Source organism: Micromonospora sp. A202 (genome assembly GCF_006715105.1).
GTDB classification, from domain to species: Bacteria; Actinomycetota; Actinomycetes; order Mycobacteriales; family Micromonosporaceae; genus Micromonospora; species Micromonospora zamorensis.
Genome location: NZ_VFMP01000001.1, coordinates 3,621,444 through 3,736,786 on the forward strand (window position 1 = coordinate 3,621,444; position 115,343 = coordinate 3,736,786).

Here is a 115,343-nt window from a genome sequence, read left to right on the forward strand (position 1 = left end):
CGCCCACGGGCTGCAACTGCTACGCCAGCCGTCCCGACCGACGGCGATCTTCGCCGGGTCGGACATCCAGGCCATGGGGGTGCTCCGGGCCGCACGCCAGTGCGGCCTCCGAGTGCCCGAGGACCTTTCGGTGATCGGGTACGACAATCTGCCCGTCTCCGCCTGGACCGACCCGGCTCTCACCACGATCAACCAGCCGTTGCGCGACATGGCTGGCATCGCCACCCAGATGTTGCTCGACCTGACCCGGGGCAACGAGCCGGCGACCAGCCGGATCGACCTGGTGACCGAGTTGGTCGTCCGGGAGAGCACCGCACCCCCCGCCGACCCGCACTGATCCCGGCCCCCTGCGAGGAACCGTGTCTGACTCCGCCTTCATCCCCGACGAACTCCAGCGGTACGCCCCCGAGGTCGCCGAACCCGACGACTTCGACACGTTCTGGCGGGACACGCTCGCCGAGGCGGCTGCCCGACCGGTGCTCGTCGACGTCCGTCCGGAGCCCACCGACCTGCGACTGCTCGACTCGTGGGACGTCACGTTCGCGGGCTTCGGCGGTGACCCCGTACGGGCCTGGTACACCCGCCCGGCCGGTCGACCCGAGCCGCTGCCCACCGTGGTCGAGTACGCCGGGTACGGCCGCGGCCGTGGCCTGCCGCACGAGCGGCTGACCTGGCCGGTGGCCGGCTACGCGCACCTGCTGATGGACAACCGGGGTCAGGCGGGTCAGTACGGCGCCGGGGACACCCCCGACCCGCACGGCGCGCCGGGCGGACCCTCGCCGGTCACCTGGGGCATCCACGACCCGCGTGACTACCACTACCGCCGGTTGATCACCGACGCGGTGCGGGCGGTCGAGGCGGTCCGCGTCCTCCCGGGGGTCGACGTCGACCGGGTCACCGTGGTCGGTAACAGCCAGGGCGGCGGTCTGGCCTTGGCGGTGGCCGGTCTCGTCGCCGACCTGAGCGCGGTGCTGACCACCGCGCCGTTCCTCTGCGACATGCGACGGGCCGTCCAGCTCAGTGAACCCGCGCCGTACGGCGAGATCGCGCGTTACCTGGCCGTGCAGCGGGAGGCCGAGGAGTCCGTGTGGCGCACATTGTCCTACGTCGACGGTGTGAACTTCGCACGACGCGCGACGGCGCCGGCGCACTTCGGCGTGGGCCGACGCGACACCGTCTGCCCGCCGCGCACGGCGTTTGCCGCCTACAACCACTACGGCGCCGGCAACGGGAGGCCGGTCCGGCCGGAGCGGGAGATGCACGTCTACCCGTTCAACGGCCACGAGGGCGGCGAGGCCGTCCACGTCCGGCGGCAGCTGCGCTGGCTCGACTCGGTGCTCCAACCCTGACAGGTGGCGCGGCTCACCGCTGAGTCATAGTCGAGCGTTGATGCATTGCCGATGTTGATGCATTGCCGATGTTGATGCATTGCCGATGTTAGCGATAACACGCTATGGTGCGTCGGGCGGGGTACAGGGCACACTCCCGCCCACGGCCCATCGCGCCAGATCCTCCACAACCGGCGCCAGGTTCACCGCCACGACCACCAGTGAAGACGTCCGGGTTCCTGGTCGTTGCGCGCACCCCACCTCCGCGTACCGCGTCGTGGCGGCAGCCGTCCCTCGGTGGCCGCCGCCGCGTACACCCACCAGGAGCAGCCCATGAGCAGTTCGACCCTCGACCGTCCCGTCCCTCCCCCACCCGCCGCCAGCGCGACGACGAGGCGACCCCGCCGGGCTCGCCGGTGGTGGACTGCCCTGGCCGCCGTCGCCGCCATGGTCGCCGCCGTGCCGATCGCGACCACCCCCGCGAGCGCGGAGTCCAACGGCGGTGTACGTGTGATGCCCCTCGGCGACTCGATCACCGACGGGTTCAACGTTCCCGGCGGTTACCGGATCGAGCTCTGGCAACGGTTCACGACCGGCGGCTACCGCGTCGACTTCGTCGGCTCCCAGTTCAACGGTCCCGCCAACCTCGGCGACCACGACCACCAGGGCCACTCCGGCTGGACGATCGCGCAGATCGACGCCAACGTCGTCAACTGGTTGCGGGCCACGAATCCCCGGACCGTGCTGCTGCACATCGGCACCAACGACATGTACGGCGACACGTCGGGCGCCCCGGGCCGGCTTGCCGCACTGGTCGACAAGATCACCAACAACGTACCGAACGCGGACGTGTTCGTCGCGACGATCGTTCCGAAGTCCGGCGCGGACACCCAGGTCCGGGCGTACAACGCCGCGATTCCCGGGATCGTGCAGACCCGGGCCGCCGCCGGGAAGCGCGTCCACCTGGTCGACATGTACCGCGCGTTGACGCTCAGCGACCTGGCCGACGGCGTGCACCCCAACGCCACGGGCTACCGCAAGATGGCCGCGGCCTGGTACGACGCGCTGCGGACCGTGCCCGGCAGCATCGGGGGCGACACACCTCCGACCACCACGCCTCCGACCACCACCCCACCGACCACGCCGGACGGCTGCCGTGTCGCCTACACGGTCAACGCGTGGAACAGCGGTCTCACCGCGTCCATCTCCGTGACCAACACGAGCAGCACGCCGGTCAACGGCTGGGCTCTGGCGTTCACGCTCCCGAGCGGGCAGAGCATCACCAGCGGTTGGAACGCCAGCTTCGCCCCGTCCAGCGGAGCGGTCACCGCCCGCAACGTCTCCTACAACGCGACGATCGCGCCGAACACCTCGGTCGACGTCGGTTTCCAGGCGACCCACACGGGCAACGCCGGCCGCCCGTCCGCATTCACCCTCAACGGCACGGCCTGTACGACCGTCTGACACCCGTCGCGGTGCCGGGCAGCAGAGGTTCGGCACCGCGATGGGGAGCGCCCGCCATCGCCGACCCCTGGCGGGCGCTCCCCCGTCGCGAGGCCGACTCTCTCGTCCACGTCGCCGTACCGGCGGGAGTGTGGAGCTGGATGTCAGCGCTGTCCGCGAGTGCACAGACGACGGGGCGGCGACGGGATCCGTCGCCGCCCCATCAGCGTTTGGTGGTGCTCAGGAGACGGTGCAGGAGCGCACCACTGGACGGGTCCAGGTGCCGTTGGCCATGGTGGTGAAGCCGAAGACGTTGCCGCTGCCGTTCGACCGCATGGTCATGACGTTCCCGCTGCTGTCCCAGGTCGGGGTGCCGTTCCAGGTGTTGGAGACCTTCTGCGGCGGGGTGACGGCGACCACGACCGTCCAGTTGGTCGCCCCGCTGACGGTCACCTGGCTGTTGAACCGATCGCCCCATCGAGTGCTGTCCTGCAGCGTCGCGGTGCAACTGCCGCTGGGCGGGGTCGTCGGTGGGGTGGTGGGCGGAGTGGTGGGCGGGTCGGTCGGCGTGGTGCCGTTGTTCAACGCCGCCAGCACGGCGTCGTACGCCGCCTTCTTCTGACCGCTGCTGTTGAACAGCAGCGGCGTCTGGGACGCCCGCCACGAGTCACTGTCGCGGATGCCCCACACCGTGACGCCGTTGCAGCGGGCCACGGCCAGGCAGTCCTCCACCACGCTGCGGTAGGTGGCCGCCGGGGCACCCTGGATGTCCAGCTCGGTGACCTGAACGTCCACACCCAGTGCCGCGAAGCTCGACAGCGTGGTGCGGTAGTTGCTCACGTACGGGGAGTCGTTGTTGAAGTGCGACTGGAAACCGACGCAGTCGATCGGCACACCGCGAGACTTGAAGTCGCGGACCATGTTGTACACAGCCTGCGTCTTGGCGTGCGTCCAGTTGTCGGTGTTGTAGTCGTTGTAACAGAGCTTCGCACCCGGATCAGCCGTACGCGCGGCCCGGAACGCCGCCTCGATCCAGTCGTTGCCCGTGCGCTGGAGGTTCGAGTTACGACGCGCACCGGAGGTGCCGTCCTCGAACGCCTCGTTCACGACGTCCCACGCCACGACCTGACCACGGAAATGCGTGGCCACCTGCGTCACGTGGTTCAGCATCGCCGACCGCAGCGCGCTGCCACTCATGCTCTCCATCCACGGCGGCTGCTGCGAGTGCCACGCCAGGGTGTGACCCCGCACGCTCATCCCCCGACTCCGCGCGTGGTTCACGATCTGCTCCGCGGCGCCGTAACTGAACCGACCCTGCTGCGGCTCCGTCGCGTCGATCTTCATCTCGTTCTCGGGCGTCACCGAATTGAACTCTCGGTTGAGGATCGTCGTGTAGTTGCCATCCGACAACCTGCTCGCCGCCACCGCCGTACCGAAATACCGGCCCTTCTCCGCGGCAGAAGCGCCAAGGGTCGTCCCGGCGCTCGCCGTGCCGGGCAGGAACGCGGCGCTCGTGGCGGCGAGCAGAGCCGCGGCGGCGAGAACGATCGCCGTACGCGCTCGGGGGCCCGTCCGTGGACGGGTGTCCCCCTGGCACCTTTCGGTCATGTCTCTTCCTTCCGTGGGGCCCGGGGCGGGGCAACTGACGCACCGCTCCGGCGGTGGTGGGTGCCGGGCCGGGACCGCGCACGGAAGGCGTCCGGGAAGAGGCGCCAACCCTCGGTCATCGACTCCGGTGGATGAGGAGTATGTCAGCGCCGTTCATCGACGAGCAAGAATTTCCGGAAGTCTAACGAGACGTGGACCGCCCCGGTCATCACACCAAGAGACTGCTGCCCAGGTGGCACCCCATGCCGCAGCACGGTGAGGTCGTGGTGCATCGACCCAGGACGGAGCGAGAGGAACCCACCGCCGCAAGTTCCGGAACTTCTTCCGCAACGCCCACCCGCCGTACGGGCAGAGCGACGTTCCCGCTAGATGATCACCGACCGGCGGCGGGGTAGAGCCGGCTCACGGTCTCGGCCACGCAGACGGGCTTGCCGCCGGTGTCGCTCTCCACGGTGACCGTCGCGACCATCTGCACACCGCCGCTGACCGGCGACACCTCGGCGATGACGACGGTGGCGCGCACGGCGGCGCCGACCCGGACCGGCGCGGGAAAACGCACCTTGTTCAGCCCGTAATTGACCCCCATGGCCACCCCCTCGACCCGGTAGAGCCGGCCAGCCAGGGCCGGCAGCAGCGACAGGGTCAGGTAGCCGTGGGCGATCGTGCCGCCGAACGGCCCCGCCGCGGCCCGCTCCGGGTCGAGGTGAATCCACTGGTGGTCGTCGGTGGCGTCGGCGAAGAGGTCGACGCGGCTCTGCTCGATGCGCTGCCACGGGCCGGGCCCGATGGTTTCGCCGACAGCGGCGGCCAGCTCCTCGAACGAGCTGAAGACTCTCATGCCGGATCTCCCTGGAGCTAGAAGGCGTTGACGCCGGTGAGCGCGCGTCCGATGAGGAGTTGCTGGATCTGGCTGGTGCCCTCGTAGAGGGTGGCGACCCGGGCGTCGCGCAGGTACTTGCCGACCGGGTACTCGTCGATGTAGCCGTACCCACCGAAGACCTGGACCGCGTTGTTGGCCGCGCGGACGGCGGCCTCGCTGGCGAAGAGCTTGGCCATCGACGCCTCGGTGGCGAACGGCTGGTCGCGGTCGATCAGGTCGGCCACCTGCCACACCAGCAGCCGGGCGGCGGCGGTGTCCACCGCGATGGCGGCGAGGAGCTGTTGGACGAGCTGGTGCCCGGCGATCGGCTTGCCGAACTGGGTTCGCTGCCCGGCGTAGCCGACCGCCGCGTCGAGGCAGCCCTGGGCGATGCCGACGCACCCGGCGGCCACCGACATCCGTCCCTTGGCGAGGGTCGCCAGGGCCAGCCGAAACCCGCCGCCCTCGGGGCCGAGGCGGGCCGCGTCGGGCACGCGTACCTCGTCGAAGCCCAACTCGCCGGTGGCCTGGCCGCGCAGGCCCAGCTTGCCGTGGATCTCCCGTCGGGTCAGCCCCGGGCTGTCGGTGGGCACCAGGAACGCGGTGATGCCCCGGTGCCCGGGACCGCCGGTCCGGGCGAAGACGAGCGCGACGTTGGCGGTGGTGCCATTGGTGATGAACATCTTCGTGCCCGTGAGCAGCCAGTCGTCGCCGTCGCGGACCGCGCGGGTGCGCAGCGCGGCGGCGTCCGAGCCGCTGTCCGGCTCGGTCAGCGCGAAACAGCCGAGGGCGGTGCCGGCGCAGAGCCGGGGCAGCCACTCGGCCCGCTGCTCGGCCGACCCGTGGGCGGCGATGGACTTCGCGACCAGGCCGAGGGAGACCGAGACGATGCCGCGCACCGCCGAGTCGCCCCGGCCGAGCTCCTCCAGGACCAGGCAGTACGCGAGGTGGTCGCCACCGGAGCCGCCGTCGGCCTCGGCGATGGTCAGCCCCAGGAAGCCCAGGTCACCGAGCTTGCCGACGATGGCAGGGTCGACCGACTCACGTCGATCCCAGGCGGCCGCGTGCGGCAACAGCTCCCGGTCGGCGAACTCGGCGGCCAGTTGGCGCACCGCCGCCTGCTCGGCGGAGAGAGTGAGCTCCATGACGCTTAAACTAGCGGTGATAGTTTACCGCGTCCAGACCGGACGATCACCGATCCGAGGCCAGCCCGACCTGCCGCTCGGTGGCGAACGCCCGCGCCAGCTCGGTACGCGAGCGGATGCCCAGGCGGTGGAAGACGTTGCGCAGGTGGTGGTCGACCGTACGGGTGGAGAGGAACATCCGGGCCGCGATCTCACGGTTGGTCGCCCCCTCCGCGACCAGCTCGGCGATCTTCAGTTGCTGGCCGGTCAGCAACCGCGCCGCCGGCAGGTCCGGCGGACCGACCGACTCCCCGGCCGCCCGCAGCTCGGTGGTCGCCTGCTCGGCCCAGCAACTCACCCCGAGCAGCGTGAACATCTCACGGGCCTGGTGCAGGTGCGTACGCGCGTCGCGCGGGCGCCGGCTGCGGCGCAGCTCCTGACCGAAGAGCAGCTCGGTGCGGGCCCGTTCGAACGTGCCGGCCTCCGTCGGGTGCAGCCGCAGCGCCGTCTGGAACTCCTGCTCGGCCTCGGGGCCGCCGCGCGGCGCGAGCAACGCGTGGCACCGCGCGGACAGGGCCCGGCGCAACGGGCTCGCGGTGCTGCTGGCCCACCTGTCGAACACGGCGAGCGCAGCCGTCGCCGCAGGTCGGCAGGGCAGGTGGGCCGCTGCCTCCACCAGGTAGGGGGTGGCCATCACCTGCACGAGAACCTGACCGCGCCCGGTGCCCAGCCGGGCCAGTGACGCCAGCCGGTTCGCGGCCTCGGCGTGCCGGCCGTCGACCAGGTCGAGTACCGCAAGAGCCCACCCGGCAAACGCGTGCGGACGGCTGCCCGGCGTCGGCGTCTCGCCCATCTCGCGGATGCGCCGCAGGCTGGTGTCCCGGTCGGCCCGCACGGCGGCGAGCACGGCGAGCATGCCGAGGTGGACGTTGGCGCAGTTGGCCTGACCGGTGGCACGCGCGACCCGCAGCCCGTCGCGGGAGGTTTCCGCCGCCGCCTCGTGCCGGCCCAACCAGTACTCGGCGACCGCCCGCAACTCCAGCGCCCGGGACAGCATGGACAGCTCACCCCGCTCCCGGGCCAGCGCGACGGCGCGATCGGCGAGCCGGTGTGCCGCGCCGTCCACGGCGACCACCAGGCCGGCCGCCGCGGCACAGCTCAGCGCGGTGGGGGTCAACGCCGACCCGGTCAGTCGGCCACCCAGCACGACGGCACGACGCAGTGCGGGGCCGGCCCGCTCGTGGTCGCCCCGCAGGGTCGCCGCCACCCCGCCGACCAGGCTGCCCATCAGCTCCATGGATGGAGGATCGTTCGGCCGCCGCAACGCCGACGCCCGGCGGCCGACCTCGGCGTACCGGTACTGGTCACCGGCGAAGCAGACCGCCTCGCCGGCCCGTACGAGCCCGGACATCGCCAGCGCGCGGTCGGTGCCGGCCACCGCTCCCGCCGAGGCCAGCAATCTGGCCGACGCGCGGGCGGCGGTGCCGCATCGCAGCTCCAACTCGCCGCGCAGCAGGTCGGCGCGACCCCGGACGGCCGGGTCGCGGTAGACCGCGCGGAGACGGTCGAGCAGGAGCCGGGCCACGTCGGGCTGGCCCCCGGTCCAGGCGTAGTGGGCGGCGGTCAGCAGGCGGGCGGCCGACTGGGTCGGCTGGTCGCTGAGGTCGGCGGCCCAGCGCAGCGCCGCAGAGGCGGTGGCCCAACCGTCGGCGCCGCCGGCTGCCGCCGCTTCCAGCTCGTCGGCGAGGGCGGGGTCGGCACCCGCCGCCGCGGCGGCGAGGTGCATCGCCCGGCGCAGCCGCTGCCCGTCGGCCACCAGCACGCCGGCGAGCAGTCGGTGAGCCGCGCGCCGCTCCGCGAGTGGGGCGCTGGCCGCGATCATCGTGCGCACCAGGGGCTGAGGAAAGGTGACGCCTCGCGGCTCGACGCGGACCAGGCCGGCGACCTCCGCCGGGGCGAGCGCCTCGATCTCGGACCCGGCGACTGCCGCGGCCCGGATCAGGGTGCCCGGCTCGCCGTCCTCGTCGAGCGCCGCGAGCAGCAGCATCCGTCGGGTGTCCGGTGGCAGCCGGTCCAGCCGGGCCCGGTACGCGCGGCCCAGAGCACCGTCCGCCGGTGGCGCGGCGGGTAACGACTCCTCCCCCCGCCACTGGCCGGGACTGAGCACGTCGACGAGGTCCACCAGGGCCTGCGGGTTGCCGCCGCCGATCGCGGCCAGCGCGGTCACGACCGACTCGGCGGGCCGCTCGGGGAGCCGGTCGCCGCTGCCCCGCTCGATCAACGATCGGAGTCTGCCGGTGACGACGGCGGCGCTCTCGTGCTCGGTCAGGGCGCGAAGCCGGTGTGCCGGTATCCCGTCGACAGTGGCGGTCACGTCCGCGGTGAGCAGGATGGCGATCGGCAGGTGGCGCAGCCGGCGGGCCACGAAGGCCAGCACCTGGGCGCTCTGCGGGTCACCTCGGTCGACGTCGTCCATCGTGGCGAGCAGCGGACGGTCGCGGGCGGCGGCGGTGAGCAACCCGAGCACCGCCATCGACAGCGTCAGCCGGCGGTCGGCCGGGCAGCTCTCGCCGCCCAGCGCGCGCCGCAGCAGTCGACGCTGCTCGTCCGGGAGGACGGTGAGCCGGTCGAGCACGGGGTCGACCAGACGTTGCAAGCCGGCGTACGGCAGGGCGGCCTCCTCGGCGAGCCCGCTCCCGGCGAGCACGGTGCAGCCCTCGGCGTGCCGGTGGGCGTAGCCGACCAGCGCCGTCCGACCCGATCCGGGCTCACCGTGCAGCAGCAGGGCACCGCCGCCGTTGGGCATGCCGTCGAGGAGGCTCCGGACAGACCGGCACTCGTCGTCCCGGCCACGCAGCACGGTTAGTTGCACTCTCGATGCAGTAACCATGCATGTCAGTGTCACTCATCGGAAACCGAATGGAAAGAGGGGGCGATATCGGGCCGGACCGGAGTCAGTCGGCCGCGACCTCCGCCAACAGGGCCCCCACCGTCCGGGTCATCACCGCGCGGGCCTGGTCCACGCCCAGCCCGAGGCCGTAGCGCAGCATCGACCAGGCTGGCCACATGCTCGCCGCGATCAGGGCGTTGAGCAGTTGCTCCCGACCCCGACCAGCCTGGGCCAACTCGGCGGCGAAGAGCTCCTCGACCTCGTCGCGGACGCGGTCGATGTGCTTGAGACGGTTGCGGTGCAGTTGGTCGGAGACCGGCTCGCGCATCTGCGCGGCACGCGCCGACGGCGTGATGAGCTGGAGCAGCCGGGCCCGCTGCCGGCAGTACGCGTCGACCCGCTTCGCCAGCGGCAACCCGGGCGAGACCGGCCGGTAGGCGGCGTCCTGCTGGCGGAGCACCTCCGCGCCGCTCGCCTCGAAGAGCGTCTCCATGTCCTTGAAGTTGGTCCAGAGCGTCCGCAGCGAGATGCCGGCCCGTTCGGCGATGCGCTCCCCGGTCGGGCGGAGGTCCCCCTCGCCGATGAGCGCGAGATGAGCCTCGACGATGGCCGCGCGGGTGCGCTCGGCCCGGGCGGTACGCCCGTCGACCCGGCTCGCGACCTCGACCCCGTCCATCCGCCCCCGCCCTCTCACCGCCACGGCGCCTCCTGACGCACCGCCGAGTCTAGACAGGCGGTGATCAGCGGTTCCGGGCCGACCGCCGGGGCTGTCATCCTGCTCGACCGGTCAGCGTGACGCCGCCGTCGCAGACGATGGTCTGCCCGGTGATCCAGCTGGCGTCGTCGGAGGCGAGGAAGGCGACCGCGCCAGCCACGTCCTGCGGCAGGCCGAGGCGGCCCAGCGGGTACCGTGCCGCGACCTCCTCCTCGCGCCCCTCGTAGAGCGCGGCGGCGAAGCGGGTCTTCACCACGCCGGGTGCGACGGCGTTGACCCGGACCGTCGGCCCCAGCTCCACGGCGAGACTGGCGGTGAGGTGGTTGAGCGCGGCCTTGCTCACCCCGTAGAAGGCGATGCCGGGCGACGGTGTGAGACCGGCGATCGACGAGACGTTGACCACACAGCCGCCGCGCTCGGTCATGCCGGCGGCACACACCGCCTGCACCCAGCCGAGTGTGGCGACGACGTTGACGTCCAGGATCTTGCGGGCCGCGGCCGGGTCCAGCCCGATCAGCGGACCGTGCACCGGGTTGATGCCGGTGTTGTTGACCAGCAGGTCCACCGGCCCGAACGCCTCACTGACCTGGAGCACCGCCTGGGCGCGATGTTCGGGGTCGTCGGAGCGGCCGGGCACGGCGACGGCGTACGCCGACCCGCCCAGGGCGGCGACCGCCTCGGCGAGCGCCTCGGGATGTCGGGCGGTCAGCCCGACCCGGGCGCCTTCGGCGACGAGGCGTTGGGCGATGGCCAGACCGATGCCCCGACTGGCGCCCGTCACGATGGCGACCCGTTCCGCGAGTCGGCCCGAATATGCATTCACGGTGCAGATAGTAGGAGGACTGATCGGTGCCGGTCAACGTCCCGGACAGCCGGTCACGAGACCCCGTCACCCGAGCGCGCACAGCCGTCCGACCGGGCGTGGTCACGCGAGACCATGCCCGGTCGGGCGTCGCTGGTGCGGGCAATCAGGAGACGGTCGGCACCCCGTTCGCCGGCGGCGCGGCCGGGGTGGCGGTGTACTCGTTGACCGGCCCGTCCGCCTCGTCGGTCTCGTACGCGGGCCCGAAGTACGTCTGCACTCCCCCGGTCACCCGGCTCAGCCGCTGGCCGCCGTAGCCGGAGTGGTCCTTGGCGGAGAAGCGCAGCGGCACCAGCCCGGGGCCCTGGAAGCCGCCCTTCTGCACGGCGTCCAGCACCTTCTCCCGGGTGACGTCCTTGCCGGCGGCGAGCAGCACCTGCACGAAGAGGTAGCCGACCGACATGCCGTAGACGGTGTTGCCGTCGAACGGCGCGTCCCCGTTGTGCTCCTTGTTGATCTTCGTGAAGAGCTGCACCCACGGGTTCGCGGTGTCGTTCTGCATCGGCAGGTAGTTGGTGCCGACCATGCCCTCCAGCAGCGGGGCCGCGGCACCGAGCTGCTTGGCCAGGGTCGGGTGGTCGGCGCCGACGTTGGACACCAGCCACTGCGGCTTGAAGCCCAGCCGAGCGGCGGTGCCGACGGACAGCGCGGTGAAGCCGGGCACTGTGGCGAGCACGACGACCTGGCAACCAGCCGCCTTGAACGCGCCGATCTGCGGCGCCACGTTGGTGTTGCTGGTGACGTACGTCTGCTTGACCGCCACGGCCGACGCGCCGAGCACCTTCTCCACGCCGGCCAGGCTGTCCCGGCCGAAGTCGTCGTCCTGCCCGAGGAAGCAGACCTTCTGACCGGCCAGGTTCGTCTTCGCGTAGGTGGCGAGGATCTTGCCCTCCACCGTGTAGTCCGGGTTGAACCCGAACGTGCCGGGATACTTGTCCGGCTGGTCCCAGCTGCGGCTGCCGGAGGCGACGAAGAGGTCCGGGACCCGGTTGGTCTTCAGGAAGTCGAGCACGCCACTGTGCGTCGGTGTGCCGAGGCCGTTGAGGATCGCGAAGACCTTGTCCTGGAGGACGAGCTGACGGACCACCTGCTGGGTGTTCGCCGGGTTGTAGCCGTCGTCCATGACCTTGTAGGTGATCTTCCGACCGTGCACACCGCCGTTGGCGTTGACGTAGTCGAAGTACGCCTTCGTCGCCGGGGAGATCTTCGAGTAGCCGGCCGAGGCCGGCCCGGTGAGCGGCATGTGGGTGCCGACGACGATCTCGGTGTCGGTCACGCCCGGCACCGACGCCGCGCCGGGACCGGAGCCGTCGTCACCACTGCAACCAGCGGCGGCGGCCAACAGGGCAATGGTGCTGGCGATCGCGAGACCACGTTGTGCCAAACGGTGCATGGAGAACACCGACCTTTCTCGGTCCGGTTCGGGGGAACGGTGTGTGTGTGGTGGAACGCCCGGCCGGGGCCGGGCGCGGAGCAGCTCAGGAACGCCGGGCCCGCAGGCGCCGACCAAGACGGGACAGCAGCCCGTGGATGCCACCGGGTGCGGCGATCATGACGACGATCAGGGTGAGGCCGAAGATCGCCAGCGGCAGGTTTCCCTCTAGCCGCTGCGCCACCGCGGGCGAGAGCGTGAGCATCTCGGTCGCGGAGTGGGTGAGGTCGGGCAGCGCGACCAGCAGGACGGCCCCCCAGAGCGCGCCGGTGAGCCGGCCGAGACCGCCGATCACGACGGCCATCAGCAGGAACAGCGACAGGGTCAACGAGAACGCCCCGGGTGAGACGCTCTGCGCGAGCACCGCCAGCAACGCCCCGCCGAGCCCGGCGGTGGCGGCACTGACCACGAATGCGAGGACCTGGGTGCGGGCCACGTGGATGCCGGCGAGGCGGGCAGCCACCTCGTCGTCCCGGACCGCCCGGAAGGTGCGCCCGTACCGGCTGCGAATGAGGTTGGCCAGCAGCAGCAGGGCGAGCAGGGTGGCCGCGCCGGTGAGCCAGAGCTGCCACCGCTCGTAGGGGAAGTACGGGCCGAGCGACATCGGCGGCGGCTCCACCGGCACCGACAGCCCCTGCTCGCCGTTGAAGACACCGTCGAAGGTGACGGCCAACGCCGGCACGACGACGGCCACCGCCAGGGTGACCCCGGCCAGGTAGGGACCACGCAGCCGGGCCGCCGCCACGCCGACGACCGCGCCGATCGCTACCGTGCTGACGATCGCCGCGACCAGCGAGAGCGGCAACAGCCAGCCGCCGGTCATCCCCCGCTCGGCGAACGCGTTCTGGCACAGCGCGACGGTGTACGCCCCGGTGGCCATCAACGCGCCGTGCCCGAGCGACAGTTGACCGTTGAGGCCGGTGAGGACGGTCAGCCCGGCGGTCGCGCAGAGGTAGGCCGCCACGGTGGCGAGCTGGAAGTTGCGGAACGGCTCGACGGCGTAGCTGACCCCGACCAGCAGGAGCCCGACGACGAGCACGATCGCGAGGTGGCGCAGCAGTGTCGAGCCGCGTCGCCGGTCGACGGGTCGGCCCTTGTCGACGAGCTGCTGTTTCGGCGGCAGGGCCGCCCTCGTGGCGCTCACACCCGCCTCGCCGCGACCGGGGCGAACAGCCCACCGGGCCGGACCAGCAGCACCGCCAGCAGCAGGACCAGCACCGCGAGCGGCGTGAGGTCACTGCCGGCGTAACCGCTCACGTAGGAGAGCAACAGACCCACCACCAGGCCACCGACCACCGCCCCCGGTGGGCTGTCCAGCCCACCGACCACCGCCGCGGTGAACGCGGAGACGAACACCAGGTCCATCGCGTGCGGGTGCAGGCCCAGCTCGGTCGGGATGACCAGCATGGCGGCCAGCGCGCCCACCCCGGAGGCGAGCGCCCACCCGAGGGTCAACATGCCACCGACGTTGACCCCGAGCAGCCGGGACACCTCGGGGGCGAAGGCCGCCGCGCGCATCCGCAACCCCACCGGGGTACGGGCGAACATCCAGGCCAGCCCGCTGACCACCACCCCGATCGTGGCGAAGACGAACAGGTCGTACGGCGACAGCACGGCCACCCCGCCCACTGTGAGAGCGGACCGACTGAACGGCGCCTCGGCCGGGCGGAACTCGTTGCCGTACACCATGCCCAGCACTGCCTGGATCAACAGCACCAGACCGAGCGCGACGATCACGGGGTTGAGGTGTGAGGTGTGGTCGACGTGCCGCATGACGACGCGGTCCACCAGCGCACCGAGCAACAGGCCGGCGACGAGCGCGACCGCGAAGCCCAACCAGTAGGAACCGGTCGCGGCGGAGACGGTGTAGGCGACGTACGCGGCGGCGACGGCCATCGCGCCCTGGGCGAAGTTGACGACCCGCGCCGCCCGCCAGATGAGCACCAGGGCCAGCGCGAACGCGGCGTACACCGCGCCTCGGGACAGGCCGTCGATGGTGAGGAAGACGAAGCGGTCCAACAGTCCTCCCTCCGGGGGACGAGGTGGTGGTCAGAAACCGAGGTACGCGTGGCGCAGGTCGACGTCGTCACGCAGCTTCGCCGCCGGGGCGGCGATCACCACCCGGCCGAGGGACATCACGACGCCCTGGTCGGCGACGGCGAGCGCGCTGCGGACGTTCTGCTCGACCAGCAGCACGGTCAGGCCGGTGCGGTCGCGTAGCTGACGGAGCAGTGCCATGGTCCGGGCGACGACCCGCGGCGCCAGGCCGAGCGACGGCTCGTCGAGCAGCAGCAGCCGGGGCCGGCCGACGAGGGCCCGACCGAGCGCGAGCATCTGCCGTTCACCGCCGGAGAGCTGGTGGCCGAGGTGCTTGCGACGCCGGGCCAGGGGCTCGAAGAGTTCGTAGACCTCGTCGAGGGCGCGCCCGGCGTCGGCCCGGTCGCGTCGCCACAACCCGCCGAGGCGCAGGTTCTCGTCGACCGTCAGCTCGCTGATCACGCCCCGTCCCTCCGGCACGTGCGCCATGCCGCGTCGGACGAGTTGCTCCACAGGCGTGCCGCGCAGGTCCTCCCCGGCGAGGAGCACCTGGCCGGCGACCGGGCGGATCATGCCGGAGAGCGCGCGCAGCAGTGTGGTCTTGCCGGCGCCGTTGGCGCCGACGACCGCGGCGATCGTGCCGGCCGGGACGGTGAGGTCGATGGCCTGCAACACTGGCGCGGCACCGTAACCGGCCACCAGCCCGCGCACCACGAGCAGGTCGGGTGTGCTGTCCGCGCTCACGGATAGGCCTCCTCGACGGCGGCGCCGAGGTAGGCGTCCGTCACCGCAGGGTCGTCGCGGATCTCGTCGGGGGTGCCGGCGGCGATCACCCGGCCGAAGTCGAGCACCACGAGCTCGTCGCAGACCGCCATCACCAGGTCCATGTGGTGCTCGACCAGCAGCACCGCACAGGGGTTGTCGTCGCGTCGGGGCAGCTGCCGGACCAGCTCGGCCAGCTCGGCGATGTCGTCGGCACCGAGGCCACCGGCTGGTTCGTCGAGCAGCAGCAGCCGGGGTCGCGCGGCGAGCGCACGGGCCAGGGCGACCCGCTGACGTACGGCGAAGGGCAGTGTGGTCGGCGCGGCCTCGGCGTGCCCGGCGATCCCCAGGTCGTCGAGGATGTCCAGGGCGTCGCGGCGCAGTCGGCGCTCGTCGCGGTCGCTGGCCGGCAGCCCGAGCAGCGCCGGGACGAAGCCCGCCCGGGCGGTGTGGGAGGCGCCGGTCATCACGTTCTCCAGCACGGTCAGACCGGCGAAGAGCCCGGTGCCCTGGAGGGTCCGGGCGATGCCGAGCCGGGTGAGCCGGTGCGGCCGTGGCCGCAGCGGTCGACCGTCGAGCGTGAGTGAACCCGTCTCCGGTGCGACGAAGCCGCAGATCACGTTGAACAAGGTGGTCTTGCCGGCGCCGTTGGGCCCGATGACGCCCACCACCCGGTTGGGTGGCACGCGCAGTGAGACGTCGTCGAGGGCGGTGAGGCCGCCGAAACGGACGCCGATGTGGTGCAGTTCGAGGCCGCGCTCCATCACCCATCCCTCTGTCGTGGCGGGTGTTTATTTACACTCGCAGTGTACGTTTCTCGGGTATCGCGTCAAGACCTTCAATACCCGGCCCCACACGCGGACGGGGCGGCCGCCACCGGCGACCGCCCCGCGACCACGGTCAGGCGCTGGGACAGGTGTTGCGGTACTCCTGGATCTGCGAACCGCTCGGGCCGGGGCACAGGAACTGCTCGTAGCGGGTGTCGTCGTCAACGAACCGCTTCAACCAGGCCACCATCTGCCGGGCGGTCGGCGTGTTCGTCGTCTGCGGGAAGAAGTGGCTCGCCCCGTTCAGCTCCAGGTACGCCTTCTCGGCCGAGGCCGGGATGCTGTTGTAGAACGGCACCGAGTGCGACGAGACCGGAGCGACGGTGTCGCTCTCCCCGCCGATGATCAGCGTGGGCACCCGCAGCTCGGACCAGCTCTTGTCCGAGTTCCACGGCGCGAGCGGCACCGCGGCCTGCAACGACGGCCGGGACGAGGCCGCTTCCAGGCTGCCCCCGCCACCCATGGAGTGACCGGCCACCGCGAGTCGACTGCTGTCGATCCGGGTGCGCACCGAGCTGCGCTGGGTGAGGTAGTCCAGCGCGGCGAGGAGCTGCCGACCCCGGCTGTCCGGCTGGTCCAGCCGGCTGTTGGTCTCGATGCCGATCACCACGAACCCGTGCGAGGCGAGACGCGGCCCGAGCCAGCTGATGCTGGACCATGCGGCGGTGAAACCGGGCGAGATGGCGATGGCACCGAAGGTGCCCTCGCTGGTGCTGGTCGGGTAGTAGATGACGCCGCCGCCGAAGCCGGTGACACTCAGCGAGGACACGCTCTGTGAGGCCGTGGCGAACGGACCGCGACTGGCCTCCAGGATCGCGGTGGTGGGGGCAGGGCCCCGCTCGTACGGGCTCGCGGCCTGGGCGGCGCCGGACGATCCGGCCAGGACGCCGCTGGCGGCCAGGACGGCGGCCAGCGCGAACCGGGTCGCTCGGGCGGCGACGGAACGGGGACGGGTGGTGGTTGGTGACGACACGTCGGGCACTCCCTAGAGTCGAGGGATATCGACGTGCGTCAGTTTTGGCTGCTCCTCCGATCCACGCATCGGTGAAATCACCAGTCCCGGTGGCGGATGCCACGACCAGTTGTGTTTCGAGCCTCTGACCAGGGGTAGCAGGGCAGGCGTCTGCCCGACACGCACCACCGAGAGGTTGTTCAGTGGATTCAAACAAGCCCGCCGAGGCGGTCAAGAACGTTGTGAAGAGCGCCACGGGGAAGATCGCCGACGCCCTGTCCCCCGACGTTCCCGGCGCGCCGGGTAGCGCACCGCCCACCGTCGAGGAGCCGACGACACCGCACGACCCGCTGCCGCCGAAGCCGGAGCAGGGGGCGCCGCAGACGCGTACGCCGACCGGCGCCGAGACCGGCGCGCCGGCGATCGCGAACGGTCAGCAGGGTGCGTACCTCACGACCGCGAACGGGGCGCGGCTGCGCGACACCGATCACTCGCTCAAGGCCGGCCCACGTGGCCCGGTGCTGCTCCAGGACCACCACCTGCGCGAGAAGATCATGCATTTCGACCACGAGCGCATCCCGGAGCGCGTGGTGCACGCCCGGGGCGCCGGTGCACACGGGGTGTTCACCGCGTACGGCACCGCCGAGGCGGTCACCAGGGCCGGCTTCCTCAAGAATGGGCGTGAGACCGAGGTCTTCGTCCGGTTCTCCACAGTGCTCGGCTCGCGGGGATCGGCCGACACGGTCCGCGACACCCGTGGCTTCGCCACGAAGTTCTACACCGACGAGGGCACCTTCGACCTGGTCGGCAACAACATGCCGGTGTTCTTCATCCAGGACGCGATCAAGTTCCCGGACATCATCCACGCGGCCAAGCCGCACCCGGACCGGGAGATCCCGCAGGCGCAGAGCGCCCACGACACGTTCTGGGACTTCGTGTCGCTGCACACCGAGGCGCAGCACCACGCCATGTGGAACATGTCCGACCGGGGCATCCCGCGCTCGTACCGGACCATGGAAGGGTTCGGCGTACACACCTTCCGCCTGGTCAACGAGGCCGGCGAGACGGTGCTGGCCAAGTTCCACTGGAAGCCCAAGCTGGGCGTGCACTCCCTCACCTGGGAGGAGGCCCAGATGCTGAACGGCATCGACCCGGACTTCCACCGGCGGGACCTCTACGACGCCATCGAGGCCGGCGCGTACCCGGAGTGGGAGCTCGGCATCCAGGTCTTTCCCGACACTCCTGAGGAAACCTTCGCGGGGATCGACCTGCTCGACCCGACGAAGATCGTTCCGGAGGAACTGGCGGAGGTGCAGCCCATCGGGAAGCTGGTGCTCAACCGGACGCCGACGAACTTCTTCGCCGAGACCGAGCAGGTCGCCTTCCACCTGGGCCACCTGCCGCCGGGCATCGACGTCACGAACGACCCGCTGCTGCAGGGCCGGCTCTTCTCGTACCTCGACACGCAGCTGACCCGCCTCGGCGGGCCCAACTTCACGCAGATCCCGATCAACCGCCCGCACGCGGCCGTCAATGACATGCTGCGCGACGGTTTCCACCAGCACGCCGTGCACGCGGGCGTCGCCCCGTACCGGCCGAACTCGCTCGACGGCGGCAACCCGTTCCCGGCGGGCGACGCCGAGAACGCTTTCGTCGACGTGCCGGTCACGGTGGCCCAGGCGCCGAAGGTACGCGCGAACCCGGCTTCGTTCGACGACCACTACAGCCAGGTACGCCTGTTCTGGCTGAGCATGTCGCCGGTCGAGAAGGAGCACATCATCCGGGCGTACACCTTCGAGCTGGGCAAGTGCTACCACCAGGCGATCAAGGAGCGCCAGCTGCAGAGCCTCGCCAACATCGACCCGGTGCTGTGCGAGCAGGTCGCCACCGGTCTGGGCCTGCCCGCCCCGCAGCCCACGGTGCCGCTGGCCGATGTCACGCCCAGCCCCGCGCTGTCGCAGGTCGGCCGGGAGTGGCCGGCGGACGGGCGGATGGTCGGGATCGTGGTCGACCCCGACGGTGACCTGGACGGCGTCGCCGAGGTGCGTCAGGCCGTGTTCGACGCCGGCATGGTGCCGCTGCTGATCGCCCCGCACGGCGGCATGGTCGGCGGCATGCCGGTCCAGCGCACCTTCGCCACCGGCCGGTCGGTCGAGTTCGACGCGGTCCTGCTGGCGGGAGCGCCGGCACCCGCGCCGGATGCCGTCCCGGCCCGTGACGACAAGGCGGGCAGGCCGGGCCCGGCGGCCGTGGACCCCCGCGTGCTGCTCCTCGTCGAGGAGTGCTGGCGGCACGCCAAGGCGATCGGCGCCTGGGGCGCCGGCGTCACCGTGCTGGAGCAGGCCGGGGTGGCCGGCACTCCGGGCATCGTGGCGGCGGGCTCCGGCGCCGAGGCCCTGACGGCGGTGCAGCAGTTGATGGCCGCACACCGGGTGTGGGAACGGTTCCCGGCCTCGGTCGCCTGACCCGTCACCGAGTCGCCTGACCGATCACCGGCGAGGGCTGTCCTCCGCAGTACGGGAGGACAGCCCTCGTCCGTGCTCAGGCTGTCATCTCCGGATCCACCGCAGGTGGTCCGTGCCGGCGCCGCAGCTCCGCTGCTCGATCAGCGCCCCGCTCGCGGTGCTCTGGCCGACCGCACCCAGGCACATCCCGCTGTGGCCAGCCCGATGGCACCCGCCCGCACCGGCGGGATCGGGCCGTCGGTGGTGATGGCGTCGTGCAGGGAACGGGACGGCACGTACTCCATCACGATCTGCGGGTCACCGTCGGCGCTCAACAGCACATCGAAGACCCGGACGACGTTGACGTGGTCGAGCTGGGCGATCGCCCGGGCCTCCCGGAGTGACCGAACCCGCAATTCCTGTCGCGCCTCAGTGGTCAGATTGGGCGGCGGAACGATTTCCTTGATGGCGACGTCCCGTTGCAGCATCCGGTCGCGGGCTTTCCACACTCGACCCATTCCGCCCTGGCCAAGAAGCTCCACGACTGTCATACCGATCGGTAACAAGAAGCGGTGGGATCTGCGACACCCGGAGAGGCTACCTGGTACGCCGCGCGAACAATTTCCGGCAGCCCGGGCGACCTTTATCTGGGGATCATTCTGCGTCTGCGACAACTGGGACCATCCTGTGGAGAGCGCCGTAACGACTCCGACCCTGGGTGAGAGCACGGTCCGCTCCACCGTGGGCGGTGGTCGGATGCTGGCAGGCCGTGGTGCCATCCGACAGATACCACCCTGAAACTACCTCAATCGTCATCAGACACAGGTGGACGCCAGCTTCCGATTGACCCGCCGGACTACGTCGTTTCAGGTGCTTGACCTGTCAACTTTCCGCCGGTAGTTTAAATTCACATCCATAAGCATCTATCTGAAGCAGGTGAACCGTGCTGTTGAAATCCATCGCCATCGCCATCGCCGCGTCCGTCGCAGGCGTGCTGGCCGCCGCCCCCACCGCCTCGGCGGCAGCACCCGGAGTGTCGATACAGGGCTGGGGGTCCGGGAACTGCCCGCAGGGCATGCTCTGCATCTGGCCCAACTGGAATCACCCACCGCAGGGTCCCGTGGAGACGCCGTCTCTGACGACCAACAGCGAGTGGACCGGCAGCATCCAGGGATTCAACTTCTACAACGGCACAGGCCGCGACGCCGTAATATCCGGGTTCACTTTCGGCTCGTCGATTCCCTTCAAAAGCTGCGCTCCTGCCGGCGGGACCGGGGGCGACCTGTATATACCGGTCAACGTGACGAAGGTGACCTGGCAGCTGACCCCCTGCTGATCCTCCACTGGGCCTTTCCGAGTAAGGACTTGGAAAGGCTCAGTGAGCCGACCGCGTGACGGACGCAGCCGCGCCTACGCGCCCGAGATGGCAGTGAGTGCCGTGTCGAGTGCCTGGTCCGCCGGGACCTGCACATCGGGGACCACTCCGACGCCTTCCCAGTTGGTGCCGGTGACGCTGTTGATGGTCCGGGCGGTCGGCACGGTCACGAGGATGTGTTCGGTGACCGCGTGGCGGGCCGTCGGATGCGCGCCGCCACGTGTCGTCTCACCGATGACGACGCTCCGGCCGTGCGCCTGCAGCGTGTACGCCACGTCCTCACCCCCGGAGAACGTGATCGCGCTGGTGAGCACGTAGACCGGGCGGTCCGTGTAGCGCGGCGCGGGAAGGTGCGCGGTCGTCCAGAACTGGCGGGTGGCGCCGGTGGACCGCTCGTAGAAGTCGTTGAGGTGCACCTGATCGTCGGGGAAGAAGTAGCTGCACCACATCGCGGCTCCCTCGGGTGCTCCGCCGGCGCATGCGCGCAGGTCCAGGATGAGCGCGGAGCTGAGGGCGACCAGTCGCATGGCCGCGCCGATCGCCTCGGCGCCTTCGTTCGCGTAGGCGATGCGCCGCACGTCGATGAGCCCGACGTTCCCGTCCAGCTGCTCGACGCGGCGGATGCCCTGGTTCTCCGCCCGGAGCAGCGCGAGGAAGGCGGCCCGTCCTCCGTCCTCGTCCGCTGGATCCAGCGACTGCGGCTGGTCGGACCACAGCAACCGCAGATGCTTGTCCGGGCACGCCTCTTGAAGGTGAGCGGTCACCGTCTCGCAGAGCGTCGGCCCGGCCAGGCCGTCGTACTCGCCCGCCGCGAGACGGCGCCGGATCGCGGCGTCGATGTCCACGACCTTCGCAGGAAAGACGTACCCTGCCTCGATCCGATCCAGGGCCCGTCCGATGATCTGTTCGTTGGTGAGCACGGCGGGCCACGCTAGACCGCGGACAGCCCCACGACCACCGAATTTCGCGCAGCGGGATCAGCCGATGTCGGCCAACCGTGGCAGCACCTTGTCGCCGAGCCGCTGGGCGAACTCCACCGGGTGCCGATCCGGCGTGACCTGCACCTCGGTGACCCCGAGCGCGGCGTAGGCGGACACCTCCGCCAGGAACCCGTCGGTGTCGTCCAGCGGCGACCGGTCGGCGACCACCGTCTTCTCGATGGTGTCGTAGTCGCGGCCCTCGGTGGCACAGTGCCCGCGCAGAACATCCAGTTTGCGCGCGACGTCGTCGGTGCCGCCGCGACCGAACAGGTTGCAGGCGTCGGCGTACCGGGCCACCAGCAGGAGGGTCTTCTTCTCGCCCCCGCCACCGATCATGATGGGCGGGTGCGGTCGACTCAACGGCTGCGGTGAGTTGATGGTCTCGGCGAGCTGGTAGTGCTGTCCGTTGAACGGGCCGTCGTCGGCGCTCCACATCTGCAGGCAGATGCGCAGCGTCTCCTCCAGCCGCTCGAACCGCTCGGCCACCGGAACGACCGGCACGCCCAGCCCGAGCTGCTCCCGCTCGTACCAGGACGCGCCGATGCCGAGGCGGGCCCGGCCACCGGACAGCACGTCGAGGGTCGACACGGTCTTGGCGAGCAACCCCGGGTAGCGGTACATCACACCGGTGACCAGCACACCCAGCGTCATCCGCTGAGTCTTCGCCGCGACGTAGCCCAGCGTGGTGTACGCCTCCAGCATCGGCTCCTCGGCCGCGAACACCGCGTCCATCTGGAAGAAGTGGTCCATCACCGTGAACGACGCGACGCCGGCCTGATCGGCGGTGGTCGCCGCCTCCGCCAGGGTGGGTGCGATCGCGGCCGGGTCGGCCGGGGTGGAGTAGTTCCAGTAGTGCAGCCCGAGCTTCATGTTCGGCACCTCCCCAACGAGCCTAGTGCTCCTCGGCGTCACCGGCATGCGGCTCGGCGGGACCCCGCCGACCCGCCCCGCGCGACGTCCATTACCGGTTCATGACAATTCGTGGATCACCTGCGGATATCCGGCTGGCAGCTTCTGGTGGGTGATCCAACAGCTGTCTCCCACCAATCCCAGGCCCGCGGGACTGTCACAGCGGGCGGAGTGGGCCGACGCCGCGAAGGGCGCCTGCATCATTCTCGTCGTCCTGTGGCACGTCGTCGTCAAGGACTACCTGCAGATCGACTGGCACATCGGCGTACCGGTGCCGGGCCTGTGGGGCACGTTGGGTGAGCAGTTCCTGCCGTTGCGGATGCCGTTGTTCTTCACCATCTCCGGCGTCTTCGCGGCGAACGCCGCCCAGCGGCCCTGGCGGGTCGTCGCCCGCAGCCGGATCGCCGGGTTCCTCTACCTGTACGCCGTCTGGCTGCTGATCCACACCGCCATCCTCGCCGCCGCCCCGCAGCTGCCGACCGACCGCGCCACCTCCGCCCTCGGCCTGCTGGAGCAGCTCACCATCACGCCGTCCAACCTCTGGTACCTGTACGCCCTGGCGGTGTACTTCACGATCGCCAAGGCGACCCGCCGGGTGCCCCGGGCGCTGATGCTCGTACCCGCCGCCCTGCTGTCCGCCGTCGCCGCCGCCGGCCTGCTCGCCACCCCGGGCAACCGCGCCGGTCTCTACCAGAACCTGGTCTTCTTCCTGGCCGGCCTGTACCTGCGGCCGCAGATCCAGCAGTGGGCCGCCACCGCCAGCCGGCGTCGGCTCGCGCTGACCTCCGGCGCCTATGTCCTCGCGCTCGTCGCGATGGCGGTGGCCGGCGCCCAGCAGTGGTTCGGCGTATGGACGGCCGTCTCGGTGGTGGCGGTCGCCTTCGGTGTGACCGCCGCTGCTCGACTGGCTCACTGGTCAGCGATCAGCAGGCCGCTGGCTAGGCTCGGCCGCATCACCCTGCCGATCTACGTCGTCCACATGCCGGTTCTGGCCGTACTGCACCGGCTGTTGCTCGTACCGGTTTCCGGCCTGGGTGGGTCCGCTCAGGGCCTGATCGTGCTTGGATATCCGATTCTGCTGACCGGTCTGGTGATCGGCCTGAGCCTGGCCGTCCACCGCGGGCTCCTGGCGCTTCGCGCGGGGTGGCTGTTCGCGCTACCCGGGCCGCGACGGGCGGAGGCCGCCGGATGAGCGCCCTGGCCGAGGCGCTGGTCGACCTGGACGCGGTCGCCAGCAACGTGCGGGCCATCACGTCGGTCACCGGCACCAGCCTGATGGCGGTGGTGAAGGCGGACGGGTTCGGTCACGGCGCGGTGCGGGTGGCCCGTGCCGCGCTCCGCGCCGGCGCCACCTGGCTGGGGGTGACCTCGGTGACCGAGGCGCTGGCCCTGCGCGACGCGGGTGTGACAGCACCCACGTTGAGCTGGCTGCACGGGCCGAACGACGACTTCGGTATCTTGATCAAGAGTGGTGTCGACGTCGGTGTGTCGACGACGACGCACCTGCACGCCGTCGCCGACGCGGTCCACCTGCTCGGCGTGCCAGCGATGGTGCAGCTCAAGGCGGACACCGGCCTGTCCCGCAACGGAGCCGCCGGGGACGACTGGCCCGAGTTGGTCGCCTGGGCCCGCAAGTACGAACGGGAGGGCGGGATCCGGGTGCGCGGCGTGTGGTCCCACCTCGTCGACGCGGACCTGCCCGGCGCTCCCGAGTTGAGCCGGCAGGTGGCAACCTTCGAGGAGGCCCTGCGGATCGCGCGGTCGGCCGGTCTCGACCCCGAGCTCGTCCACCTGGCCAACTCGGCGGCCGCGCTGTCGGCGCCCCGGACCCGCTTCGACCTCTGCCGGATCGGGATCGCGCTGTACGGCGTCGACCCGTTCGGCGCCACCGGCCCGGGCGAGTTCGGCCTGCACGCCGCGATGACCCTGCGCACGAGCGTGATCAACGTCAAACGGGTGCCCGCGGGCACGGGCGTCTCCTACGGGCCGGAACACGTGACCGGGGCGCCGACCACGCTGGCGCTGCTGCCGCTCGGTTACGCCGACGGGCTGCCCCGGGCCGCCGGGGGCCGCGCCGAGGTGTGGCTCGGCGGCCGGCGGTGCCCGATCGTCGGGCGCATCGCCATGGACCAGTGCGTGGTCGACGTCGGGGACCTTCCGGTGGCGATCGGCGACCCGGTCGTGGTGTTCGGTCCCGCCGAGGGTGACCAGAGCCCACCGACGGTCGTCGAGTGGGCCCGCTGGGCGGGCACCAACCCGCACGAGATCTTGACCGGCATCGGGGCCCGGGTGGCCCGCGACCACCTCCACGGAAGGGCACGGACCTCATGACGATCCGACTGGCAGTGCTGTACGGCGGGCAGAGCGGCGAGCACGACGTGTCCTGCCGCTCGGCGGCCAGCATCCTCGCCAACCTGGACCGGAAGCGGTACCAGGTCACCGAGGTGCTCATCGACCGCGACGGCGGGTGGCATGTCGGGGGACGCCCGACGCCACTGCCTGCGGCGCTGCGTGTCCTGCGCGCCCAGGATGTGGTGTTCCCGGCCCTGCACGGCCCGTACGGCGAGGACGGCACAGTGGCGTCGCTGCTGGAATGGCTCGGCGTGCCGTACGTCGGCAACGGTGTCTTCGCCAGTGCCGCCGGAATGGACAAGGGTGTCACCAAGCGGCTCCTCGCCGCGGAGGGCCTGCGGGTCAGCCCGGGAGTGACACTGCGGCCGGGCGATGAGCTGTCGCCCGACGACCGGCGACGACTGGACCTGCCGGTCTTCGTCAAGCCGGCCCGGGCCGGGTCCAGCCTGGGTGTCGTCAAGGTGGACGACTGGGCGGGAGTTCCCGCCGCTCTGGAGCTGGCCCGACAGGTCGACCCGAAGGTGCTCATCGAACAGGGAGCCCGGGGGCGGGAGATCGACGTGGCGGTCCTCCAACACCCGGACGGACGGGTGCAGGCCGGCCCGCCGCTGGAGATCCGGGTGACCGGTGCCGGCTTCTTCGACTACGACGCGAAGTACGACGGCGGGGCGGTCTTCCAGATCCCCGCCCCGCTCGACGCGGCCACCACCGAGGTGCTCCAGGACCGCGCGATCCGCGCCTTCCAGGCCCTCGACTGTCGCGGCCTGCTGCGGGTCGACTTCTTCCTGCCCGCCGAGGGGTCGCCGGAGCCCATCGTGAACGAGGTCAACACGTTCCCCGGTTTCACCGCCGCGTCGCAGTTCCCACAGATCTGGCAGAAGGCCGGCATCGGGTTCGCCGCCCTGATCGACATCCTGATCTCCGGCGCGCTGGTCGACCGGGACCGGACCAGCCACAGTGGGTTGCCCCGGCCACGAGCGGCCAACCTGGTCTGAGGCGGTGGCCGTGCCCGCTCACCTGATCGGGCACGGCCGGGGCGGTCGGGCGCCGTCGGACCCGACGATGGTGACCGGGGCGGAGCTGTCCGCGAAACCGTCCTGCTGGGCGGCGTCGACGACAGTGCAGATGATCTGGTCGGCCGCGTCGGCCGACAGCGTACGCACGGCGGTGGTCGTGCGGACCGTGAGACCACCGGCCGGATCGGCCCCCGACGTCACAGTGACCGGGTCGAGCCCGGCCGGAACGTCGCTGGTGAAACCCTGGCGGCGCTCGTTCTCCTCCGGACCGGCGGCGAGCAGGGTGAGCGTGTCGGCGGGCGACGAGGCCACCTTCACCGGGCGCAGGACGAGCACGAGTTCGCCCCGCGCGAGCAGGTAGAGCCCCGTGCCCTGGGCCGGGCCGCTGACCGCCGGGCGACCCCTGATGACCTCGCTGGGCCGTACCCCACAACCAGGCGTGAGCAGCGCGAGCAGCAGTCCACCGGCGAGCAGCGCGCGGCCCGTCCGCCGGCCGTTCACCGGGCACCTCCGGTGTCCGCCGTGCCCCGGGGCAGGCGAAGCGTGAACACCGCGCCTCCGCTGGGGCCGTTGGCCGCGACGAGACTCCCCCGCCGCTCGCCGTGGCGGTGCAGGCGGGCGTTCTCCCAGGAGATGGCGAGGCCGAGGCCGCTTCCCTCGGAGCGGGTCCGCGCGGTGTCGGCCTTGTAGAAGCGGTCGAAGACGTGCGGCAGCACCTCCGGGTCCAGCCCCGGCCCCTCGTCGGTCACCTCGATCGTGATCCAGTCCCGGTCGGCGTCCAGGCGTACGGACACCGGCTCGGCACCGTGCCGGAAGGCGTTGCCGACCAGGTTGGCGACGATGACGTCGAGCCGACGGGGATCGATTCGGGCCACCACTCCGGGTGGCAGCTCGGTGCGCACCCGGTCCAGCCAGCCCCGGATCCGCAGGGTCGCGGTCACCGCCGCGGCCACGTCCACGTCGTCCAGGGCGAGCCGAGCGGTGCCGGAGTCGAACCTGCTGACCTCGATGAGGTCGTTGACCAGCTGGGTGAGGTTCTGCGTCTCCTGGCTGACCAGCCGGGCGGCCCGCCCCGCGTCGCCGGGCAGGTGGTCTGCCTCCTCGTCCAGCACGTCGGTGACCGCCGTCATCGCGGCCAACGGCGTACGGAGCTCGTGCGAGACGTCGGCCACGAATCGGCGGGCGTCGGACTCCATCCGCCGCAGCTCACCGACCTGCCGCTCCAGCGTGCCCGCGGTGTCGTTGAAGGTCCGCGCCACGTCCGCCAGCTCGTCGGCGCCCCGAACCGTCAGGCGGGTGCTCAGATCGCCCTCACCGAGGCGGCGCGCCGCCCGGCCGAGGTCGCGGACGGGTCGCAGCACGCCGCGGGCGGACAGCAGGGCCAGCAGGACGGCGAGGATCAGGGACAGCCCGCCGGTCATCCACGCCCGGTTGGCGAGGCGGTCGATGCTCCGCTGCTCGGGCGCGAGGTTGCGCACCGAGTAGACCTCCAGCCCGGAGGCCCGGGACGTGCCGTCGGGCCGGTCGAGTTCCAACTGGGTGCCGATGAGCAGCCAGGGCTGCCCGTCGAGCGAGACACGTTGCCAGGCGATCCGGCCGTCGCCGACCTCCTGCCGCAGCTCGGGGGTGAGCGGGTCGGCGAATTCGGAGCCGCCCCGCGACCGCATGTCCCGGTAGACGACCACCGCGAAGCCCTCCCGGTCGGAGAGGCGCTGGGCCAACAGGTCCAGATCGCCCTGGGTCGGCGGAAGCTGGGCGATCGGGTAGACCTTGGTGATCTGGTCGGTCAGTGACATCACCGCGGCGTCCTGCGCCTGTTGGAGGATGACGGTCCGGGCCTGGAAGTAGCCTCCGCTGGCCACGACCGCCGTCGTGGTGACGCCCAGCAACGCGAACGCCAGGAGCAGCCGGACCCGCAGGCCCGAGACCCGGGCGCCGACCCAGCGCCACGGTGTCACAGCGGCCCGAACCGGTATCCGAAGCCGCGCACGGTCTGGATGAAGACCGGTGCCGACGAGTCGGCCTCGATCTTGGCGCGTACCCGCTGGACGCAGGCGTCCACGAGCCGCGAGTCACCGAGATAGCCGTGTTCCCACACCGCCTCCAGCAGTTGCTGGCGGCTGAGCACCTGACCTGGGGTGTCTGAGAGCTCCAGGAGCAGGCGCAGCTCCGTCGGGGCGAGGCTGACCGGCACCCCGTCCCTGCTGACCACCAGCGCGGCCCGGTCGATGGTCAGCGCGCCGTGCTGTTCCAGGCCGCCCCGCTCGCCACCGGCACGCCGCGACTCGCCACCGGTCCGCCGGAGCACCGCGCGGATGCGTGCCTCCAGCACCCGGGCCTGCACGGGCTTGACCACGTAGTCGTCGGCGCCGGCCTCCAGGCCCGCCACCACGTCCATGTCGTCGTTGCGGGCGGTCAGCATGATGATCGGCAGGTCGCCGAGCTGCCGGATCCGGCGGCAGACCTCGAAGCCGTCCATGCCGGGCAGCATGAGATCGAGGACGACCACGTCGGCCGAGGTGGTGCGCAGCCGCTCCAGGCCCTGCTCCCCCGTCCCCACGGCGTGCACCGTGTGGCCCTGTCGCGTGAGCGCCAGCTGAAGCCCGTCGCGCACCGTCTGGTGGTCTTCGATCAGCAGGACCTGGGACATGTCGTCAAGTATCCCATCATGAGATCTTTTGGGGTTCGGCCACCGGTTGCGGTGGCCCGCCACGGCGCGCGGAGAGCGGGGCCGCGAAATCGGCCGAACGCACCAGGAACACCACCGAACCCACCAGGAACATCGTGGACGCGCCGGCCGCCACGATGGCGACGAGCGCCCCGCGCTGCACCGACGCGGCCAGGCCTGGCACGACGACCACCAGTGCCCAGACCAGCGCGAGCGCCGCCTCGGCCAACCGGCGCAACAGACCGCCACCGTCGGGCTCGCCGACCCTGTCCTGGTCGCCACGCCAACCGGCCAGCGAGGCCGCGGCCAGGCAGAACAGCGCCACACCCAGCAGTACGCCGCCGAGCGCGTCACTGAACCGGTGCCAGCCCGCGATCATCGTGGCCGCCGCGATCACCGAGACACCTGCCGCGCTCGGCACCACGAGCCAGCGTCGGGCCCACCCGGGCAGGACCAGCATGAACGCCAGCAGCAGTGTCGTCGCCGCCGCGACGTGGCCGCTGGGGAAGCTGTTGTGGGTGGTCGAACTCTCGATCTGCAGGTCCGGGCGGGGCAACGCCGACTTCACCGCACCGGCCACCACCACCGCGCAGAGGACCATGCCCACGCCGACGATGCCCGCCACCAGCCGGCGGCGGAGCACACCCACCAGCAGCATCGCGCCGAGCAGGGCAGCGAGCAGTGTCGGGCTGCCGAACGTGGCCAGCACGGTCTTGGCCGGACCCACCAGGACGGTCTGCTGCTCGTACCCCCCGCCCCGCTCCGCCCTCGGCAGGAGCACTCCGTCCAGCCACTGACCGGGGTACGTCCGCACGAAGACGGTGGCGGTGAGGGTCAGGGCGAGCAGACAGCACAGCGCCACCGCGAGCAGCCGGAGACCGAGAGGCGCCGCCACGTGGGCGTGCGGCAGCGGTCGCGCCGGCTGCGGACCGGGCGTCGACCGCCCGACGGGGTACGACGATCCGATGGACATGCCGACCATGCTCGCCCGGGCAGGTCCGTACGCCGTACTCGAATTGTCTTGGTTCTGTCACAACCGCCCCCGGCGCTTCCGGAAAGCGGATCGTCGGCGGTAGGGCCGGGTGGGCCCGGACGAGGCAGCGGGATTCACGTGCCTATATGCAACGATGTTTTACCCAGCCGAGATCAGCCACCACTAGGGTCAGGACGCTGATCGATGTCTGGTCGACGGTGCAGGACATCCATCCGGAGTGAGTTGGGGAACCGGAAGGGGTTGGGGAATGCAGGAAATTCCAGTCGCCAGCCTGGTCATCGGCATCGCGTCCTCGCCTGCCGAACGCCGACACCTGGCTCGGCTGCTCGGCGGCAGTGACGCCTTTCTGATCGTCTCGAACGTCGACCAGGCAAGAGAGTTCCTCGGGGTGATCGAGGCACCTCCGGTCGCGGCCCCGCAGGCCGTCGCCGTGCTCGCCGAGGTGGCGCCGAGCCCGCAGTCGCCGCCACCGGATCTGGCCGTCGACTCCGACCGTCGGGTGCTGCGGTGGCGCGACCAGGAGATCGACCTGACCCGGTTGGAGCACGACGTCCTGCTCTGCCTGGTGCACGCGCCCGGGCAGATCTGGACCTACGAGCGTCTGCACCTCGAGGTCTGGGGCAACCGGCACCTCGGCCGCAACTCCGACATGCACTCGGTGGTCCGCCGGGTGCGCGGCAAACTCGCGCGACTCAACGCCGCGACGACGATCCACTCGGTACGCGGGGTCGGCTTCCGCCTCGCCCCGATCTAGGACGTCGGCGGCCTGCGGGCCCCTCGTTCACCGGCGGGAGGGTCAGCGGTCCTGGACGCGGCCGAGGAAGCGTGCGCCGATCTCGGTGACGTCCTCGGTGGTCCAGTCGAGAGCGGGATCGGCGACGGTGATCTCGGTCATCGCCATGCCGGGCACGTCCGTCTCCTGCCAGCCGGCGGCGAACCACACCTTTTCGTCCTCCGCGAGCGCCAGCGCGGCGTCATCGAGCGCCTGCGCCGGATGCGGCAGGAACAGGCGGAATCTCTGAGTGTGCGGAGGCTCCGGGTACACCAACGCGCCGGGCAGGGCGGCGAGCGCCGTGGCGACGGTCCGTGCGTGTCGCACGTACTCGGGGATGCGGGGCAACTCCCGTTCGAGACCGGCGAGCGCGCTCAGCGCGGCCGGCCACTGCTGGAACACCTGACCGCCGTAGCGGTGCCGCCAGACGCGGGCGTAGGAGGCGAGCTGCTCGGTGCCCGCGAGCGCCGCGCCGCTGAGACCGCCGATCGTCTTGTAGAACGAGACGTAGGTGCTGTCGGCGAGGTCGGCGATCTCGCTGAGGGTGTGCGCCAGATACGGGGTGGATTCCCACAGTCGGGCGCCGTCGAGGTGGAGGCGGGCGCCGATGGAGTCCGCGGCGGCGGACGCGGCGGCGAGTTCGTCCCAGGTGGGGAGGACGAAGCCGGCGTCGCGCAGCGGGAGTTCGATGACGACGCTGCTCACGGGGTCGGCGAGCGCGCTGATCTCCGCGGCGGTGGGGTTTCGGGGTTCGGTGGTCGGCCAGGTGCTGCGCAGCCCGCTCAGGTTGGCGTAGGCATGCCGTTCGTGCACCTCCAGGTGGCCGAGCGGGTGCAGAGCCACCGTCGGGTGTCCGCTGTGCTCGGCGCCGTAGCGCAGCGCGACCTGCTGTGCCATCGTGCCGGTCGGGAAGAAGACGGCGGCCTCGGTGCCCAACAGCTCCGCCACACGTTCCTCCAGCGTGGTGACCGGGCCGTCGCCGTAGAAGTCGGGCTGGCCATCCAGGTCGCCGCCCGCGGCCAGGTCGGCGAGCCGCTCCCGCATGGTCGCGGGCCGGCTGCCGGAAAGGATTCGGTCGCAGGCGCGCTGGGCGGCCAGCCGACGCTGCCGTGTGTTGTGGGACATCGGCGGATCTTCGCACTTCAGCGCGCGAGGGCCAATCAGTTTGCCGACGGCAGGCGAGCGGTGTCGTCCCGCGACGACCCTCCGGACGCCGTCCGGCCCGCCTGGTCGGTGACCAGGCGGGCCGGAGGTGTGCGCTACCGCTCAGGCGTCAGCACTTGATGGGCGCCAACCCGAAGTTCTCCACCGTGGGAGCGGCGGTGGCGATCTTCGTCTGACGGGTCTGGGGCTTCCAGCCGTCCTTGGCGACGATCATGGTGAGCGGGTTGTTGCGGCGGTCCATCCAGTAGGCGTACCTGCCCTCGGCATCGGTGGCGAAGGTGTACGACGCCGCCCACGAGTCGACCTGGACGACCGCGCCGGTGAGCGGCGAGGTCGCACCCTGGCAGCTGGTGCCGGTGACCGTACCCATGAGCTTGCCCCAGGTCTTCGGGGGGTTCGCGGTCATGGTCACCGCGACCGGTGCCACCGAGTACGGGGTGTTCTCCGAGATCCCGACCGAGCCGGAGTAGGTGCCCGGCTGGTCCACGTTCGCCGTCATTCCGACGGTGACAGTGACCTTCGCGCCCGGCGCGAGGGTGGCCGACGACTTGTCGATGGTCATCCAGCTGACGTCGGCCGCCGACTCGGCGCACCCCTCGAAGCCCGGGAGCACCTCACTGTTGGCGGCCGCGTTGAAGCTGCCGGACGAACCGCCGACCTTGTAGAAGCCGCACGCCGCACCACCGCGGTAGCGGGCCGTGTTGGCGTTCGGCAGGTTGGACCACGAGCCGACGGCCGGGTCGAAGGCGAAGCCGGCGTTGCTGATGGCCCCACCCTGCGAGCCGCCGACGACGAGCAGCTTGCCGTTGGCGACGGCGTAGGAGCTGGCCCAGTTGTCGGCCGGCGCGTCGGCGATCGCCGTCCAGGTGTTGGCACCCGGGTCGAAGGCGTAGCTGGACTTCTGCGACGCGGATCCGTCGTTGCCGCCGGTGCAGTAGAGGATGCCGTCGATCCCGCCGCAGGAGGCGAAGGCCACCGACTTCGGGTAGTTGGCCATCGTCTCCCACGTGTTCCCGGCCGGGTCGTACCGGACGACGCTGTTCGACATCGGCAGGCACTCCGCGGTGGTGCAGCCGCCGACGGCGTACAGCTTGCCGTCGACGACGGCCTGACCGGCCGCGGCCCGTGGCGCCGGGTTGTCGGCCAACTCCGTCCAGGTGTTGGCCCCCGGGTCGTACGACCAGGTGGCGGAGTCCGGGCCGGCGTCGCCCCAGCCACCGGTAGCGATGATCTTCCCGTCCGCGACACCCACGGTCAGGGCGTTGCGGGCACCCGGAAGGTCGGCGATCGCCGTCCAGGCCTGGGCGGCCGGGTCGTAGGCATAGGCCTTCGCGGTGGAGGCGCTACCGTCGCCACCACCGAGCGAGTACACCTTGCCGTCCAGGTGCACCACCCGGTTGTCCATGATCGCGGACGGGTAGTTGGCGATGTCGGTCCACGGTGCCGCGTTCGGGCCGACCCCGGCGACGGCGGCCTTGGCGAACTTGCCGGACGCCTTGGCGGCGAACGACGTCGGGGCGTTGAGTCGCTGCTCCGGCGCGCCACTGGCCCCGAGCACCTGTTGCCTGGTGACAGTGGACCCGTCCGCGCGGAGGAGTTCGAACCCGTTGTCCCGCTCGCTGAACTTCACCTCGACCGGCGCGCCGCCGGTGTTGGTCACCGTGAACGTCTTGCTGGCCTTGCCGTTGGGCATCTGGAGCGTCGCGCTCAACTGCGTCGGCGTCACCGACAGTCGACCGGCCGCGAGCTGGAAGTTCGCCACTGTCGCCCAGTCGGCCTCGACGTCGACCTGCTTGGTCTGGCTGACGTAGTTGCCGGCGCTGGCGGTGAACGGGTGCGTGCCGGTCACCGTCGAGTAGATCCAGTAGAAGCCGTCGGCCAGCCCCGGGTCGTCCGGGGTCGCCACGGTGACGGCCTTCTCGGCGGGCCGGTCCTTGCTGGTGACGGTAGCGCCGTTGACGTAGCTGTTGTCGTTCTTGTCGCGGACGTTACCGACGACCAGACCGCCGTCGACCGGCACGCAGGTGACCTGGCTGCCGATCAGCACGTTGTCGACCTCCCACCACCACTCGTACGAGGCGTCGTAGTAGCGGAACCGCACCTGCACCTGCGCCTGGCCGGCCGCCTGCGGGATCGGGATCTCGGTCACCTTCGGTCCCCGGACGTCGGTCTCCTGCCGGAGCAGGTTGGTCCAGGTGGTGCCACCGTCGATGCTCAGATCGACGTCGGCGGTGTCGTCGGCCAGCTGGTTGAAGTCCTGGTTGAACCGGACGACCGGGGCCGTCACACCGGTCAGGTCGACCACCGGGCTGACCAGCGAGGTGTCCTGGCTGCTGCCCGCGCCGTACGCGTCGCTGTCGATCATCGCGAAGTTGCCGGTGCCGCCGGTCAGGTTGCCCCGGTCGCCGTCGTCGGTGAACTTCCAGACCTGACCGCTGCCCGCGTTGTCCACGACGGTCCAGCCGGCCGGCGTGGTCGTGCCGTCGAAGGTCTCGTACTCACCGTCCGAGCCGAACGTGTATCCGGGGGCGGTGGTGCAGGTGGTGGTGTCCACAGGAACGGCGACGTTGGCGGTGACGTTGCCGGAACCGACCACGACCTCCTTGGTGACGGTCTGGTAGCCCGGGTACTGCGACTCGTACTTCAGGGTGTACGTCTGCCCGGCCGGCAGCGAGATGCTGTAACGGCCGTTCGACGGGGTGGTGTAGTCGTAGACGCCGGACACACCCGTGACGGTCACCTTCGCGTACAACGGCCAACCGTGGCCGGAGCCGTCGGTGACCGCGCCGGTGACGTTGACACTCGGCACCGGCGTCAACGCGACGGTGAGCGTCGTGGTCGCGCCCTTGGTGACCGTCGCCGGCTTCGTGGTGCTGGCGTAGCCGAAGGCCGCCACGGCGACCTGGTAGTCACCGGTGGGCAGCTGGGTCGAGAACTTGCCGTCCGCGCCGGTGGTGAGCTCACGGGCGCTCGGGCCGGTGAGGGTGAGGGTCGCGCCGGCGATCGGGGCGCCGGTGGCCGCGTCGGTGACCGTGCCGGCCAGGGTGCCGATGTCGCCGGTCGGAGCGGCGTTGAGCAACGCGAGTGCGTCGAGCCGGCCCTCTCCGTAGACGTTGTTGTCGGCTGCGGTGCCACCGCACTGGTCGTCGGCCTTGTCGACGGCCGCGCCGTTGAGCAGCGCACGGGTCGCGTCGACGTCACCGATGAGCGACGGGGCCGCCGAGTACAGCAGCGCGATCGCGCCCGCGAGGTGCGGCGCGGCCATCGAGGTGCCGCTGATGCTGCCGTAGGAGTTGCCGGGAATGCTCGACCGGACGTTCACGCCGGGGGCCGAGATGTTGGGCTTGATCTCGCCGTTCTGCCCGGTGCCCCGGGCGGAGAAGCCGGCGATGTTGTTGTTGACGTCGTACGCGCCGGTCGAGTAGTTGCTGGCGAGGCTGCCCGGCGAGCCGCTGGTCTGGCATGCCGGTCCGCTGTTGCCGTTGGACCAGACACCGAAGATCCCGGACGCGGTCCAGGCGTTGGTCACGTCCTCCATGAAGGGCTCGTTGGACGGGTCCCGGGTGCCCCAGGAGTTGTTGATGACGTTCGGTCGCTTGCTCGCGTCCGCGTTCTGGCCGTTGAGGTCCAGCGGTTCGAGCATCCACTGACCGGATTCGATCAGAGCGGCGTCGCTGGGGCAGCAACCGTTCGCCGAGATCCACCTGACCCCGGGGGCGACACCGACCTGGTTCGCGCCGTCGGAGCCGGCCATGGTGCCCATCGTGTGCGTACCGTGGCCGTCGTCGTCGCAGGGGGCGGTCGCGCAGGTGCCGGCGGCGTCGAACCAGTTGTAGTTGTGGTCGAACGTCCCGTCGCCGTTGTTGCCGCGGTAGGAGTTCACCAGCGCCGGGTGGTCGAACTGGACGCCGCTGTCGATGCTCGCGATGGTGATGCCCTCGCCCTTGACGCCGTACTGGGACCAGACGTCGTCGGCGTTGATGTTGGCGACGCCCCACTCGAGGGCGTTCACGGTCTTCTCGTCGGTGCCCTTGGTGGTCTCGGGCACCTTGTAGGCAACCGGGGCGTAGAGGCCCTCGACCTCCGAGTGGCCGGCGAACCTCTGCGCCATCGCGAGCGAGCCGCTGCTCACCTTGATCGCGTTGGTGGCCCAGAAGGTCTGGTACTTCGCGCCCGAGCTGTCGAGGTCGGCCCGAATCTTGCCCTGGCTCGCCGCGGCGGTCTTGCGCAGAGCGTCCGCAACAGCGGTGCCACGCTTCGACCAGTCCTTGATGGCGCTGGCCTTGCTGAGGTCCGCCCGGTCCTTGAACCGGATCCAGAAGTCCCCTTCACTCTTGGCCTGGAGCTGCCTGGCGAGCTCCGGTCGGATCTTGTCGCCGGTCGGGGCGCCCGCCCCCATCCCGCCGCCCGGCGCGGCCTGCGCGCCCGAGCCCATGGTGGCCAAGCATGTCGCGGCGAGGATCGTCGCCGCCCCGGCGCTCACCAGTGATCTGGCTGCGCGCCGCCATTGTGGACGTCTGAACATCGGTGCTGCCTCCCTCAGAACGACCCAGGGTGAAAATGGGCCATGGTGGACCTCCCCCATGCACCGCGCGGGTCACGCCGGTTGCCCGAGTGGACACTATGATCGAGAAGAAAGGACGATCAAGAACTTGCCGTGAGCAACTTGTCGCTAAGAGTTGCCCTGCTGGCGGCGCGCTTGCCAATCATTGTCAGGACCATGACGAGAGTTGGGCAGGGATGCCCATCGATCCCGGGCGGTGCTGTGGCCGAGGACGACGAGGCAACGTTGAACAGGGGTGATCCGGCCGACGAGCCGTTCCCGCTGCTGATCGCGGTGACCTCGTCGCCGGCCGAGCGCATCCGGCTCGCGGAGCGCCTCGACGGCATCGCGCCACTGCTGCTGGTGGCCGACCTCGACGAGCTACGCCGGCTGATCGCCGCCCCGCAGCAGGTGGCCGCCGCCGCGTCCGAGCCGCCGCCGGTCGCCGCCCTGGTGATCGACTCGTCCCGCTCAAGCGCCCGTTGCGGTGATCGCGAAATCGATCTCACCCGCCTGGAACACGACCTGTTGACCTGCCTGATCACCGAGCCGGCCCGGGTCTGGAGCTACGCGGAGTTGCACCGGTCGGTCTGGGGTGACGAGGGGCGCGAACGCAAGGCGGACGTGCAGTCACTCGTGAAGCGGCTGCGCCGCAAGCTGCACGACCTCGGCACCGGGGCCACCATCGACGTCGTTCGAGGGGTGGGGCTCCGGCTGACCGACCACCAGCAGGCGCGGGTCGAACGGGCCTGACGGCACGAACGCCCCTGCCGCTCCACCGGGCGGTAACGGGTCAGATCAGCCCGGCCCGCGCCCACAGCAGACGCCCCGGCCCGGCCACCAGGCCGACGCTCGCCAGGTTGGCGTGCACCCGCTCCGCCGACCAGCGCAGGGTGGCACGCCAGTGCGGGTTGGCGCGGGCAGCGGCACGACCGACCGCCGGTGGAATGCCCACCGCCGCGTACGCGTCGGGGTGGACCAGGCGGTTGGCGATCGTGTAGGCGGCGCGACCAACCAACAGCCGGGCGTACGCCATGCCCGCCGGGCCGGTGGCCGCGACGGCGGCTGCCAGTTCCTCACGGGCGAACCGGACGTGTCGCGCCTCCTCGACCACGTGGATGCGGGAGACCATCCGGATGAGCGGCTGGAGCGACTCGTCCGCCATGATCTCGCGCTGGAACGCGTCGAGGATCTCCTCCGCGATGAGGATCGCGGCGTACATCCGGGGGCCGCTGGCGGTGGCCTTGAGGAAGCGCCCGAGGTGGTGGTCGACAGTGCTCGCGCGGTAGACCGGACAACCCATCGCCTCGATCAGCCGGCCGAACATGATGGAGTGCCGGCACTCGTCGGCGACCTCGGTCAACGCGTACTGGGCCTGCCGACTGGTCGGGTCGGCGCGGTAGTACTCCCGGATCAGCATCTGCATGAGGATCGTCTCGAACCACAGCCCGGCGCTGGCTGCGCTGGCCACCTCGTGCTTGGTGAGCTCGACGCGCTGTTCCTCGCTGAGCTGCTCCCACAGTGGCGTGCCGTAGAGGCTGCTGCGCTGCGGCGGGAGCCAGTAGGCGCCGGGGGTGTGCGGGGCGTCCCAGTCGATTTCGACTGTGGGGTCGTAGCTGGTCCGCAGTGAGGACGTGAGTAGTCGCTCGGCGACCGCCGCACGCCCGGTTTCCGCCGCCTCCATGGCTCCTCCATATTGACGTGACGACCGGTAACTGTTACGAGTAGTAGCATGCAATCGCGGCTCACTGATGTCAATGCATCCGACCCGCCGGTCACGCCCCCCGAGGGCGGTCCGAAGGCGAAGGGCAACGGCCGCCGGGACCGCTGGGCAGACCATCGTGAGCAACGACGGCAGGAGCTGGTCGGGGCTGCCGTGCAGGCGCTGCTGCGGCACGGGCCGGAGGTCGACATGGAACAGGTGGCCGCCACGGCAGGCGTCAGCAAACCGGTCCTGTACCGCTACTTCGCCGACAAGTCGCAGCTCTGGGTCGCGGTCAGCGAGGTGGTGGCGGCCCGGGTCGTCGACGCCATCGCGCCCGCCGTCGAACAGGTCCGCGAGGAACGTGGCCTGGTCGAGGCGACGATCGACGCGTACCTCGGGGTGATCGAGTCACAGCCCACGCTCTACCGGTTCCTGATGCACCAGTCCGGCGACCCCGGCATCCACCAGGTGATCGCCGGCACCAGCCGGCAGGTGGCCGCCGGGCTCGCCCGGGTGATCGGCGACCGGCTCCGCACGCTGGGCCTAGACGCCGGTCCCGCCGAGCCCTGGGCGTACGGCCTGGTGGGTTTCGTGCAGGCGGTCGGCGACTGGTGGACCACGCACGGCCAGCCGATCAGTCGGGCCGCCCTCACGGACTACCTGACCGCTCTGCTGTGGAGCGGCATCGAGGGAGTACGGGCCAGTGCCGACCTGCCGCACGAGCTCACCCGCGCCCACGAGCGGATCGTGCCGTGAGCTACCACGGCCCGGCGGGTGTCGAGGGCACCTCGGTCCGGGTGCACCTCAGCGGGCGCTGGGAGCCGGTCGACGGCCGCTTCCACTGGGGTGGGCGGATCGAGCCCGAGCCACGGGTGGCCCACCTGCTGCGCTCCGGCAGACGCGACGTCGAGTTGCGCATCGCCGACCGGGTCCGGGCCGCCCGACTGGCCGAGGTCGACCCGTGGGGCGGCGTACGGATCACCGGCGTGGGCGATCCGCCCTGGCCGCCCGTGGCCGACCCGACTTCCGCGTCCGAGCTCACGGAGGGGTGAATGGAGACAGACGTTGCCATCATCGGCGCCGGCTTCGGTGGCCTGGGCGCCGCCATCCGCCTCCAGCGGGCCGGCTTCACCGACTTTCTCGTCTTCGACCGGGGTGGGGACGTCGGTGGCACCTGGCGTGACAACACCTACCCGGGCTGCGCCTGCGACGTCCCGTCGCACCTCTACTCGTTCTCCTTCGCCCCCAACCCCCGCTGGTCGAACACGTTCTCCGGCCAGCCGGAGATCTGGGACTACCTGCGCGGCTGCGTCGACCGCTTCGGGATCCGCCCGAGGTTGCGGTTGCGCCACGAGGTGCACGAGGCGAGGTGGGACGACCAGCGCCAACGCTGGCTGCTGCGGACCTCCGGCGGCGACCACAGCGCCCGCGTCCTGATCTGTGCCGCCGGCCCGCTCAGCGACCCGGCCATCCCCGACCTGCCCGGGATCGACGGGTTCGCCGGCACGGTGTTCCACTCCGCCCGTTGGCGGCACGACCACGACCTGACCGGCCGGCGCGTCGCGGTGATCGGCACCGGCGCCTCGGCCGTCCAGTTCGTGCCACAGATCCAGCCGACGGTCGAGAAGCTGACGCTCTTCCAGCGCACCCCCGCGTGGATCATGCCGAGGTTGTCGCGCCGGATCAGCGGTGTCGAGCAGGCCGCGTTCCGCACCGTGCCCGGCGCGCAACGGGCCGCCCGGGCAGGGCTCTATCTGGTACGCGAGGGCATGGGCCTGGGCTTCCTGCACCCGGCGGTCAACCGCTTCGCCTCGCGCCTGTCCCTGCGTACGCTGCAGCGTCAGGTCTCCGACCCGCACCTGCGGGACAAGCTCACTCCCCGCTACGCGATGGGCTGCAAGCGGGTGCTGATCTCCAACGACTACTGGCCGTCGCTCACCCGACCGAACGTCGACGTGGTCACCGCCGGCATCGCTCGGATCGTGCCGGACGGCCTCGTCACCGACGACGACGTCCACCACCCGGCGGACACGATCATCTTCGGCACCGGCTTCCACGTCACCGACTCCCCCGTCGTCCGGCGCATCCACGGTCGGGGCGGGCGCAGCCTGGCAGATGCGTGGACCCCCAGCATGCACGCGTACCGGGGCACGACCATCGCCGGCTTCCCCAACCTGTTCTTCCTGCTCGGCCCGAACACCGGGCTCGGGCACACCTCCGTGGTGCTGATGATCGAGGCACAGCTGCACCTGGTGCTCGCGGCACTGCGTCACATGCGGGCCAAGGGCATCGGGGCCATCGAGCCCACCGGTGACGCGCAACGGCGCTGGACCGAGCGGGTCGATCAGAAGATGACCGGCACCGTGTGGGAGACCGGCTGTCAGAGCTGGTATCTCGACAGCACCGGCCGCAACACCACCATCTGGCCGGGCTTCGCCACCAGCTTCCGGATGCGGCTGCGCCGGTTCCGCCCGGCCGACTACCAGGTCGCCACGGCCGGGACCACCCCCAACGACACGGAACGGGAGCACGCCGATGCGGTATGACCTGGCGGGCAGGACAGTGCTCATCACCGGCGCGGCGCGCGGCATCGGGGCGCAGATGGCCCGCGAGGCGGTCGCGCGGGGCGCCCAGGTCGCCGTCGTTGGTCTGGAGGGCGAGCTGCTCAAGCAGCTCGGTGCCGACCTCGACGCGCACTGGTACGAGTGTGACGTCACCGACCAGGCTGCGTTGGACGCGGCGGTCGCCTCCACTGTCGACCGCTTCGGTGGCATCGACGTTGTCGTGGCCAACGCGGGCATCGCGAACCTCGGCACCGTCGCCGTGGGACCGGTCGACGCGCTGGTCCGTACCGTCGAGGTGAACCTCTGCGGCGCGATCCGCACGGTCAGCGCGGCGCTGCCGCACGTCACCGCCGCCCGTGGCCACGTCCTGATCATCTCGTCGGCCGCCGCTTTCACGGCGATGCCCGGAATGGCCGCCTACTGCGCGTCCAAGGCGGGTGTGGAGCAGTTCGCCAACGTGCTGCGCCTGGAGACCCGCTCACGCGGCGTCACCGTCGGCACGGCGCATCCGATCTGGATCGACACCGACCTGGTCCGCGACATCCGTGACGACCTGGCGTCCTTCCGCGCCACGCTGCGCCGGTTGCCGTGGCCGCTGTCCACCGTCGTGCCGGTCGAGCAGTGCGTCGAGGCCCTGCTCCGCGGCATCGAGCGCCGCAAACGCAAGGTGTACGTGCCACGGTCGCTCGCCATGGTGCAGGCGCTGCGGCCGGTGGTGCTGAGCGGCCTATCGGACACGTTGATCACCCGCTTCGGTGGCCAGACCATGGTCGGCCAGATGGAAGACGAGGTACGCCAGCTCGGGCGTTCCTTCGGCAGAACGTCGGTGGGAGGGCAGTCATGAGCATTCATTTCCGACGTGCGGGCAGCGGCGAGCCCCTCCTGCTCATCCACGGCATCGGTCACCGTCACCAGGCATGGGAGCCGGTGTTCGAGCGGCTCACCGCCCACCACGAGGTGATCGCGCTCGACCTGCCCGGATTCGGGAACTCTCCGGTGCCGGGCACCGGCATGCCCGCCGATATGGCTGCCACCGTGGCCGGGGTCCTGCCGGTCCTGACCGAGTGGGGGCTGGAGCGTCCGCACGTCGCCGGATACAGCCTCGGTGGGGCGATCGCCCTGGAGCTTGCGGCGACGGGGGCGGCCGCCTCGGCCACCGCCTTCTCCCCCGCCGGCTTCTTCACCCCGGCGGAGCGCCGACGAGCGCTGGCCATCCTCCGGATGCTGCGGGCCAACTCGTACCTGCCCACCCCGATCATGCGCGTCGCGCTGCGCTCGGCGTACCTGCGGGCGTTGTGCTTCGCGCCGCTGATGGCCCGCCCGACCCTGCTGGACGTCGAGCGCGCGCTGGGTGACGCGCTCGCCCTGCGACGTGGGCTCGGCTTCAACGCCGTGGCCCGAGCCGCCCGCGACTATCGCTTCGACTGCCTTCGGCTGTCCGACCCGACGGTGCCGGTGACCATCGGCTGGGGCGACCGCGATCGGATCTTCGGCGTCCACCAGGCCGAGCGCGCCCGGGCGGGCCTGCCGGCGGCACGGGTGGTGACGCTGCCCAGGTGCGGGCACGTCCCGATGAGCGACGACCCGGACCTGGTCGCCGGGCTCATCCTGGAGACCACCGGCGCCGTGCCGCGTACCGAGCGACCGATCCGTCCGGCTCCGGCCAGCATCGCGAGTCAGGAAAATCACTTCACACTCTAAAAACTTGCAGGCTGTGCAAGTTCGCTCCTAATCTCGCTCGCGTGACCGACACCGACCAAGCCGCGCCCGGGCGTCGCGACCGCAAGAAGGCGCAGACGCGGGCCGCGCTGACCGCCGCCGCGCTGCGGCTGGTCGCCGAACGCGGCCTGGAGCACGTGACGGTGGAGGAGATCAGCGAGGCCGCGGACGTGTCCTCGCGGACCTTCTTCAACTACTTCACCTGCAAGGACGAGGCACTCACCGACGATCCGGCGCTCGACGGCAACCCGGTCGTGGCGCGTCTGGCGGCCGCCCCTGCGCAGGTGCCGACGTTGCAGGCCGTCCGGCTGGCCCTCGACGAGGCGATCGACACGATCCAGGCCGATCGGGAGTTGTGGCGGCTGCGGCTGGCGGTCATCACCCAGAACCCCGCGCTGCTGCCCCGGCTGGTGTCCGGCAACATCGCGACGGAGCGAGCCATGGTCTCGGTCATCGCCACCCGCCTCGGCGTAGGTGCTGACCACGGCCTCCCGCCGCTCATCACCGCTGTCACCAGTGCTGCCTTCCACACCGCGATGCTGCGCTGGTCCGCCGGCGACGACACCCGCCCCCTGCGCGACTTCGTCGACGAGGCGTTCGCCGCCATCGCCGCCGGGCTGCCGGATCCGCCGTCCCCCTCCTGACCCGCCACTGCCCGCCCCGCCGCACCAGCTGCGGGGCCAGTCACCCCGCCACAAACCCGCCGAGGGAGCGTCAATGACCACCACCGTCCCGCCCGCCGACACCGCCGAGGTCGGCACGCGCATGTCGCGTCGGGAGGTTCTCCAGGCCCTTTCCGGCCTGATGGTCGGCATGTTCGTGTCCATCCTCGCCTCCACGGTGGTGGCGAACGCGCTGCCGCGGATCATCGCGGACCTGAACGGCAGCCAGACCGTCTACACGTGGATCGTCACCAGCGAACTGCTCGCCATGACGGCGACGGTGCCGCTGTGGGGCAAGATGGCCGACCTGTACAGCAAGAAGCTGCTGATCCAACTCTCGCTGGGCCTGTTCGTGGTGGGTTCGCTCATCGCGGGCTTCACGCCGAACGTCGAGGTGCTGCTGCTCAGCCGTGTCGTCCAGGGCATCGGCGCCGGCGGCATGACGGCGCTGGCCACGATCGTCATGGCGGCGATGATCCCGCCCCGCGAGCTGGGCCGCTACGCCGGCATCTTCGGCGCGGTCTTCGGTGTGGGCACCATCGCCGGCCCGCTGATCGGTGGCCTGCTCGTCGACACGTCGTGGCTGGGCTGGCGGTGGTGCTTCCTGATCGGCGTCCCGTTCAGCATCATCTCCATCGCCCTGCTCCAGCGCACCCTGCACCTGCCGGTCATCCGCCGCAAGGCAAAGATCGACTGGCTGGGCGCCCTGCTCATCACCTCTGGTGTCTCCACGCTGCTGATCTGGTCGTCCCTGGCTGGGAACAAGTTCGAGTGGGCCTCCGGCTGGACGGCCCTGATGGTCGTCGGTGGCCTGGTTCTGCTGGCGCTGGCCGTGCTCGTCGAATCGCGCGCCGCCGAGCCGATCGTCCCGCTGGGCATCTTCCGTAACCGCACGGTCTCCCTGGCCACGATCGCCAGCGTGCTGGTCGGTGTCGCGCTGTTCGGCGGCACCGTCTTCCTGTCCCAGTACTTCCAGATCTCGCTGGGCAAGTCGCCCACCGTCGCGGGCCTGATGAGCCTCCCGATGATCTTCGGCCTGCTCGTCTCGTCGACGGTCGCCGGACAGCTCATCACCAAGTACGGCCGGTGGAAGGCATACCTGGTGGCCGGCGCCGCGGTGATGAGCGTCGGGATGCTGCTCCTGGGCACCATCGACGCCAGCACCAGCCTCATCGTGCTGTCGATCTACATGGCCGTGCTGGGCATCGGCGTCGGCATGCTCATGCAGAACCTCGTGCTGGCCGCGCAGAACGACGTACCGGCCCACGAGCTCGGCGTCACCACCTCCGTGCTGACGTTCTTCCGCAGCATGGGTGGCGCCATCGGGGTCAGTGCCCTCGGCGCGGTCCTGGCGAACCGGGTGGCCTCGCTGACCGCCGAGCGGCTCGGCCCGGCGGCGACGGCCGGCGGTGGCTCCGCCGAGGTGCCCGACCTGTCCACCCTGCCCGAGCCGGTGCTGCGCATCGTGCAGGACGTGTACGGCATCGCCACCGCGGATCTCTTCCTGGTCGGCGCGCCGTTCGCGCTGCTCGCGCTGGTCGTCGTGCTGTTCATCAGGGAGAAGCCGCTGCACACCCTCAGCGGGGAGGAACGACGCGTCCAGGAGGAGGCGGCCGCGAAGGCCGCGATCCACTGAGCCGTACGACAGCAGTCGGGGGCGGGCCGGTGGGCCCGCCCCCGTTCGTGCCCCCTGCCGCCGCGTTTTTCGGTAATGACATGGTGTGAACCGGCTGCCACGTAACGTGAGGTCAGGCCGGTAATCGGCTGACGCCAGACGTGCGCCGGGCCGCCACTGCGGCGGCGCCGCTCGGCCAACTGCCGGGTCGGGACAGCTCGGCAACGTCGCGGCCTACTCAGCCGCAGGAGGTGTGGACGATGCCCATGCTGTCGGTCTTCGATCCCCGGCACACTGTCGCTCCCCCGGGATACAGCCGCTGGCTCATCCCGACCGCGGCACTGGCGGTGCACGTCTGCATCGGCCAGGTCTACGCGACGAGTGTCTACAAGAACTCCCTCATCGCGCACTTCGACACCAGTCAGACGGCGATCGGCGCGATCTTCAGTATCGCCATCGTCATGCTGGGTTCGTCCGCGGCGGTGGGTGGCCGTTGGGTGGAGCGCAACGGGCCGCGCCGGGCCATGTTCGTCTCGGCGTGCTTCTGGGCCGTCGGGTTCCTGGTCGGCGCGCTCGGCATCGCGACCCAGCAGCTGTGGCTGCTCTACCTCGGGTACGGCGTCATCGGCGGCATCGGGCTCGGAATCGGTTACATCTCGCCCGTCTCGACCCTGATCAAGTGGTTCCCGGACCGCCCCGGCCTGGCCACCGGTCTGGCCATCATGGGGTTCGGCGGTGGTGCCCTGGTCGCCGGCCCGCTCGCGCGCCAACTGCTCTCCCTCTACGACTCCGGCTACAACCCCGACAACCCGGCCGCCGTGGCATCGGGCAGTGCCCTCGTGGCGCTCTTCGTCACGTTCGGCATCGGGTATTTCGTGATCATGATGTTCGGCCCGTTCAACGTCCGGGTTCCGGCGCCGGACTGGCGGCCCGCCGGGTTCGACCCCGCGACAGTGGCCGCCCGACCTCTGGTGACGACGGCGAGCGTGTCGGCGTCGAACGCCGTGCGTACCCGGTCGTTCTGGTTGCTGTGGATCGTGCTGTTCTGCAACGTCACCGCGGGCATCGGCATCCTGGAGCAGGCAAGCCCGATGATCCAGGACTTCTTCCGGGACAACGGGACCGCCACCACTGTCTCGGTGTCGGCTGCGGCCGGTTTCGTGGGAGTGCTGTCGCTGTTCAACATGGCTGGGCGGTTCGTCTGGTCGACGACGTCCGACCTCATCGGCCGCAAGCCCATCTACATGATCTACCTCGGCGTCGGCATGGTGCTGTACGTGCTGCTCGCCGTGGCCGGCCACTCCGCGACCGCGGTCTTCGTGCTGATCGCCGCCGCGATCATCTCCTTCTACGGCGGTGGCTTCGCCACCATGCCCGCCTACCTGCGTGACCTGTTCGGCACCTTCCAGGTCGGGGCCATCCACGGCCGAATCCTGACCGCCTGGTCGGCCGCAGGTGTCGCCGGCCCGCTGATCGTCAACGGGATCCTCGACACGCAGGGCAAGCCCGGCACCCTCACCGCAGCGGCGTACCGGCCCGCGCTGTTCACCATGGTCGGCATCCTCGCCATCGGGTTCATCGCGAACCTGCTGGTGCGTTCCGTGCCCGAGCGGTTCCACGAACCGGACCGAGGGCCGACCTCGCCCGTGGCGAAGGCGAGTGTCACCGAGCCGGTCGCTCTCGGGCGGGAAAGCCAGCCTCCCGCGCCGCCGCGGGTCGGCAGCCAGACCGGGCGGCTCTGGTTGTCGTGGCTGCTGGTTGCGGTGCTGCTCGGCTACGGCATCGTCCAGACCGCCATCACCGCCGCGAAGCTGTTCACCGGCTGACGCGCGGCGGCCAGACCTCTTGCATCACAACGGAAGGCGCCCCCTTGAAAGGGGCGCCTTCCGTTTCGCCGATCCGATCAGAGCTCGGTGGTCGACCGGTTCTCGTTGAGCCGCTCCCGTTGTGGCACCACCGTGTACTTCGGATCGCGTGCCGACACCCGTCCCGCCTCGAAGACGCCGAACCGGGTGGCGACCGACGATGCCACGAGGGCGGCGCCGGAGATCGCCGACAGGACCCGGCTGCGTCGGCTGAGCAGGGCGGTGACGGTGCCCACGGCGAGCAGGGCACGTCCCGCCTTGACCAGCCGGCCGCTGCGTCCGTGCTGGTAGGGCTCGCTGGTGAGGCCCTGCCGCTCCAACTGGTGCCCTCCGCCGAACTCGACGGCCGCGGCGGCCAGGGCGAGTCGTCGCAGTGGCGCGGTCTCCGCGGCCGGTGCCGCGATCAGCCCCACCCCGGACGCGGCGGCGAGCGCGCTGCCGGCGAAGACGAACGGCAGCGACGGGTAGGCGTCGTGCCAGGACGGCACGGCCGTGTCGGCGAGCAGCACCCCCGTGTACGTCGCCAGCGCCGGCGCGGTGGCCGCGGCGGCCAGGCCGGCGACGTTGCCGATGGGCGGTGCGATCCGACGGGCGAGGCCGAACACACCGTGCTGCGGGAGCAGCGGCGCGAGCTCGGCGACCGCGGCCACGCCGGCCAGTGGCCCGAACGCGGCGAGGATCCAGGTGCCTACCGACATCGGCGAGGTCACCTTGGCGACCCGGAGCATGTGATGGAACCGAGACGGCCGGCCGAGGTCGTGAACCAGTAGGTACGTGCTGGCGGCGACACCGCCGAGGGCCGCCCAGCGGCCCACCTTGCGCAGCCCCGGTCGTCCGGTCAGTTGGGCGCCCGCGCCGATCAGCGCACTTCCGGCGGCGAGGCCTCCGGTGAACAGGTAGCCGGCGATGTCGTACTTCCACACCGGCGGCTTCAGAACCGGCCGGCCGTAGTAGGAGGCGAAGTCGGCCGGCGGCACCGTGAGCTGCTCACCGCCGTCGCCGCCTCGTCTGCGGGGCTGCCGGTGACGCTTCCCGTCGGGCTGATCGAGGCCGGCCTGGAACTCGCGGAGCCGGGCGCCGACCGGCTCGTTCGATGGTGTCTCGTCGGTCATTGCCGCCTACCCAGGAACGCGACCGCCGTGGCGACCGCCATCGTCATCGCCGCGAGGCCGGCGCGCTTCCACATCGCCGGCAGGTCGCGGGTGGTCACGATCGGGTCCGGTGGCAGCCCGTACACCTCCGGCTCGTCGAGAAGCAGGAAGAACGCACCGTCCCCACCCACGCCGTCATTCGGGTCGTGCCCGTACAGGCGGGCCTCGGGGACGCCCCGCTCGTGCAGCGTCTCGACCCGCTCGGCGGCCCGCTCCCGCAACTCGTCGAGCGGCCCGTACTGGATCGACTCCGTCGGACACGCCTGCGCACACGCCGGGGTCATCCCCGCACCCAACCGGTCGTAGCACAGCGTGCACTTCCACGCCCGACCGTCATCCTTACGCTGATCGATCACCCCGTACGGACACGCGGAGATGCAGTAACCGCACCCGTTGCAAATGTCCTCCTGCACCACCACGGTGCCGAACTCCGTCCGGAACAACGAACCCGTCGGACAGACATCCAGACACGCCGCATGCGTGCAGTGCTTACACACGTCCGACATCATCAACCACCGGAAATCCGTACGCCCCTCCGCACCCGAACCCCTCCCCGGCGGCTGCGTACCCGGCATCCCCAGAAACTCCGGGCCGCCCGACATGCGGGCCGCCGCTGCGGGCGAGCCGGGTGGAAGGCCCGGATCGGTTCCGGTGTCGGTGCTGGTACCCGCGCCCACGGCCGCCGTGAGCGGGCTGACCGATGGCCCGTCGGGTTGCTCCTGGAACGCCGGAGTCGCCCACCCGGCCGAGCGGGGCTGCTCCACGAACGCGACGTGGCGCCACGAGTTCGCGGTCAGGGCACCCGTGTTGTCGTACGACATGCCCAGCAGGTCGAGCCCGCTCTCGGGGACCCCGTTCCACTCCTTGCAGGCCACCTCGCACGCCTTGCAGCCAATGCACACGCTGGTGTCGGTGAAGAACCCCATCCGCGGCGGCGGATCCTCGTAGCCGGCGTCCGGCGCGGGGTCCATCGGCCCGTACAGGGCATTGGCGTGGGGCATCGGTCAGGCCTCCTGGTCGCTGCTGCTGTCGGCGACGTCGGTCGTGACCATCGGTGGGTAGCGGTGGACGAGGTTCCCCGACCGCCGCCGGTAGTCGACGACGAGGCCCAACAGGTCCTGTCCTCTGGGGCGCCGTCCGGGCCGGACGTCGCAGGTGCCGACCTTGCTCTCCTGGATCAGGACGTTGGGGTCGAGGGTGATGCCGAACAGGTCGTTCGCCGAGTCGCCGGTCACCAGGCCCTCGTAGCCGAAGTGGTACGGCAGCCAGACCTGGTGGATGATCCGGCCATCCACGCGCAGCGGCGTGACGCGGTCGGTCACCAGCACCTTCGCCTCGACGGCCGCGCGGCTGGTGACCAGGTGGGCCCAGCCCAGGTGACTCAACCCTCGCAGGGCCGCCAACTCCGGCGACACCTCGACGAACAGCTCGGGTTGCAACTCGGCCAGGGGCGACACGTTGCGGCTCATCGCGCCGGCGGTGTGGTGCTCGGTGAGCCGGCTGATCGTGAACACGTACGGGAAGACGTCGCTGTGCTCCTGCGGCGGGCTCGGATTCAACGAGTTGATCGGGTGCGTGTAGACCTTGCGGGTCGGGTTGGCCTGCTGCCGGTACAGCGGGTTGCGCACCGGCGACTCGACCGGCTCGTAGTGGGTGGGCATCGGTCCGTCGAGCACGCCGGTGGGCGCGTACAACCAGCCCTTGCCGTCGCCCTGGAGGATGAACGGATCGTCGCCGGCAATGCCCGCCACGCCCGAGGCGTCGTGGGCGGGTCGGTATGACGGCGCCTTGTTCTTCTCGAAGTCCGGGACGTCGTAGCCGGTCCACTCGCCCTTCTCCGGGTCCCACCAGACGTAGCGCTTTCGTTCACTCCACGGGTTGCCGTCCGGATCGGCCGAGGCACGGTTGTAGAGGATGCGACGGTTCGCCGGCCAGGCCCAGCCCCACTCAAGGGCGACCAGGGACTGCTCGCTGGCGGGTTTGCGCCGGGCGGCCTGGTTGACACCGTCGGCGTACACGCCGCTGTAGATCCAGCACCCGCAGGCGGTGGAGCCGTCGTCCTTCATCTCCGTGAAGGACGCCAGTGGCCGGCCGGTCGCCACGTCGTACCCGTTGATCTCGCGCAGCACCGCCTCGGCGCTCGGCTCGGCGTTCGGGCCGTGCGTGGGGTAGTTCCAGTTCAGGTCGAGCAGCGCCCGGTCGCGCTGCAGGGTCGACTGCGCCAGCCGTTGCCGGATGATGCGGCCGAGGTGATAGAAGAACCACAGCTCGGAGCGGGCGTCGCCTGGCGGCTCGACGGCCTTCTCCCGCCACTGCAACAGGCGCTGCGTCTGGGTGAAGGTGCCCTCCTTCTCCACGTGGGAGGCGGCGGGTAGGAAGAACACCTCGGTGCGGCACTGCTCCGGCATGATCTCGCCGGTCTCAATCTCCGGCGCGTGCTTCCAGAACGTGGCGCTCTCGATCTCGAACAGGTCCCGGACCACGAGCCAGTCGAGATTGGCCATGCCGAGACGCTGCGCCCGGCCGTGCGCCGAACCGACAGCCGGGTTCTGCCCGAGCAGGAAATAGCCCTTGATCTTGCCGTCGATCATGTCGAGCACCTGCTGGTAGGTGCCGTGGTCGCCGGTCATCCGCGGCATGTACCCGTAGCAGTAGTCGTTCTCCGCGGTGGCGGCCTCACCCCAGTACGCCTTGAGCAGGTTGACGCCGTAGGTGCGGGCGTTGCCCCAGAAGCCCTTCTGGCCGGGGTGGTGGATGCTGTCCACCCACTCGTCGAAGGTCGGGTGGTCGGCGTGGTGCGGCATCGGCAGGTAACCCGGCAGCAGGTTGAACAGCGTCGGAATGTCCGTGGAGCCCTGGATGCTGGCATGACCGCGCAGCGCCAGGACTCCGCCACCCGGGCGGCCCATGTTGCCCAGCAGCAGTTGGATGATCGCGCCGGTGCGGATGTACTGCACACCCACACTGTGCTGCGTCCACCCCACCGAGTAGACGAGCATGCTCGTCCGTTCCCGGCCCGAGTTCGCCGCCCAAGCCTGAGCCAGCTCCAGGAACCGGTCCTGCGGGATCCCACAGACCCGCTCGACCATCTCCGGGGTGTAGCGGGAGTAGTGCCGCTTGAGGATCTGGTAGACGCAGCGCGGATGCTGCAACGTCTCGTCGCGTTCGGTATCACCGTCGACCGGAGCACCGTGCGACTCGTGCTCCAGCCCGGACGCGGTCTCCCGCTGCGTCTCGGTGTCGCGGGTCGTCTTGTTCTGCCCGTTGCCCGCGTACCGCCAACTGGCCTGGTCGTAGGAGGCGTTCTCCTCCTTGAAGCCGGAGAAGAGCCCGTGCAGGTCCTCGGTGTCGGCGTAGTCCTCGGTCACGATGGTCGCCGCGTTGGTGTACGCGACGACGTACTCCCGGAAGTCCAGCTCGTTTTCGAGGATGTAGCGGATCACGCCGCCGAGCATCGCGATGTCGGTGCCCGCCCGGATCGGCAGGTACGCGTCGGCCACCGCGCTGGTCCGGGTGAACCTCGGATCGACGTGGAACACCTTCGCCCCGCGGCGCTTGGCCTCCATCACCCACTGGAAACCCACCGGGTGCGCCTCGGCCATGTTCGAACCCTGAATGACGATCATGTCGGAGTTCGACAGGTCCTGCTGGTACTGGGTGGCGCCGCCGCGACCGAAGCTGGTCCCCAGACCGGGGACGGTGGCGGAGTGTCAAATACGGGCCTGGTTCTCGATCTGCAACGCACCCGCCGCGGTGAACAACTTCTTGATGAGGTAGTTCTCCTCGTTGTCCAGCGTCGCCCCACCCAGACTGGAGATGCCCAGCGTCCGGTTGAGCGGTCGACCCTCGGCGTCGACGTCCTCCCAGGTCTCGTCCCGGGCGGCCAGGAGCCGATCGGCGATCATGTTCATCGCGGTGTCGAGGTCGAGGTCCTCCCACTCGGTGCCGTACGGCCGGCGGTAGCGGACCTTGGTCTGCCGCAGCGGGCTGGTCACCAGGCTCTTGCTGGCCGCGCCCTTCGGGCAGAGGCGACCCCGCGAGATCGGGCTGTCCGGGTCGCCCTCGATCTGACTGACCTGCCCGTCCTTGACGAACACCCGCTGACCGCAGCCGACGGCGCAGTACGGGCACACCGAACGGGCCATCGAGTCGGCGGTTTCCGTGCGAGCCGTGAGCGCGCGGGACCCATCGGACTTCGCCGCGGCACCCCGCCCCAACGGGTCGGTGCCGGTGAGCTGGCGGTAGACCGGCCAGCCCTCGATCCAGCTACGCACCCCCATTGCCGCACCTTCCCGACCAAGCACGCCAAATATGAACACTCTGACGTTAGATGAGGTGCCGGTCCGGTCGCAGCGGGATCACCAACAGTCATGCCTTCGCCGGCCTTTTCGTGCGGGCCGGGAGTCGGCGCAGTCTGGCGGATCCAGGTTACGAAGAACAGCCACGGAGTTGAGATCCAGACAACGACGCAGAGACACACTGCCAGCGCAGCCCCGCTCGCCCGTTGATCGTTGGCAGCTGAGCAGCTCGACACGCCCAGCATCGCACTGCTGAGCTGCCAACGATCGCCCGCCCGCTGGTCAGACGACGTGCACCAGCCGGAAGCGCTCGGCTACCACCAGGGTGTCGTCGTCGACGGTGAAGCCGGGGTCGCCCAACTCGGCGCGTACCTCAGCGCTGTGCCAGAACCCCTCGTGTCCCGCGCGCCACTGCGCCACCGACTCGTCGCCCTCGCCCTCGTCCACGGCGTGTTGCAGGTCGACGTCGCCGAGCCGGACCACCCGTACGTCGGTCAGCTCGATGACCGCGACGCGCCGCCCCTCGGAGTCCACCACGGCGGACAGTTGACCCACCTCGGGCAGCGGCTCGTTCGCGCGCTCGTACCCGATCAGCAGGCCGGTCGTCGAGGTCTTCGCGCCGGAGAGGATCGCGGCGACGAGGCTGTCGCGCAGCGGTCCCGGGAACGCGAACTCGGCCAGCGGAAGATCATCGAGTTCCATCAGCGGAGGGTACGCGATCCGGCGTCTGCGAGGCGACGCCGTCGACAAGCTCGGGGCGACATGGCACGGTCCTCTGGTGGCAACCTATGGCGTCGCTCTCGTGCTGCTGGTCGATCCGTCGGGCGCGGTGCTGCTTCAGCACCGTGATGAGGACGCGCCCGCGTCGCCGGGTCAGTGGAGCCTGCCGGGTGGCCACATCGAGCCCGGCGAGTCGCCGGAGGAGGCGGCCCGCCGCGAGCTGTTGGAGGAGACGGGCCTGACAGCGGGTGAACTGCGCCCACTGTGGAGCGGCCCGCGCCCGTACGAACCCGGCTTTCCCCACACCGTCACCGTTCACGTGTTTCGGGGCACCACCACGGCCCGGCAGGAGGACGTGGTTCTCGGTGAGGGGCAGGCCATGGCGTTCGTCCCTCGGGGCCAGGTGCTCGACCGTGAGCTGGCGGTCTCCGCGGCGCTGGTCCTGCGCATGATCTAGCGTCAGGTGTGGTGGATCGGGGTCGCCAGGTCGCTGAGCGGCCGGCCCGAGCCGCCCCAGGCCTGCGCGGTGATCTCGGCGGCGATCGCCACGGCCGTCTCCTCGGGTGTGCGCGCGCCCAGGTCCAGCCCGATCGGTGAGCAGAGCCGGGCCAGCGCGGCCTCGCTCACGCCGGCCTCGCGGAGCCGGCGCATCCGGTCGTCGTGTGCGCGGCGGCTGCCCATCGCGCCGATGTAGCGGGCGGGTGTGCGCAGTGCGACCTGGAGCAGCGGCACGTCGAACTTGGGGTCGTGGGTCAGCACGCAGAGCACCGTGCGGTCGTCGACGGTCGTCGACTCCAGGTACGCGTGCGGCCACTGCACCACGAGGTCGTCCGCGTCCGGAAAGCGCGCGCGGGTGGCGAACACCGGGCGGGCGTCGCAGACCGTGACGTGGTAGCCGAGGAACCTGCCGATCCGGGCCATCGCGGCGGCGAAGTCGATCGCGCCGAAGATGATCATGCGGGGCGGCGGCACGTACGACTGGACGAACACCGCCACGTCGTCGCCACGCTGCTCCCCCCGCCGGCCCAGGTGGATCGTGCCGGTGGCACCGAGGGCGAGCATGCCCCGCGCCTGCCGGGCGGCCGCGTCGTCCAGGTCGGGTGCGCCGAGGCTGCCGACGATCCGGTCGGGCCAGATCACCAGTTGGGCGTTCTCCACCGATGCGGTGGCGACCGGCCGGCCGTCGGAGATCGCGGCGAGCACCTCGTCGGTCTCGGTCATCGCGACGCCGGGCTGCACCAGGATCTGGATCGTGCCGCCGCAGGTCAGACCGACGTCGAACGCGTCGTCGTCGCTGACACCGAAGGTCTGGGTCTGGGCAGTTCCGGTCTCCAGCGCCGTCCGACACATCTCGTAGACGGTGCCCTCGACGCAGCCACCGGAGATGCTGCCCAGCACCTCGCCGTGTGCCGAGACGGCCATCGCCGCCCCGGGTTGCCGGGGCGCGGACTGCCAGGTCCGCACGACGGTCGCGACGGCGAACACGACGCCGGCCGAACGCCAGGTCGTCAGCCCGTCGACGATGTCCCGCATGGCCGCACGATCCGCGAGCCCGGGCCGCACCGTCAACGGCGACCTAAGCAACTGCTTAGGTCGCCGTTGACTTTGGTCACCGTCGGGCAGAGATTTTGCCGGACTGCGGAGGTACGACATGCAGGTGCCGGCACCGTTCGAGTACGAGCGAGCCACCAGTGTGGACCATGCGATCAGCCTTCTGGAGCATCGCGGCGGCACCGCCCGCCTGATCGCCGGCGGGCACAGCCTGCTGCCGATGATGAAGCTCCGGCTGGCCAACTTCGACTATCTGATCGACATCAACGACCTGCACGCCGAGCTGGGCTACGTCGAGACGGGCCCGGACGAGGTTCGCATCGGGGCGCTGACCCGCCACCGGGAGCTGCTCGAATCCCCCGTGCTGGGGGCGGCGTTCCCGATCTTCGCCGACGCCGAACGGGTGATCGCCGACCCGGTGGTGCGCAACCGGGGCACGCTGGGCGGCTCGCTCTGCCAGGCCGACCCCTCCGAGGACCTCTCGGCGGTGTGCACGACCCTGGACGCGCGGTGCGTGATCCGGGGTCCGGGCGGCGCGGAGCGGGTCGTGTCGATGGAGGACTTCCACGTCGGGCCGTACGAGACGGCCGTCGCGGACGACGAGATCCTGGTCGAGATCCGGCTACCCGTGCGGCCCGGCTGCGGCAGCGCGTACGCCAAGGTCGAGCGCCGGGCCGGCGACTGGGCCGTGGTGTCGGCCGGCGCGGCGGTGTGGCTCGACGGCGGCGCGATCGTCGACGCCCGGGTCGGGCTCGCGGCGGTCGGCCCCAACACGACGGGCATCCCGGAGATCTCGGCCGCGTTGCGCGGGCAGGAACCCTCGGAGGGGCTCTACGAACAGGCCGGGGCGATCGCGGCGCGCAGCTGCGACCCGGTGACCGACCAGCGCGGCAGCGCGGACTACAAGCGGCATCTGGCCGCCGAGCTGACCAGGCGGACCCTGCGCCGGGCCGTCGAACGGGCGAGGAGCTGAGCATGCAGGTCACCATGACCGTCAACGACGTCGAGGTCACCCGGGAGATCGAGGCCCGGCTGCTGCTGGTGCACTTCCTGCGGGACGTGCTCGGTCTGACCGGCACGCACTGGGGCTGCGACACCAGCAACTGCGGCACCTGCGTGGTCTGGTTGGACGGCGAGCCGGTGAAGTCGTGCACAGTGCTCGCGGCGATGGCCGGCGGCCACCAGGTGCGTACCGTCGAGGGTCTCGCCAAGGGCGCCGAGCTGGACCCGATCCAGCAGGGTTTCATGCAGTGCCACGGTCTCCAGTGCGGCTTCTGCACGCCGGGGATGATGATGACCGCGCGGGCGCTGCTCGACCGCAACCCCGACCCGAGTGAGACGGAGATCCGGGAGGCGATCTCGGGCCAGATCTGCCGGTGCACGGGTTACGCCACCATCGTCCGCTCGGTCCGCTGGGCCGCCGTGGCCGAGGCGCAGGCCGCGGCCCAGGTCACCGAGACCACCGAATCGACCGAGGCCGGCGAGATCGACAACGCCGGCCAGCCCGCGGAGGCCGTCGCATGACCACCGTGCACGAGCGCGTGGACACGTTCCACGACAACGACCAGAAACCCGTCGGGTACGGCCGGATGCTGCGCAAGGAGGACCCGCGCTTCCTGCGGGGTCGCGGCCGGTACGTCGACGACGTCCAACTGCCCGGCATGCTGCACCTCGCGATCCTCCGGTCGCCGGTGGCGCACGCCCGCATCGTCAGCATCGACACGAGCGCCGCCGAGGCGTCGCCCGGGGTGAAGGCGGTCGTGACCGGGGCTGCCCTGGCTGCGCAGAACCTGGCCTGGATGCCGACCCTCTCCAACGACGTGCAGGCCGTCCTCGCCACCGACAAGGTGCGTTTCCAGGGCCAGGAGGTCGCGTTCGTCGTCGCCGAGGACCGGTACGCGGCCCGCGACGCGCTGGAGCTGATCGACGTCGAGTACGACGTCCTCGACCCGGTGATCGACGCACGTCGCGCGTTGGAGCCGGACGCCCCGCTGATCCGCGACGACCTGGACGGCAAGACGAACAACCACTGCTTCGACTGGGAGACCGGCGACGAGGCGGCCACCGAGGCGGTCTTCGCCCGCGCCGACGTCGTGGTCAGCCAGGATCTCGTCTACCCCCGGGTGCACCCGGCGCCCATGGAGACGTGCGGGGCGGTCGCCGACTACGACGCCGTCGACGGCAAGCTGCGGCTCTGGTCGACCACCCAGGCGCCGCACGCGCACCGCACCCTGTACGCCATCGTGGCGGGCCTGCCCGAGCACAAGATCCAGGTGATCGCGCCGGACATCGGCGGCGGGTTCGGCAACAAGGTGCCGATCTACCCCGGGTACGTCTGCGCGATCGTCGCCTCGATCGTCACCGGCAAGCCGGTGAAGTGGATGGAGGACCGCTCGGAGAACCTGATCAGCACCGGTTTCGCCCGCGACTACATCATGCGCGGGGAGATCGCGGCGACCCGCGACGGCCGGATCCTCGGCATCCGCACCAACGTGCTGGCCGACCACGGCGCGTTCAACGGCACCGCCGCCCCGGTGAAGTACCCGGCCGGCTTCTTCGGGGTGTTCACCGGCAGCTACGACATCGAGGCCGCGTACTGCAAGATGACGGCGGTCTTCACCAACAAGGCGCCCGGCGGTGTCGCGTACGCGTGCTCGTTCCGGATCACCGAGGCGGTCTACCTGGTCGAGCGGATCGTCGACTGCCTCGCCGACGAACTCGGCATGGACCCGGCCGAGCTGCGGCTGAAGAACTTCATCCAGCCGGAGCAGTTCCCGTATACGACGAAGACCGGCTGGGTGTACGACTCGGGCAACTACGAGCCGACGATGCGGCTGGCGATGGAGATGGCCGGCTACGACGAGTTGCGCCGCGAGCAGGCGGAGAAGCGGGCCCGGGGCGAGCTGATGGGCATCGGCATCGCGTTCTTCACCGAGGCCGTCGGCGCCGGGCCGCGCAAGGACATGGACATTCTCGGGCTGGGCATGGCCGACGGCTGCGAGCTGCGCGTCCACCCGACCGGAAAGGCCGTGGTACGCCTCAGCGTCCAGTCGCAGGGTCAGGGGCACGAGACGACGTTCGCGCAGATCGTCGCCGAGGAGATCGGGATTCCACCGGCGGACATCGAGGTGCTGCACGGCGACACCGACAACACCCCGTTCGGCCTCGGCACGTACGGCAGCCGGTCGACGCCCGTCTCAGGCGCAGCGGCGGCTCTGGTGGCCCGGAAGGTCCGCGACAAGGCGCGGATCATCGCCTCGGGGATGCTGGAGGTGTCGGTGGCCGACCTGGAGTGGGAGAAGGGCGCGTTCCACGTCGCGGGCGACCCGGGCAGGTCCGTCACCATCCAGGACATCGCCATGCGCGCGCACGGCGCGGGTGACCTGCCCGAGGGCATCGAGGGTGGCTTGGAGGCGCAGATCTGCTACAACCCGTCGAACCTGACCTACCCGCACGGCGCGTACATCTGCGTGGTGGACATCGACCCCGGCACCGCGCAGGTGAAGGTCCGGCGGTTCATCGCGGTCGACGATTGCGGCACCCGGATCAACCCGATGATCATCGAGGGGCAGGTGCACGGCGGGCTGACCGACGGGGTCGGCATGGCCCTGATGGAGATGATCGCGTTCGACGAGGACGGCAACTGCCTCGGGGCGTCCCTGATGGACTATCTGATCCCGACGTCACTGGAGGTGCCCGACTGGGAGACCGGGTTCACCGTGACGCCGTCGCCGCACCACCCGATCGGCGCGAAGGGCGTGGGCGAGTCCGCGACGGTGGGGTCGCCACCCGCGATCGTCAACGCGGTCATCGACGCCCTGAAGCCCTTCGGCGTACGCCATGCCGACATGCCGCTGACGCCGTCGCGGGTCTGGGACGCGATGCGCGGCCAGGCCCGGCCGCCGATCTGAGGGAGCCGAGATGACCACCATCGCGGAGCGCGCCCGGGAGCTGACCGACACCCGGGAGCCGTTCGTCCACGCCACAGTGGTCCGCGCCCAGGACCCGACGTCGGCCCGGCCGGGCGACGCCGCGGTGATCCGGTCCGACGGCTCGATCGAGGGCTTCGTGGGCGGGGTGTGCGCCGAGAGTTCGGTGCGGGCGGCGGCGCTCGACACCCTGCGCGACGGGACCGCCCTCCTGCTGCGGGTGCTGCCGGAGGGCGCGGTCCCGTTCCCGGACACCCCGGGGGCGCGGGTGGTGGTCAACCCGTGCCACTCCGGTGGGGCGATCGAGGTCTTCCTCCGACCGATGCTGCCGGCGCCGGCTCTGCGTGTCGTCGGCAGCACGCCGATCAGCGCGGCGGTGGCCAACCTCGCCGCGTTCCTCGACTTCGACGTCGTCGCGGCCGACGACTGCGCCGGCTGTACCGCTGTCGTCGTGGCCGGGTTGGGCAAGGGCGAGCAGGAGGCGATCCGGGCCGCGCTGGACGCCGGCGTCGGGTTCATCGCGCTGGTGGCCAGCGGCAGGCGCGGCGCGGCCCTGCTCGACGAGCTGGGGTTGACCGACGCGGAGCGCGCCCGCGTCCACTCGCCAGCGGGTGTGGACATCGGCGCGCGTACGCCGGCCGAGATCGCCCTGTCGATCATGGCTGAGGTGGTCCGGGCGATCCGGGTGGACGGGTTGGCCCCGGCCTCCGGCGCGCCGGCCGCTCGACCCCAGCAGGCCGTCGACCCGGTGTGTGGGATGACAGTGCTGGTCGGGCCGGAGACGCCGCATGCGCGGGTCGACGGGCAGGACTTCTGGTTCTGCTGCGCCGGCTGCCTCGCGAGTTACACGGCGGCGTAGCCCGTGTTCCTGACCGGCCTGGTGCTCGCCGCGGGCGCGTCGGTGCGCCTCGGCGAGGCGAAGCAACTGCTGCCGTACCGGGGGCGGACGCTGCTCGACGCCACAGTCGACCTGGCCCGCTCGTGCGGCTTCGACCAGCTGCTCGTCACACTGGGCGGCGCGGCGAGCGGCATCCGCGACCGGGTCGACCTGACCGGGTGCCAGGTCGTGGAGAACCCGGCGTTCAGCACCGGCTGCGGGTCGTCGGTCAGCACCGCCGCGCGGGCGGTGGACCCGCGCGCCGACGCGCTCGTGCTGCTCCTCGGTGACCAGCCCGGCGTCCGCGCCGCAGACGTCCGCCGGGTCGCCGAGGCGGCCACACCGCTGGCCGTCTGCCGGTACGCGAACGGGCTGGGCCACCCGTTCCGCTTCGGCCGGGCGGTCCTTCCCGAGCTGTACGACCTGCACGGCGACAAGGCCGTCTGGAAGCTGCTGCACTCCGGCCGCCACCCGGTGACAGAGGTGCCCGTAGACGGGCCGGTGCCGATCGACGTGGACACCCGGGCGGACTACGAGCGCTTGCTGGCGGGCGAGGCATGAGGGACGCCCTGGCCGTGCGGCACCGCCTCGACGCCGTCGACTACCTGGTCGACGACGGCCTGGCGATGGCCCTGTTCCTCGCGTTGCGCCTCGGTCGGCCACTGCTGCTGGAAGGCGAGCCGGGTGTCGGCAAGACCGCCGCCGCCAAGGCGTTGGCCCGCGCGCTGGAAACGCCGCTGATCCGGTTGCAGTGCTACGAGGGGCTGACCGCGAGCGAGGCGCTCTACGAGTGGAACTACCAGCGACAACTGCTGGCGATCCGGCTCGCCGAGGCACAACAGGCGCGGCTCACCGACGCGGACCTGTTCAGCGCCGAGTTCCTCCAGGAACGGCCGATCCTCCGGGCCGTACGCCACCGGGGGCCGGTCCCACCGGTGCTGCTGATCGACGAGATCGACCGGGCCGACGACGAGTTCGAGGCGCTGCTGTTCGAGTTCCTCGGCGAGGCCGGCATCACGATCCCCGAGCTCGGCACGTTCACCGCCCGTACGCCGCCGGTCGTGGTGCTCACCTCCAACCGCAGCCGGGAGCTGCACGACGCGTTGCGCCGCCGCTGCCTGTACCACTGGATCGACTTTCCCGAGCCGGCCCGCGCCGTCGAGATCGTCCGCCGTGCCGTGCCGGGCGCCACCGAGCCGCTGATCCAGACGGCCGTCCAGTTCGTCGGCGGCGTACGCGGCCGCGAGTTGGAGAAGCCGCCCGGGATGGCGGAGACCATCGACTGGGTGGCCGCACTGTCCGTGTTGGGCGTCGCCGGTCTCGCCGCCGACGACGTCACGCTGACCATCGGCACCATCGCCAAGACCCCCGACGACCGCGCCGTGGTCGCCGCCGCGCTCGGCGCCTACCAGGAGAGCCAGCTATGAAGATCACGAACGAGTTCGCGGTCGCTGTCCCGATCGACGAGGCGTGGGCGGTGCTCACCGATCTGGAGGGGATCGCGCCGTGCCTGCCGGGTGCCCAGTTGACCGGCGTCGACGGTGACGTCTACCGGGGCAGGGTGAAGGTCAAGGTCGGGCCGGTGATCTCGGAGTTCGCGGGCACCGCCCGGTTCGTCGAGAAGGACGACGCCGCCTACCGCGGGGTGATCGACGCGAAGGGCCGCGACGCCCGGTCGACGGGGAACGCGTCCGCGCTGGTCACCGCCCACCTACGGCCGGACGGCGACCGGACGCTGGTCAGCGTGGACACCGACCTGAAGATCTCCGGCAAGCTGGCCCAGTTCGGCAGCGGCATGATCAAGGAGGTGTCGGGCAAGTTGGTGGCCCAGTTCGTCGCCAACCTGGAGGCCAAGCTCGCGGCCGACCACTCGGCCCCGGCCGTGCCGGCGGCACGCGCGGAATCCGAGCCCGTCGCGCCGTCGTCCGTAGCGCCCGAGGCGCTTCCCGCCGCGTCCGCGACAGCGGTCGCCACCACACCCAGGACCGCCGCCGTCGCGCCGTCACCGATCGAGCCGTCACCAGCCTCTTCGACGTCGGTGTCGTCGCCGATCTTGCCGTCCCTGCCGTCGGCCCCGGCGGCGTCGTCGGCGTCGTCATCGGCATCGTCATCGGCTGTCGAGTCACCCGACGGCTCCACCCGCGTGGAGGTGGCTGCCGAGCCGGAGGCGCTCGACTTGCTCAGCATCGCCGGCGGTTCGATCACCAAGCGCCTCGTACCCGTCGTCGTCGGTCTCGTCGCCGTGGGCGCGGTGATCGCCTGGCTGGCCTCGCGCCGGTGAGCCCGGGCGTGCTGCGCGGGGTCGACCGGGCCGCGTTCGCGGTGGCGCTCGCCGGCCGGCTGCGACGAGCCGGCGTCCCGGCCGGCCTCACCGACGTCGACGATTTCGTCCGGGCGCTCGCCGCCAGCCCACCCGACTCGATGTCGTCGCTCTACTGGACGGCCCGGATCTGCCTGGTCCGACGGCACGCCGACCTCGCCGCGTTCGACCGGGTCTTCGCGGCGATCTTCGCGGACCCCCCACCGCTGCCGCGGCCGTCGCGGTCCGCGTCCCCGCCTGACGCTCACGACGATGTGTACGTGCGTGTGCCGGCCGACACCGACGACTCGGATTCTGGCGGTGGCCTGCCGTGGGCGACGCTGCCGCCGGCCGTCGCGGAGACACCGGCACACGACACGGCGCTGCTGCTGCCCGAGCGGCGCCCCAGCGCCCTCAGCGGGCTCGCCGACCGCCCGTTCGACGCACTCGACAGCGCACAGGTGGCACAACTCGGCGACGCCCTGCGCGCTGCCGTCGCCGGCTGGCCGACCCGGCGTACCCGGCGGTTCGTCATCGGCGCGGCCGGTGCCCGGGTCGCGCTGCGGCCCACCATCGCCCGGGCCCGCCGCACCGGGTGGGAACCCGTCGAGGTCGTCCGGGAGCGACCGGTGCGACGGCCACGGCGGGTCGTGCTGCTCTGCGACGTCAGCGAGTCGATGCGGGCGCAGGCGACCGCGTACCTGCATCTGATGCGGGCGTTCGCGGTGGTCGCCGACGCGGAGGTCTTCGCGTTCGCGACGACGCTGACCCGGCTCACCGTGGTGCTGCGACACACGTCGGCGGCCGAGGCGGTCGCGCAGGCCAGCGCCGCCGTGACCGACCGGTACGGGGGCACCCGGATCGCCACGAACCTGCGCTCCCTGCTCACCTCCCACCACGCGGACGCCGTACGCGGGGCGGTGGTGGTGATCGGGTCGGACGGCTGGGACAGCGACCCGCCGGACGAACTCGCGGCCGTGATGGCCCGGCTGAGCCGCCGCGCGTACCGGATCGTCTGGTTGAATCCCCGCGCCGGCGCACCCGGCTTCACCCCCCGGGTCGGCGGCATGGCCGCCGCCCTCCCCTACTGCGACCGGATGCTGCCCGCCGGCACCTTCCAGGACCTGCTGGTCGTCGCCCGTCAGCTCCAGAGCGTCACGTGCACCGACGGCCGGAAGTGGCCGACGCTGACGCCCGCGCCGCGCATCATCGCCTGAATCGCCCTCGGCGTCGACGAGAAGCGCGACAGCTCGTCGGCGGCCGACATCGCGTCGGGGGTGGCGAGCACCTGCGAATGCCACACCGCCTCCATCGTCGCGTTCGGCCCCGCCACCTGCGCGAGATGCCCCTGCCGGACGTCCGGCGCGACGGTGAACGCGAGGGCCGGCGAGACGCCCTTGCCCCGCTTGGCCTCCCCCAGCGCCGCCGCGTGGCTCTGGAAGATCTGCTGCCGCTCGTCGGGCACGGCGAGGCGACGCAGCATCGCCGGCACCCCACCCAGATCCGTGGTGGCGGACGGCCCGAGCAGCCAGGTCTGCTCTCGCAGCTGCCCGGGGGACGCCGGAACGCCGGCCAGCGGGTGCTCCGGGCCGACGACGAGGACGAGGCGGTAGTTCATCACCGGTCGGCTGGCCGTGGCGCTGTCGACCACCGGCGGTTGCGGGCCGATCGCGATGTCCACGGCGCGAGCCAGCAGCAGCGACCCGAAGGCACCCGGGCTGCGTACGCTCAGCTCGACGTCGAGATCGGCGGCCCGCTTGGCGAAGAGCTCGATCAGACCCGGCGCGGCGAACTCGGCGAACAGGCTCGACGCGGCGACCCGCAGCAGCCGCCGGCCACGCGTCGCGGCGCTCACCTCCCGGATCGTACGGTCCTGCAGGCCCAGCAGCTCCGCGGCGCGACTGGCCAGCCGCAGCCCACCAGGGGTGAAGGCGAGGCCACCCGCCGTCCGGGAGAAGAGCTTGTCGCCGAACTCCCTGCGCAACTGGGCGATGTGGAGCGACACGGCCGACTCGGAGACCTGCAGCTCCGCGGCGGCCTGCTTGACGGACCCCAGCCGAACCACCGCGACGTACGCGCGCAGCTGCGTCGGGGTCATCGGTGTCACCCACCTCCCGCGCGATCGCGTGGCTCGGCTCTCCGTCGAGACGAACCCCGATCATGCCCCGGTGACGTGTCCCACCGCCATCAGTGATTCACCCGACCGACGTGCTCGTCGTCGACGATCGAGGGCTCGACGCGGCGCGGGGCCCTCGCTGCGGTCGGGCTGGCCGCCCCGGCGGTGGGGTGAACGAACCCGTCCGGAGCCAGCGGAGGCCGCCAGGGCGCCGAAAAACAGCTTGTCCACGCGTCGGTGCGGGCCTATCGTCGTCTGGCGCCTTCCGGTGCGCAGGCAACGGCTACTTCCGCTCTCAACGGGGAGACGTGGGTTCGAATCCCACCGCCACCTTGGGTGGCGTCGACCAGCGGCCCAGGTCACCTTGGCCCGCAAGGGCCGGTCGCCGTCGCCGCTTCGATCTCGGGAGGCGCGCTCACGCCGCACGCCCGGTGCGACGGACACGGCTACTTCTTTGGTGAAGGCCCGGCAAGGGCCCCGCGGTTCGAACCCGCGAAAACCGTGTCCACTTTTGATCTCGGGCGTGCGGCGTGACCAGGCGGGCACCACTGCCCTCCCGATCACAAGATCGCAAACTCCGTTGCCCGGCCGTCGGCGCCACCGCTAGCGTCATGACCGCACTTCCCGGTGCGCAGGTGACGGTTACATCTGGAGGGGTTCCGACCCGGTGAAGGACCATCCGTCGCCGACCTCGATCTCGGGAAGCGCGACCACACCGCACACCCGGTGCGCAGGCAACGGTTACTTCAGGGGTCCGCAGATGGGGGTTCGAGTCCTCCGCCACCTTCGGGTGAATAGTTCAACGGACAGAACGGCGGACTGGTCCGTGGCCGATTTTGATCTCGGGTGTGCGGTGGGGTGGCGTTTCCGAGCTGATTGACGTGGGGGACGTCATGGCCAAGTTCAACATCAAGCTGCGCAAGGGCCGTCAGCAGCCGGCGACCGCCCAGGGCGCGCCCGGCTTCGCCCGTGAGCCGCGCGTCGAACTCTTCCTGCTCGGTGTCTCCATCATGGTCGGCGAGGACACCTTCTACGAGGGCGCCACGGACCGGGACGCTCGCTTCCGAGACCTGGTCGCCACCGTCGCCGTAGCTGACCCGGACTGGTTCGCTCGCTTCGTACCGTGGCTTCGGTCCGTCGCCATGCTGCGCTCGGCGTCCGTGGTGGCGGCTGTCGAGGGCGCTCGCGCCCAGGTTGCCGCCCAGATTCCGGGTTCGCGGGCAGTCGTGGACGCCGCGTTGCAGCGTGCGGACGAGCCCGCAGAAGCTCTGGCGTACTGGCTGGCTCGCCATGGCCGGGCACTACCCAAGCCGGTGAAGCGGGGCATCGCCGACGCGGCGGTCCGGCTGTACACCGAGCGGAGTCTGCTCAAGTACGACTCCGTCGGCAGCCAGGTGCGCTTTGGCGATGTCATCGACCTGACGCACCCCACCGCGAAGGACGAGCGGCAGGGCGACCTGTTCCGGCACGCGCTGGATCGGCGGCACCGGCGGGACAATCCGCTGCCGGCGTCGCTCGGGATGCTGGCGGCCAGGGACGCGCTCATGGCGTTGCCCGTCGAGCAGCGTAGGGAGGTCACCGATCCGGCGGTGCTGGCCGCGGCCGGCATGACGTGGGAGGCCCTGGCGGGCTGGCGACAGAGCGCGATGGACGCCTCGGCATGGGAGTCCGTCATCCCGACCATGGGCTATCTGGCGTTGCTGCGCAACCTGCGCAACTTCGACCAGGTCGGGGTCAGCGACACCGTGGCGGAGACGGTGGCGGCCAAGCTCTCCGATCCGGGCCAGGTTGCCGCCTCTCGGGTGCTGCCGATGCGCTTCCTGTCGGCGTACAACGCGGCACCGAGTCTGCGGTGGGCGTACCCGCTGGAGAAGGCCTTGCAGCATGCCCTGGCCAACGTGCCTGCTCTGGGCGGGCGGACCCTCATCCTCATCGACACGTCGGGCTCGATGCGGAGCCCGTTCAGCAAGGACGGCACGCTGCTCTGCTGGGACGGCGCCACGGTGTTCGGCCTGGCGCTGGCCGCCCGGGCGCGGGCGGCCACGGTGGTGTCGTTCTCCAATGACAGTCGGGTGTTTCCGTCATTGGCGGGCGAGTCGGTGCTCGCGGCGGTGCGGCGGTTCAAGGACGACGGCTACTTCTTAGCCATGGGCACCGACACCGAGAAGGCGGTGCGCAAGCACTACGACCGGCACGACCGGGTGGTCATCCTCACCGATGAGCAGGCCCATTGGCACAACGCGGCGGACGTGGCCGCAACGGTGCCCGCTGAGGTTCCCGTGTACACCTGGAACCTGGCCGGATACCGGGTCGGGCACACGCCGACCGCAGCGAACCGGCACACCTTCGGCGGGTTGTCCGACGCCGCGTTCGCGATGATCCCGCTCATCGAGGATGGCATTAACGAGCGATGGCCCTTCTGAACGTCGGGCGCCGTGAGGCTCCCTTCCGGTACGCGGACAGTGGCTACTGCCGCTTCGGATCGTCATGCGGCGGTGGCTGTCGCAACCCTCCCCGGGACACGCAGTACACATCGCCGGCGTTGGCCAGGTGCGGCAGTTCGAGCAGGTGTGCTGCCACGTCGCTCGCGGGTAGCCACCTCTCGAAAGTCATCGACTTGTCGTCGCCCAGCGCCACGTCGAAACCGTCGAAGCCGAGCGCGGTCAGACGGTCGAGGCACCGGTAGGCAACCGCACGTGCGATCGTGGTGAACTCGAACGACAGAGCGGGCAGCGGACGGCTCAGGCCGGCCAGCACCTCGTCCTCGAAACCCTCCACGTCAATCTTGGCGAAGCTCGGTACGCCGTACTCGTGGATCAGCGCGTCGGCGGTGACCACCGGAACCTCGATGTCCCCGTCCCACACCTGGCCCTCCCAACCGCCCGCGCCGTGCGCCGCCCGTACGAAGTCGGACGAGGCGGTCGACACGGTGGGGTTGGCGGAGTTGACGTGCAGCCGTGTGCTCCCGGCGGCCGCGCCACACGCCCCTTCGACCAGCGTCACCTGGTCGTCGTCGGCGTAGATCGTCCGCAGGGCGCGCAGGCACAGCGGCTGCGGCTCGACGGCGACGACCCGGGCTCCGAGTCGACGGAAGCTGCCGATGTGGTCACCCACGTGGGAGCCGATGTCGAAGACGAGGTCCCCCGAGGTGACGAACCGGGAGTAGAACGCGTCCATCCTCGCGTCCCGCTGCGGGTCGCCGTAGTAGACATCCAGCGACCGGTGCAGGAGGGACATGGCCGGATCGGCCCGGAGCGCAGCGATCCTGGCCTCGGTGGTAGCCGTCATCTGTCTGTCGTCCAGTCCGTGAGTGGGGCGCGAGGTGGCCGGGGTTACGGCCCGAAGGCGGTCAGGAACCGGTCCCGGAAGGTGTCCATCCGCCAGACCGGTGCCTGCGGCCCGGGCTTGAGCCCGTCCTGCCAGCCCCACCCGGAGATCCGGTCCAGGACGGCCCGGTCCCGGGTGATGATCGTGATCGGGACGTCGTGGCTGGCGTTCTCGCCGGTGACGACCGCGGCGGGCTGATGGTCGCCGAGGAAGATGAACACGAGATCGTCGTCGCCGTAGGTCTCCACGTAGGAGACGAGCGTGCTCAGCGTGTACTGGATGGACTGCCGGTAGTCGGCCCGGATCTGGGCGGTGCTGCGCCGCCGCTCATCCTCGTCGCCGGCGGTGCCACGGTAGATCGCCCCGTCGCCGACGGTCGACCAGTCGACCAGTCGCGGGACGGGCGTCCACGGTGCGTGGCTCGACACCAGCGCGATCTCCGTCATCACTGGGTTGCCGTCCTGTTTCGCCTGCTCCAGGCGCTGCCAGCTGGACAGCGTGTACTGGTCGGGCATCGTGCCGAAGCTGAACTTCGGACCGCGGTAACCGAGCGCCCTGGCGTCGTAGAACCGCTCGTAGCCGAAGAAGGAGCCCTCCGGCCACGCCCTGCTGACGGCGGGCATCACGCCGACCGTCTGCCAGTTGGCCCGCCGGAAGGCGCCGTTGAGGGTCATCCGGTCACTCGCCAGCAGGGTGCGGTGCCGCTGGTCGTTGTCGATCCACAGGCCGGAGAGCAGGGTGTCGTGCGCGAGCCAACTGCCGCCGCCGAACGTCGGCGAGGTGAGGAAGCCGGACTGCGCGGCGAATCCCGCCGCCTGCAACCGGCTGGTGCCGCTGTCGAGGACCGCGCCGACCTGCGGGGCGAACTCCGGGTCCTCGACGGCGTCCCGGCCGTAGCTCTCCACGAAGGCGAGGACCACGTTCTTGCCCCGCAGCGCGGTCAGCAGCTGGTCGCCCGGGGTGTCGGCGAACCGGTCGGCCTCGATCTGGGTGGAGAACGTCTTCCGGTCGTCGAGACGCAGGCGCACCTGGAACCCGTGGCCGTTGGCCAGGGTGGTCGCGGACGTGTCGGCAACCGGGACGGCCGGCACCACCCGCACGTCGAACGCCGCGCAGGCCACCCAGACGACCACCAGCGCCGCCACGACCCGGGTGGTCCCGGTGCGGTGCCCGATCACCAGCCGGCGCAGCCGCCGCACCGACAGCGTGACCAGGACCGGCAGGCCCACGGCCACCACAGCCAGGGCGATCGCTGCGCCGATGGCGGCGGGCCGACCGTACGACTCGCTGAGGAAGGCGAACGCCTCGTCCAGCAACGCCCAGTCGAGCACCAGGTCGAACGCCCGGCTGAGGGCGGCGGAGAACCCCAGGTCGAGCAACTTCAGCAGGCCGAGCAGACCGAGAGCCACGCCAGTGAGCGTCGCGACCAGCCGGCTCCCGCGCGATGGCAGCGCGAGCAGGAGGGCCACGACCAGCAGCGCCTCCAGGGGGATCCGTACGAACGCACCGGGGCTGAACCGGCCGAAGTCGTACGGTGCGGTGAGCACGAGCAGCACCAGCAGCGCGGCCAGGACGGTCACGAGTCGGGCCCGGATGGAGCGCTTCGGCCGACCCTCACCTGCGGTGTCGTCGTCGGCGGTAACGCCGGGGAGTTCGCCCCTCATCGCCTTCCGTCCCTGGCTCGGCAGCTCACGTACTCGTGTCAAGAGCGACAACCGAGGCATCCTTCCATGATCACTGAGGGGTGCGGCGTGCGGGCGGCTCAGACGCGGGCGGTCCCGCTGCGGGCCACTGAGACGGTCTGGCGCTCCTGCCAGGGCAGCCCGTCCGCCTTCCCCGCACACGACCCGCCCAGCACCGGGCCGGCGTTCTGGGTGCTGTGGCTGAGCTGGCTGCTCGCGTGGTCCACCGTGACCTGCGGGTCGTAGCTGAGGGTGCGGCGGAGGTGACGGGTCAGCCACAGCCACGTGACGTCGCGCCCGAAGGACTCGACGAGCAGCGCCAGCGACACCACCAGCATGGCGGTCGTCAGCGGCCCGGGCAGCGCGTCACCCATCGCCACCGTCAGCACCACGCCCTGGACGGCGGCGACGACCTTGCGCCAGTAGCGCGGCGGCAGCGACCCGCGCATCCATCCCAGCACCCAGCTCGCGGCCACGAAGACGTACCGCATCGCGCCGATCGCGAGCACCCAGCCGCCCACCGAGGGGGCGACATGGAGGCACAGCACCAGCACCAGGAACGAGTCGATCTCCATGTCGAAGCGCGCGCCGAGCTCGCTGGTCGTCCCGGTGCGTCGGGCCGTGTAGCCGTCCACCGCGTCGAGGACCAGCGCCACGGTGGCGAGGGTGACCATCAACGCGACCGGCGCCGGCCGGGTGAACGACTCCGCGGCCAGGGCCGTCACGCCGCCGACGAGGATCGCCCGGCTCAGGGTCACGCGGTCGGCCGGGCTCAGACCAGGCGCGGCCGACCGGGACATCCCCCGACTGAGCAGGAGGCACAGGCCCACTCCGTAGGCCAGCCCCGCCAACCATCCTGCCGCGCCCAGACCGACTGTCCCCGCGAGCACCGCCAGCACGACGATCTGCACGATCAGCCCGACGAGCGGACCAGTTCGAACCGTTGACATCGTGCCTCCGCGAATCTGGTGTGTGACCCTGACCGTCATCACGGAAAATATGACCGATCGGTTCATTTTGAACGGGACTCACCATGTATACGGACGAACGTGCCCCGTCGGATGCGGATTAGTCGTAGACGGTGGGTGCAGCTCGTCGCCGCCGACGACGCCACGGACGCGACGACGGTGCCGAGGTCAGGCCACGCCGGCCGCGGGCGTGCCGAGGGCGTGGAGCGCGGCGGCGGTCACCGGGTCGGCCGGAAAGAATGCCTCGACGGCCAGCCCGGAGACGGTGACGTCCAGCGGGGTGCCGAAGAGGGTGGTCGTGCTGATGAAGGCCAGCTCGCGGTCGCCGTGGCGGTACCGCAGTGGGATGACGACACGCGACAGCTCGTCGCTGGTCGGTGCCCCGATGTCGTCGCCACTGGGATAGCCGCGAAGCTCGTCGAGCAGGTCGGACAGGACCGGGTCGCTGGTCGCCGCGGCCTGTTGGCGCAACCGCGCGAGCAGGTGGGCCCGCCACTCGGGAAGGTTGAGGATTCGCGGGGCCATGCCATCGGGGTGCAGGCTGAGCCGCAGCACGTTGACCGGTGGGGTGAGCAGGTGAGGTTTCGCGTCGGCGGTGAACAGGGCCACGGCGGGGTTGGCCTCGACGAGCTGCCAGTGCTGGTCGACGAGCGCCGCGGGGTACGGGCTGTGCCCGTCGAGAATCTGCCGTACGGCGGCCCGGAACGGGGCGAGTTGCGGGTCGGTCAGCTCGTGGCTGGGGTAGGCGGGGGCGTAGCCGCCGGCGAGCAGCATCGTGTTGCGCTCGGCCAGCGGCAGGTCGAGCCGCTCCGCCAGCCGCAGGATCAGGTCCGGGCTCGGCCGGGATCGCCCGGTCTCCACGAAACTCAGATGCCGGGCCGACACACCCGCCTCGGTCGACAGGTCGAGCTGACTCATTCCGCGGGTTCGACGCCAGTCGCGCAGCAGCTCCCCCACCGGTCGGCCCGGCCTGGTCCTGGTCGTCACCCCCCGACCCTAGTGACCACACCGGGGGTACGCCCCATTACCTGCGACGTAATCGACAGCGCGCACCGACGCTCGCGATCATCTTCACGAAGGCGTCCCCAACGATCGGAGAATCATGACCGCGTACGCGCTCGCTCATCTGCGCAGGGCACCTGTCCATGCCGAGGTGCTCGAATATCTGGAGCGCATCGATGCCACCCTGGCGCCCTTCGAAGGTCGGTTCATCGTCCACGGTGGGCCCGTCGAGGTGCTGGAAGGCAGTTGGCCGGGCGATCTTGTCGTCATCGAGTTTCCCGACTCGACCAGGGCCCGCTCCTGGTACGGCTCCGATGCGTACCAGGAGATCAAGCTGTTGCGGACGAGGCACCTGGCCGGCGACGTGATCCTCGTCGAGGGGGTCGACGCCGATCACAGCTCCGCGGAGATGGCTGCCGCGATCCGCCGGGCCGATGGTTCCTGAGGTCGGGATCAGGCCGTCGGCAGGGTGAGCACGTCGGCTCCGTCGTTGGTGATGGCGATCGTGTGCTCGCTGTGCGCCGTCCGGCAGCCGGTCACGCTGCGCAGCGTCCAGCCATCGGCGTCGGTGACGAGCTTGGCGGTGTCCGCCATGACCCAGGGCTCCAGCGCCAGCAGCAGGCCCGGGCGCAGTCGGTACCCGCGACCGGGCCGCCCGGTGTTGGAGACGTGCGGGTCCTGGTGCATGGTCGAGCCGACGCCGTGGCCGCCGAACTCGGTGTTGACCGAATATCCCGCCGCGGTGAGGACGGAGCCGATGGCATGGGAGATGTCACCGATGCGGGCGCCCGGGCCGGCGGCAGCGATCCCCGCGCTCAGTGCGCGCTCGGTCGCGTCGATCAGCGCGACGCTCTCCGGGGGCTGCACGTCGCCCACGATGAAGCTGATGGCGGAGTCGGCGACGACTCCGCCCAGGGAGACGGCGAGGTCGAGCGACAGCAGGTCGCCGTCGGCGAGGGTGTAGTCGTGCGGCAGTCCGTGCAGCACGGCGTCGTTGACCGACGTGCAGATGTAGTGGCCGAACGGCCCACGCCCGAAGGACGGCTCATAGTCGACGTAGCAGGACTGCGCCCCGGCCTCCATGATCATGCTGCGTGCCCACGCGTCGATCTCCAGGAGGTTCGTGCCGACCGCGCTGCGGCTCTTCAGCGTCTGCAGGATGTCGGCGACCAGGGCGCCGGAATCCTTCGCTCGCAGCAGGTCGGTGGGGGTCAGGATCTCGATCATGCAGCGCCTTCCTCGCACTTCCCAATAACTATCCCGGCCATATTATCCCGGTACTAGAATCGGGCCATGGTCAGGTTGCCGCTCACTCCCGAAGAGGTCGAACGCGGACAGCGGCTCGGCGCCCTGCTGCGTCGAGCCCGGGGGGACCGTTCGATGCTCCTCACCGCACTGGACGCGGGTGTCTCGCCGGAAACTCTCCGGAAGATCGAGTCCGGCCGCATCGCCACCCCCGCCTTCCCGACCATCGCCGCCATCGCCGACGTCCTCGGCCTCTCCCTGGACGCGGTGTGGTCGGAGATCAACCACTCCGACGAGGGGGCCGGGCTGCCAGGCTCAGGCCGTGACACGGTCGAGCGGTTGGCCTCGTAGGGCCGCGACACGAGGCCAAGATCCGCACAGGAACAGGGAAAGTGCTGCCTCACTCGCCGCCGAGGCACCTACATCCCCGAAGTTGTGCAGATCTTGGGCGATGCGGAGCGTGTTGCGGCTTCAGGGCGCGTCGGGTCCCCACCACGGTTCCAGGACGGCCGGGTCGGCCACGAACTGCTCCACCTGCGTACGCTCCGGCTCGGTCAGGGTCAGCGCCTGGAGGCGGGCGCCCCACTCGGGGACGCGCTCCGCCTTCCCCAACGCCACCGACAGCTCGATCAGGGCGGCCAACGCCATCGCCTGCTCGACCACCGGCGCCTCGTCGGCACGGCGGCGCATTCCGGAGTCGAGCGCCCGGTAGGCAGCCCGATCGTCCATCTTGAACTCGCGCAGGATCCGCGCGTTGTCGAGCACCCGCGCCAGGCCCTGCAACTCCGCTGACCCGCCGTACTCCAGGTCCTCCGGCTCGTCGCGCTGGATGAAGGTGATGGTGTTGCCCGACGGGTCGACGATGCTGAACCGCGACGCCCCGGCGCGGTAGCGGGTCATCCGGGGCAGGCCCTTGACCAGCACCTTGCCGTAGCTGCGACGCATCGTCTCGGCGAACGTCGCGTGGTACGGCGCAACCGCGTCGACCATCACCAGGCAGCCGCCGGACGTCTCCTTCGCCGGGTCCAGGTCCTTGGGCGCTGGGCCGTAGTGCAGTTGGAACCCACTCCACTGCAAGGCCAGGTACACGTACGGCTTGAGCTGCTTGTAGGTCACCTCGAACCCGAGCGCCTGCCAGAACGCCAGGGTCTCCTCCGGCGCGGGGCAGGGCAGCAGCGGCAGTGTCGTCTCGTTCGGCTGGACGCGATCCTCTGCGGTCGTCACTGTTCGCTCCCCGTGTGGTCGGCAGACCGGCCATTGTGCCAGCGCGGGCGACGGTCCTCGGCGGGATTCGCCTCCTACCCAGGGAGGAGACCCCGCTCCGACCGCTGGCCACAACCGGGACTCGCGGTCGGACGCGACCGGCGGGCACTGTCGCGACCATCTACAGACATGACAATCGATCTGCGCCGGGCGGCACAATGGCACCGCCCACTCATGCTCCTCGTCGCCGCGATGGTGGCGCTCGCCGTCGTCGCCCTGGTCGGCATTGTCGTCGACTCGCGCGTCCTCACCGGATCGCCGATCTGGCTCAAGCCGTTCAAGTTCGCGGTGTCCTTCGTGCTGTACGGCACTACTCTTGCCTGGATGCTCTCCCTGCTGCCACGCCGGGCCCGGGTCGCGGAGTGGGCGGCCACGGTCATCGTCGCGATGGCGGCGATCGAGATGGTGTGGATCGTCGGGCAGGTCATCCGCGGTACGACCAGCCATTTCAACGACACCACGCCGTTCAATGCCGCCCTGTTCTCGATGATGGGTGCGGCGATCATGGTGCTGTTCGCCGCGCACTTCGTCGTCGGGATCGTGGTGCTGATCCGGCGGATCCCGGACAAGGTCGCCGCGTACGCCGTCGGGTGGGGGCTCGGTCTGTCGTTGCTGGGCATGCTCGTGGCGGTGCCTATGGTGCTGCCCGCCCAGGATCCGGGGATCGAGGGGATCAGCGGGGCGCACAGCGTGGGCGTACCCGATGGTGGTGCGGGACTGCCGCTGGTCGGCTGGAGCACCACCGGGGGTGACCTGCGGATCGGGCACTTCGTGGGCCTGCACGCCCTGCAGGCCCTGCCGATTCTGGCGATCCTGCTGACCCGGTTCCTCGGCACCCGACTGGACGAGCACACCCGCGCCCGGCTGCTGGTCGTCGCGGGCGGCGCGTACGGCGTACTCACGCTGTTGTTGACCTGGCAGGCACTGCGTGGGCAGGCGCTGCTGCGGCCGGACGCCGTCACCCTCGCCGCAGTCGCGGCCCTGGTGGTCGCGACGGCGACCGCCGCCGCGACCGTGCTGGCTCGCCGGACCCGGCCGGAACTGGCACTGGCCGCATGACCGCGACGCTGTTCACCCTGACGTTCGCGGTGGCCGCGCCTTTCTGGGCGCTGATGATCCTGCTGCCGCGCTGGTCGTGGACCGCCCGGATCATCTCTTCACCGCTGATCGTGCTGCCGGTGGTGGTGATCTACGGCCTGCTGGTGGTCCCGGCGTTCGGCGACGTGCTGCCGGCCGTGGCGTCGCCGACCCTGACGGGGGTGCGCGACCTGCTCGGCACCTCCGACGGGGCGGCGGCGGGCTGGGCGCACATGATCGCGTTCGATCTGTTCGTCGGGCGCTGGGCATGGTTGGACAGCCGCGAACGGGGGGTACCGGCGCTGGTGATGGCTCCGGTGCTGCTGCTGACCATCCTGCTCGGACCGCTCGGCCTGGCCGCCTACCTGGCCCTGCGACCCCGGTGGCGCGGCCCTCGTGCCACTGAGCCGCAACACCTAGGCTGACCCGGTGGGAAGGGCGGGACGACTGTTCGACACGCGGGACACGCTCGTGCGGACGGTGCTGCTCGACCTCAGCGGGGTGGGCTACCTGGTCTTCGGCACCCAGGCTGGCCGCGAGCCGACGGTGGCACAGTGGGTCCTCGCGGTGGCCGCGTTCGCGGTCGCCCTGGTGTTGCACCGCCGGCCGGTGGTCAACCTGGTGGCGCAGGCGGCACTGCTGGCGGTCGCGATCTGCCTGATCGACGACATAATGATCAACCAGGTGGGCGCGAGTTGGGCTCTGCTCGAGGTCACCATGCGGGCACGTCCCGGCCCGACCATCTGGCTGGCCGCCACGCTGCTGGCCATGGTCGACCTGACCGACTCGATCGGCGACCCGGCCCGCAGGGTCGCCTCGGGCGTCGTCGGGCTGGCCCTGGAGGTCGGCGTTCCCGTGCTGCTCGGGCTGGTCATCCGCACCAACCGGGCGCTCAGTCTGCAGGCCGTGGAGCGGGCGGTGGCCGAGCAACGGCAGCACGAGTCGGAGAGCCGCGCGGCACGGGCCGACGAACGCAGCGCCATCGCCCGCGAGCTGCACGACGTCGTCGCGCACCACGTCGCGTCGATGGTGCTGCGGGTCGGCGTGGCCCGACACGTGCTCACCGACCTGGACCCTCGGGTCGGCGAGGTGTTCGACGACGTGCACGGCACGGGAACCGCTGCCCTGGCGGAGCTGCGCCGGCTGGTCGCGGTGCTGCGCGATCCCGACGGGGTACGCGGCGACGCGGCGCTGACCGCGATCGAGCCCTCCGCGTTGCCGGCGGCGATCGGTGCGGCGATCGACCGGGCCCGTCAGGCCGGCATCACCGTGGAGGCCGACCTGGACCCGGCGATCGGTTCGCTCGACGCGGTGCGCGGCATGGCGGTGCTGCGGCTGACCCAGGAGGCACTGACCAACGTGGCCAGACACGCGGGTACGTCCGCCGTGGCGCACCTCGTGGTCGCCGTCCGCGACGGCGTCGTGCACTGGGAGATCGCCGACACCGGTCGCGGCGGGGTGCCGGCGGGTGTGCCGACCGGCGGCGGACTGTTGGCCGGCGTGCCGGCCGGCGGCGGGCACGGCATCACCGGGATGCGCGAGCGCGTCGAGGTCCTCGGCGGCCGGTTGGAGGCGGGCCCGTCCGGCACCGGGTGGCGGGTGCGCACCGCCCTCCCGGCCGTGGTGGCCGCCTCCGACCGGGCACCGGTCCGGTCGGTGCCAGATGAACGCAGGGCCCCGGCCGACTCCCCCGCACCGGAGCCGGTGTGATCCGGGTGCTGCTGGTCGACGACCAGCACCTCATCCGGGCCGGGTTGCGGATGCTCTGTGCGGCCCAGCCCGACATCGAGGTCGTCGGGGAGGCCGACAACGGCCGCGAGGCGATCACACTTGCCGCCCGGCTCCTTCCCGACGTCGTCGTCATGGACCTGCGCATGCCCGGCGTCGACGGGATCACCGCGACCAGCCGGATCCTCGCGGCGCGACCAGCCGCCCGCATCCTGGTGCTGACCACGTTCGGCGACGACGACCACCTCTACCCCGCGCTGACCGCCGGCGCCTGCGGGTTCCTGCTCAAGGACGCGCCACCGGCTGAGCTGCTCGACGGCATCCGCCGGGCGGCCGTCGGTGACAGCCCGTTCAGCCCGGAGGTGCTGCGACGCCTCGTGCAGCGCGCGGTGCACGCCCGCCCCGAGACACCACGGTCGGTGCAGGGCCTGACCGCCCGCGAGCAGGAGGTGCTGAACCTGGTCGCCGAGGGCCTGTCGAACACCGAGATCGGGGACCGCCTCCACATCGGCGTCACCACGGTCAAAACCCACATCACCAGCCTGATGACCAAGACCGACAGCCCCAACCGGGTCCGCCTGGCCCTGTTCGCCCGGGGCGTCTGACGTCAGGCCCGCATCCGGGCGGACACGACGATGACGAGCACCAGCGGCACGATCAGCAGCGCCGGGGCGACGACCGGCAGGTGCAGGGCGACCAGTGCGCCGACGGCGGCGCCGACCATGAGGGCCAGCAACACCTGGGCCTTGGGGCGCAGGTTGCCCCACGGGCTGCGCGCGGCGACGCCGGCGATCAGGCTGGTGAGCGTGCCGGTCAGGTACGTCGAGGACAGGCCGGGCACGCCGAACCGTTGGATGGCACTGCTCTGCACGCCCAGCGCCACCGCCGACAGCATGAGCAGCGCGAGGTGGACACGTGCGTCGGCGGTGTGCAGCGTGACCTCCCAGACGACGAGGAACACGACGAACACCAACAGCTCCAGGACGAGCGCCCAGGTGACCCGCCGGGGCCAGACCGGGTCGCCCGGTCGTGCCGAGCCGACGACGCGGGCACCGGCGAGGACACCGACGATGAAGCTGACAATGGCGCAGCCGGACGTCAGGGCCAGCTCGGCGTCACCTCGGCCCGCCGAGAGTCCGAGCAGGACCATGTTGCCGGTCATGACGCTGGCGAAGGCACCGCCGAGGGAGAGGAACCCGATGGCGTCGGCGCAACCGGTCAGGAAGGTGAGGACGACGACGAGCGCGTGCCGTCGACGCAGGAGGCGCGGGTCCTGCTGAGCCGCGGGGCGGGGCTGGATGACGTTGGGCACTGTGCTCGACACTGTCGGCCACTCTCCAAGGATTGTTCTTCGTATACACTTTGTCCGGACATGTTCACGGAGAGGCGACCAGGTGGCTGAAGATCTGCGGGACAAGCTCGGCGCGCAACACCTGCCGCTACGCGATCAGGTCCTCGCCGCCCTGCGCACCGCCATCATCGACGGGGACTACCTGCCCGGTGAACGGCTCACCGAGGACCGGCTGGCGGAGGACTTCGGTGTCTCCCGCAACCCCGTCCGGGAGGCCCTGCGCGTCGCCGAGGCGGAAGGTTTCGTCGTGATCCTCCCCCGCCGGGGAGCGGTCGTCGCCTCACCGAGCAGCGGCGCCATCGACGACATGTTTGCCGTCCGCGTACGCCTGGAGACGCTGGCCGCCCGGCTGGCCGCCGAGCGGGCGACCGCCGCGGACGTGGTGGCCCTGCGTGCCCTGCTGGACGAGGGACGCGAGGCGACACAGCGGCAGGACCTGGCCCGGGTCGCCGAGCTGAACAGCACCCTGCACCTGCGCATCCTCCAGGTCAGCGGAAACCCCTGGCTGTCGTCGATCGCCAAGTCGCTCTACCTCCATGTCCAGTGGGTCTTCCGGCTCGGGGCGGCCGAACGCGCGCCACACTCGTGGGCCGAGCACATCCAGCTCGTCGACGCCATCGAGTCAGGCGACGGCGACCGCGCCGAGCGGGCCGCGCTCGACCACCTCGACGCGGCGTCCGCCGCGGCCCACGAGAACGCCGAGGGTGGCTACGCCAGGCCCTAACGCCCGCACGCGTAGCCCTGCATCCCCCGGGGGTTCGCACCGGCGGAGAGCACGCCCGTCGCCGGGTCGCGGCTCACCGCGCAGAGCCGACCGAGGCTCCATGAGTCGGTGACCCGCACCTCGTGCCCATACGCCCGCAGGGCGGCCAGCACGTCGTCGTCGAACCGGTCCTCCACCACCAGGACGCCGGGTTCCATACCCCGTGGGTAGAACGACCCCGGCAGGCTGAGCGTGTGCCACGCCGGCGCATCGATGGCCTCCTGGAGGGGCTGGCCGCCGACGAGGTGCCGCAGCAGGAACGGCAACTGCCACTGGTCCTGCTGGTCGCCGCCGGGTGTCCCGCAGGCCAGCACCGGCTCCCCGTCGCGGTGCACCATCGTCGGGCTCAGCGTCGTACGCGGCCGACGGCCGGGGGCCAACGACGAGGCCAGCCCCTCCTCCAGCCAGAACATCTGCAACCGGCTGCCCAGCGGAAAGCCGAGTTCCGGGATGGCCGGCGAGCTCTGCAACCAGCCACCACTGGGGGTAGCGGAGATCATGTTTCCCCAGCGGTCGACCACGTCCACGTGGCAGGTGTCGCCCCGGGTCACGCCGTCCGACTGCACTGTCGGCTCCCCCGTCGTCGCATCCGTCGGGTCGGCACGACGGGCGGTGCCGGGTCGGACGTGGGCCGCCAGCCGTGGCTGCGCCCCGTCGGGACGCCCTGGCCGCAACTGGGCCGACGCGCGGTCACCGATCAGGGCTGCCCGCTCCCGCGCGTACTCCCGGGAGAGCAGCGCCTTGGCGGGCACCTCGACGTCGTCGCCGTACCAGGCCTCCCGGTCGGCGAAGGCGAGCTTGAGCGCCTCGACCTGGGCGTGCACACCCCGGGCGGTCGACGGGTCGTACGCGGTGGGGTCGTCGAGCGCGTCGAGGGTGGCCAGTGACTCCAGCAGCACCGGGCCCTGGCCCCAGAAACCGGTCTTCGCCACCGAGTAGCCGTGCCAGTCGAGGGTGGCGGGCGCCTCCCAGGTCGCCGAGTACGCGGCCAGGTCGTCACCGGTGATCAGCCCGGCGTTCGGCCGACCGCTGGAGTCCTGGAACGGCTGGCGGCTGAACGCGTCGATGGCCTCGGCGACGAAACCCGTACTCCAGGCGCGACGCGCGGCCTCGATCTGCGCCTCCCGGTCCGCGCCCGCCGCCTGGCCCGCCTCGACCAGCCTGCGCAGGGTGCCCGCGTACGCCGGGTTGGTGACCATCTCCCCGGCGGCGGGTGGCCGGCCGCCGCGCAGCCAGAGCGCGGCGGAGGTGGGCCAGTGTTCCTCGAACAGCGACCGCACGGCCGCCACGGTGTCACCGACCCGGCCCACCAGCGGGTGTCCGGCGCCGGCGTAGCCGATCGCCGGCTCCAGCACCTCGGCGAGGGTGAGCGTGCCGTGCTCGCGCAGCAGCAGGAGCCAGGCGTCCACCGCGCCGGGTACGGCCGCCGCGAGCGGCCCGGCCCCCGGGATGAGGTCCATGCCGAGCGACCGGAAGTGCGCGATGGTGGCACCGGCCGGCGCGGGCCCCTGCCCGCACAGCACCTTCGGCGTCGGGTCCGCCGCGGTGGCCACGATGGCGGGCACCTCGCCGCCCGGCCCGTTCAGGTGCGGCTCGACGACGTGCAGGACGAACCCGGCGGTGACCGCGGCGTCGAAGGCGTTGCCCCCGCGTTCGAGGATGCCCATCGCCGCCTGGCTGGCGAGCCAGTGCGTCGAGGACACCATGCCGAACGTGCCCTGGAGCGTGGGTCGGGTGGTGAACGTCATGACAACACCTCACTGGGATCTGCGGTGCGAACGTCGGGGCCGGTGCCGTCGGGCCGGACCAGGTGGCACGCGGCCATGCCGTCGCCGATGGCCGTCCGCGCCGGCACCTCCGTCGCGCACCTGTCGAACGCGAGCGGGCACCGGGTCCGGAACCGGCAGCCGGACGGCGGGTCGAGCGCGGACGGCAGGTCGTCGCCCAGCAGCACCGGCTGACGTTCGCGTTGGCGCACCGGGTCGGCCACCGGCGCGGCGGACAGCAGCGCCTGCGTGTACGGGTGGGCGGGCCGGGCGAAGATCCGCTCGCGGCTGCCCTGCTCGACGAGTTGACCCAGGTACATGACGGCGATGTCGTCGGCCAGGTACTCGACAGCGGACAGGTCGTGGGTGATGAACAGGCAGGCGAACCCGATGTCGCGTTGCAGGTCGGCGAGGAGGTTGAGCACCGACGCCTGCACGGACACGTCGAGTGCGCTGGTGGGTTCGTCGGCGATGAGCAGCATGGGCTCGGAGATCAGCGCCCGGGCGATGCTGACCCGTTGGCGTTGCCCGCCGGACAGTTCGTGGGGGTAGCGGCGTGCCACCTCGGCGCGCAGGCCCACCCGTTCGAGTTGGGGGGCGACGCGGGCGTCCCGGTCGCGCCGGGAGATCCGTTTGCCGGCCAGCCGCAGCGGCTCGGCCACGATGTCGCCCACCAGCATGCGCGGGTCCAGGGACCCGGCCGGGTCCTGAAAAACGATCGACACCGCCCCGCGATGGGGGCGCAGTCGCCGTCGGGACAGGTGCGTGACGTCCGTCCCGGCGATCCGGACCGTCCCGGCGGTCGGCTCGACGAGCCGCACCACGCATCGACCCACTGTCGACTTCCCGGAGCCGCTCTCCCCCACCAGGGCCGTGACCCGGCCCCTCGGGATCGTCAGGGACACCCCGTCCACGGCGCGGACCGGGCCGAAGTGCATCACCAGGTCCTCGATCTCCAGGGCGTTGGGCTGCGGCGTCATCGGGTCGCCTCCTGGGGTGCCGTCGGTGCCGTTGTGCAGGGGTGCCAGCAGGCCGCCACGTGGTCCGTGCCACCGACGCCCTCCAGAGGCGGGGCGGAGTCGCGGCACGTCGCGTCGGCGGCCGGGCACCGGTCCGCGAAGGTGCACGCGTCGGGTTGGGTCGACAGGACGGGCACCAGCCCGGGGATCTCGGTCAAGCGGTCCGTGCCCGCGTGCCGGCCCGGCTGCGGTGACGCCGACAGCAGCCCGGCCGTGTACCGGTGCCGGGGGTGTGCGAACAGGTCGTCGACCGGTGCCCGCTCCACCACCCGTCCCGCGTACATGACGACGACGCGGTCGGCGATGTCGGCGATCACGCCAAGGTCGTGCGTGATGATGAGGATGCTCGTGCCGAGCCGGTCGCGCAGGTCCCGCAGCACCTGGAGGATGCCGGCCTGGACAGTGACGTCCAACGCGGTGGTCGGCTCGTCGGCCACCAGCACCTTCGGGCCGCAGGCCACCGCCATCGCGATCATCACGCGCTGGCGCATGCCACCGGAGAGCTGGTGCGGGTAGGTGTCGACCCGCTGCGCCGCGGACGGGATCCCGACCAGCGTCAGCAGCTCCACGGCCCGGGCCCGCGCGGCTCGTCGGGACATCCGTTCGTGGACCTGGAGCACCTCCCCGATCTGCCGCCCGACGGTGAGCACCGGGTTCAAGGACGTCATCGGCTCCTGGAAGATGTAGGCGATCTCCTGTCCGCGTACCCGGCGCAACGCCGACTCGCGGGCGCCGACCAGTTCGACGCCGTCGAGGCGTACCGAGCCGGTGACCCGGGCGCTGCCGGGCAGCAGGCCGGCGATGCTCATCGCGGTGACGCTCTTGCCGCACCCGGACTCGCCCACCATCCCGACGATCTCCCCGGAGGCGAGGTCCAGGCTGACCCCGTCCACCGCCGAGACGGTGCCGGTCTCGGTCGGGAACGACACCGAGAGGTCGCGGATCGCCAGGACGGGCGCGGCAGTGCCCGCGGAGGCCGTGGTCATCGGCGGTCTCCCTTCGGGTCTAGGGCGTCGCGCAGGGCGTCACCGAAGACATTGAACGCCAGCGCCAAGCCCATGATCACGACACCGGGAAGGACGGCGGCCCACGGTGCCCGGGCGGCGAACTGCTGGGCGGTGGCCAGCATCGTGCCCAGGCTGGGTGCCGGGGGTTGGATGCCGAGGCCGAGGAAGGACAGCACCGCCTCGCCGAGGATCGCGGCCGGGATCGCGACGGTGGCCTGCACCAGGATCACCGACGTCGCGTTCGGCAGGATGTGCCGGGCCAGCACCCACAGGTCACTCGCCCCGTCGACCACGGCCGCCGCGACGAAGTCCAGCGACTTGAGGCGCAGCGTGTCCGAGCGGACGACCCGGATCACCCCGGGGATCTGGGCGATGCCGATGGCCACCGCCGCGTTGCCGAGGCTGGCACCCCGGATGGCCGCCAGCCCCACCGCCATGATCAGGAACGGGAACGCGAGCAGCAGGTCGGTGAAGCGCGAGATCACGGCGTCCCAGGCCCGGAAGTAGCCGGCCGCGAGCCCGAGTGGCACCCCGATGACCAGGGAGGTGGCCACCGCCAGGAGCCCCACCTGCAACGACGCCCGCGCGCCGAGCATGATGCGGGAGAGGACGTCCCGGCCGAGGTCGTCGGTGCCGAGCACGTGGCCGGAGGTGCCGGGCGGTGCGAACGTACGGGCGAAGTCGGTCTGGTCGACGGAGTAGGGCGCGATCCACGGCGAGAGCAGCGCGGTGGCCGCCGCCAGCGCGAGCACGACGAAGCTCACCACGGCGAGTGGGTTGCGGCGCAACCGTCGCAGCACCCGTGCGCGCCGGGTGACGCTGACCGAGGTCTCCGCCATCGGTACGGTGAGGACGGTCATGCCGGATCTCCCGTCACCCTGATGCGGGGGTCGATGACCGAGTAGAGCAGGTCGACGAAAAAGTTGATCACGATGTAGGCCGTCGCGGTGAGCAGGACGACGGCCTGGATCACCGGGTAGTCCCGTTGGAACACCGCGTCGATGGTCATCTTGCCGAAGCCCGGCAGCCCGAAGATCTGCTCGGTGACGACCGCGCCCGAGATCAGGCCGCCAAGTTGGAGACCCACGACGGTGACCACCACGATGAGGCTGTTGCGCAGTGCGTGCCGGGTGATGACGGCGCGCGGTCGCAGGCCCTTCGCCTTGGCCGTGCGCACGTAGTCGGAGGAGAGCGAGTCCAGCATCGCCGACCGGGTCTGCCGCATGATGATGGCGGCGAGGCCGGTGCCGAGGATCACCGCCGGCAGGACGATGTGGTGCAGGTTGTCCACGGGATCCTCCAGGATCGGCACGAAGCCGGAGGCGGGGAACAGCCCGGTCGCCACGGACAGGTAGAGGATCGCGAGCAGCCCGAGCCAGAAGTGCGGCACCGACAGGCCCACCAGGGCCAGGCCGTTGGCGAGCCACTCCGCCGGACGCCCGCGACGCACCGCCGCGAGCACGCCCGCGCCGACCCCGAGCGCCGAGGCGATGAGGATCGCCAGGACGGACAGTTCAACGGTCACCGGCAGGGCGGTCGTGAGCATCGACGACACCGGTGTACCGGTGCGGATCGACACCCCGAAGTCTCCCTGCGCCATGCGCTCCACGTACTGCGCGAACTGGACCGGCAGCGGCTGGTCCAACCCGTAGTGCCGACGGATGGCCTCCAGCGCCTCCGGCGAGCGGTCCTCCCCGGCCAGCGCGAGGGCCGGGTCACCGGGCAGGGCCCGCACGCCGACGAAGACCACGATCGTCGACAACAGCAGTGTCAACGCCGACTGCCAGGCGCGGGTGAGCAGGTAGCGGGCCACTGTGACCTACTTGGCGAAGCCGGCGAAGGCCGCCCGGAGCACACCGTCCGGGAAGACCTGCAGGCCCTGAAGCTGCTTGCTCACGGCGGTCAGGTTGCGCTGCCGGTAGAGGTAGATCAGGGCGTCGTCCTGCTGGAGCAGCGTGACCGCCTGCCCGTACAGCTTCTTGCGCTCCTCGACGTCGCCGGCCTGGCGGGCCTGGGTCAGCAGGGTGTCGAGCTGCGGGTTGCTGTAGCCGGCGACGTTCTGGCTCGCCTTGGTGCCAACGAAGTTCGTGATGTTGGCGTCCGGGTCGATCCGCCCGCTCCAGCCGAGTTGCAGCAGCTCGAAGTTGCCGCGGTCCTGCTCGTCGAGGAGCGACGAGTATTCCACCGGGTTGATCTTCAGGTCGAACCCGCCGTCCTTGACCATCGACTGGAGCGCCTGCGCGAGACGCAGCGTGTCGGGCGTGTTCGAGGCCAGCATCGTCACCGTGTACGGCGTCTGCACACCCGCCTCCGCCAGCAGCTGCTTGGCCTTTGCGGGGTCGTGCGCCGGGCAGGTCTGCGCCTCCGCCGACGAGAACGCGCTCGCGGGCGAGATCGGTGAGCAGGCGACGGCGTGCAGACCGTTGAACACCGCGTCGACCAGGGCCTTGCGGTCGATGGCGTGCTCGAAGGCCTGCCGTACCTTGGCGTTCTGCGCGAGCGGACGGTTGATGGGCTTGGGTGCCGTACCGATGCCGTCGACGTTGCCGATGTTGATCGTCAGACCCTGGTAGCCGAGCGACTGCGACTGCAGGACCGAGACCGCGGCGTCCTGGCGCAGGGCGGCGAAGTCCTGGGTGGAGACGCTGTCGGCGACCTGCACGTCGCCGGAGCGCAGGTTGGCGGCGCGGATGCTCGCATCGGTGAGGATTCGCCACGAGATGCTGTCGAGGTGCACCTTGCTCGCGTCGTAGTAGTTCGGGTCCTTCACCACCTCGATCGAGTTCTGTGGCACCCGCTTGGCGAACTTGAAGGGGCCGACGCAGACCGGCGCCGAGGCGAAGTCGTCGCCCAGGCTCCGCAACGCCTGGGCACTCATGATCATGCCGGCGCGGTCGGCGAGGGCACCGAGCAGCGGCGCGAACGGCTGCTTCAGTCGAAGGACGACGGTCTGCGCGTCCGGGGTGTCGACGCCGTCGATGGGCCCGAGTTCGCTCTTGCGCGCCGACCGGGCGTTGGTGAGGTGGCGTTGCAGGGTGGCCTTCACCGCGGCCGAGTCGAACGGCGTCCCGTCCGCGAAGCGCACGCCCGGGCGCAGCGGGATGGTCACCGTCCGGCCGTCGCCGCTCGTGGTGGGCAGCGCGGTGGCGAGCTGCGGTACGACCTGCGCCTTCTCGTCGACGTCGTAGAGCTTCTGGCACATCGCCTGGAAGACGTAGCGGGAGTAGAGGCTTCTCGACAGTGTCGGGTCCAGCGCGTCGGGCTCTGCCGAGAGGGCGATTTCCAACTTGCCACCCTGCTTCACGGCGGCGGGGTCTGCCGGCGTGCCGAAGGAATCCTGGCCGGCCGACTGGTTGTCGCCGGACGTGTCGCCGCCGCTGTTCGACACCGGTGAGCAGGCAACGATCGTGCAGACAGCGGCGGCCGCCGCCACTGCGGCCCGGAGCACGCGGGGGCGGGGCAGGCGCGTTTCGCTGGCGGAGAGGTTCGTCATGGAGAGCTCCTCAGGTGGGCGATTTGGGGAGCGTATGTTGTATACGATGACCGCCGCAAGACCTCCGTGAATGGCTTTCGGCAGCCCAGAAGACCGCTGACATCTCCCGCCGACCGGGCGGCCAGCCGTCGGCCTTTCGTCGTCAGCTCAGGGCGCGGACCGGGTCGCGGGCGGGGCCGGGTCACGTCGCAGGAGGCTGAGCAGGACGACGACCGCGAGCACCGCCACCGCCGCGCTGAAGACCTCGCCGGCGGGGCGCAGACCGATCGTCTGGATCAGCAGACCGACCCCGACCGCGGGCACGCCCAGCATGGCGAACAGGATGGCGAAGAACGTCGACACCGCCTCGGCCTGGTGCTGCGGCTCGGTCTTCATGGTGATCGTCGCGATGCCGTCGCCGACCGCCACCCCGGACGCGACCCCGATGAGCGCCGCACTGACGAGCAGCGTCGCCAGCAGCGCCATCCACATGCTGAACGCGAGCAGGCCGGCTCCCACGATCAGGCCGACGCAGGCGCTGGCCAGCGCGGCGCGCGAGGACAGCACGCGGGTCAGCAGCTGACCGAACGCGGCACCGGCGAAGGCCACGAAGACCACCAACGCGGCCAGGGTGTGCGAGGTCTCGTGCAGGACCATGCCGAGGAAGAGCCCAGTTACCGACGTGAGCACCCCGAGCGCGGCGAAGCCCGCACCGGCGGTGATCGCCGAGCAGACGAAGGCGCCGCGAATGGCTGCGGGCACGTGCAACCGTTGCACCCGTAGGGTCACCGGCGAGCGCTCGCGGACCGTCTCCGGCACGCCCCGCAACGCGATGATCGCCAGCACCGCGAGGATCAGCACGATGACCCAGGGCAGCCTCAGCGGGTCGGGCGCCACGTCCGACACGATCCCGGCCAGCAGGGTGCCGGTGGCGAGACCACCCAGGTTCGCGAAGATCGACACAGTGGCGGCTCGTTTCGGATGCCGCCGGTCGATCAACTCCGCCAGCGCCGCGGTCGCCGCACCGATGATCAGCGCCGCGGACAGACCGGCGAGGATCCGACCGACGATGATCATTGCCAGGTCCACGGCGAACAGGAAGACGGCGTCCGCGGCGACGGACAGCAGCAGCGCGGCGAGGATGACCGGACGTCGGCCGATCTGGTCGGAGAGCCGCCCGAACACCAGCAGCCCGACGACCACGCCCAGCGCGTACAACGCGTAGACCACTGTCACCGTCAACGACGAGAAGCCGAACTGCATCTCGTAGAGCGGGTAGAGCGGGGTCGGCACGGTGGTGCCCACGAGCGTGATCCAGAAGGCGAACGCGACCCGTACCGCGCCGGACGTGGAACCGGAGCGTGTCACCCGTACAGCATGGGTCTTGACCTTGGCGGAGGTGCGGCATCGGCCCTAAACGCCCGCATCAGGTGGCGGCGGGGCAGGAGGGTTGGTGCGCTGCCGGCCGACACTCCCCCGCCTCGACCCCCGTCAGCTCGCCGGCCCGCCATCGGGGGGCCCGGGTTCCCGGGGGTGGTACTCGGGGCGCAGCTTCGCGCTGGCGAACGCCGCCTTCACCGCCGCCGAGAGCGCCGTGATGTCGTACGCGCCGTAGTGCCGCCGGCCGTTGATGAAGAAGGTCGGGGTGCCGGTGACGCCACTGAGGTCGGCGGAGTCGGTGTCCTCGGCGACCCGGTCGACACCCATCCGCTTGACCATGTGCTCCCGGAACTGGTCGACGTCCAGGCCGAGTTGTTCGGCATAGCCCAGCACGTCGTCGGGGTTGAGGGCGTCCTGGTGAGCGAGCAGCAGGTCGTGCATCTCCCAGAACGCCCCCTGCTCGCCCGCCGCCTCGGCAGCTTCGGCGGCGAGTTGGGCGTGCGGGTGGACGTCGGTGAGCGGCAGGTGCCGCCAGACGTACCGGACGTTGGCGAAGTCGGCGAGCAGTTCCCGGACCACCGGCTCGGCCTGCCCGCAGTAGGGGCACTCGAAGTCGCCGTACTCCACGACCGTCACCGGCGCGTCGAGCGACCCGCGCATGTGGTCGCGCTCCGGATCGACCGGCAGCATCAGGTCGACGATCCCCTCGGCGACGCCCAGCAGCGCGCGCGCCCGCCGTGCCGGCGACAGTCGCCCGACCGAGCGGAACACCAGCCAGGTGACGAGGGACGCCCCCAGTGTCGCGACGAGGATGCCGAGCTTCGCCTCATCCAGGGCAGGACCGCTGAGGGCATGGGTGGCGATGAGGAGCGCGACGGTGAACCCGATGCCGGAGATCGTGCCGACCCCCACGACGGCGACCCAGCCGACCGGTGCTCGGAACCGGTTGCCGCTGAGCCGGGCCACCAGCCAGGAGGCACCCACGATCCCGGCCGGCTTGCCGACGACGTAGGCGACCACGACGCCGAGCGTGACCGGGGAGACCACCGCCCTGGCGAGAAGATCCCCGTTGATCACGATCCCGGCGTTGGCCAGCGCGAAGAGCGGCACGACCACGTAGCTCGCCCACGGGTGGTAGATGGTCTGCAGTCGCTCGTTCGGCGACAGCGCAGAGGTGAGCCCGGCTCGGGCCATCCGGGCCAACTGCGGGGTGGGCTGTTCCCGGAAGAGGCGGAACTGGTCGCTCGCCCGCTGCAGGTCGTCGCGGCCGGGAGCGTAGGCGTAGGTCAGCAACCCCATCACCAGACCCACCACGACCGGGTCGACACCGGACTCCGAGACCGCGACCCAGGCCGCCGCCCCCAGCAGCGCGTACACCGGCCCGAACCGCACACCCAGGGCCCGGACGAGCAGGACGATGCCGAAGATCAGCACCGCGACGAGCAGCGCCGACAGCGAGGGATGATGCGGGTACGCGATTGCCAGCACCGCGATCGCGACCACGTCGTCGACGACGGCGACGGTCAGCAGGAACCCCCGCAGCCGATCCGAGAAGCGTGGCCCGAAGACGGCCAGCGCGCCGAGCGCGAGCGCCGTGTCCGTGGCCATCACCACTCCCCAGCCGGCGGCGGTGGTCTGCCCGACGTTGAACGCCAGATAGATCGCGATCGGCAGGAGCATGCCGCCGAAACCGGCCAGCATCGGCAACGCCAGTCGACGCCGCTCGCGCAGCTCGCCGATGTCGAACTCCCGGCGCAGTTCCAGCCCCGCGACCAGGAAGAAGAAGGTCATGAGCCCGCTGTTGACCCAGGTACGCACGTCGTGTGACAGGGACCAGTCGCCGAGCCGAACCGAGAGCGAGCTGGCCCACACCGACTCGTACGACGACACGTGCAGGTTGGCCCACACGAGCGCCGCCACCGCGGCGACCAGCACCACCCGGGCGCCGCCGGTCTCGGTGCGCAGGAACGAGCGCAGCGGAGCGTTGAACCGACCCTCCCAGGCGGTTCGGCTGGTCCATCCCCGGTGCGGGTTGTCGCTCGTCACGGAGACAATCTTCGTTGACCTGATCGTCGCGTGGTCCCGGATTGGGGCACATAGCGCCGGCCGATGCGAGCACGGGGTCGGGCGCGGGGCATACACGGAGCGCCACCAGTTGGTAACGTGCGGGTGATCACGCTGGCTGTCGTTGGCGGTGGTCCCCTGGGGAGGGTCGACATGTGGGCGGACGACGCTGCGCTCGACGCGGCCGGACACCGGCTCGACGAGTGGGAGTCGTCGCTCGCCGAACGGGCGGCACGGGCGAAGACGCTCTCGGCGAGGATGCAGGAGCTGACCGGCACCGCCCACAACAACGACCGGACGGTCGACGTCACCGTCGAATGCTCCGGCCTGCTGATCGGCCTGTGGCTCGACGAACGCATCCGGCAGCAACCCGCGGCGCGCACCGCCCAGCAGATCCTGGAGACCACCCGAGCCGCGCGCACCGACCTGCTGCGCCAGGTCCGCGAACTGACAGTGGAGTTCCTCGGCGACGACGCGAGCGCCAAGGCCATCATCGAGTCGTACCGCAGCCGGCTGGCTGGTGACGAGGGTTCGAGCGATGCCGACCGGTGACGGCATCCACGTCGACCCGGACGACCTGACCGCACACGCCGCCCGCATCGACCGCTGCGCCGGCAGCCTCGACACCGCCCAACAGGCAGGCCAGCACATCCGGTTGGGCGCCGACGCGTACGGTCAGCTCTGCGCGCTGATGCCGACACTGCTCGACGGCCTCCAGCGGACCCTGGTCGACGGCATCGGCGCCGCCGCCGCGTCGGTGCGGGACACCGCCGGCAAGCTGCGGGTCGGAGCAGCCCGCTACCGAAGCTCCGACGCCCACGCGAAGCAACTGCTCGACGGAGTACGGCAGCAGCACCTCGATGAGGTGCGGCGGCAGCCGTGACGTCCAACCCGCTCGTCGCCGCAGCAGCGGACACCCCACTCAGCGCATGGGCGGGCATCTGGATCTGCGAGGACATCGACCTCATCGCCCAGGGCGTCCGCAACGGCAGTTGGATCGACGGCAGCCTCGGCGTGGTGAGCGCCGGCCTGGACGCCCTCGCCTTCGTCTCCGACCCGGTCGGCGCCCTGCTCCAGTACGGGATCGCCTGGCTCATCGAGCACGTCAAGCCGCTCAGTGAGGCGCTGGACTGGCTCGCCGGCGACCCGGCGCAGATCACCGCTCACGCCCAGACCTGGCGCAACGTCGCCGCATCGCTCCGCGAGGAAGCCGGCGCGCTGACCCGCGCTGTCCGCACCGACGTCGCCGGATGGGGTGGCAGCGCCGGCCCCGCCTACCGCGCATGGGCCGCTGAACAACAGCAGGCCATCACCGGCCTCGCCCAGGGCGCCGACGCCATGGCCGCGATCACCGAAGGCGCCGCCGGCCTGGTGGCCGCCGTCCGGCTCCTGGTCCGCGACGCCATCGCCACCTGCGTGTCCCGTCTCATCGTGTACGCGGGCGAACTCGTCGTCACCGGCGGACTGGCCGCACCGCTGGTCGTGGAGCAGGTCACGACGCTGGTGGCGTCGTGGGCGGCGCGGATCGCACGGCTGCTGCGAGGGCTTCTGGCCAGCCTGCGCCGGTTGATCCCGGAGGTACGCCGACTCGGCGACCTGATTCAGAAACTCAAGCAGGCGCTGGGTCGACTCCAGCGTGCCGGGGCAGACCCAGGCGACCTCAGTCGGGTTCGCGGTCGCGGAGCTGGTCCTCGAATGCCCATGAGGATGGAGGCGGTGACGAGCCTCGCCGCCAAGTACGGGATTGATATCACCGACATCCGGCTCACCATCAACAATCGGGTTTCTGGTGTGTGCGGACTGACGAAGCCTGACGAGTCGGTCATGCTCTGTCGAGAAGCCTTCCGCAGTGAGGAGGACCTGGCCCGTACGCTCGAACACGAGCGGTTCCACGTCGCCGAGCTCCGCCAGGGGCGCCCGTACCCGGCCACCCGTCATGAGATCGACGCATTCGAGGATCGGGCCTACGCCCATGAGGAACAGTGGTGGACCAACCACTCGGTCAGGCCGGAAGGAGCGCACTGATGGCCACGTTCGATGAGTGGTTGACGGCATACGACGTCGTCTACCGCGCGCTGCCGGCGACGTCCGATCTTGCCTGCCCGAACTGCGGTCACCGGACCCTACGGATCGTCTTCACGGCACGGCCCGCTGCCGAGTACGGGTATGTCTCGTTCTGGTGCGACACCTGCCTGGAGGGGATTTACGTGTCCCGGGCACCTGTTCCGGTCGGTGTCACCGCACGATCGACAGACGAGCCGGTCGAGGAACGCAACCGTGGTATCCCCGACTACCGCCTCGTGACGTAAGAACCCGTTCACCGGCGTAGGCGGCGGGAGCAGGCGCCGTCGTGACCGTCGTGGAACAGGCAGCGCCGCCCGCCACACAGCCGTAGGCATCTGCACCTCGGATGGTGACCGTCTCGTTCCCAGCAAAGGAAGTTGACAGGGTGGAGTTGTACGACGTGGTTGAACTCCGAGAAGCCATTCCGGGAGAAGAACTGCCCGCGGGGGCAACGGGAACCGTCGTGCATGTCTTCAACGGCCCCCCGCCTGTGTACGAAGTCGAGTTCGCTGACGCCGATGGCCGTACGGTCGCCATGGTCACGCTCCGGACAGACCAGATAGTGCACCGCGACAGGTAGTTCGGAGGCAGCGGGCTGGTGGCCGCAACCTACGAATCCGAGATTCCTGGATCGAGCATTCCTGGTAGTCGCTGGCGCACTGTGCGGTCCCATCACCGCAGGCGCTGGGATGCGGACCGGTAGGATGCGCCCATGAGCTGAGAGGCGGTTGGCAGGTACATGCCCCCGGTCGTGACGCTCGATGACTTGACGGCGATGATGGCCGCAGACGAGAACCACCGGTACGAAATCAGCCCGGAGGGACTCGTCTCGATCCTGCCGCCGCCGGGCTACAACCACGCGATCATCGCGACCCGGCTCATGGTGTGGCTCGCTCAGGGCGGTGTCCCAGCGAACACATCGCCCAGGCAGTCGGGCTACGCATACCGGGCCGCGACGGCGGCGTCGGCGGACGCATCCCGGACCTGGTCGTGTGGAGCAAGGCCCAGGCCGACGGTGTGTGGCTGCCGGTCGCCGACGTGCTCCTTGTTATCGAGATCGTTTCACCCGGCTCCCAGGGTGTCGACACAGTGACAAAGCGCAGTGAGTACGCCGCCGCGAGCATCCCGCAATACTGGGTGGTCGACCAGGACGCAGCGCAGACCGTCACCATGCACCGTCTCGAGGGCGACCAGTACGTCGCCCGTGCGACCATGCCGCTCGCCTGGGTCCTCAACACCCGACCCGACGAGCACGGCCTCGGCTGAAGCGGCCCAAACCTCGCTCATTCGGCCGCGACCGACTTAGGTGACGCCTGTTACCGATATGAGTGGTGACTCTCGTCAGCCTGGGATGAGGCGGCCCTCCTGGTCGAAGCGGAGGCGTCCGCTGGTCACGGCGACGTGCAGCCCGTACCGGAGTAGCTTGTCGATTTTCTCGGTGCGGCGGCGGTAGCCGAGCCGTTCCAGGCCGGCGCGCAGCAACCGTTCCTCGTCCATGCTCGGCATGCCCTGAAGCACGTGTACGAAGGCGTTGGCCACCTCCTCCGGTGGCACTTCCTCGAACGCGCGGTCGTTGCTCGCCTGCGTGACCCGGTACGCGCGGTACGTCTGCGGGTCGGCGCCTTCGGGCCACGCGTACCGGCTCACTGTCGGGTGCGTGTAGAGCCGGCGGGAGTCGACGAGCGACAGCACGGCGGTACGCCGGTCCTCCCGGGTCCGGAGGAAACCGAACCGGGCGAGGGCGAGGCGTGCGAGCCGGTGCTGCTCGATGGGCCCCTCAGCCTCGATGATCTCGCGGAGCGCGTTCCGCATCAGATCACGTACGTGCCGGTCGGTGGCCAGAAGGTCGAGGTCGGCCTGGTCCCCGAGCGAGGTCGGGACGTAGGGAACGAATGGGCTCACCGTGATGCTGTCCGCGGCCGAGGTCGCCGTGGTCGTGGCGGCCAGTGCGGTGACGGGTGCCGCCGAGTCGCCCCGGAGCGGCTCCTCGTCCACCGCTAGGCGCGGCTGTGGCAACTCGGCGGTCGGTATCGGGTGCGGCGGCTCCACGTCCGTTTCGGAGCGCGGCTGCGGCAGTTCGACGGCTTCGGGCGCCGCTGCGACCGGTGACGACTTGGGCTCGGCGGTCGTGGGGGCGTCGGCCCGGGTGACCGCTTCGTCGACCCGGTCGAGCAGCGCCGAGCGGTCGTGGATCCACGCCGGCAGCCAGAACCGCACGACCTCCGGCCAACCCATGATCGAGCGGAGGAGCGTGGGCGCCGAGTCCCGGTCGGCCACCGTCGGGCGTGCGCTCCAGTCCGGGCCGTCGAGCATGACGGCCACCTGCCACAGTGGTGAGCCTGGTCTGCGTACGGCGATGTCCACTGTGAAGTCGGAAAGGCCGTGCGAGGTACGGACCTCGTGGCCGCGGTCGCGCAGCGCCGCGGCCACCTCGTCGCGGATCCGGCTGCGCCGCTCGGTGCGGTCGGTGGCGAGGTCGCCCAGGCGCTCCGCGCCGGCGGCGGCCATCTCGCAGTACGCCCGCAGGTGCTGGGGGCCCAGCGCGGACGTGCGGGACAGGTCGATGTCGGACGGGTCGAAGGACGAGTAGAGGACGACCTGACGGCGGGCGCGGGTGATGGCCACGTTGAGCCGCCGCTCGCCGCCGGCCTGGCTGAGCGGGCCGAAGTTCAGCGGGAGCTGGCCGGTTTCCAGGTTGGTGGAGAAGGCCAGCGAGAACAGGACGACGTCGCGCTCGTCGCCCTGCACGTTCTCCAGGTTCTTGACGAAGATCGGCTCCGCGACCGCGCCGGACAGGTGCTCGCGGATGATCGGATCGGGGCTCTCCTCCAGCAGGTTGAGGATGAGGTCCCGCTGCTGGATGTTGAAGGTGACCACGCCGACGGACTGGGTGGCGGTCGCCGGGTCGTGCAACCGCCGGGTGATGTCCGCGAGGATCGCCTGCGCCTCGACCTCGTTGGTGCGGGATCCGCCCCGGTCGTACCGGCCTTCGACGCGCCGCCAGCTGACGCCCGCCGAGCTGGCGGCGCCGGGCGACGGGAGGCTGGAGAGCTTGTTGTCGTAGTAGTAGCGGTTGGAGAAGGCGATGAGTGACTCGTCATGACTGCGGTAGTGCCAGGACAGCCACCGTTGCGGCAGTCCCGACTCGACGGCCTCGCTGAGAATGCTCTCCAGGTCCTCCGGCACCGGGCCGTTACCCTCGTCGACCTCGTCGACGCTGTGGCTGGCCTGCATGATGCTGCTCGGCGGCATCTGCCGGGAGTCGCCGACCACCACCACGGCGCTGCCCCGACCCATCGCGCCGATCGCCTCCGCCACGCGGATCTGTGAGGCCTCGTCAAAGATGACCAGGTCGAAGCGTTGGCTTCCCGGCGCGAGGAAGTTCGCCGCGGACGCGGGGCTGACCAGCACGCACGGGGTCAGTGCGAGCACCGCATCCGCGTACTGCTCGAACAGCTCCCGGAAGGACCGCCCGCCCCGCTTACGGCGCAGCTCGGCCGCGAAGTCAGCGAAGCGACCACGCCGGTCGGCCGGGCTGAAGGGGCGGCGGCGGACCAGCACCGACGGCAGCTGCGTCGGCAGCGCGGACCGCAGCTCACCGGCGGCCACCTCGAACTGGCTGATCTCGTCGTCGTGCAGTTCCGGGTCGAAGTACTGCAGGCCGCCGGCCCGTACCCGCTCGGCGAGGGACGCCGTCGCGACTCCCCGCCGGTAGACCTCCTCGGCGAGATGCGCGGGCACCTCGGCGCGCAGCAGCTGGTCCCGATAGTCGGTGAGACCTGCCGAGGCGAGCACGTCGGCGTGGGTCAGGACGGTCGCCCATCGGCGCAGCGGGAACAACTCCTCGCTCTGCACCTCGTGCAGCCAGGCCGCGCCGTCGCGCTGCCAGGCGTCGGTCCAGTGCGAACCGTCGGCCCACAGTGCCAGCTCGGCCTCACCGGAACGCAACACCCCGCGCCAGGCCCGCCACCGGGAGGCGAACCGGTCGAGGAGCACAGCGTCCACATCGGTGAAGCCGCCGTGAAACAGCTCCCAGGCGTGCGGGTGCCGGGCCAGGAGCGTCCGGCCGACGCGGGTCGCCTCGATCGCCTCGGTCAGCCGCTCCTGCGCGTTGGGGTCCGTGGGCTGCCACTGCGACAGCCGCAGCCCGCCCACCGCGACGACATGCTGGTAGAGGGCCGCCGCCTGCGCCTGGGCGGCCACCAGCCGACCAGTGGCAACCTCCACCCGCTCGACGTCGAGCGTCGCACCGGCAACCAGGTGCACCGCCAGCCGATCCACGATGGCCTGCCGACGCTTGCGCTTACCGATCAGCTTCTTCGCCACCTCCTGGGCCTCACCGTGCCAGGCGGTCAGCTCCGGTCGAGCGAACACGTCCGGCCGGAAGGTGGCCAGCTCACCGGAGAAGCCCTGCCGGAAGGCCGCCAGGTCCGCCTGGAGCCGGGCCACCGCATCGTCCCACCGCCGGTCGCTGGCGTGCAGGGTGGTCTGCCGGTCCGGCAGCAGTCCGCGTACGGCGAGCCAGGCGCCCGCCTGCAGCTCGCTCACGGTCTCCGGGGCGGGCAGCGTCCGCAGCAACCCGACCAGGTGCGGGTGCGCGGCGAGGTCGGCGCGGAGGCGTTCGAGCTCACCGGCGATCTCGGTGACCGCGGCGCCGTGCAACCCGTCGAGGGTGCGGCAGCCGCTGATCGCCCACGGGTGCGCCGTCCGGAGTCGGGCCGATCGTGCGGCCGCCGGGAACTCCCGCAGTGTCGTCTCGACCTGCGCGCGTGCCGGGGCGGGTGCGTGCAGGTAGGCCACCGGGATCGGGGCGACCGGGCCGTCCCCGTACGCCAGGGTCTGCTCGTAGGCCGACCAGAGCGACATCCCGACGGGGTTGGTGGTGTGCACCTGGGCCGGGTACTCGGTCAGTGGGGCGAGCCGCGTCCGGTAGGCCGTCTCGACGGCAGTCCACGTGCCGTCGCCGCCCTGGTCGTACTGGTCGAGGGCGTCGCGCAGCTGCTGGCGGATCGCGTTGAGGGACTGCTTGCGCCCGTGCAGGTCGAGCGCGAACGGCCCGAGGCCGATCTGCTTGAGGCGGCGCTTCACCACCTCCAGCGCGGCCTGCTTCTCGGCGACGAACAGCACCGACCGGCCCGCGCTGACCGCCCGGGCGATCATGTTGGTGATGGTCTGGGACTTGCCGGTGCCCGGCGGGCCCTCCAGGACGAAGGAGTGGCCCCGCTCGGCGCGCACGATGGCCTGCATCTGCGACCCGTCGGCGGGGATCGGCAGGTGCAGGTCGGCCTCGTCGACGGCGATCTCGACGTCGTGCTCCGGGCGGGCGGGATCGTCGAACGTGGCGCCGGAAGACTCGACCAGGTGCCGGACGACCGGGTTTTCCATGAACCGGGGCCAGTGGTCGGTGAGGTCCCGCCACATCTGGAAGGTGGAGAACTGCAACAGGCGAAGGCTGGCGCTCTCGTCGATGCGGTAGTTGAGCCGGTTGTCGAGCAGCCCGGTGTTGATCGCGGCCAGGGTCTTGGCGATGTCGATGCCGTGCTCGTCGAGGACCGGTCGCTCCAGCTCCGGGATCCGCACACTGTGCTTGACCCGCAACCACTCGATCAGGCAGTAGTTCGGGCTGGCGACCTCGGTGCCGTCGATGACCATCGCGTACGGGCGACGGCCGCTGCCGCCCTCGATGCGCACCGGCAGGAGGAACAGCGGCGCGTACGCCTCTCCCCCGGTCGTCTTCGTGTGGACCAGGGTGCCGATGGTCAGGTACAGGTAGTTGCTGCCGGTCTCCTGCTCCATCGTGCGCGCCTCACGCTGCAACGCGCGCATCGCCGTCTTGTAGCGGGCGTCGGTGACCGCGCCGTAGACCCGCCGGTCGGTACGCAGCTCCCGGGTCAAGATCTCGGCGTCGAGGTCCTGCGCCCGACGTGCCCCGGCCAGCTCGTGGACGTGGCTGATGTCGTCCTGCGGGATGACCTGCACCTGACGGCCATCGTGGATGAGGTCGTCGAGCAGGGCCAGCGCACCGGCCGGCACGTGCAGGTCCAGACCACGGCCACGCTTGGGCAGGTTGAGCAGCGGGTTACGCAGGCTCAGGTCGAGCAGGGACTTCTTCCACTGCTGGATACGCGCCGGCGACCCGTCGGACTGCTGCGGCACCTCCTCGCCCTCGTCGGCGAACTGGCGCAGCTTCGCGGCGGCGACGCCGGGCGGAAGGTCGAGGGACGCTGTCATCTTCGGCGTCGCCTCGGCGTCGACCGCGGCGGGCGCGACCAGTTCGTCGGCTGACGGCAGCGGGCGGATCCCCGAGCGATGGGCCAGGTGCACGTCGACGACGCCCTGTATGCGCTCGCCGTCGCCGCGGAAGTGGCCGAGCCCGACGCGTACCGCCTCGGTGAAGGTCGCCGACTGCGCGCCCGGCCCGATGCGGGTCAGCTCCACCGGCACGGCCCGGCCCGAGTCCACCATCGAGATCAGCAGGTTCGTCTCGGTCACCGCGGCCGAGCCCAGCCGCTCCTCCTCCAGCAGGAAACCACCGAAGGCGTGCCCCGCGCTGATGAAGATGAGCGGGTGCAGCCCCGCCGCCTCCAGGCAGGCTGCGTACGTGACGGACAGGTCGAGGCAGTTGCCGAGCCGCCCGTCGAGCACCGCCGCGGTGGTGCGTACCTTCTGGCCGGTGTTCTCGAAGGACGCCGGCAGGGTCTGGTAGGTGATCTCGAGTTGGCGCAGCGCCTCGTACACGGCGCCGGCGATCAGCGCCGCCCGCTCCGAACCCTCCTGGTAGCCCTGTAGGGAGCCGGAGCCGGTCTTTGCGAGCAGGAGCTGGGCCGCCGACCGCAGGACCGCCTCCACCGCCCGGGTGTTCGGCTGCACGAAGGCCGCAAGGCTGTCGTACAGGGCGGGGCTGTTGAACCACTCGTTGTGCGCCAGCACTCTCGACGGTGCGACCAGCGTCAAGGCCTGGCCGGCCGCCTCGACGAAGAGTCGGTAGTCGACCGGGAACGCCTCGTCGGTGCGGTACAGGAGCACGCGGTCGGGCGTGAAGTCGCGGAAGTCGTCCCAGCTCGTGCTGGCCCCGGGCCGCAACGGCGCAGCGAGGGTACGCGTCCACGGCTCGGTCAGCGCCCCGTCCGGGCCTCGCAGTTCCAGCGTCAACGTGACATCGGTCAGCGGCACCGCACCTCGGTTGACGAGCGTGAGGTGACGCACCAACGGCACCCGGTTGTGCACCAGGGCAGCGTTGATCGCCGGCTGCACGATCAGCCCAACTTCGAGCTGCTCGTCGTCGGCGGTGAACTGCGCGAAGACGCTGTCGGACATGGGCGTTTCTCCAGGTGGGAGACCAGGGAGGGCCAGCCTAGCGGTCAACCGACCGGTGGAGATGGCCCCGGCCGTACGACGGTCTGCTAGCCGCGCGCCCACTCCGGCGGTGGCACCACGGCGAGCTGCGGTTCACCCGAGATCGGCTCGAGGGCATGCACGACCCGGAGGTCTCCGTCGGCAGCGGCGTCCTCATCGGTCACGACTCGTCCGCTGCTCCCGTCGGCACTGACCAGCAGCCACCGGTCGGGATAGATGCTGTCGTCGTCGACCAGGGCCCGCACCCCGAAGGTACGCGCCAGGCTGACGGCGAGATCCCGCTCGTTCCGCCCTGTGGCGTCGGCGAGTTCGGTGTCACCGGTGAGAATCCAGCCGAATTCCTCATCCTCGTCCGGCGGGGTGAACATGGCCACCGGGCGTGGATCGTCCGCCGTCCGGTCCTCGATCCGACCGACGTACACGGCGTCGGGGGCGATGCCGTAATCCTGCTGCAGGTGCCGACGCAGCGCGTCCGCGGGCAACTCTTCCTCGAAGTGGATCTGGTACAGCACGTCTACCCCCGGTAGCTCTTGTGATGGCGGAACACGTCGAGTGCGCGCTCCTGCGCGGCCTCGGTCAGGAACGGGTTCCGGGCCATGGCCGCCTTGGCCTTCTCGATGTCGCCACCAGCGGCAATGTACTCCTTGAGCGCGCCGTACTCGGCTCGGCCGAGTTGTTCGAGCCCGGGCCCCGCCTCGGGAAAGACCGTGCCGGTCGGCTCGACGGCGTAGGTGCGGCCGTTCACCTCGTACCGTTGACGGTCAGGGTCCCACTTTGCGCGGCCTGCGGCGATGTCGTCGAGGTCCTTGGCCACATCGGTGCCAGGCAGAACCACTGTGTTGATCTCTTTGCTGGGGTTCTTGGGGCGGATGCTGTCGAGGTTGTGTCTCGGGTGCGGCGGCTTGAGCGGGATCTTGCCCGCCGGGCCGGGGATCGCCCGTCGGGTGGCGTCGGCGGCGTCATCGGCCACCTTCGGCCCCACCTCCTTGGCTTCCCGCATTGAGGCCGACGCGGCCTTGGCGATGATTCCGGAAGCGGCATCGCTGGCGCCCTTACGGCCGCGCCTACCCAAGGATCGCCTCCAGTGCCTGACCGATCAGGAAGTCGATGGCGATGTCGACCAACTTCTTGAAGACCGGGATCTCCAGCAGGGACGCACCGAATGTTGGGGCCGCCGTCGCGATGGCCTGTGCGATCGAGATGGCCAACAGGGTGAGTTGCACAATGACGATCTTCAGGGCAAGGACCACGAGGGCGCAGACCAGCAGGGCGGCGCCCACCGCGCGCGCCCCAAAGCCGAGATCCTGAAGAACCGCCGAGGCTGACTCAGGGTCCGCCCACTGGCCATGGAAGGCTTCCAGCGCCATGCCCTCGTTGCCGACGAGCGCGGCTACAGCAGCGGTGCCGTCGGCTGCCACAGCGTCCGCCTCGGCACCGAAGGCGATCCACGCCTGACCCAGCTCGAAGAGCCGTTCCTCGTCGCTCTCCGGCCATACATAGCCGAGTTCGTTCAGCAGTCCAGAGAGTTCGCCGGGGATCTGAATTCCCATCGCCTCAGACCAGCCGTTCGAAGAGAGCAGCGTTGCGTGCTTCGACCTCGTCGTACGCCGTACTCATCCTGGCGAGCCCGTCACCGAAGCCGGCGAAGGCCGCGACCACCGACGAGACCGACTGCTCCGCGATCTGCTGGGCCGCTAGGTAGGACGCGCCGATCAGCCCACCCACGTCGTCATCGCCGAAGATGTCACCCATGCCGTCCGCGGTCGCCCGCAGCCGCTGCCACTGCTGCTCGAGCCGCTCGCCTGCTCGCTGCACGCCGCCCGCTGCCTGCCGTAACTGCTCGGGGTCGACATCCAGGGATCTCACCGTCGTGGTTCCCGCAGCAGGGCAACCACGTCCTGAAGTGCCTCGTTCATCTGGGCCATCTGCCGCAGCGAGCGATCCTGCACCTCCTGAAGGCCTCCCGCCAGGCTGTCCAGTTCCGCGGCCGGTAGCTGCGGCCGTTGGCTGTCGAGGTCGTCGAGGGCCGCGTTGACCGCCGCCCTGATGTGCTCCGTCAGATCATGCGTCGGCAGCCGCATAAGCCTCGGGGCAACCACCAGCTCGTCAACGCGGCCACCGCGAACCTCTGCCCGAACCAGGCCATCCAGCGCCTCGCCGTGGCCGCGGGGCTGTTCCTCGTCGTCAACTACAGCCTCACCGCGTGCGCGGGATCGTGTCGACTCCAGTGCCTGTCGCGTCTCGCTGAGCAGAGCATCCAGACCGGTCAGATGAGCATCATTCGGCACAGCACCGCAAGATACCAGCCGAGCACCATCTGTGATGACCCACGGCGTTTGGGCAGGGCTGGATGCACTGGCCTCGGCGAGGCGGAATCGAAGGACATGATCAAGAGAATCTCCGGGAGATGCGCCATGACTGACCTAAGCGGCGCCTTCTGGCGCAAGAGCACCCGCAGCGGAGACAACGGCGGCGCCTGCGTCGAGGTCGCGACCGACATCCCCGACCTGGTCGCCGTACGCGATTCCAAGCATATTGACGGGCCGGCTCTTCGCTTCGAGCATCGCGCCTGGCTCTGTTCACAGCCGCCATGAAGTCGGCCGGCCTCCCCGACAAGTAGGCGGCAGCACGGGCTGCTGGTACCTGGCATCTGCGATGCTCCCAGCCATGGATGACTTGACGAGCCGTGTGCGGGCGTTCGCAGAGGAGCGGGACTGGCAGCAGTTCCACACACCCAAGAACCTGGCCATGGCGCTCGCCGGTGAGGTCGGTGAGTTAATCGCCGAGTTCCAGTGGCTCACGGCCGAGCAGTCGGCGATCGTCATGTCCGACCCAGACGCGGGCAGCCGGGTGAGAGCCGAGATCGGCGACGTGATGATCTATTTGACTCGACTCGCCGACGTGCTCGGCGTCGACCTGGTAGAGGCAGCTCAGATGAAGCTCGAGGATTCGGCCCGCCGCTATCCGGTTGAGCAGGCTCGCGGCTCGGCGGCAAAACGGTAGCCCAAGGCGACTCCATCATGGCGCTGAGTTGATCTCTTCGCTACAGTCCATGGCGTAGAAGCGCGTCACGACGGGCTTCCGGCGGCTGCCGGACATGCCCCCCATGCGCACGATCACTTCGTGCTGCCCGGGGGCAAGTGTTGTCAGCGTTCCGTACGTCCGCCGATGGTCTGCTGCGCTTGGCTGGCGCCGGCATGCTCGAAGACCGAATCGTGGAGCAGATCGGTCGCAATGTGAGCCCGGCAGAACGCCGCTCATGGTCGCGGAGCCTTGAGGTGCTGGGGCAGGATCTCGCTGACGCCGGCCTGGGTCAAGTAGAGATGTTGGTGGAGTACCAGTTGCCGCTGACGAGCAAGCGGGTGGACGTCATTCTCGCTGGGGCGGACCCAAGGACCACCGACGACTCTTACGTCGTCGTGGAGTTGAAGCAATGGTCCTACGCCGAGTCTTACGAAGGCTCTGAAAACCTGGTGGCGGTGCAGCACGCTCGTGGCCCACGGCTTCACCCTGGCGTCCAAGTCGGACTCTATTGCGAGTACCTGACCGACTTCCTTGGCATCCTCGCCGGTCAACGAAACCCGGTCTGTGGGGTGGCGTACCTGCACAACGCGGTCGACCGAGACATTAGCGACCTGTTCGACCGCCAGGCGACCGAGCAGAGCCGGATTTTCACCAAGCAGCGGCGGGGTGAGTTTCTCGATTACCTACGCACCCACCTCGCACCGACGTCAGGGGCTGGCGCGGCGGACCGCTTCCTCTCCAGTTCCGTCCGGCCCAGTCGGCATCTGCTGCGGTACGCCGCGCAGGAGCTGAAGGACAGGTCGCACTTCACGCTGTTGGACGAGCAGCGTGTGGCGTACGAGCTGGTGCTGCATGCCGTGGAGCGGGCGCGCTCGGCGGACCGCAAGTCGGTCGTGGTCGTGTCCGGTGGACCGGGCAGTGGGAAGAGCGTGATCGCACTGTCAGTGCTCGGTGAGTTGGCGCGCCAGAACCGGTCCGTCATGCATGCAACGGGCTCGCGGTCGTTTACCCAGACGTTGCGTCGGTACGCCGGCAAGGGATCGACCCGGCTGAAGAATCTCTTCGGATACTTCAACAGCTTCATGTCCGCCGAACGCAACGGGTTGGACGTCCTGATCTGCGACGAGGCACACCGCATCCGGGAGAACTCCGTCAACCGGTTCACGCCGAAGGCTAAGCGGGAGAAAGCTCGTTCCCAGATCGACGAGCTTATCGCCGCGGCCCGGGTGCCGGTGTTCCTGCTCGACGAGCACCAGGTGGTGAAGCCGGGCGAGTTGGGAAATGTCGAGGTCATCTCGTCGTACGCGAGGCAGCTCAACCTTGATATCGAAGTCGTTTCGCTGCACAGCCAGTTCCGCTGCGGGGGCAGCGAGGCGTACGAGCAATGGGTCGTTGACCTGCTCGACCTCGACGGCGGCGAACCGTCGGTCTGGGTCGGCGACGGAAGGGTCGACCTGCGTCTGGCCGATTCGCCGGAGGAGATGGAAGCCTTCCTTGCCAGCAAACAGGCACCGGGCGTCAGCGCCAGGATGTCCGCCGGGTACTGCTGGCCGTGGAGCGATCCGCGTCCCGACGACAGCCTGGTGCCGGATGTGCAGCTCGGCGGTTGGTCGCGACCCTGGAATGTCAAGAGCGACCGCAGCGTCGGCGACGCGCCAGGGAGCGCGTTCTGGGCCACCGACCCGAACGGTTTCGGCCAGGTCGGCTGCGTTTACACGGCACAGGGCTTCGAGTACGACTGGTCTGGCGTCATCATCGGGCCGGACCTGGTTGCTCGGGACGGCCAACTGGTGACCCGACGCGAAGAGTCGAAGGATCCAGCGTTCCGCAGTCGCAAGTCGGTCAGCGACGCCGAGGCGGATCTGTTGATTCGAAACACTTACAAGGTGCTGCTCACGCGTGGCATGAAGGGCTCGATCATCTACTCAACCGATCCCGAGACGCGGGAGTACCTCGCCTCGATGGTCAAGGTGATCCGGCCGGTCGAGACGGTCTACGAGATGCCCATCGGAGGTGTCCTCGGCTGACGACCGGTTGGGCTCGGCAGCCCGGCTCGTGCGAAGAGTGCTCGCCACCTGGTGCCAACTCGTCAAGGGACGTCTGGGCGAGCAGGTCAGCGTGAGGGGTCCGGTGGCTTATGGTGAGAAATCGGGCGGTCCTCGAAGCCGGACGAGGCGGGTGTCCGGTCCGGGCCGCGGGTTTCACGCTGTTCGACCGGAGGGTGGACCGATGACGGAGAACGCCCGCGACGTCGACGACTGCTGAGATGGACTGGGCCGGATGGGCGTTGTTCGGGTTGGTCGCCACCGCGGCGCTCACCGCGGCGATGATCACCGCTCAACTGGCCGGTCTCACTCGGCTCGACCTTCCCCTGGTGCTCGGGGCCTTCGTCACCGGGGATCCCGACCGGGCCCGGGTCGTCGGGTTCTTCCTCCACCTCTGCGCCGGGCAGGGCTTCGCCCTCGGCTACGCGGCCACGTTCGCGCTGTTACACCGCGCGACCTGGTGGATCGGGGCGCTGTTGGGGATTGTGCACGTCGGGATCGCGCTGACGGTGATTCTGCCGCTGCTTCCTGGTGTCCACCCGCGGATGGCCTCGCAACGGGCGGGGCCGGCCAGCACGGCGGTGCTGGAGCCGCCCGGGCTGTTCGCCCTCAACTACGGCATCCAGACCCCGCTGGTCACGGTTGTCGTCCACGTCGTCTACGGGGTCTGCCTCGGGCTGCTCCTGCAGGCCAGGTGATCCGCAACCCGCTGGCGCGGCTCGTCGAGGAGCGATCTCCATGACTGGCGGGCCACCGATCAGCGACTACGGTCTGTTGGGCGACACGCGCACCGCCGCCCTGGTCGCGAGTGACGGCGGGATGGACTGGCTCTGCGTACCACGCTTCGACGGCGATCCCCTGTTCGGTCGGCTGGTCGGGGGCCCGGACGCCGGAACGTTCCGGGTCGGCCCGGCGCGGCCGGCCACGGTCGTCGAACGACGGTACCGGCAGCACACCGCCACTCTGGAGACCACCTGGGCGGTGGGCAGCGGCCAGCTCCGCCTCACGGAGGCGATGGTGGCCGAGGTCAGCGGGCGCCTGTTGCCCACGTCGCTGATCGTGCGACGGCTGTCGGCCGAGCAGGCGGCGGTCGAGGCGGTGGTGGAGTTCGACCCCCGCCTTGGCGCACGGCACCGCCGGCCCCGGGCGCAGCACCGGCGCCAAGGGCTCGTGTGTGAGTGGGGGGCGCTTGCGGTCGCGTTGGACAGCACGCCCACGTTCAGAATTGAACCGGGTCGGCCAACCTCGATCACGGTCCGACCAGGTCGTCCGGTCACCCTCGTACTGGCAGTGGCCCACCGCGAACCGCTGATCCACGTCGACCCGACAGTGGCCTGGGAGCTGCTCGTCGAGGACGAAGCTCGTTGGCGGGCCTGGACCGCGGAGATCGATGAGCGGTTGCCGTTCCGGGAACACGTCGTACGAAGCCTGCTCACCTTGCGGCTGCTGACCTACTCGCCCTCGGGAGCGCCGGTGGCCGCACCCACCACGTCACTGCCCGAGGATCCCGGCGGGGGTCGAAACTGGGACTACCGCTATGTCTGGCCCCGTGACGCCAGCATCGGCGTCAGCGCCTTCCTCAGCGTCGGCAAGGCCGACGAGGCTCGCGGTTTCCTCGCGTGGCTGTTGCACGCCAGCCGACTGCAACGGCCACGCCTGCCGGCGCTGCTGACCCTGCACGGCAGGCACGTGCCAGCGGAACGAGAACTGTCCGGTTGGCCCGGCTACCTCGACAGCCTTCCGGTGCGGATCGGCAACGGTGCCGCCGGTCAGCACCAGCTCGACGGCTACGGCTGGGTGATCGACGCCGCCTGGGCGTTCGCTCAGGCCGGACACCTCCTCCACGCCGAGATGTGGCGGGCGGTGCGCGGTTTCGCCGACGTGGTCGCCGACTGTTGGCAGGAACCCGATGCCGGCATCTGGGAGGTACGGGAGCCCGCCCAACACGTCCACTCCAAGCTCATGGGCTGGCTCGCCCTGGACCGTGCCCTGGCCATCGCCGACACGCACCACCTGCCGGACCGTCAACGTCGCCGCTGGCAGGAAGCCCGGGATGCCATCGCCGCCGAGGTCCGGACGCGCGGCTTCGACCCGACGGCGGGCAGCTACGTCCGCAACTACGGCTCGCAGGATCTCGACGCGGCCCTGCTCGTCCTGCCGCTGCTGGGGATGGACCGGGCCGATTCACCCCGGGTACGGGGCACCATCGACGCCATTCGGGACCGGCTGTCCGCCGGCGGTCCACTGCTCTACCGCTACCCGCCCGGACGTGACGGCCTCCCCGGCACCGAGGGCGCGTTCCTGCCCTGCTCGTTCTGGCTCGTCCAGGGCCTTGCCCGCACCGGACGTCGCGACGAGGCTGTCGAGCTGTTCCAGGCCATGGTCGACCACGCCAGCCCACTCGGCCTCTACGCCGAAGAGGTGGACCCTACGACGGGTGCCCACCTCGGCAACTACCCCCAGACGCTGACCCACGCCGCGCTCGTCCAAGCCGCACTCGCCATCCGGGACGCCCCCACTGGTGATCCCAGATCTGCCTGAGGCACCGTCCTGGCGGCAGACACAGCCTGCCGGACGGCTCGCACGAGTAGGGTTCCGATCATGACGATTCCCCACCTGACGGCAGCCGACGGCACCACTCTGCCGGCGATCGGGCTCGGCACGTACCAACTGAACGGCTCGGCTGGTGTCGACGCGATCGGGCAGGCGATCCGGGCGGGTTACCGGTTGATCGACTCCGCGGTGAACTACGAAAACGAGGGCGCGGTCGGCCGGGCGGCTCGTGCGGCGGGTGACGTGCGCGACGAGCTGGTCGTCACCTCGAAGCTGCCGGGGCGGCACCACCGCCACGACGAGGCGCTGACCACCATCGAGGAGAGCGTGTTCCGCACCGGCCTCGACCGGATCGACCTGTATCTGATCCACTGGCCGAACCCCACTGTCGACCTGTACGTGCAGGCGTGGCAGGCGCTGATCGAGGCGCGCGAGCGCGGCCTGGTCCGGCACATCGGCCTCTCCAACTTCCTGCCCGAGCACATCGACCGGCTGGTGGCCGAGACCGGGGTCGCCCCGGTGGTCAACCAGATCGAGGTGCATCCGTACTTTTCGCAGCAGGAGGCGCTCGACTATCACCGGGAGCACGGCATCCTCGTGCAGGGGTGGAGCCCGCTCGGCCACGGCAACGACCTGCTGCAGCACCCCGCCATCGTGGAGATCGCGACCGCCCACGGCGTCAGCCCGGCGCAGACCATCCTCGCCTGGCACGTGGCCCGCCAGGTGATCCCGCTGCCCAAGGCCGCCTCCCCGCAGCGGCAGGCCGAGAACCTGGACATCTTCGGCATCAAGCTCACCGACGGTGCGGTCGAGGCCATCACCGCGCTGGGCCGCCCGGACGGGCGGCTCGCGGACCAGGACCCCGCGGTGTACGAGGAGTTCTGATCGCCCTCGACCATGCGCGACCAGCACCACGGAGCGTGAGGTCTGAGGGATCGGACGCGGTGATGAGCGTGATGACTGCGAGGCATCAATATGCCTGTGAGTCATCACGCTCTTCCCCACATCGGCCGGCAAATCCACGGCGCTCGAACGTCGCCGGGCGGCGGCAGCCGGCGCGTCGTCATGACTGCGGGCGGCGCTGGTCGGAGCTGCGGGCGGTGTGAGAGCGGCGTAACAGGTGATCTGCCCGCATACCGAGAGCACCCCGACGTACCGTGAGATCGTGCCGACGAGAGACGTACTCACCAAGGCTGACCTCGCTGAACTTCGCCGCTCAGCGCTCGGGACGGCCAACCCGCTCGGTGTCGCCTCCGACCTCGCCGAGGCGGCCGAGCAGGGCCGGCTGGAGGATCCGGACGACGCCGGGGACGCCCTGACCCTGGCCGCCGAGATCGCCGAGATCCGGGCCAGACCCGATGCCGCCCTGCGGTACGCGGAGCAGGCTCTGGCGGCGTACCCGTCCGGGGACGATCCCCGGGCCGGCTTCGCCCGGGCGCTGCGGGCCCGGGCGCTGTTCCGGGCCGGCGGTCGGGACGACGAGGCGGTGGCGGAGCTGACCGCGCTGCGCCCGTTGCTGCTCACGCAGCCCGAAGCTCCCGCCTACGTGAGTGCGGCGCTGGACGCGGGTGGTCGTTCGGCGATCGCCGAGACGTGGCTGAGCGAGGCGGTCGACAGCCTGCTCAGCGAGCGCGCGACTGCGGCGTCCGGGCCGGCCAGCACCGCGATCGACCCGGTGGTGGATCTCGGCCCGCCGGAAGCGCCCGGTGTCGTCTTCTTCCTGCTGCAACAGCGGCACCGGGTACGCCGGAATCTCAACCTGCCGCACGACCGGCAGGACGACCTGTCGGACCGGTTGGAGACCCAGCTCGTGCGCCGGGCCGGGGAGCGCAGGGACGCCGAGTCGGACCTGCTCTTCTGGCCTCGGGCCGAGTTCGACCGGCTGCTCGCGGAGCACGCCGCGCTGAGTGAGGTATACGGGCCGGACTGGGACGCGCACCGGGGCCGGCTGGAGAAGGAGCTGGTCCGGCTGAGGGGTGCCGGGCAGGCCGGGTTGGGCGTGTTCCGCGCCACAGTGGACGGGTTGAACGCGTTCGCCGGTCGACGTGACGGCGACCCGGCCGACGCGGCGGTCCGGGCGGGGTACGCGGCCGAGGTGCAGGCGCGACCCAGCGCGCGGATCGCCTGGCCGCCGGAGCGCAACGACGCCTGCTGGTGCGGATCGGGTCTCAAGTACAAGAAGGACTGTCTGCCGCGCTCCCGCTAGCCGGCCGGGTGGACGTCGTCGGCAATCTTGGGGGCTGACACGTCCCTTCGGTACCGTTAGCGTCCTTTCCTGGACGATCGACGTCCGGCCCGTGTCAGGAGGAGACGCCGATGTTCGAGGAGTTCATGGGCATCCCCGCCCACCCGCTGGTGCTGCACGCCGCTGTGGTGTTTGTGCCGCTGCTGGCCCTGCTGACGGTCGGCTACGCGCTAGTTCCGCTGATCCGGCCGCACACCCGTTGGGTGCTGGGGCTGCTCGCCGTGGGTGCGCCGCTCGCCGCCCTGCTGGCGAAGCTGTCCGGGGATGCCTTCTTCGAGCGCATGCGCGCCGCCAACCGGGTCACCCCGGAGTTCGCTCCGACGATCGAGGCGCACCAGGAGTTCGGCGACATCACGCTGTGGGCGACCATCGGGCTGGCGATAGTGGCGCTGGCCCTGGTCCGTTTCGTGCCGCCGAGGGGCGGCGAGGCGACCACCACCGACGGCGGGCGGTCCAGTCGGTTGCTGACTCCGGCGTTGCAGGTGTTGTCGCTGCTGGCTGCCGCCGTCACCGTGTACTACGTGATCCGTACCGGCGACTCCGGCGCGAAGGCGGTCTGGGAGGGTCAGTGAGCTGTCCCGCCTTGGGTGCCGGATCGACACGGAGCTGCAAGCGGTGGTGCGGCCCGGCCGGAGCCGGGCCGCACCAGTGCGCGGACCGTCAGCCGGCGTTGTACGCCCGGATGATGGTCTGGTCGATGCCACTGCCGCCGTTGGCGGCGGCCTTCACCCGCAGCGAGACGGGCTGTCCGGTGGCGGCCGTCGGCAGCGCGACCCGGTAGGTGTCGCCGGTGCCGGTGACCCGGGCCGACGTCCAGGTGGCACCGTCGTCCGTCGAGGTCCAGACCTGGAACGACGTCACCTTCTGCGCCTTGATTCCCCGCATCTGCCGGACGGCCAGCTCGGCCGTCCCGCCGGTGGCGTGGTTGAGGGTGTCCATCGGCAGCGCGTAGTCCACTGCCAGCAGGGGCAGCGGCACACTGCCGGTGCCGTCCGGTCCGGCCGACCGGAACGTCCACGACGTGTTGACCCTGGTCGAGATCGGCAGGATCAGGCTCGTGTCGACGTCGAGGGTCAGCCGGTAGTCGGCCATCTGCTGCGCAACGGTGACGTCGGCGAGCGGGCGGTCCCGCTCGTCGATCAGCTTGCCGTTGCGGTACACCGACAGCTTGCGGTTCACCCCGATCGAGCCGCCCTGGAGGCAGTCGGCCCGCTGGTGCTGGTCGGTCAGCGATACCAGGTCGATGTGCAGGTTGCCCCGGGTACGCGACGGCGCGGTGGCGCAGCTGGACTCGGCCCCGGCCGGGTCGTCGTACCAGCCGGAGTGCAGCGGCTGCCGCGCCCAGACCTTGGTCTGCCGACTGCCCGGCTGGTAGCTGCGCGGCGCCTCCTGCGCCGACAGGCCACCGTAGACACCCTCGTCGGCCCAGAGGTAGCCGGGCGAGAGGTAGTCGGTGCGGTACGGGGGCAGGTTGCCCTCGTGGGTCTGCGTCACCGGCACCCCGTCGGGCGTGAAGCCGCTGCGGATCAGCTGGGTGACCATCCCCTCCGAGTCCATCTGGTGGAAGCGCTCCTCGATCCGGGCGAGCTTCGCCTGTTCGGCTCCGCTCACTCGGAAGGCGGGGTCGGCCGGTACTCCGCCCGCGTACTCGTGCACCAGGTTGTAGCGGTACGGCCTGGCGGTGCCGGCCGGCGAGTCGAGGTTGACGGCCGCCCAGGTGCGCCGGGACCCGACGCCTGGTTTCGGCAGCGCGGTGGTGCGGACCGTCGTCTGGGCCCCGTACCCGCTGACCTGGTGCCACCAGGAAAGCCCGTTCGGGGCGGTCTGGACGTTGGTGAGGTCGGTCCGGGTGGGTGTGGTGGGCACCCCGTCGACAGTCGCCGTCACCGGCCTGGCCCGCGCCGGGTCGAGCGTCACGCTTCGGGCACCGCGCACGTCCAGGTCGGGCTCGGCGGCGAGCGTCGTCTCGAGCACGTCACTGTCGACGTAGTAGGCGACGGATGAGCCGAGGATCGCGTACCGGCCGGCCGGCACACGCAGCGTGAAGGTGTCGCCGGGCGTACCGCCCGCACCGCTGTGGTGGACCACCGGGTTGGTGAGGTTGGTGACCAGCAGGTTGATCCAGCTCTCCGCGCCCTCCTTGAGGCCGGGCAGTGGCTTCGTCCGGATCGTCAGGTCATAGCTGGGTTGCTCGACGTAGAAGCTCACCGGCGTGGTCGAGACCAGCTTGTGCCCGGCGGTGCGGGCGGTGACGGTGGCCAGGTAGAAGCCCGGCCGGCCGGCCAGCGCCGCGCGGTTGATCCGCACTGTCGCGCCGGCGGTCGCGCCGCGCTTGAGCGTCACCCGACTCGCCGACAGCGACGCCGCGCCGCGCGGCACCGACTGGCCGTCGTGGTTGACCACCGACACGTCGAGGTCGAGCACGGTCGTCGCCGCGCCGGTCCAGCTCAGCATCGCCTCGCTGGTCCCGGACTGCGGGTACGCGAAGGTGCCGAGGTTGACGACCGGCTGGTCGCTGGTCGGGCCGCCGAGGGCCCGGGCCGCGTTGAGCCGACCGGCACCGACGGCGTACGCGTCGACGCCGCGCAGCGGGTCGGCGGCACCGACGAGCGCGGCCTTGAGCTGCGCGCCGGTCCAGTCCGGGTGCCGCTGGGCGAGCAGCGCGGCGGCGCCCGCCACGTGTGGGCTGGCCATCGAGGTGCCGCTGATGGCCTCGTAGTACCTGTCGATCGGGTCCTGGAGGTTGGTGCCGGCGGCCCGCGCGGCGATGATGTCGAGGCCGGGTGCGACCAGCTCCGGCTTGGCCACGTTGCTGGTGACCAGCGGCCCACGGCTGGAGAAGTCGGCGAGCTTGTCGTTCCGGTCGACCGCGCCGACGGTCAGCGCGCTGGCGGCCGAGCCCGGCGAGGAGATGGCCCCACCGCTGTTGCCGGCGGCGATGACGAAGAGCGCGCCGGTGGACCTGCTCAGCCCGTCGACGGCCAGCGAGAGCGGGTCGTTGCCGTCGTCCGGGTCGCTGCCGCCGAGGCTCATGTTGATGACGTCGGCCCGGGTGGCGGCCCACTCCATGCCGGCGATGATCCCGGAGTCCGCACCGGAGCCGTGGTCGTCGAGGACCTTGCCGATCACCAGCTTGGCGTCGGGCGCCACGCCGCGACGCTGACCGCGGGCGGCCGCGCCGGTGCCGGCGATGGTCGAGGCGACGTGCGTACCGTGGCCGTTGTGGTCGACGGCGTCACCGCCCTCGGCGGTGAAGTCGGCCCGGTCGGCGACCCGGCCGACCAGGTCCGGGTGGGTGAAGTCGGCACCGGTGTCGAGCACCGCGACAGTGGTCCCCCGGCCGGTCCAGCCAGCCTTCCAGGCGTCGGGCGCGGCGATCTGGCCGAGGTTGCGGTCCAGGTCGGCGTGCTGTCCGCCGCCGGTCAGGGCGGTGGCGCGGACCTTGCGGTCCAGCCAGACCTTCTTCGCGCCGGCGAGCAGCGAGTCGGTCGCCAGCTTCGCGGTGGCCGGGTTCTTCTTGGGTACGTGGCCGGCGACCGCGCCGATGCTGGGCAGCGACAGCACGTCACCGAGTGCGGCCACCCGGGCGGACGCGGTGGCGGGCTGCACGATGACCGGCAGGTCCGTGCTGTTCTCGTCGTCGTACCCGTCGGCGATCAGCGCGGTGACGTCGAACAGGTCGGGGTCGAGGACCGGACCGATCTGGGACGCGACGCGGGCGGGTACGACGTGCAGGTGACCGTCGGGGCCGCAGGTCTGCTGGATGACCGCGTTCTCGTCGGCCGGCCGCACCGTGGCCTTGGGGCATCCCGATCCGGTGCTCCGTACGGTCACCACGTCCCCGGTCAGCAGGGTGACGGTGTGCGTCTTCCCCTCGACCGAGGTCCTGGGCGTGCCGGTCGTGCCGATTCCGCCTGGCCCGGCCGTGGCAGAGCCGCCCGGTAGGGCGGTCATTGTCGTGGCCGTGACGGCAATGGCCAACAGCCATCGCGTTTTCCTGAGCATGGTACTCCTCGTCTAATATGGACGAATCCGTCTCTTCGGGCGACTTCCGGCAAGATCATATGCACGGGACTGTGATCTTCGGAGGCCCCGGAACGGGGAGTTTTCCGGCTCGCGCGAAGGATGCATCCCCGTCCGAGGGGATCGACGGGACGCCAGCGCCGTCCTAGCATGACGACGAATGGATCTTCGAGATCGGCCCCAGCCGACCCCCGGCAACCAGCCCAACCGAAGGGAGACGCGCATGCGTCGACCCCGTCATCTGGCACTTCTGAGCATCGGTGTGTCCGGCGCTCTGGTGCTCAGCGCAGCCCCCACAGCAACGGCTGCCCCGCCCACCGCGACCACGCCCACCGGCATCGTGGTCAGCGACGGCATGACCCAACCGGTGTTCTCGCTCGCCGACGCGATCGAGGAGCGGGTGTTCGTCCAGACCCCGGTCGACACCGACCACGACGGTCGACCCGACCGGGTGGCGATCGACATCTCCCGACCCCGGGAGACCGCCACGCAGGGCTTCAAGGTGCCGGTCATCTTCGAGCACAGCCCGTACCGCAAGGGCACCTGGGGTGACGTCCCGTACCCGAGCGTGCTGGTCGACGACCTGCCGCAGAACGGCCTGACCGACCGTTCCGGACGGCGGGCGCTCGATGTGAGCACCCAGCGCGCCCAGGCGAAGGCCAACCTGCCCGGCTCGCTGGACGACTACTACGTGCCCCGCGGGTACGCGGTGGTGCTCGGTCAGAGCGTCGGCACCGGCGATTCGGACGGCTGCCCCACCAGCGGCGACCAGGCGGAGACGCTCGGCACCAAGGCGGTCATTGACTGGCTCAACGGCCAGGCGTTGGGGTACGACGCGAACGGCGCCCCGGTCTCCGCCGGCTGGACCACCGGCGCGGTCGGCATGACCGGTGTCTCCTACAACGGGACGCTGCCCAACCAGGTGGCCACCACGGGAGTCAAGGGACTCAAGACCATCGTGCCGGTCTCCGCGATCAGCAGCTGGTACGACTATTACCGGGCCAACGGTCTGGTCGTCGCCCCCGGGACGTTCCAGGGCGAGGACCTCGACATCCTCGCCCAGTACACCGCCGGGCAGGCACGGGCCGAGGGGCAGTGCGCCGACGAACTGGCCGCCATCACCGAGGAGCAGGACCGGGTCACCGGCGACTACTCCGAATTCTGGCAGGACCGCGACTACCTCGACGCCCGCAACGTCAAGGCGAGCGTCTTCGTCGTCCACGGCCTCAACGACTGGAACGTGAAGACCGAGCACTTCGCCGGCTGGTGGGACCAGCTCGCGAAGCGCGACGTACCGCGCAAGATCTGGCTGCACCAGGGCGGCCACGGCGGCCCGGGCAGCAGCGCGTCGGTGACCCTACCGAGTGGCCAGACGTGGACGTACAAGCAGACCGAGAACCGCTGGTTCGACTTCTGGCTGTGGAACGTGCGCAACGGCATCATGGACGAGCCGACCGCGGTGCTCCAGCGCGAGGACCGGGCCTACACCACTTACGCCAACTGGCCCGACCCGGCCGCGCGTGAGGTCGGCTTGCGTTTCGCCGCCACCGACGCCACCACCGCGGGCACGCTCACCACGGGCAAGCCGCCGAAGGCCAAGGTCGAGCAGAGCTTCGTCGACGAGGGCCGGACCATCCACCCGGACACCCTGGTGTCCAACCCGGACACGGCGAGCGCGAACCGACTCGCGTACCGCTCCCCCGAGCTGACGCAGAGCGTGCGCATCTCCGGCCGTCCGGAGATGCGGCTGCGGATGGCGATCGACAACAAGCCGGACGCGAACCTCACCGCGTACCTGGTCGACTACGGCCCGGCCGGGTCGACCGCCGCGCCGACAGTGGTGACGCGAGGTTGGATGGACCCGCAGAACCGCAAGAGCGCCGCACGCACCCAGCCGGTCAAGCAGGGCAAGCTGTACGACTACCGGTGGACCATGGAGCCGAAGGACTACGTCTTCCCGGCGGGCCACCGGATCGGCGTGGTCGTCTTCTCCAGCGACCAGGAGTACACCCTGCTGCCGTTGGGCGGCACCGAGCTGCGGGTCGCACCGAACGACAGCGAACTGCGGCTGCCGGTGGTCGGCGGGCGGAGCGTCCTCGGGTTTTGATCACGCCCCCGTGCGACAGGTGGGGCAGTCCGACGCGTTCGGGCTGCCCCACCCGCGTGTCCGGCGGTGTCCGGTATCCCCACCCGGGTCAAGATCCGTGCAACATCAGGGAACTTGCTGCCTCGCCGTGGTCTGAGGCAGCACTTTCCCGGAAAGTGCCCGGATCTTGGATTGCCCACGCCCGGGGTTGCGGGGCGTGGTGTCCGGTTCGGCGGATCCGACCCTGGGGCGGGTGTCGGGTTTGGGGGTCGGTGTCGCGTGGTCGGCGCCACCCTGGGGGCGGAATCGTGGGCCGGGCGGGGTCGTTATACCTGGCATGCCACCGCGACTTTCGGGTCGTGGGGCACGGCGCCCGAGCTGGGAACATCCGCTGGGCCGCCCCGGTTACATCCCCCGCAACGCCCGAGCAGGTCCCCCCGGGGATCGCCGGCGTTCCCCCCGAGACTTTCCCGCACGGTCACCGTTCCCCCCTTGTGTGTCGTGCCGTGCGGACACCCCCAATCGCAGAGGAGCACGCCATCATGCGTACCGATCTGATTCGTAAGACCGCTCTGACCGCTGCTGGTCTGGCCTTCACCGGTGGTGCGATCGTTGGACCGATCACCGCCGCGGACGCCGCCGAGGCGAAGCCGGCGTCGCAGACGCAGTCTGATCGCAAGCCCGCCGGTGAGCGTCAGCTGGGCGTGCGCTACGAGGCGCAGCCGAACTTCTACTACTGCGGGCCTGCCGCCGCCCGTAACGCCCTGAGTGTGCAGGGCAAGGACATCAGCGTCGACGCGATGGCCAAGGAGATGGGCACCACCGAGGCCGGCACGAACTCCATCAACGACATCACCCCGGTGCTGAACAAGGAGACCGGCAAGAACGACGCCTACCGGTCCGTGGAGATCAGCACGCCCGCGGCCGACGATAAGCAGACCGACAAGCTGCGCGCCGACATCGTCAAGACTGTTGACGACGGCCGGGCCGTGGTCGCCAACATCGCCGGCACCACGACCGACACCGACGGTGCTATCCACTCCTTCGAGGGCGGGCACTACATCAGCGTCGTCGGCTACCGCGACAACGGTCAGATCGTCAAGATCGCCGACTCCGCCAACCCGAACACCGCCTCCTACGAGGTCACCGTCGAACACCTCGCCGACTGGATCGCCACCCGCGGCTACGCCACCAGCTGACCGCGACCGACACACCACGAAGGGCCGGACCCCACCACGGGGCCCGGCCCTTCGTCGTCTTTCATTTCCGCCAATTGCGGAACGTATTGACAAGTTTCGACATCAGGGTGAGGCTTGACCTGCTGAGAGCGCTCTCTCGCACGGCCTCAAACCGGCCACCACCAGTCTGGCCAGGGCAATCTCCGATGTCTTCGGCGGCGGCACCGGAGCTTTCCCTGACCCGTCCCCCCGACAGGAGTCACACGATGGACAGGGCCGCACCCCTCTCCGGCACCCACCGCCGGCTGCGCCTCGCCACGGCGATCGGCGCACTGCTGGTGCTACTCGGCACGTACGTCGCCTCCACCACCGAGCGGGCCGACGCCGCCCCGGTCGCCAACGCCATCCGGGTTGCCGAGTTCCCCGCCGACTGCAGCTACAGCCACCGGCTGCCGGACGACCCGATCATCTTCCCGGGGCTGCCCGGGGCCTCGCACATGCACAGCTTCTTCGGCGCCACGGTGACGA

General features: G+C 70.7%; 101 protein-coding genes, 1 tRNA gene and 1 pseudogene (2 of these 103 cut by a window edge). 53 read left to right on the forward strand and 50 right to left on the reverse strand.

The window, feature by feature from the left end; translation table 11 throughout:
- The 3 genes from FBZ33_RS16895 to FBZ33_RS16905 form a co-directional block, all read left to right on the forward strand.
- Window positions 1-337, forward strand: partial view of a LacI family DNA-binding transcriptional regulator gene (locus FBZ33_RS16895; protein ID WP_088951817.1) — the 3' end only. 701 nt of this gene lie to the left of the window's left edge; the window shows 337 of its 1,038 coding nt (coding positions 702-1,038); its start codon lies beyond the left edge, outside the window; its stop codon occupies window positions 335-337.
- A gap of 22 nt (window positions 338-359) precedes the next feature.
- Window positions 360-1,349: an acetylxylan esterase gene (locus FBZ33_RS16900; protein WP_141909801.1), complete on the forward strand. Its 990-nt coding sequence runs from the start codon at window positions 360-362 to the stop codon at window positions 1,347-1,349.
- Window positions 1,350-1,661: 312 nt separating this feature from the next.
- Complete coding sequence (locus FBZ33_RS16905) at window positions 1,662-2,792, forward strand: cellulose binding domain-containing protein (protein WP_141909802.1); 1,131 nt, start codon at window positions 1,662-1,664, stop codon at window positions 2,790-2,792.
- A gap of 219 nt (window positions 2,793-3,011) precedes the next feature.
- Here FBZ33_RS16905 and FBZ33_RS16910 read toward each other — a convergent pair whose 3' ends face one another.
- From FBZ33_RS16910 to FBZ33_RS16965, 12 genes are all read right to left on the reverse strand, one after another.
- Window positions 3,012-4,379, reverse strand: a complete 1,368-nt coding sequence (locus FBZ33_RS16910; protein WP_141909803.1) for an endo-1,4-beta-xylanase — start codon at window positions 4,377-4,379, stop codon at window positions 3,012-3,014.
- A gap of 373 nt (window positions 4,380-4,752) precedes the next feature.
- Window positions 4,753-5,217, reverse strand: coding sequence for a MaoC family dehydratase (locus tag FBZ33_RS16915; RefSeq protein ID WP_141909804.1), 465 nt, complete (start codon window positions 5,215-5,217; stop codon window positions 4,753-4,755).
- Between the two features lie 17 nt (window positions 5,218-5,234).
- Window positions 5,235-6,383 carry an acyl-CoA dehydrogenase family protein gene (locus tag FBZ33_RS16920; RefSeq protein WP_141909805.1) on the reverse strand — a complete coding sequence of 383 codons (1,149 nt, stop codon included), beginning with the start codon at window positions 6,381-6,383 and terminating at the stop codon, window positions 5,235-5,237.
- A 46-nt stretch (window positions 6,384-6,429) separates the two neighbouring features.
- Window positions 6,430-9,234 carry an AAA family ATPase gene (locus FBZ33_RS16925; RefSeq protein WP_255508910.1) on the reverse strand — a complete coding sequence of 935 codons (2,805 nt, stop codon included), beginning with the start codon at window positions 9,232-9,234 and terminating at the stop codon, window positions 6,430-6,432.
- Window positions 9,235-9,316: 82 nt separating this feature from the next.
- On the reverse strand, window positions 9,317-9,928 hold the full coding sequence (locus FBZ33_RS16930) for a TetR/AcrR family transcriptional regulator (protein WP_088948637.1): 612 nt from the start codon (window positions 9,926-9,928) through the stop codon (window positions 9,317-9,319).
- Between the two features lie 94 nt (window positions 9,929-10,022).
- Entirely contained in the window at window positions 10,023-10,790 is a 768-nt protein-coding gene (locus FBZ33_RS16935; RefSeq protein WP_141909807.1) for an SDR family oxidoreductase, read from the reverse strand.
- Between the two features lie 145 nt (window positions 10,791-10,935).
- Window positions 10,936-12,222 carry an ABC transporter substrate-binding protein gene (locus FBZ33_RS16940; RefSeq protein WP_088951818.1) on the reverse strand — a complete coding sequence of 429 codons (1,287 nt, stop codon included), beginning with the start codon at window positions 12,220-12,222 and terminating at the stop codon, window positions 10,936-10,938.
- An 85-nt stretch (window positions 12,223-12,307) separates the two neighbouring features.
- Window positions 12,308-13,405: a branched-chain amino acid ABC transporter permease gene (locus FBZ33_RS16945; RefSeq protein ID WP_141909808.1), complete on the reverse strand. Its 1,098-nt coding sequence runs from the start codon at window positions 13,403-13,405 to the stop codon at window positions 12,308-12,310.
- Window positions 13,402-14,280: a branched-chain amino acid ABC transporter permease gene (locus FBZ33_RS16950; RefSeq protein ID WP_141909809.1), complete on the reverse strand. Its 879-nt coding sequence runs from the start codon at window positions 14,278-14,280 to the stop codon at window positions 13,402-13,404. The genes FBZ33_RS16945 and FBZ33_RS16950 overlap by 4 nt, the downstream gene beginning before the upstream one ends.
- A gap of 30 nt (window positions 14,281-14,310) precedes the next feature.
- Window positions 14,311-15,042 carry an ABC transporter ATP-binding protein gene (locus FBZ33_RS16955; protein WP_231927426.1) on the reverse strand — a complete coding sequence of 244 codons (732 nt, stop codon included), beginning with the start codon at window positions 15,040-15,042 and terminating at the stop codon, window positions 14,311-14,313.
- Entirely contained in the window at window positions 15,039-15,824 is a 786-nt protein-coding gene (locus tag FBZ33_RS16960) for an ABC transporter ATP-binding protein (RefSeq protein ID WP_088948641.1), read from the reverse strand. Before FBZ33_RS16960 ends, FBZ33_RS16955 begins: the two co-directional genes overlap by 4 nt.
- A gap of 136 nt (window positions 15,825-15,960) precedes the next feature.
- Entirely contained in the window at window positions 15,961-16,860 is a 900-nt protein-coding gene (locus tag FBZ33_RS16965; RefSeq protein WP_141909810.1) for an alpha/beta hydrolase, read from the reverse strand.
- A 182-nt stretch (window positions 16,861-17,042) separates the two neighbouring features.
- On the opposite strand from FBZ33_RS16965, the gene FBZ33_RS16970 reads away from it, so the two are divergent.
- The gene (locus tag FBZ33_RS16970) at window positions 17,043-19,304 is read left to right on the forward strand and encodes a catalase (RefSeq protein ID WP_141909811.1); all 2,262 of its coding nucleotides are present in this window, start codon (window positions 17,043-17,045) and stop codon (window positions 19,302-19,304) included.
- A gap of 197 nt (window positions 19,305-19,501) precedes the next feature.
- On the opposite strand, the pseudogene FBZ33_RS16975 reads toward FBZ33_RS16970, so the two are convergent.
- Window positions 19,502-19,871 (reverse strand): annotated as a pseudogene (locus FBZ33_RS16975) (protein kinase); the annotation flags it as partial.
- Between the two features lie 355 nt (window positions 19,872-20,226).
- On the opposite strand from FBZ33_RS16975, the gene FBZ33_RS16980 reads away from it, so the two are divergent.
- On the forward strand, window positions 20,227-20,619 hold the full coding sequence (locus FBZ33_RS16980; RefSeq protein ID WP_088948644.1) for a hypothetical protein: 393 nt from the start codon (window positions 20,227-20,229) through the stop codon (window positions 20,617-20,619).
- A 74-nt stretch (window positions 20,620-20,693) separates the two neighbouring features.
- Here FBZ33_RS16980 and FBZ33_RS16985 read toward each other — a convergent pair whose 3' ends face one another.
- Entirely contained in the window at window positions 20,694-21,578 is an 885-nt protein-coding gene (locus tag FBZ33_RS16985) for a S41 family peptidase (RefSeq protein WP_141909813.1), read from the reverse strand.
- 57 nt (window positions 21,579-21,635) lie between these two features.
- Complete coding sequence (locus tag FBZ33_RS16990; RefSeq protein WP_141909814.1) at window positions 21,636-22,508, reverse strand: LLM class F420-dependent oxidoreductase; 873 nt, start codon at window positions 22,506-22,508, stop codon at window positions 21,636-21,638.
- A 151-nt stretch (window positions 22,509-22,659) separates the two neighbouring features.
- Between FBZ33_RS16990 and FBZ33_RS16995 the strand changes: the two genes are divergently transcribed.
- Genes FBZ33_RS16995 through FBZ33_RS17005 form a run of 3 tightly spaced genes read left to right on the forward strand, consistent with a single transcriptional unit; the run spans window position 22,660 to window position 25,894 of the window.
- Complete coding sequence (locus FBZ33_RS16995; RefSeq protein WP_255508911.1) at window positions 22,660-23,739, forward strand: acyltransferase; 1,080 nt, start codon at window positions 22,660-22,662, stop codon at window positions 23,737-23,739.
- On the forward strand, window positions 23,736-24,878 hold the full coding sequence (alr, locus tag FBZ33_RS17000) for an alanine racemase (protein WP_141909815.1): 1,143 nt from the start codon (window positions 23,736-23,738) through the stop codon (window positions 24,876-24,878). The genes FBZ33_RS16995 and alr overlap by 4 nt, the downstream gene beginning before the upstream one ends.
- On the forward strand, window positions 24,875-25,894 hold the full coding sequence (locus FBZ33_RS17005) for a D-alanine--D-alanine ligase family protein (RefSeq protein WP_141909816.1): 1,020 nt from the start codon (window positions 24,875-24,877) through the stop codon (window positions 25,892-25,894). Before alr ends, FBZ33_RS17005 begins: the two co-directional genes overlap by 4 nt.
- 18 nt (window positions 25,895-25,912) lie before the next feature.
- Here the strand turns inward: FBZ33_RS17005 and FBZ33_RS17010 are convergent, their stop codons facing one another.
- From FBZ33_RS17010 to FBZ33_RS17025, 4 genes are read right to left on the reverse strand one after another with little or no spacing between them, the layout of a single operon-like run.
- Complete coding sequence (locus FBZ33_RS17010) at window positions 25,913-26,416, reverse strand: hypothetical protein (RefSeq protein WP_255508912.1); 504 nt, start codon at window positions 26,414-26,416, stop codon at window positions 25,913-25,915.
- Window positions 26,413-27,873 (reverse strand): HAMP domain-containing sensor histidine kinase, encoded by a 1,461-nt coding sequence (locus tag FBZ33_RS17015; protein WP_141909817.1) that lies wholly within the window; start codon window positions 27,871-27,873, stop codon window positions 26,413-26,415. Before FBZ33_RS17015 ends, FBZ33_RS17010 begins: the two co-directional genes overlap by 4 nt.
- Window positions 27,870-28,565, reverse strand: coding sequence for a response regulator transcription factor (locus tag FBZ33_RS17020; RefSeq protein WP_141909818.1), 696 nt, complete (start codon window positions 28,563-28,565; stop codon window positions 27,870-27,872). The genes FBZ33_RS17015 and FBZ33_RS17020 overlap by 4 nt, the downstream gene beginning before the upstream one ends.
- A gap of 16 nt (window positions 28,566-28,581) precedes the next feature.
- Window positions 28,582-29,556 (reverse strand): phosphatase PAP2 family protein, encoded by a 975-nt coding sequence (locus tag FBZ33_RS17025; protein WP_141909819.1) that lies wholly within the window; start codon window positions 29,554-29,556, stop codon window positions 28,582-28,584.
- Between the two features lie 268 nt (window positions 29,557-29,824).
- Between FBZ33_RS17025 and FBZ33_RS17030 the strand changes: the two genes are divergently transcribed.
- The gene (locus tag FBZ33_RS17030) at window positions 29,825-30,331 is read left to right on the forward strand and encodes a winged helix-turn-helix domain-containing protein (protein ID WP_141909820.1); all 507 of its coding nucleotides are present in this window, start codon (window positions 29,825-29,827) and stop codon (window positions 30,329-30,331) included.
- A 42-nt stretch (window positions 30,332-30,373) separates the two neighbouring features.
- Here FBZ33_RS17030 and FBZ33_RS17035 read toward each other — a convergent pair whose 3' ends face one another.
- A complete protein-coding gene (locus FBZ33_RS17035) occupies window positions 30,374-31,474 on the reverse strand; it encodes a low specificity L-threonine aldolase (RefSeq protein WP_141909821.1) in 1,101 nt (366 codons plus the stop codon).
- Window positions 31,475-31,622: 148 nt separating this feature from the next.
- Window positions 31,623-35,996 (reverse strand): S8 family serine peptidase, encoded by a 4,374-nt coding sequence (locus tag FBZ33_RS17040; RefSeq protein ID WP_255508913.1) that lies wholly within the window; start codon window positions 35,994-35,996, stop codon window positions 31,623-31,625.
- Window positions 35,997-36,233: 237 nt separating this feature from the next.
- Between FBZ33_RS17040 and FBZ33_RS17045 the strand changes: the two genes are divergently transcribed.
- Complete coding sequence (locus FBZ33_RS17045; protein WP_141909823.1) at window positions 36,234-36,809, forward strand: winged helix-turn-helix domain-containing protein; 576 nt, start codon at window positions 36,234-36,236, stop codon at window positions 36,807-36,809.
- 40 nt (window positions 36,810-36,849) lie between these two features.
- Here the strand turns inward: FBZ33_RS17045 and FBZ33_RS17050 are convergent, their stop codons facing one another.
- The gene (locus FBZ33_RS17050) at window positions 36,850-37,740 is read right to left on the reverse strand and encodes a diiron oxygenase (protein WP_141909824.1); all 891 of its coding nucleotides are present in this window, start codon (window positions 37,738-37,740) and stop codon (window positions 36,850-36,852) included.
- Window positions 37,741-37,788: 48 nt separating this feature from the next.
- On the opposite strand from FBZ33_RS17050, the gene FBZ33_RS17055 reads away from it, so the two are divergent.
- The 8 genes from FBZ33_RS17055 to FBZ33_RS17090 all read left to right on the forward strand — a co-directional run bounded on the left by FBZ33_RS17055 (window position 37,789) and on the right by FBZ33_RS17090 (window position 46,147).
- Window positions 37,789-38,517, forward strand: a complete 729-nt coding sequence (locus tag FBZ33_RS17055; RefSeq protein ID WP_141909825.1) for a TetR family transcriptional regulator — start codon at window positions 37,789-37,791, stop codon at window positions 38,515-38,517.
- Window positions 38,514-38,813, forward strand: a complete 300-nt coding sequence (locus FBZ33_RS17060) for a DUF4873 domain-containing protein (protein ID WP_099854441.1) — start codon at window positions 38,514-38,516, stop codon at window positions 38,811-38,813. The genes FBZ33_RS17055 and FBZ33_RS17060 overlap by 4 nt, the downstream gene beginning before the upstream one ends.
- A complete protein-coding gene (locus FBZ33_RS17065) occupies window positions 38,814-40,307 on the forward strand; it encodes an NAD(P)/FAD-dependent oxidoreductase (RefSeq protein ID WP_141909826.1) in 1,494 nt (497 codons plus the stop codon).
- Complete coding sequence (locus FBZ33_RS17070; protein ID WP_141909827.1) at window positions 40,297-41,169, forward strand: SDR family oxidoreductase; 873 nt, start codon at window positions 40,297-40,299, stop codon at window positions 41,167-41,169. The genes FBZ33_RS17065 and FBZ33_RS17070 overlap by 11 nt, the downstream gene beginning before the upstream one ends.
- Complete coding sequence (locus tag FBZ33_RS17075) at window positions 41,166-42,026, forward strand: alpha/beta fold hydrolase (protein WP_141909828.1); 861 nt, start codon at window positions 41,166-41,168, stop codon at window positions 42,024-42,026. The genes FBZ33_RS17070 and FBZ33_RS17075 overlap by 4 nt, the downstream gene beginning before the upstream one ends.
- Window positions 42,027-42,067: 41 nt before the next feature.
- A complete protein-coding gene (locus FBZ33_RS17080) occupies window positions 42,068-42,688 on the forward strand; it encodes a TetR family transcriptional regulator (protein ID WP_141909829.1) in 621 nt (206 codons plus the stop codon).
- Between the two features lie 73 nt (window positions 42,689-42,761).
- Complete coding sequence (locus tag FBZ33_RS17085; protein ID WP_141909830.1) at window positions 42,762-44,342, forward strand: MDR family MFS transporter; 1,581 nt, start codon at window positions 42,762-42,764, stop codon at window positions 44,340-44,342.
- A gap of 245 nt (window positions 44,343-44,587) precedes the next feature.
- Window positions 44,588-46,147 (forward strand): OFA family MFS transporter, encoded by a 1,560-nt coding sequence (locus tag FBZ33_RS17090; RefSeq protein WP_141912742.1) that lies wholly within the window; start codon window positions 44,588-44,590, stop codon window positions 46,145-46,147.
- Between the two features lie 77 nt (window positions 46,148-46,224).
- Here the strand turns inward: FBZ33_RS17090 and nrfD are convergent, their stop codons facing one another.
- From nrfD to FBZ33_RS17110, 4 genes are all read right to left on the reverse strand, one after another.
- Window positions 46,225-47,298 carry an NrfD/PsrC family molybdoenzyme membrane anchor subunit gene (nrfD, locus tag FBZ33_RS17095; RefSeq protein WP_141909831.1) on the reverse strand — a complete coding sequence of 358 codons (1,074 nt, stop codon included), beginning with the start codon at window positions 47,296-47,298 and terminating at the stop codon, window positions 46,225-46,227.
- Window positions 47,295-48,338: a 4Fe-4S dicluster domain-containing protein gene (locus tag FBZ33_RS17100; protein WP_141909832.1), complete on the reverse strand. Its 1,044-nt coding sequence runs from the start codon at window positions 48,336-48,338 to the stop codon at window positions 47,295-47,297. Before FBZ33_RS17100 ends, nrfD begins: the two co-directional genes overlap by 4 nt.
- Window positions 48,339-48,341: 3 nt before the next feature.
- Window positions 48,342-51,617, reverse strand: a complete 3,276-nt coding sequence (fdh, locus tag FBZ33_RS17105) for a formate dehydrogenase (protein ID WP_141909833.1) — start codon at window positions 51,615-51,617, stop codon at window positions 48,342-48,344.
- A gap of 300 nt (window positions 51,618-51,917) precedes the next feature.
- Window positions 51,918-52,337 (reverse strand): ASCH domain-containing protein, encoded by a 420-nt coding sequence (locus FBZ33_RS17110; protein WP_141909834.1) that lies wholly within the window; start codon window positions 52,335-52,337, stop codon window positions 51,918-51,920.
- Between the two features lie 76 nt (window positions 52,338-52,413).
- Between FBZ33_RS17110 and FBZ33_RS17115 the strand changes: the two genes are divergently transcribed.
- Complete coding sequence (locus FBZ33_RS17115; protein ID WP_141909835.1) at window positions 52,414-52,812, forward strand: NUDIX domain-containing protein; 399 nt, start codon at window positions 52,414-52,416, stop codon at window positions 52,810-52,812.
- A gap of 2 nt (window positions 52,813-52,814) precedes the next feature.
- Here FBZ33_RS17115 and FBZ33_RS17120 read toward each other — a convergent pair whose 3' ends face one another.
- Window positions 52,815-53,888, reverse strand: a complete 1,074-nt coding sequence (locus tag FBZ33_RS17120; protein ID WP_141909836.1) for an XdhC family protein — start codon at window positions 53,886-53,888, stop codon at window positions 52,815-52,817.
- A 118-nt stretch (window positions 53,889-54,006) separates the two neighbouring features.
- On the opposite strand from FBZ33_RS17120, the gene FBZ33_RS17125 reads away from it, so the two are divergent.
- The 8 genes from FBZ33_RS17125 to FBZ33_RS17160 are packed head-to-tail and all read left to right on the forward strand — an operon-like array spanning window position 54,007 to window position 62,228.
- Window positions 54,007-54,879, forward strand: coding sequence for a xanthine dehydrogenase family protein subunit M (locus FBZ33_RS17125; protein WP_141909837.1), 873 nt, complete (start codon window positions 54,007-54,009; stop codon window positions 54,877-54,879).
- A 2-nt stretch (window positions 54,880-54,881) separates the two neighbouring features.
- Window positions 54,882-55,430 (forward strand): (2Fe-2S)-binding protein, encoded by a 549-nt coding sequence (locus FBZ33_RS17130; protein WP_088948676.1) that lies wholly within the window; start codon window positions 54,882-54,884, stop codon window positions 55,428-55,430.
- The gene (locus FBZ33_RS17135) at window positions 55,427-57,817 is read left to right on the forward strand and encodes an aerobic carbon-monoxide dehydrogenase large subunit (protein ID WP_099854472.1); all 2,391 of its coding nucleotides are present in this window, start codon (window positions 55,427-55,429) and stop codon (window positions 57,815-57,817) included. Before FBZ33_RS17130 ends, FBZ33_RS17135 begins: the two co-directional genes overlap by 4 nt.
- A gap of 10 nt (window positions 57,818-57,827) precedes the next feature.
- Window positions 57,828-58,694 carry an XdhC family protein gene (locus FBZ33_RS17140; protein WP_141909838.1) on the forward strand — a complete coding sequence of 289 codons (867 nt, stop codon included), beginning with the start codon at window positions 57,828-57,830 and terminating at the stop codon, window positions 58,692-58,694.
- 3 nt (window positions 58,695-58,697) lie between these two features.
- Complete coding sequence (locus FBZ33_RS17145; RefSeq protein ID WP_141909839.1) at window positions 58,698-59,273, forward strand: NTP transferase domain-containing protein; 576 nt, start codon at window positions 58,698-58,700, stop codon at window positions 59,271-59,273.
- On the forward strand, window positions 59,270-60,139 hold the full coding sequence (locus FBZ33_RS17150; protein ID WP_141909840.1) for a MoxR family ATPase: 870 nt from the start codon (window positions 59,270-59,272) through the stop codon (window positions 60,137-60,139). The genes FBZ33_RS17145 and FBZ33_RS17150 overlap by 4 nt, the downstream gene beginning before the upstream one ends.
- The gene (locus tag FBZ33_RS17155; RefSeq protein WP_141909841.1) at window positions 60,136-60,993 is read left to right on the forward strand and encodes an SRPBCC family protein; all 858 of its coding nucleotides are present in this window, start codon (window positions 60,136-60,138) and stop codon (window positions 60,991-60,993) included. The genes FBZ33_RS17150 and FBZ33_RS17155 overlap by 4 nt, the downstream gene beginning before the upstream one ends.
- Window positions 60,990-62,228 (forward strand): VWA domain-containing protein, encoded by a 1,239-nt coding sequence (locus tag FBZ33_RS17160; RefSeq protein ID WP_141909842.1) that lies wholly within the window; start codon window positions 60,990-60,992, stop codon window positions 62,226-62,228. The genes FBZ33_RS17155 and FBZ33_RS17160 overlap by 4 nt, the downstream gene beginning before the upstream one ends.
- Here FBZ33_RS17160 and FBZ33_RS17165 read toward each other — a convergent pair.
- Window positions 62,153-63,109: a LysR family transcriptional regulator gene (locus FBZ33_RS17165; protein ID WP_088948683.1), complete on the reverse strand. Its 957-nt coding sequence runs from the start codon at window positions 63,107-63,109 to the stop codon at window positions 62,153-62,155. The two genes, FBZ33_RS17160 and FBZ33_RS17165, sit on opposite strands and share 76 nt — an antisense overlap.
- Before the next feature lie 285 nt (window positions 63,110-63,394).
- On the opposite strand from FBZ33_RS17165, the gene FBZ33_RS32785 reads away from it, so the two are divergent.
- Both FBZ33_RS32785 and FBZ33_RS17170 read left to right on the forward strand, forming a co-directional pair.
- Window positions 63,395-63,457 (forward strand) — tRNA-OTHER (locus tag FBZ33_RS32785).
- 551 nt (window positions 63,458-64,008) lie between these two features.
- On the forward strand, window positions 64,009-65,550 hold the full coding sequence (locus tag FBZ33_RS17170; protein WP_255508914.1) for a TROVE domain-containing protein: 1,542 nt from the start codon (window positions 64,009-64,011) through the stop codon (window positions 65,548-65,550).
- Window positions 65,551-65,593: 43 nt separating this feature from the next.
- Here FBZ33_RS17170 and FBZ33_RS17175 read toward each other — a convergent pair whose 3' ends face one another.
- From FBZ33_RS17175 to FBZ33_RS17190, 4 genes are all read right to left on the reverse strand, one after another.
- Window positions 65,594-66,415, reverse strand: coding sequence for an FkbM family methyltransferase (locus FBZ33_RS17175; protein ID WP_141909843.1), 822 nt, complete (start codon window positions 66,413-66,415; stop codon window positions 65,594-65,596).
- Window positions 66,416-66,459: 44 nt separating this feature from the next.
- Window positions 66,460-68,118, reverse strand: coding sequence for a sulfatase-like hydrolase/transferase (locus FBZ33_RS17180; protein WP_255508915.1), 1,659 nt, complete (start codon window positions 68,116-68,118; stop codon window positions 66,460-66,462).
- 98 nt (window positions 68,119-68,216) lie between these two features.
- Entirely contained in the window at window positions 68,217-69,086 is an 870-nt protein-coding gene (locus FBZ33_RS17185) for a CDP-alcohol phosphatidyltransferase family protein (protein WP_141909845.1), read from the reverse strand.
- A gap of 186 nt (window positions 69,087-69,272) precedes the next feature.
- Window positions 69,273-70,091, reverse strand: a complete 819-nt coding sequence (locus tag FBZ33_RS17190; protein WP_141909846.1) for a helix-turn-helix domain-containing protein — start codon at window positions 70,089-70,091, stop codon at window positions 69,273-69,275.
- A gap of 115 nt (window positions 70,092-70,206) precedes the next feature.
- Between FBZ33_RS17190 and FBZ33_RS17195 the strand changes: the two genes are divergently transcribed.
- Window positions 70,207-70,551 (forward strand): DUF1330 domain-containing protein, encoded by a 345-nt coding sequence (locus FBZ33_RS17195; RefSeq protein WP_141909847.1) that lies wholly within the window; start codon window positions 70,207-70,209, stop codon window positions 70,549-70,551.
- 8 nt (window positions 70,552-70,559) lie between these two features.
- Here FBZ33_RS17195 and map read toward each other — a convergent pair whose 3' ends face one another.
- A complete protein-coding gene (gene map, locus FBZ33_RS17200; RefSeq protein WP_141909848.1) occupies window positions 70,560-71,333 on the reverse strand; it encodes a type I methionyl aminopeptidase in 774 nt (257 codons plus the stop codon).
- Between the two features lie 66 nt (window positions 71,334-71,399).
- Here map and FBZ33_RS17205 point away from each other — a divergent pair, with 66 nt between their 5' ends.
- Window positions 71,400-71,702, forward strand: a complete 303-nt coding sequence (locus FBZ33_RS17205; protein WP_088948691.1) for a helix-turn-helix domain-containing protein — start codon at window positions 71,400-71,402, stop codon at window positions 71,700-71,702.
- 120 nt (window positions 71,703-71,822) lie between these two features.
- Here FBZ33_RS17205 and FBZ33_RS17210 read toward each other — a convergent pair whose 3' ends face one another.
- The gene (locus FBZ33_RS17210; protein WP_141909849.1) at window positions 71,823-72,575 is read right to left on the reverse strand and encodes a glyoxalase; all 753 of its coding nucleotides are present in this window, start codon (window positions 72,573-72,575) and stop codon (window positions 71,823-71,825) included.
- 168 nt (window positions 72,576-72,743) lie between these two features.
- Here FBZ33_RS17210 and FBZ33_RS17215 point away from each other — a divergent pair, with 168 nt between their 5' ends.
- From FBZ33_RS17215 to FBZ33_RS17230, 4 genes are read left to right on the forward strand one after another with little or no spacing between them, the layout of a single operon-like run.
- Window positions 72,744-73,673, forward strand: coding sequence for a hypothetical protein (locus FBZ33_RS17215; RefSeq protein ID WP_141909850.1), 930 nt, complete (start codon window positions 72,744-72,746; stop codon window positions 73,671-73,673).
- Window positions 73,670-74,116 (forward strand): ABA4-like family protein, encoded by a 447-nt coding sequence (locus tag FBZ33_RS17220; protein WP_141909851.1) that lies wholly within the window; start codon window positions 73,670-73,672, stop codon window positions 74,114-74,116. The genes FBZ33_RS17215 and FBZ33_RS17220 overlap by 4 nt, the downstream gene beginning before the upstream one ends.
- Window positions 74,117-74,120: 4 nt before the next feature.
- Window positions 74,121-75,401 (forward strand): sensor histidine kinase, encoded by a 1,281-nt coding sequence (locus tag FBZ33_RS17225; RefSeq protein WP_141909852.1) that lies wholly within the window; start codon window positions 74,121-74,123, stop codon window positions 75,399-75,401.
- Window positions 75,398-76,024 carry a response regulator transcription factor gene (locus FBZ33_RS17230; RefSeq protein ID WP_141909853.1) on the forward strand — a complete coding sequence of 209 codons (627 nt, stop codon included), beginning with the start codon at window positions 75,398-75,400 and terminating at the stop codon, window positions 76,022-76,024. Before FBZ33_RS17225 ends, FBZ33_RS17230 begins: the two co-directional genes overlap by 4 nt.
- Before the next feature lie 2 nt (window positions 76,025-76,026).
- Here FBZ33_RS17230 and FBZ33_RS17235 read toward each other — a convergent pair whose 3' ends face one another.
- Window positions 76,027-76,743, reverse strand: a complete 717-nt coding sequence (locus tag FBZ33_RS17235) for a YoaK family protein (protein WP_185755323.1) — start codon at window positions 76,741-76,743, stop codon at window positions 76,027-76,029.
- 70 nt (window positions 76,744-76,813) lie between these two features.
- Between FBZ33_RS17235 and FBZ33_RS17240 the strand changes: the two genes are divergently transcribed.
- Window positions 76,814-77,494 (forward strand): GntR family transcriptional regulator, encoded by a 681-nt coding sequence (locus FBZ33_RS17240; RefSeq protein ID WP_185755324.1) that lies wholly within the window; start codon window positions 76,814-76,816, stop codon window positions 77,492-77,494.
- Here the strand turns inward: FBZ33_RS17240 and FBZ33_RS17245 are convergent.
- The 8 genes from FBZ33_RS17245 to FBZ33_RS17280 form a co-directional block, all read right to left on the reverse strand.
- Window positions 77,491-79,281: a gamma-glutamyltransferase family protein gene (locus tag FBZ33_RS17245; RefSeq protein ID WP_141909856.1), complete on the reverse strand. Its 1,791-nt coding sequence runs from the start codon at window positions 79,279-79,281 to the stop codon at window positions 77,491-77,493. The two genes, FBZ33_RS17240 and FBZ33_RS17245, sit on opposite strands and share 4 nt — an antisense overlap.
- Entirely contained in the window at window positions 79,278-80,279 is a 1,002-nt protein-coding gene (locus FBZ33_RS17250) for an ABC transporter ATP-binding protein (protein WP_088948700.1), read from the reverse strand. Before FBZ33_RS17250 ends, FBZ33_RS17245 begins: the two co-directional genes overlap by 4 nt.
- Window positions 80,276-81,304, reverse strand: coding sequence for an ABC transporter ATP-binding protein (locus FBZ33_RS17255; protein WP_141909857.1), 1,029 nt, complete (start codon window positions 81,302-81,304; stop codon window positions 80,276-80,278). Before FBZ33_RS17255 ends, FBZ33_RS17250 begins: the two co-directional genes overlap by 4 nt.
- The gene (locus FBZ33_RS17260) at window positions 81,301-82,185 is read right to left on the reverse strand and encodes an ABC transporter permease (protein ID WP_088948702.1); all 885 of its coding nucleotides are present in this window, start codon (window positions 82,183-82,185) and stop codon (window positions 81,301-81,303) included. Before FBZ33_RS17260 ends, FBZ33_RS17255 begins: the two co-directional genes overlap by 4 nt.
- Window positions 82,182-83,138: an ABC transporter permease gene (locus FBZ33_RS17265; RefSeq protein ID WP_088948703.1), complete on the reverse strand. Its 957-nt coding sequence runs from the start codon at window positions 83,136-83,138 to the stop codon at window positions 82,182-82,184. The genes FBZ33_RS17260 and FBZ33_RS17265 overlap by 4 nt, the downstream gene beginning before the upstream one ends.
- Before the next feature lie 6 nt (window positions 83,139-83,144).
- Window positions 83,145-84,818 (reverse strand): ABC transporter substrate-binding protein, encoded by a 1,674-nt coding sequence (locus tag FBZ33_RS17270; RefSeq protein WP_141909858.1) that lies wholly within the window; start codon window positions 84,816-84,818, stop codon window positions 83,145-83,147.
- A gap of 147 nt (window positions 84,819-84,965) precedes the next feature.
- Window positions 84,966-86,165, reverse strand: a complete 1,200-nt coding sequence (locus FBZ33_RS17275) for an MFS transporter (protein ID WP_141909859.1) — start codon at window positions 86,163-86,165, stop codon at window positions 84,966-84,968.
- A 123-nt stretch (window positions 86,166-86,288) separates the two neighbouring features.
- A complete protein-coding gene (locus tag FBZ33_RS17280; protein WP_141909860.1) occupies window positions 86,289-88,223 on the reverse strand; it encodes a Na+/H+ antiporter NhaA in 1,935 nt (644 codons plus the stop codon).
- Between the two features lie 171 nt (window positions 88,224-88,394).
- Between FBZ33_RS17280 and FBZ33_RS17285 the strand changes: the two genes are divergently transcribed.
- The 6 genes from FBZ33_RS17285 to FBZ33_RS17310 all read left to right on the forward strand — a co-directional run bounded on the left by FBZ33_RS17285 (window position 88,395) and on the right by FBZ33_RS17310 (window position 91,571).
- Window positions 88,395-88,793 (forward strand): hypothetical protein, encoded by a 399-nt coding sequence (locus FBZ33_RS17285; RefSeq protein ID WP_088951823.1) that lies wholly within the window; start codon window positions 88,395-88,397, stop codon window positions 88,791-88,793.
- The gene (locus FBZ33_RS17290) at window positions 88,780-89,124 is read left to right on the forward strand and encodes a type VII secretion target (RefSeq protein WP_141909861.1); all 345 of its coding nucleotides are present in this window, start codon (window positions 88,780-88,782) and stop codon (window positions 89,122-89,124) included. The genes FBZ33_RS17285 and FBZ33_RS17290 overlap by 14 nt, the downstream gene beginning before the upstream one ends.
- Window positions 89,121-90,266: a WXG100 family type VII secretion target gene (locus tag FBZ33_RS17295; RefSeq protein ID WP_255508916.1), complete on the forward strand. Its 1,146-nt coding sequence runs from the start codon at window positions 89,121-89,123 to the stop codon at window positions 90,264-90,266. The genes FBZ33_RS17290 and FBZ33_RS17295 overlap by 4 nt, the downstream gene beginning before the upstream one ends.
- Complete coding sequence (locus FBZ33_RS17300; protein WP_088948708.1) at window positions 90,266-90,550, forward strand: hypothetical protein; 285 nt, start codon at window positions 90,266-90,268, stop codon at window positions 90,548-90,550. Before FBZ33_RS17295 ends, FBZ33_RS17300 begins: the two co-directional genes overlap by 1 nt.
- Before the next feature lie 101 nt (window positions 90,551-90,651).
- Window positions 90,652-90,885 carry a DUF4926 domain-containing protein gene (locus FBZ33_RS33755; protein ID WP_141909862.1) on the forward strand — a complete coding sequence of 78 codons (234 nt, stop codon included), beginning with the start codon at window positions 90,652-90,654 and terminating at the stop codon, window positions 90,883-90,885.
- A gap of 305 nt (window positions 90,886-91,190) precedes the next feature.
- Entirely contained in the window at window positions 91,191-91,571 is a 381-nt protein-coding gene (locus FBZ33_RS17310; protein ID WP_255508917.1) for a Uma2 family endonuclease, read from the forward strand.
- Between the two features lie 75 nt (window positions 91,572-91,646).
- On the opposite strand, the gene FBZ33_RS17315 is transcribed toward FBZ33_RS17310, so the two are convergent.
- From FBZ33_RS17315 to FBZ33_RS17340, 6 genes are all read right to left on the reverse strand, one after another.
- Window positions 91,647-97,622: a DUF4011 domain-containing protein gene (locus FBZ33_RS17315; protein WP_141909863.1), complete on the reverse strand. Its 5,976-nt coding sequence runs from the start codon at window positions 97,620-97,622 to the stop codon at window positions 91,647-91,649.
- 86 nt (window positions 97,623-97,708) lie between these two features.
- On the reverse strand, window positions 97,709-98,173 hold the full coding sequence (locus tag FBZ33_RS17320; RefSeq protein WP_255508918.1) for a hypothetical protein: 465 nt from the start codon (window positions 98,171-98,173) through the stop codon (window positions 97,709-97,711).
- Window positions 98,174-98,175: 2 nt separating this feature from the next.
- Window positions 98,176-98,631: a hypothetical protein gene (locus FBZ33_RS17325; protein WP_141909864.1), complete on the reverse strand. Its 456-nt coding sequence runs from the start codon at window positions 98,629-98,631 to the stop codon at window positions 98,176-98,178.
- A gap of 94 nt (window positions 98,632-98,725) precedes the next feature.
- Entirely contained in the window at window positions 98,726-99,211 is a 486-nt protein-coding gene (locus tag FBZ33_RS17330) for a hypothetical protein (RefSeq protein WP_141909865.1), read from the reverse strand.
- A gap of 4 nt (window positions 99,212-99,215) precedes the next feature.
- Window positions 99,216-99,527: a WXG100 family type VII secretion target gene (locus tag FBZ33_RS17335; protein ID WP_141909866.1), complete on the reverse strand. Its 312-nt coding sequence runs from the start codon at window positions 99,525-99,527 to the stop codon at window positions 99,216-99,218.
- The gene (locus FBZ33_RS17340; protein WP_141909867.1) at window positions 99,524-99,949 is read right to left on the reverse strand and encodes a YbaB/EbfC family DNA-binding protein; all 426 of its coding nucleotides are present in this window, start codon (window positions 99,947-99,949) and stop codon (window positions 99,524-99,526) included. The genes FBZ33_RS17335 and FBZ33_RS17340 overlap by 4 nt, the downstream gene beginning before the upstream one ends.
- Before the next feature lie 126 nt (window positions 99,950-100,075).
- Here FBZ33_RS17340 and FBZ33_RS17345 point away from each other — a divergent pair, with 126 nt between their 5' ends.
- From FBZ33_RS17345 to FBZ33_RS17380, 8 genes are all read left to right on the forward strand, one after another.
- Complete coding sequence (locus FBZ33_RS17345; RefSeq protein WP_141909868.1) at window positions 100,076-100,255, forward strand: DUF397 domain-containing protein; 180 nt, start codon at window positions 100,076-100,078, stop codon at window positions 100,253-100,255.
- Between the two features lie 73 nt (window positions 100,256-100,328).
- Complete coding sequence (locus tag FBZ33_RS17350) at window positions 100,329-100,664, forward strand: nucleotide pyrophosphohydrolase (RefSeq protein ID WP_141909869.1); 336 nt, start codon at window positions 100,329-100,331, stop codon at window positions 100,662-100,664.
- A gap of 212 nt (window positions 100,665-100,876) precedes the next feature.
- Window positions 100,877-102,712, forward strand: a complete 1,836-nt coding sequence (locus FBZ33_RS17355; protein ID WP_255508919.1) for a DUF2075 domain-containing protein — start codon at window positions 100,877-100,879, stop codon at window positions 102,710-102,712.
- 239 nt (window positions 102,713-102,951) lie between these two features.
- A complete protein-coding gene (locus FBZ33_RS17360; protein WP_088948745.1) occupies window positions 102,952-103,428 on the forward strand; it encodes a hypothetical protein in 477 nt (158 codons plus the stop codon).
- Window positions 103,429-103,468: 40 nt separating this feature from the next.
- Window positions 103,469-105,271, forward strand: a complete 1,803-nt coding sequence (locus tag FBZ33_RS17365) for a glycoside hydrolase family 15 protein (protein WP_141909871.1) — start codon at window positions 103,469-103,471, stop codon at window positions 105,269-105,271.
- Window positions 105,272-105,331: 60 nt separating this feature from the next.
- Window positions 105,332-106,168: an aldo/keto reductase gene (locus tag FBZ33_RS17370; protein WP_141909872.1), complete on the forward strand. Its 837-nt coding sequence runs from the start codon at window positions 105,332-105,334 to the stop codon at window positions 106,166-106,168.
- A 280-nt stretch (window positions 106,169-106,448) separates the two neighbouring features.
- A complete protein-coding gene (locus tag FBZ33_RS17375) occupies window positions 106,449-107,489 on the forward strand; it encodes an SEC-C domain-containing protein (RefSeq protein WP_141909873.1) in 1,041 nt (346 codons plus the stop codon).
- A gap of 110 nt (window positions 107,490-107,599) precedes the next feature.
- Window positions 107,600-108,100 (forward strand): DUF2231 domain-containing protein, encoded by a 501-nt coding sequence (locus FBZ33_RS17380; RefSeq protein WP_141909874.1) that lies wholly within the window; start codon window positions 107,600-107,602, stop codon window positions 108,098-108,100.
- 88 nt (window positions 108,101-108,188) lie between these two features.
- Here the strand turns inward: FBZ33_RS17380 and FBZ33_RS17385 are convergent, their stop codons facing one another.
- On the reverse strand, window positions 108,189-111,482 hold the full coding sequence (locus tag FBZ33_RS17385) for a S8 family peptidase (RefSeq protein ID WP_141909875.1): 3,294 nt from the start codon (window positions 111,480-111,482) through the stop codon (window positions 108,189-108,191).
- A 292-nt stretch (window positions 111,483-111,774) separates the two neighbouring features.
- Here FBZ33_RS17385 and FBZ33_RS17390 point away from each other — a divergent pair, with 292 nt between their 5' ends.
- From FBZ33_RS17390 to FBZ33_RS17400, 3 genes are all read left to right on the forward strand, one after another.
- Window positions 111,775-113,658, forward strand: a complete 1,884-nt coding sequence (locus tag FBZ33_RS17390) for a Xaa-Pro dipeptidyl-peptidase (protein ID WP_141909876.1) — start codon at window positions 111,775-111,777, stop codon at window positions 113,656-113,658.
- A 521-nt stretch (window positions 113,659-114,179) separates the two neighbouring features.
- Window positions 114,180-114,836: a C39 family peptidase gene (locus FBZ33_RS17395; RefSeq protein WP_141909877.1), complete on the forward strand. Its 657-nt coding sequence runs from the start codon at window positions 114,180-114,182 to the stop codon at window positions 114,834-114,836.
- 245 nt (window positions 114,837-115,081) lie between these two features.
- Window positions 115,082-115,343: the start of a DUF1996 domain-containing protein gene (locus FBZ33_RS17400; protein ID WP_141909878.1), read on the forward strand. 632 nt of this gene lie beyond the right edge of the window; only the first 262 of its 894 coding nucleotides appear in the window; it begins with the start codon at window positions 115,082-115,084; its stop codon lies off the right edge, out of view.

Bases quoted from the DNA above. Each gene is read 5' to 3' on its own strand.
- FBZ33_RS16905 (WP_141909802.1), top strand. From the start codon at position 1,662: ATGAGCAGTTCGACCCTCGACCGTCCCGTCCCTCCCCCACCCGCCGCC.
- FBZ33_RS16910 (WP_141909803.1), bottom strand. From the start codon at position 4,379: ATGACCGAAAGGTGCCAGGGGGACACCCGTCCACGGACGGGCCCCCGA.
- FBZ33_RS16915 (WP_141909804.1), bottom strand. From the start codon at position 5,217: ATGAGAGTCTTCAGCTCGTTCGAGGAGCTGGCCGCCGCTGTCGGCGAA.
- FBZ33_RS16920 (WP_141909805.1), bottom strand. From the start codon at position 6,383: ATGGAGCTCACTCTCTCCGCCGAGCAGGCGGCGGTGCGCCAACTGGCC.
- FBZ33_RS16930 (WP_088948637.1), bottom strand. From the start codon at position 9,928: ATGGACGGGGTCGAGGTCGCGAGCCGGGTCGACGGGCGTACCGCCCGG.
- FBZ33_RS16940 (WP_088951818.1), bottom strand. From the start codon at position 12,222: ATGCACCGTTTGGCACAACGTGGTCTCGCGATCGCCAGCACCATTGCC.
- FBZ33_RS16960 (WP_088948641.1), bottom strand. From the start codon at position 15,824: ATGGAGCGCGGCCTCGAACTGCACCACATCGGCGTCCGTTTCGGCGGC.
- FBZ33_RS16990 (WP_141909814.1), bottom strand. From the start codon at position 22,508: ATGAAGCTCGGGCTGCACTACTGGAACTACTCCACCCCGGCCGACCCG.
- alr (WP_141909815.1), top strand. From the start codon at position 23,736: ATGAGCGCCCTGGCCGAGGCGCTGGTCGACCTGGACGCGGTCGCCAGC.
- FBZ33_RS17005 (WP_141909816.1), top strand. From the start codon at position 24,875: ATGACGATCCGACTGGCAGTGCTGTACGGCGGGCAGAGCGGCGAGCAC.
- FBZ33_RS17020 (WP_141909818.1), bottom strand. From the start codon at position 28,565: ATGTCCCAGGTCCTGCTGATCGAAGACCACCAGACGGTGCGCGACGGG.
- FBZ33_RS17025 (WP_141909819.1), bottom strand. From the start codon at position 29,556: ATGTCCATCGGATCGTCGTACCCCGTCGGGCGGTCGACGCCCGGTCCG.
- FBZ33_RS17030 (WP_141909820.1), top strand. From the start codon at position 29,825: ATGCAGGAAATTCCAGTCGCCAGCCTGGTCATCGGCATCGCGTCCTCG.
- FBZ33_RS17035 (WP_141909821.1), bottom strand. From the start codon at position 31,474: ATGTCCCACAACACACGGCAGCGTCGGCTGGCCGCCCAGCGCGCCTGC.
- FBZ33_RS17045 (WP_141909823.1), top strand. From the start codon at position 36,234: ATGACGAGAGTTGGGCAGGGATGCCCATCGATCCCGGGCGGTGCTGTG.
- FBZ33_RS17050 (WP_141909824.1), bottom strand. From the start codon at position 37,740: ATGGAGGCGGCGGAAACCGGGCGTGCGGCGGTCGCCGAGCGACTACTC.
- FBZ33_RS17055 (WP_141909825.1), top strand. From the start codon at position 37,789: ATGCAATCGCGGCTCACTGATGTCAATGCATCCGACCCGCCGGTCACG.
- FBZ33_RS17065 (WP_141909826.1), top strand. From the start codon at position 38,814: ATGGAGACAGACGTTGCCATCATCGGCGCCGGCTTCGGTGGCCTGGGC.
- FBZ33_RS17070 (WP_141909827.1), top strand. From the start codon at position 40,297: ATGCGGTATGACCTGGCGGGCAGGACAGTGCTCATCACCGGCGCGGCG.
- FBZ33_RS17075 (WP_141909828.1), top strand. From the start codon at position 41,166: ATGAGCATTCATTTCCGACGTGCGGGCAGCGGCGAGCCCCTCCTGCTC.
- FBZ33_RS17085 (WP_141909830.1), top strand. From the start codon at position 42,762: ATGACCACCACCGTCCCGCCCGCCGACACCGCCGAGGTCGGCACGCGC.
- FBZ33_RS17090 (WP_141912742.1), top strand. From the start codon at position 44,588: ATGCTGTCGGTCTTCGATCCCCGGCACACTGTCGCTCCCCCGGGATAC.
- nrfD (WP_141909831.1), bottom strand. From the start codon at position 47,298: ATGACCGACGAGACACCATCGAACGAGCCGGTCGGCGCCCGGCTCCGC.
- FBZ33_RS17100 (WP_141909832.1), bottom strand. From the start codon at position 48,338: ATGCCCCACGCCAATGCCCTGTACGGGCCGATGGACCCCGCGCCGGAC.
- FBZ33_RS17110 (WP_141909834.1), bottom strand. From the start codon at position 52,337: ATGGAACTCGATGATCTTCCGCTGGCCGAGTTCGCGTTCCCGGGACCG.
- FBZ33_RS17120 (WP_141909836.1), bottom strand. From the start codon at position 53,888: ATGCGGGACATCGTCGACGGGCTGACGACCTGGCGTTCGGCCGGCGTC.
- FBZ33_RS17125 (WP_141909837.1), top strand. From the start codon at position 54,007: ATGCAGGTGCCGGCACCGTTCGAGTACGAGCGAGCCACCAGTGTGGAC.
- FBZ33_RS17130 (WP_088948676.1), top strand. From the start codon at position 54,882: ATGCAGGTCACCATGACCGTCAACGACGTCGAGGTCACCCGGGAGATC.
- FBZ33_RS17135 (WP_099854472.1), top strand. From the start codon at position 55,427: ATGACCACCGTGCACGAGCGCGTGGACACGTTCCACGACAACGACCAG.
- FBZ33_RS17140 (WP_141909838.1), top strand. From the start codon at position 57,828: ATGACCACCATCGCGGAGCGCGCCCGGGAGCTGACCGACACCCGGGAG.
- FBZ33_RS17150 (WP_141909840.1), top strand. From the start codon at position 59,270: ATGAGGGACGCCCTGGCCGTGCGGCACCGCCTCGACGCCGTCGACTAC.
- FBZ33_RS17155 (WP_141909841.1), top strand. From the start codon at position 60,136: ATGAAGATCACGAACGAGTTCGCGGTCGCTGTCCCGATCGACGAGGCG.
- FBZ33_RS17165 (WP_088948683.1), bottom strand. From the start codon at position 63,109: ATGACCCCGACGCAGCTGCGCGCGTACGTCGCGGTGGTTCGGCTGGGG.
- FBZ33_RS17175 (WP_141909843.1), bottom strand. From the start codon at position 66,415: ATGACGGCTACCACCGAGGCCAGGATCGCTGCGCTCCGGGCCGATCCG.
- FBZ33_RS17180 (WP_255508915.1), bottom strand. From the start codon at position 68,118: ATGAGGGGCGAACTCCCCGGCGTTACCGCCGACGACGACACCGCAGGT.
- FBZ33_RS17185 (WP_141909845.1), bottom strand. From the start codon at position 69,086: ATGTCAACGGTTCGAACTGGTCCGCTCGTCGGGCTGATCGTGCAGATC.
- FBZ33_RS17195 (WP_141909847.1), top strand. From the start codon at position 70,207: ATGACCGCGTACGCGCTCGCTCATCTGCGCAGGGCACCTGTCCATGCC.
- map (WP_141909848.1), bottom strand. From the start codon at position 71,333: ATGATCGAGATCCTGACCCCCACCGACCTGCTGCGAGCGAAGGATTCC.
- FBZ33_RS17205 (WP_088948691.1), top strand. From the start codon at position 71,400: ATGGTCAGGTTGCCGCTCACTCCCGAAGAGGTCGAACGCGGACAGCGG.
- FBZ33_RS17215 (WP_141909850.1), top strand. From the start codon at position 72,744: ATGACAATCGATCTGCGCCGGGCGGCACAATGGCACCGCCCACTCATG.
- FBZ33_RS17220 (WP_141909851.1), top strand. From the start codon at position 73,670: ATGACCGCGACGCTGTTCACCCTGACGTTCGCGGTGGCCGCGCCTTTC.
- FBZ33_RS17245 (WP_141909856.1), bottom strand. From the start codon at position 79,281: ATGACGTTCACCACCCGACCCACGCTCCAGGGCACGTTCGGCATGGTG.
- FBZ33_RS17250 (WP_088948700.1), bottom strand. From the start codon at position 80,279: ATGACGCCGCAGCCCAACGCCCTGGAGATCGAGGACCTGGTGATGCAC.
- FBZ33_RS17255 (WP_141909857.1), bottom strand. From the start codon at position 81,304: ATGACCACGGCCTCCGCGGGCACTGCCGCGCCCGTCCTGGCGATCCGC.
- FBZ33_RS17260 (WP_088948702.1), bottom strand. From the start codon at position 82,185: ATGACCGTCCTCACCGTACCGATGGCGGAGACCTCGGTCAGCGTCACC.
- FBZ33_RS17270 (WP_141909858.1), bottom strand. From the start codon at position 84,818: ATGACGAACCTCTCCGCCAGCGAAACGCGCCTGCCCCGCCCCCGCGTG.
- FBZ33_RS17285 (WP_088951823.1), top strand. From the start codon at position 88,395: ATGTGGGCGGACGACGCTGCGCTCGACGCGGCCGGACACCGGCTCGAC.
- FBZ33_RS17290 (WP_141909861.1), top strand. From the start codon at position 88,780: ATGCCGACCGGTGACGGCATCCACGTCGACCCGGACGACCTGACCGCA.
- FBZ33_RS17300 (WP_088948708.1), top strand. From the start codon at position 90,266: ATGGCCACGTTCGATGAGTGGTTGACGGCATACGACGTCGTCTACCGC.
- FBZ33_RS33755 (WP_141909862.1), top strand. From the start codon at position 90,652: ATGGTGACCGTCTCGTTCCCAGCAAAGGAAGTTGACAGGGTGGAGTTG.
- FBZ33_RS17315 (WP_141909863.1), bottom strand. From the start codon at position 97,622: ATGTCCGACAGCGTCTTCGCGCAGTTCACCGCCGACGACGAGCAGCTC.
- FBZ33_RS17330 (WP_141909865.1), bottom strand. From the start codon at position 99,211: ATGGGAATTCAGATCCCCGGCGAACTCTCTGGACTGCTGAACGAACTC.
- FBZ33_RS17345 (WP_141909868.1), top strand. From the start codon at position 100,076: ATGACTGACCTAAGCGGCGCCTTCTGGCGCAAGAGCACCCGCAGCGGA.
- FBZ33_RS17350 (WP_141909869.1), top strand. From the start codon at position 100,329: ATGGATGACTTGACGAGCCGTGTGCGGGCGTTCGCAGAGGAGCGGGAC.
- FBZ33_RS17360 (WP_088948745.1), top strand. From the start codon at position 102,952: ATGGACTGGGCCGGATGGGCGTTGTTCGGGTTGGTCGCCACCGCGGCG.
- FBZ33_RS17365 (WP_141909871.1), top strand. From the start codon at position 103,469: ATGACTGGCGGGCCACCGATCAGCGACTACGGTCTGTTGGGCGACACG.
- FBZ33_RS17370 (WP_141909872.1), top strand. From the start codon at position 105,332: ATGACGATTCCCCACCTGACGGCAGCCGACGGCACCACTCTGCCGGCG.
- FBZ33_RS17380 (WP_141909874.1), top strand. From the start codon at position 107,600: ATGTTCGAGGAGTTCATGGGCATCCCCGCCCACCCGCTGGTGCTGCAC.
- FBZ33_RS17385 (WP_141909875.1), bottom strand. From the start codon at position 111,482: ATGACCGCCCTACCGGGCGGCTCTGCCACGGCCGGGCCAGGCGGAATC.
- FBZ33_RS17390 (WP_141909876.1), top strand. From the start codon at position 111,775: ATGCGTCGACCCCGTCATCTGGCACTTCTGAGCATCGGTGTGTCCGGC.
- FBZ33_RS17395 (WP_141909877.1), top strand. From the start codon at position 114,180: ATGCGTACCGATCTGATTCGTAAGACCGCTCTGACCGCTGCTGGTCTG.